The organism is Pilosibacter fragilis, assembly GCF_032490495.1.
Classification (GTDB): Bacteria; Bacillota; Clostridia; order Lachnospirales; family Lachnospiraceae; genus Pilosibacter; species Pilosibacter fragilis.
The window spans coordinates 57672-160348 of sequence record NZ_JAVYJB010000010.1; the positions used below are offsets into that span (position 1 = coordinate 57672).

Consider the following 102677-nt stretch of genomic DNA (forward strand, 5'->3'; position numbering starts at 1 on the left):
CCGCTCTGCCCCGCAAAGGTTTCCGATTTTATGCTGTTTTTCTGCTCGGACGAACAAATAAGATGCAGCCTACGATGATGCAGATCGCGCACATCACTCCGCCGACACCTACGGTCATTCCGATTCCGGACATGGTCCACATCGGAATGAGACCTGCAAAAGCTTCCTTCCAGCACATAACCGCGCTGTAGATACCGTGGTTATCCGGTGCGCTGGAGTTGGAATCCGGGTCAACGGCACGGACAAGTGCAAGACCTGTCGCCGTGTTTCCTGTACCTACTCCGAATGCCATCAATGCTTTTTCAAACCATTCTTCTTTGCAGAACAGCTTGCAGAAGCCAAGAGACATCGCAAGTGTCAGCGCACAGCAGATCGCTGTGTAGATCACGATCGGCACGATGTATGTACTGATGAGTTCGATATCAAGCGTTGCCATCGCCGTGAGGACAACGACCTCAAGTAAAAATCCGCTGACATGTTTGATGGTCTTTACATCAATATATCGGTCAAGTTTGACTGCCTTCGCAAGGTTCCAGATAATTGCTCCGCCGAGGATGCCCTGAATAACAGTCGGAAGAACGCTGACACCCGGCCATACAAGACCGACGGCCTTGATCAGAAGACGACCTGCGTAAACCGCCGCGAGAAGCCAGCCGCCCTGAAGTGCAAGGTGGTTGATACCGATGGAGCTTGTCACGGTGCTGCCAATGGAACTTCTCTTTTCCTCCGGGAGGACTCCGCCATAGTACCAGTCAGGCTGTTTCTGCGCATCCTTAACGAATTTTGTCCAGCCTTTTCTTACACCGATGTTTACAACAACCATGCCGACTAACATAGCCATGATCAGACCAAATGTAGCAAGGACCATTCCGACTGACAGATTTTCCGGAATACCGAGATTCTCATATGTCTGTCCTGCCGCACCTGCGTTTCCGTGACCCCCCTGGAACGCGAACACACCCATGGTGCCCCATCCCTTCGGAAGACCCGGCCAAAGCACCGCGAGCAGTGCTCCAAGAGCAGCGCCGACTGCCATCTGCATACCGTAGATTCCCTGCTCAACGCAGATGTAATCCATGTATCCGACAACTTTCTTTTTGTTGATCGTAACGCCGAATAACAGAGCCGCCATGATCGGAGCAATCAGGACGTTGGAGAATTTTGAGAAAGACTCCGGAATTTCAACAAGGCCAAGCATCTGCTGACCAAGGATCAGTGCCAGAAGTCCTCCGATCAGGGAAGCCGGAAGGAACAGCTTCTGGATAGGTTTCACGATTTCTCTTACAAAAAATCCTGCGAGCATGAACACGCCAATGAGGATCATGTCGCTAAATAGAGACGCAACTGTCATATGTACCCCCGTAAAAATATTTTTTTCTTTTGATTGGGCCAATCTCTTTATGTCCATATTGTATCTCTGTTCTTTTCCAAATACAAACAATGTATTTCTTCTATTTTAACAAAAAATCATTGTTATGTAACTATTGTTTTCTTTATTTTTATGATTGGCCTTTCACATTTAATCTCGTGTTTTCAGACACCTGTGTGAAAAATGCAAAAAGCAGATCAGGGACAGGTTGAGCTTCCTGTCCCTGGTCTGCTTTTCGCAAAATAAGGTTTGGGGTATAACAAACATAAAGTATAGGGGTCTTCATTATGAAATGATTGGTGCTGAATTCTTCCCGGACATCTGACCGCCCGGAAAGATGGCAGTTCCAGCTCCGCGCATGGCGAACTGTCCGTATATGATCTGGATTACGGCTCGTAAACGTCGTCGATGATCTCGAACTCTTTTGCCGCGAGAGTCTTCTCAACCCATTCTCTCTTTGCTGTGCCGTTCTTTGCAGCTGCGAGCTTGCTCTCATCTGCCGCCTGGAACTTCTTCGCGTCCTCTAAGATCTGCGGAGCATCTTTTCTCGGGATAACGATAACGCCATCCGGATCAGCCAGGATGATGTCTCCCGGGTTTACGCTGACTCCACCGCAGGATACCGGTACATTTACTTCACCCGGTCCCTCTTTGTACGGGCCACCCGGTGTTGTGCCTGTGCAGTATACCGGGAAATCCCATTTTCCGATCTCATCGATGTCACGGATCGGTCCATCAAGAACGATACCGGCGATCTTTCTGTCATAACGAAGATAAGCCATCATAATCTCGCCCATAAGGGAACGTGTATCATCTTCCTCGTTGGACACTACGATAAAGTCGCCTTCCTGAGCAATGTTTAATGCTGCGTGAAGAGCAAGGTTGTCGCCGCCTCTTGCCTTAACAGTGAGTGCCGGTCCGACTGCCATCTGCTCTTTCGGCTGGCTTACAAGGCGGATTCTCGGATTCATCGCCGCGTTTCTTCCCATTACATCACATGTGTTGGACGCCGGAATGTTCTTAAACTGCATCATAACCTCTTTGTCCGGCATGTGTCTCTTTAAATAGATTCTCTTGCCTACTGCCATTTTGTAATCTCCTTTTCCTTGGATTTTTATGTGGTTGAGATCGCTTCTTTTGCTCTCTCATCTCTTTCTGACCATATTGTATCGCAGCACTACGACAATTACAAACAATGTATTTGTTTGCTTTTCACAATATTTTTTTGTTATCCACTTTACATCCTGATAAACGTTATATATAATGAAAATACTGGTGGATAATCCGTCATTTTCGCAAAGCGTTGTTTTACAGTAACTGTTCAGGAGGCCTGCGCAGGCGCTGTGGGCCAGTGGCACACGTCCAGCACGGACCAAAGCGGAGCATAAAACGTTTTAAAATGGATTTTTGCTCGCAGCTGTGAAGGCACTGAATCGTTACGTCCTGCAAAAGATAGAAGGGATCTTTTTATGAATTTACTCAGCTTGTACTATTTCGTTGAACTTGCCAAAGAGCTTCACGTCACCAACACAGCTCAGAAGCTCTATATTTCCCAACAGAACCTAAGCCAGCATATCCAGCGTCTGGAACAGTATTACGGTGTCCCTCTCTTCCACAGAAAGCCAAAGCTCGCCCTTACCTATGCAGGGGAGCAGCTCTACGCTGTCGCCGTAAAAATTCTTGCCGAGGAACATGAATTCCAGAACCGTCTCGCCGACATCTCCGAAAAAAGCATCGGCAATCTGAAACTCGGGATCCCAGCCTACCGCGGACAGATCTGCCTCCCGGAGATCCTGCCGAGATTCTACGCGAAATGGCCGAATATCAAGATCGAGCTCTGCAATGAATCCTCCAACACAATGGAAGAACGTCTCTACAATGGGGAACTTGATATTTTTATCGGTGTCATGTATCAGGATAATCCCAAACTGGAATCTTCCACTCTTCTGACCGACCATATTTACCTGGTCTGTTCCGACGAGCTTTTGCAGCGCCACTATCCCGATTCCTGGCAGACCTTAAAAGAAGGATCCTTAAGCGGCGTGGAACTGGCACATTTTTCAAAAATTCCGTTCCTGCTCCCAGCCTCCTCCATGAAGCTTCGAAAAACTCTGGACCAGTGTTTCCTCGACGCAAAGGTAAAGCCGAATATCTTTCTGGAGTCGCAGACCACAGAACTGTTCATGTCCCTGTATCCGCATAATTACGGGGCATTCTTCTGCACCCAGATGCGTCTTCCGATGCTCTTAGCTGCCCACCCAGATGCCAATGCGTTTCCGCTCGCGCTGAAAAAGTCACTGATCAACCACCGGCTGGTCCTTGCCTATCACAAAGAACGTTTTCTTCCAGAGTATGCCCATGATTTTATTGAGATCACGAAGGATGTGTTTGATGGGATCGCGGAGGTTCGGCCGCATTAGCAGCTACACCCAATCCCCTGTCATGTATCATATATTGATAGGGGATTCTTTTTTGCTATTTCGATAAAAGACCTCTAGAAGGTCACATTTCTATAAACCATCTCTCCCTTTTTAACAGTAAGTACTGGTTCGAACACCCTATTGCTTTCTCTAAATGAAGCTGTCTCATCTGTATACGGTCTGTCGCCGAATACATTTTTACCTTCATGTACTCGGAACACTGCAATATCAGCCTGTTTTCCTTCCTTAAGGCTACCTACACGATCCGAAATTCCCATATTTTCTGCATTATTCCAAGTCGCAGCCTTAATTACTTTCTCAAAAGGCATTCCCAGATACGTGTATTTTGATATCTGCATTGCCATATTAAATGCTGTCGGACGTAAATGCATGCTTAGGCGGGTAACATCAGTGCCTAACAGATCCGGGTAGAATTTTTCAGCGATTGCTTTTTCGGAAACCTCAAATGAGAAGTGCGCTCTTGCATCCGCTGCTTCAAAAATAATGCCTCGTTCTCTCGCTTTCCATACGCAGTCAGCAACATGACCATTTTTTAAAATTGTATAACCAACATTCTGATACATGTGTGTCACGATATCACCTGGTCTAAGAATCTCTAAAACCTTTTCCATCTCTGCCGGTGGATTTGTAATATGTACCATCAACGGTCTGTTAATTTTTTCTCCAATTTTAACTGCTGCTTTTAATGGTTCAAGTCCCAGCTCCCCTACAATATTTTTGCTTGTTCGAAGTTTTAAGCCAAGCAGTTCATCTCCGTACTTGTCAAATAATTCTTTGAGTTTTCCCACATCCATGTGCTCTGGTTTAACATCTTCCATCTGCTTTGGAAGTGTAGATAAACCCACACTGCAAACATTGATATACGGCATAATTGATAACTTTTCCATTCCGATCCAGCCACGATACTGTTCATAATTGTCACAGCCCGTGCTTCCTGCATCCACTGCAGTCGTAACTCCAGATCCAAAGCATACTGCTTCACCAGCTGTTCCAATTGCTGCCAATGGATAAATATGAGTATGATGGTCAATTAATCCTGGCGTTACATAGCATCCGTCTGCATCAATTTCACTTGTTGCATGTTCTTCTATATAAGAACAAACTTTTACAATTTTACCGTCTTTTACTGAGATATCGCCTTTCGCGATCTTTTCATTCTCGACATCAACAATCAGTCCATTTCGAATAATAATATCTTCCATTTGCACACCTCATAATAAAAAGGGACATTGAGCTTCTCAATGTCCCTACCAACAGTATCCATGTGAAAAGGGGCATTTACACAGCCTTCCTTTTATGACTGAGCCTTTTTCTTCTTTCGTGCACTCATTAAAGGCGAGAAGCAACTTGCCACACAAACAATCAGAAGAACAAGGCTGATTGGTCTTGTTATGAAGCTCATTAAAGTTGCACCTATAGCTTTATGGCATAAGTTAAATGCCTGCATAAATCCAGCCTCTGCAAGAGAACCAAGCATTAAGCCAAGAACGATTGCAGAAATATCAAATCCAGCTGTCTTTAAGAAATACCCGACAATACCAAAAATAAGCATAATATAAACATCTGTAATATTATTGCTTGCCGCATAAGAGCCTACTACACACAGAACACCAATACCTGCTAATAGAAATCCTTTCGGTACTTTAACCACCTGCGCAAACTGTTTTGCACCAATTAATCCTACAATTGTGAATGCAAACTGGGCAAGTACGAAACCTGCTAAGAACGGATATGTTACATGCGCATAGTTTGTAAATAAACTGAATCCCGGATTCAAACCCTGAATCATAAGTCCACCCATCAGCACTGCTGCTACGGAGTTTCCAGGAATGCCGAGCGTGAGCATTGGGATCAAAGATCCACCGCAAACCGCATTATTTGCTGACTCTGTCGCAGCTACACCTTCGCGACATCCTTTCCCGAAGTCATCCGGTGTTTTTGATGTTCTCTTTGCCTCATTATACGCCATATAACCAGCAATATTTCCGCCAGCTCCTGGTACGATTCCTACAAACGCGCCAATGATAGAAGACTTGATATAGGTAAGTGGATATCTCACGAAATCCTTCGGTGTGATCTTCGGTACGTGAAGTTTTTTAATATTATCGTCTGTTAACACACCTGTTTTTTCTCCTGATGAAGTCAACAATTGTGTCAAAGAATATAAACCAACAATTGCAGGGATAATTGCAATGCCGCCATATAAGGCCGTAATATTAAAGGTATATCTTGGATATGCTGTCGCAACATCCATTCCAACCATTGAAACAAGAAGACCTAATAATCCAGAAAGGAATCCTTTTAAAAGAGAACCGCTTGAAAGAGATACGATGATCGTCAGTCCGAATACGGCCATCATTGCGTTTTCCTGAGATCCAAATTTCAATGAGAAATTTGCGATTGGAGGTGCCAGAAAGAATAATGCAATCGCTCCTGCAATTCCTCCCCAGAAAGATGCGATGCACGCCTCCTGCAACGCCTCACCACCACGTCCTTTTCTTGTCATTGGAAAACCGTCCAGAGTTGTAGCTGCTGAAGCCGGTGTACCAGGTGTATTAAGCAGACATGCAGAAATACTGCCTCCATATGTTGAACCACAATAGATACCGGCCAGCATGATCAATCCACTTGCCGCATCCATTCCATAAGTAAGAGGAATCAGCACCGCCACACCCATTGTAGATGATACACCCGGAAGTGCTCCAAATAAAATTCCTAAAACAGTTCCCCCCATAAGGAGCAGTAAGTTCATTGGGTTAAACGCGGTACTAAAACCCATCAGAATATTGGATAACATATATTTTTCTCCTCCTTAGATCAAAAATCCTTTTGGCAACGGAACCTGTAAAAACATACTAAAGATACCATAAATAACCGCTAACACCCCAATTGCCACAACTGGATATGTCCATAACTTATGTTTTTCAGTATCAATTACATATGAAAACGCCATCATAAACACAAAAGAGATCGTGTAAAATCCCACTACTTTAATTAAACCAACATACACTACAAGCATCAGAATTGCGATTGCGATCTTCTTTGATCCTTCTTTTTGTTCTGCCAGTGCTGCAGCATCAAAATTCTCATCTTCCTTGTAGTGCATATAAAATGTACGCACAAACAGCATAACACTCAAAATACATCCAAGGACTGTGATTCCTGTCGGAATAATTTTCGGAATATCTGGGAACTTTCTGCTGTAAACAAACGCAAATCCAAACACAAGGAATAAGAACACAGCCGATATGCGTTCTTTTAATTTCATCGTCATACTAATCAACCCTTTCTGTATCTAAAACTATTGGGCGATGCAGAATGTATCCGCATCGCCCACTTTTCTTCGCTTCTTACATTCCAAGAGATTCTTTTAAATCATACCAAATCGGGTTGTATTCGCTGAAGGTCTTTAATGCCTCATCCGTGTTCTGGAAGCGAATTACAAGTCCCATGTTATCTGCTTCTGCGATGAAATCCGGATCCTCACAAACCTTTTCCATGATTTTATCCCAGTACTCAACAATTGCAGGATCAACTTTTGAGGACATTGCTAAGCCACGGTATGTGGAAAGAGAAGTACAATCATATCCAAGCTCTTTTACTGTAGGAACATCGTCATAAATTCTTTCATCTGTCATTGTGAATAATACTTTACACTGTTTTTCATCTAACATTGTTCTTGCCTCGCTGACACCTGCCGACATTACATCACAATGTCCGCCAAGAAATGCTGCTTTTGCTTCAGAGGAGCCATTATATCCGATGATATTAAACTCTACACCAGCTGTATTTGCAATGTACTGTGTTGCAAGAGCTGCGATAGTACCTGTTCCAGATGCCGCAATGCTGATCTCGCCCGGATGATCCTTTGCATATGCAAACATTTCTTCTGCTGTAGTAAATCTTGTTTCATCCGGCTTCACAGCCCATACACGGTCATCTGCTACAAAGAAGCCGATATGTCCCATATCATTTACGACATCAAATGGGCAGCTGGAATTCGTGGTAGAAACATACTGTGCGCCCGGATCGATATGCCACATAACAGATCCGTCTGTAGCACGCCCTAAACCAGTCTGGATTCCTACAAGTCCGCTTCCGCCTGTAATATTTTCAACGATCAGTGTTGCATCTGTCCATTTCTGAGCATATTTAGCAAATAAACGATCACCAAGATCTACACCGCCACCAGCCGAGAATGGAGCAATAATCGTCACAGTACCAGACGGATATGTCTTTCCATCTGCAAGTGTGATCGTCTTAGACCATTCACCTGTATCTCCTGTCGATGTAGCCTGTGTATCAGAAGCTGTTGTTTCCTTTTCGGCTTGAGTCGTTGCTGTTGCCGTTGTATCCGGCGCTGTACTGTTTGAAGCGCATCCAGACAAACTTGACATAACGAGTGTTGCTGCTGCCAGTAAAGCTATACGTTTTTTCATATTGATTCCTCCTAAGTTTTTCTTTTGTTGTTATTTGTGCTGTTTTTTTCTTGATTTTTGTCTGTCTTTTTATTGATTTTATATTATCATCATTAGACAAATATATCCAACAATGATTTTATATATTCTTAACAAGTTTTCTTTGTAGTTATTGGGATATTGATCTATTTTTTTGCTATTAAGCACTTTCTTTCCCACGCAGTATATATTGCTTATTCACTACATACTTCAGTGCCTTCTCTTCCTCCAGCAATTCAATATTCTCCGTGATCATCGGGAACATGACATCTGAGATATCCGCAGAACCGCCGCCTACATGTGGTGTCACGATAATGTTCGGATTTTCGAGAATCAAACTGCCCGGTTTTGCCGGTTCTTCCTCCACACAGTCGATTCCGGCACCTGAAAGTTTTCCGGAATTGACTGCGTTCACAACAGCCTCATCATCCATAAGTCCGCCTCTCGCAACGTTGATTAGGATCGCGCCGTCCTTCATTTTTTCGATTTCCTTCTCACCGATCATATGACGCGTGGAATCCATGAGCGGTACATGAAGGGTGATCACGTCGCTTGTACGGATCAGTTCCTCAAGTCCTACATATTTCATATGCAGTTTTTCTTCCATCTCCTCCGGCAAGCGGAACGGATCGTAATACTGGACTGTAGATCCGAAGGCCTGTACCCTGGATGCCACCTGACGACCGATATTTCCTCCGCCGATGATGCCGACTACCTTATTGTTTAAAGTTCTCGTCAGGTTTAAAAATGTGTTCTTACTCCACTCCCCCTGATGAATCGCACGGTCATGGCAGATCAGTTTTCTTCCGACTGCTAACATCAATGCCACCGTAAGCTCCGCCACAGCATACGCGTTTGCTCCCGGAGTATTGCAGACATAAATTCCATGTTTTCCTGCTTCTTCAATGTCAACAGAATCAAAACCGGCTCCCCAGCGCATGATCATCTTTAATCCTTTGATCCTTGCGACTACTTCCTTCGGCATTTTTAAAATTCGAAGAACGATGGCGTCTGCCTCTGTCAGTGCATCAAATTTCTCCTGTGTATCAACTTCAACCACTTCAATTTCCGGCTTTTCAGAAAAATAATTTTTAAACTTTTCAAATGTACCTGCCGGATATGTTCCTACGATTGCTACTTTCACGTTTTTTCCCTCTTTTTATTTGATTTTCTCTGCCACTTCTCTCATGAGATCTTCGCTCGGATTCTTTCTGTTGATCTTGCTGACCTCAACGATCAGTTTATAGAGATCAACGCCTGTATCTTTTGCGACCGCCTTGAAAGTCTTTCCGAAGCTGGAATGCGCTCCGGATACGCCGAGGATCAGGTCGTACGGCGGGATCGCGTCATGGTAGGAGTGCTTTTCCATTGCCGGAAGAAGTCTCTGGTCGATTCCGTTTAACATCGCGTAAAGGTCAATATCCTTGAACTCCCCGTATTTCTGCATAAATGCCACAGCTGCCTCTGTCGGAAGGTTTCCTGCGCTTCTCGCCATTCCCATAAGACCGCAGTCTAAAATATCTGCTCCGCTCTCATAGGCAGCGATGGCATTTGCTGCGGAAAGTCCAAGGTTATTGTGACAATGGAAAGCCACCGGGATCTTAACCGCGTTCTTGCAACACTCCGTTGCTCTCTTTACGTCATCCGGCATCATAGTTCCGGCGGAATCCATGATCGTAAATTCGTCAAGTCCGATGGACTCCAAGAACTTCGCTTCCTCCGCCAGTTCTTCCGGAGTGAGAAGATATGCTTTCATTGCGGAGTAGTACGCTTTCATTCCGCATTTCTTGATCGTTTTTACCGGAACTTCTGAGATCTTTCTCGCATCCCCGGCATCAGCACCACAGCGCAAGAACTTCATTCCCTTGGATGCCGCAAGCTCAACATTCGGTTCGCGGAATCTCTTTGCGTTTAAGAACATGCCGATCTCTGATTTTCCCAGATACGGCTGTACCAGATCCAGATACTCCATGTCAGTCAGGGCGTTTGTGAATCCCGCAACCTCATAAGCTCCGATTCCGCCTGCGTTTCCGAATTCAATAATCGGAACATTGCTCTCTGTCAGGATATCCAGAACGATCTTTGTGATCTCCGCGTCAAACCCTTTTCCTACTACATTTGCACCGTCTCTCAAAGTACAGTCCATCAATCTAACCATCACAAATACTTCCTTTCGTTAATTTGCTGTAAAATATACTGGATTTCTTGTTGTTTTTATACTATCATACAGTTATGACAGTTTTCCAACAGTTATATTTTTAATTTTAAACAGCATTTTCCTGTGGAGGCATCTATGAACCTTAAAACATGTCAGTACTTTGTAGCACTTGCGGAAGAAATGAATTTTACAAAAGCATCCGAATCTCTTCATATCACACAGCAGTCCCTCTCCGGCTCGATCAAGCGCCTAGAAGAGGAATATGGAGTGGAGCTGTTTCAGCGAAAACCATATCTGAAGCTCACACCTGCCGGGGAGACTATGCTTTTTTACTCAAAACAGATGCTGCGAAATGAATCCCAGATGATGGCATCCCTGGCGGATCTCTCCGCCGAATGTTCCGGTCATCTTGTTCTTGGAATGTCAAGGCAGCGGATCCAGGTATTCTTTCCGGGAATCTGGGAGCGATACCACAACGCCTACCCAAATGTTTCTCTGGATCTTCGTCAGTCTTATACTCTGAAAATGGCTGACTCTCTTCAGGCTGGAAAGCTCGATCTTTTCATCGGTGTTGATGTTCCAACTGCATCTAATCTAAATATGATCCCTTTAGCGTCCGAATACCTTTTCTGTCTGATCCACGATAATATTCTGAAGGAATGCTGCCCGAATCACTGGCAGGAACTTTTAAATAAAAGTGCCATCGAAGGTCTTGATGTCTCTGATCTCAAAGACTTTCCAATCCTCCTCCTCGCTTCGGACAACCGAATCCGTTCTCTTTTAGAACGCGCCTATGATCGTTGTGGAATCATGCCTAAGACAATTCTCGAGGCATCTGACCAGAACATCATCTATCAACTCGCCTGTTCTGCCCAGGGAGCCGCTTTCCTGTCTCCGATGATCCTTTTTGATCATAAAAAAGGGGCGATCACTTGGCCAGAGAACTGCCATTGTCTGAGGATGAACCACTCTTTCTCAAAAATCGATATCTCCCTGGTCTACCGCAATGACCTGATCCTGCCCCACTATGCTGAAGGCATGAAAAAAGCCATCACACAGGAATTTTATTCCTACGCGATGGCGATGAAGTCGATTTCTTAAACAAAAGCTGCCTAAAAATATTTTCAGGTAGCACTCTTTATTATTTTAGTTGAATGGAACCTTATATTTCATACTGATTTCCTCAAGTTCTTTTACCACAACATCTGAAATTTCCATTCCCTCTCTCTGCGCTTGTTCTGCACGATTCAATTCAATCTCACCTGGTAGATAAATTTCATCACAGTCTTCTGCTCTTGGTGATTCTTTAATTGATGTAAGAATTACATCTGACTGTTCCTTAAATTTTTGTTCTTCAACAACTGCACCAACATTAATTGCACCAATAAAATAACCAACATCCTGCTTTTTTCCACTAAAATCATAAAATGATCCCATTGTTAATCCACTTTTAGCTCCTGCTAGTCCGCAGCACATCAGTTCGATCAACAAACCAATTCCATACCCCTTGGCTCCGCCAAACGGAAGCATGCACGATACTTTATTAGGATCAGTTGTCGAATGTCCATCTTTATCAATTGCCCATCCTTCTGGAATTTTTTTCCCATTTTTCTTTGCGAGTGTCACTTTTCCTCTTGCAACAACACTGGTCGCCATATCAAGCGAAACTGTCCTATATTTTTCAGAAGGCACAGACACTGCAAGCGGATTTGTCCCAAGAATTGCTTTCTTTCCCCCTATCGGAGCCAATGCTGCCGGTCCATTGGTCATTGCGATTCCTATCATTCCATTCTGTGCTGCATAATCAGTAAAAAATTCCCCCATTCCAAAATGATTTCCTCCTTTTACCGCCGCAAAACAACAACCTATCGTTTTTGCTTTCTCAACACATAGTTTCATTGCATCCATTGCTGCTGGAACTCCCAGCCCATTGTTTGCATCCATCAGGATCAATGCTGGAGTTTCTTTTATAATTGTTGTTTCTGCATGTGCATCGACAAGTCCCGCCTCCAAACGATATGCATATGTTTTTAATCTTGTGACACCATGAGAAGAAATTCCTCGCATGTCTGCTGCTATAAGACTTTCTGCAAATAAATCACTTTTCTGCTTTGATAAGCCGTTTTTTTGCATAATTGCACTTGCAAATTCACGCATCTTATTACAATTATATTTCATGATGACCTCCACTCTGCTTATCGGTTTTTTCAGAATATTGTTTGTATTTTTGTATTCTGATTAACATTTTCTGCCAACCGCTCTTGTTTTTTTGTTAGCTTTATAGTAGTATATTTATACTACTAAATCCAACGGAGCTTTTTTTTATTCTCTACAAATAAATTTTGTAATTAAGCATATGGAGGGCTTTATGGATATTGAAAGTTTATATTATTTCTCGGAACTATCAAAAAGTTTAAATATGACACATACAGCCAATCGATTATATATATCTCAGCAAACACTCAGCAATCACATTCAGCGTCTTGAAAACTTTTATGGAACCCCACTCTTTTATCGAAAGCCAAAACTATCTCTCACTTCGGCAGGCACAGAGGTATTAAAATTCGCTGATATGGTCATTATTAATCATCAAAATTTAAAAGATACACTTTCTGATATGTCCAAAGAAGAACGTGGCACTATCCGTTTTTCTTCAAGTGCATTGCGCCTAAGTACATGTTTTTCAGCTGTTCTTCCTAAATTTCACGAACGATATCCTCTTGTGGATTTTCAAATTACAGAAGCTGTTACTTCTAAACTGGTGCCTCTTTTAACCAGTAACGATCTTGATTTGGGAATTATCGCCTATTCAGATAGTCATCCTGAAATTGAACAAAAGCTGCTCCTAAACGATAAATTATATTTATGTGTTTCCGAGAAACTTTTAGATCAATTCTACCCTCTTACAAAAGAGAGTTTAAAAGAGCAGGGAATTCAAGGAATTGAAATCACACATTTTTCTGAGCTTCCCTTCTGTGCTTTTAAAAATATTGTATGGAATAAAATCCGTTCTTGTTTTGATATTGCTGGGATTCAACCTAAAATTTATTCTTACAGCACCTACACGCCTCTTGGATTTCAACTATGTTCCCAAGGTTTTGCTGCATGTATCATGACACAAATGCATCTTGCTAACCATTTAAAAGAGATTCCATCAGATATGAATATATTTCCAATTTATTCAAATGGAGTTCATCTTCCTCACCAGCTTGCGATTGCCTACTCAAAAGGCCGCTATCTGCCGCTATATATGAAATATTTAATTGAACTTCTCCTTGAGTATGCATCTACAGTTGAAACCGTGCACCTTGCACATAAAGCTGACCCACTTGTATAATGACGTACCAGTGATTTTTTCAATTCAACAACATTACCTTTTCAATCTTACTAAAAACAGATTGTTTTATTTTGCGAACACTTCCCACTATAATAAAGACAGTGAAAAACAGCTTATCAAAGACGTTTCATTATAGGAACATGGGTTGGAAAATTTACTGTCACAGGAAATTATGTCCGAAAGCCGCACGCCTCTTGAAGATACAGGCCATAATATAATTATCTACGGTCGCGTTTTCAAGACCGCTGATGTTCTCACTGATTTCCATGAAAGTCAGCCGTATGCTATGATCGTTCGTATCACATCAACCACTCGCAAAGTGATTGAGCCAAACCCGAACTTAAAAGTTATCGTTCGTCACGATGCCGATTTCGACGTTCTTGACGTAAAAACATACCCTGACAACAACATTCAAGTTCTCCACGAACCGGCAGCAAACAGTACCTCCATTGCAGAGGCAGCAATATAGCTCACCTTAGAGTGCAGCCGTAACGTGACTATTCTCCATAAGACATGGGTATGTTGCGATAAATCAGACAATTTCTACAAGATAAAATTAAAAGTGCGCAAGAACACATTAAAGGCAGAACCATCAATCTGATCGGCAGCGACAACACCGGATGCTACGTTACAAAGCACTGTCTCACATTCAAGATAAATATTCTCGCATACGATCCGTAAAAGCCAACTTCTTTTCTCATATAGCGAAAATAGGCAGGACTTATCAAGATGATAGGTTCTGCCTGTTTTTTGCTGTATCTTCATAGAAGAAACCTGTTAGAAATTTTTCTGTAGCTTTTTATAGTCAGTTAACGGTTATTTATTTTCAACTCTCCCTTAATTCTCTCAAGATCATACTCCGGCGCTGCTTTCACTACCGCCTCGTATATTTCTTTCAGCTGATCTTCCGATGTTTCCAGAGCATCCGCAATCCGTTCCAGCGACTGACCTTTCCGTACTTTTTTTATTACTAATTCAATCTGGTTCTGCATGCGTCCCTGGTCCAAGCCACTGCCATATCCACTATCATATCCATTATCGTATCCTTCTTCATACCCACATTCCCTCACATTTTTCAGATGCAGCTCTTCGTTATATTCTGTCAATACCACGTTTCGCACCTCCGCTCTGTTTTTCTTTAAAAGATCCTTCAACACGCCCTCTTTCAAGGACTTACTGATTGCTTCATCTACAGCTTCCTCCAATGTCTTTCCGACACGGACTCCCTGTCTCACATTTTCCACAAAATAAGAATAATCGTGCAATGTCTGGCACTTCTCCATTAATTTCTGATTGTATCCATAATTAATATTTAACATGATCGCAGTACACTCCAGCGCTGCCTCCTCATCCTGCCCGCCTTCAAATGAATCTGACAGCCGGAGAATCCTTCTTTCCGGTTCCTTCTTTAAACCGTTATAAAAGACAAGAAACTTCGGCTTTGGGATCATGATCTGCTTTTCGGAATACATATCAAGATGGTTGCTTTCTATCCATCCCTTTAGCAGATCTCCAAAATATATGGTTCCCCTCAATGGCATGTTTGGATTACTGGTACTCTGGGCTTCATACAAATTCAGATAATGTGCAAACAAGAATGAGACATCATTTTTCATCCCCATATACACCACATCTTCCAGCGTATTAATCTCCAGATCGTCCGCATTCGTATACGAACTTCCGTTTACTGCGTTATACAGGCTCAGTAACTCCTCCTTCCCATGAAACACCAGTCGGAAAAGGCTGTCTTTAAAGTTTCTCTTTACTTTCGTCATAGTTTCTCCTTTCATTGTACACGATATAGAGTTTTTTTGCAATTTCGTGGGAACGATTTCAGAACTGAAGTCAGATACCACAGACGCCCGGAATCACGGGCAGGGATCTCCAGGAAAGAGATCTGTTTGATAATCTTATATTAGCATATTTGCCTTATAAAAGAAAGTGCTATAATATATAAGCGTCTCTTTTCGTACCAGCGATTTTCAACAACATTTCCTTTTCAACCTTACAAAAACAGATTGTTTTATTTTGTGAACAATCTCCGCTATAATAAAGACAGTGAAAAACAGTTTATCAAAAATGTTCCATTATAGGAGGTATTATCATGGGTTGGAAAATTTTACTCCCACAGGAAATTATGTCCGAAGGCCGTAAGCTTCTTGAGGATGCTGGTCATACCGTAATCGACGGCCGCGGATTTGAGACAGAGGACGTTCTCGCTGATTTCAAGGAATATCAGCCGGACGCTATGATCGTCCGTATCACACCGATCACACGTGAAGTGATCGAGTCAAACCCGAACTTAAAGGTTATTGTTCGTCACGGCGCCGGTTTCGACGCTCTTGACGTAAAGGCCTGCCACGACAACAATGTCCAGGCTCTCTACGCACCGGTCGCAAACAGCACCTCCGTTGCAGAGACAGCTATGTTACTCATCTTAGAGTGCAGCCGTAACGTGACTGTCCTTCATAAGACATGGGTAAATGACTTCTACAAGGCAAAATTAAAAGTCCGCAAGAACACATTAAACGGCAAGACCATCGGTCTGATCGGCTGCGGCAACATCGGAAGCCGCGTTGCAAAGCGCTGCCTCGCATTCGAGATGAATGTTCTCGCATATGACCCGTACAAACCAGCTTCTGAGTTCCCGGACGGCGTTGAGGTTGTCCGCGACCTTGACCGCATCTTCAAAGAGTGCGACTATGTTTCCCTTCACTGCCCGAACACTCCGGTTACCAAGAACATGGTAAATAAAGAGCGTCTCGCAATGATGAAACCGACAGCATTCTTAATCAACACCGCACGCGGCGGCTGTGTGGACGAGGATGCTCTCTACGAGGCATGCAAGAATGGCGTGATCGCAGGTGCCGGTCTTGACGCAATCAAGAAGGAACCGGTTGATCCGGCTAACCCACTCTTAACTCTCGACAATGTTATCATCTATCCGCATATCGGCGGCAACACATCTGAAGCTGCCCATCGTGCTTCCTACTTCGCAGCTATGGGCGTTCAGGAAGTCTACGAAGGCAAGAAGCCGACATGGCCGATCAACGATGTTGACTATAAGACAGCTAAGACCTACACAGACACAAAGAAACCGGATACAAAACCGGCTGGAATGTTTGATTTCTAAACAATCGTTTGCCAACTTCTTTTCTCATATAACGAAAGCAGGCAGGACTTATCGGAGTGATAGGTTCTGCCTGTTTTGTTATACGTTTATAATTTTCATTCCCATGTATACCACGTCTTCCAGTGTGTTGATTTCCAGATCATCTGCATTCGTATACGAGCTTCCATTTACCGCATTATACAGACTCAGTAACTCCTCCTTCCCATGAAATACCATTCGGAAAAGACTGTCCTTAAAGTTTCTCTTTACTTTCGTCATAGTTTCTCCTTTCATTGTACACGATATGAAGTTTTTTTGCAATTTCGTGGGAATGATTTCAGAACTGAAGTCAGATACCACAGACGCCCGGAATTACGGGCTGCGATCTCCAGGAAAGAGATCTGGTTGATAGTCTTATATTAGCATATTTATTTCACAAACGAAAAAACGCACGTCCTGCTACAGCTCATTTCTGCATGCAAAACGTGCGTTTCCCGCTTTATTTTCAATTATTCATTTTTGAAATCTTCTTTTAACTTATTGAAAAAACCTTTCTTCTTTCCCTCCGGCGATGCAACCCCCTTCATCGCATCATCAAACTTTCTGAGGGCTTCTTTCTGCTCCTCCGTAAGCTTCTCCGGAACTGTAACAACAAGCGTTACATAATGGTCACCACGGATGTTCTTATTTCTCAGTGACGGAACACCCTTGCCGCGGAGACGTACCTTTGTGTCGGTCTGGGTTCCCGGTTTTACCTCGTACTCAACCTCGCCGTCGACGGTCTTGATCTTGATCGGACCTCCAAGGGCTGCTGTTGCGAAGGAGATCGGTACTGTGGAGAAGATGGATGTCTCCTGGCGCATAAATACCGGGCTTCTAGATACGGTTACCTCAACGAGAAGGTCTCCTCTCTCGCCGCCGTTCGTTCCGGGCTCTCCTTTTCCTGCGATGCGGATGCTCTGTCCGTTGTCGATACCTGCCGGGATCTTGACCTGAATCTTCTTCTTGCTGGAGATATATCCGGTACCGTAGCAGTCCGGGCACTTCTCCTTGACGATCTTACCGGTACCTCGGCAGTCCGGACATGTCTGGACATTCTGTACCTGACCGAAGAAGGACTGCTGGGTGTAGACGATCTTACCTTTACCGTTACATTTCGGGCAGGTAACCGGAGATGTACCAGGCTTTGCGCCTGTTCCGTGACATTTCGGACACTCATCCTTCAATGTGAGCTCGATCTCTTTCTCGCAGCCAAAGATTGCCTCTTCAAATGTGATCCTTACGCCGGTTCTTAAATTTGCGCCGCGCATGGGACCGTTGCTGCTTCTTCCGTAAGCGGAACGTCCACCTCCGAAGAAATCTCCGAAAATATCTCCAAAGATATCTCCCATGTCGGCTCCGTTGAAATCGAATCCGCCGTAGCCACCGGCCCCGCCTGCGCCTCCCTCAAAGGCTGCATGACCGAACTGGTCATACTTTCTTCTCTTTTCCGGATCACTTAAAACGCTGTATGCCTCGGAAGCTTCCTTAAACTTTGCCTCCGCCTCTTTATCTCCCGGATTTGCGTCCGGATGGTATTTCTTTGCAAGAACTCGATATGCTTTCTTTAACGCCGCTTCGTCCGCATTTTTCGGCACGCCGAGGACTTCGTAATAATCACGCTTGGTCTCTGCCATTTCTTTATTCTTACCTTTCCTGTTAGTGAGCGGTACCACGCTTCACGCGTACCTTTTTACGGAACCTGCCGACGGAAGCTTTCTTCAGACGTCACGGCTGAGTCCTGCCGCGGCAATATTTCCGGATCGTTGCCGATCAAAATCTTGATATAAGGCAACCGAAAGAACGCCCAAGATGGGGCGTTCTTTCGGATTTATAGTGCCTGACTCGGGCTGTCTTCCTGTTTTCATTTCACAAAAACAAGAGACCTTTGGCGTCCGCCAACTGGCAATTCCGGCTAAAAAGAACTTATGCAAGCTATCTTGCAACGTCCTTTCCAGCCCTCATTGTCGCTCGATCAAACTGTTATTTAGACTTCTTTGTAGTCGCCATCAACGACATCATCGCCATATCCAGCCTGGCTTGCGCTCTGTCCAGCCTGCGGACCTGCCTGGCCCTGTGCGCCTGCTGCGCCCTGAGCTGCCTGAGCCTGCTCATAAACCTTTGCGAAGAGCTTCTGCGCGCTGTTCATGAGTTTCTCTTTCGCTGCCTTGATCTCCTCGACCTGGGCGTCTGTCATCTGCTCTGCCGGAGCTTTGTTGATCGCTTCCTTGAGGGCATTCAAGTCGGCCTCAACAGCGGTCTTATCGTTTGCATCGATCTTATCGCCAACTTCTTCCATTGCCTTCTCTGTCTGGAATACCATGGAATCAGCTTCATTTCTTGTATCGATCGCTTCTTTCTTCTTCTTATCCTCAGCCTCGTAAGCCGCAGCCTCCTTAACAGCCTTATCGATATCATCCTTGGACATGTTGGATCCGGATGTGATGGTGATGTGCTGCTCTTTGCCTGTGCCAAGGTCCTTAGCGGATACGTTTACGATACCGTTTGCATCGATATCGAAGGTAACTTCGATCTGCGGAACACCTCTTCTTGCCGGAAGGATGCCGTCAAGACGGAACTGTCCAAGAGTCTTGTTGTCTCTTGCAAACTCACGCTCACCCTGTACAACGTGGATATCTACGGCTGTCTGGTTATCAGCAGCTGTGGAGAATACCTGGCTCTTCTTTGTCGGGATCGTTGTGTTTCTCTCGATCAGCTTTGTAGCAACGCCGCCCATTGTCTCGATGGAAAGGGAAAGCGGAGTTACATCGAGAAGAAGGATGTCACCTGCACCGGCATCGCCTGCTAACTTACCACCCTGGATCGCTGCACCGATGGCTACGCACTCATCCGGGTTTAAGCTCTTGCTCGGCTCTTTGCCTGTTAACTGTTTAACCTTTTCCTGTGCGGAAAGCATACGTGTGGAACCACCCACGAGGAGAACCTTGGAGAGCTCTGCTGCTGTTAAACCAGCGTCTCTTAACGCGTTCTGTACCGGAATTGCTGTTCTCTCAATGAGATCACTTGTCAGCTCATCGAATTTAGCTCTTGTGAGGTTCATATCTAAGTGCTTCGGTCCCTCAGCAGTTGCTGTGATGAACGGAAGGTTGATGTTTGTTGTTGTTGCGGAAGAAAGCTCTTTCTTTGCTTTCTCAGCAGCTTCTTTTAATCTCTGAAGTGCCATCTTATCACCGGAAAGATCTACGCCCTCTGTCTTCTTGAACTCGTCGATCATCCACTGTGTGACACGGTTATCGAAATCATCACCGCCGAGGTGTGTATCACCGTTCGTCGCAAGAACTTCGATAACGCCGTCACCGATCTCGATGATGGAAACATCGAATGTACCGCCGCCGAGGTCATATACCATGATCTTCTGCTCTTTCTCGTTGTCAAGACCGTAAGCAAGGGCTGCCGCTGTCGGCTCGTTGATGATACGCTTTACATCAAGACCGGCAATCTTACCTGCATCCTTTGTTGCCTGACGCTGGGCATCGTTGAAGTAAGCCGGAACTGTGATAACTGCCTCTGTTACCTTCTCTCCGAGGTAGCTCTCAGCATCTGCTTTTAACTTCTGAAGAATCATCGCGGAGATCTCCTGCGGTGTGTACTTCTTGCCGTCAATATCTACCTTGTAGTCGGTACCCATATGTCTCTTGATGGAGGAGATGGTTCTGTCAGCGTTTGTAACTGCCTGACGCTTTGCCGGCTCACCCACAAGTCTCTCACCTGTCTTTGTAAAAGCAACGATAGACGGTGTTGTTCTAACACCTTCTGTATTGGCGATAACTGTTGGTTTACCGCCTTCCATAACTGCTACGCAGCTGTTTGTTGTACCTAAGTCAATACCAATGATCTTACTCATAATGATTTTCCTCCTCTAAATTTGGAATATTAGGAATGAGTGGTCGTCCAGCAGTCTCTGCCGGATGATCACATTGTTTCAATGTTAGTTTGCAACCTGCACCATGCTGTGACGAACGATGGAATCTTTGTAGGTGTAGCCCTTCTGGAGTTCCACTGCCACAACATTCTCGCCGAGATTCTCATCCTCCACATGCATCACTGCGTTGTGGAAGTTCGGGTCGAACGGTTTTCCGACTGCCTCGATCGGCTTAACGCCCATATCATCGAGTGTCTTTACAAATTGCTTATATATCTTTTCCATTCCATCTGCAAACGCGGATCCTTTCGCGTCTTCCGGAATGGAATTAAGACCTCTTTCAAAGTTATCGACGATCGGAAGGATCTTTTCGATCACATCCTTCGCACCGATCTCATACATTGCGGACTTTTCCTTGTCCGTTCTCTTGCGGTAGTTATCAAACTCCGCCATGGATCTCTTGAGCTTGTCATTTAACTCATCGATCTTCTCGTCCTTCGGATCTTTCTTCTTTTCAGAAGCTTTTTCCTCTTTTTCGGACGTCTCTTTATTTTCTTTTTCGGAAGCGGCTGCCTCTTTGGTTTCTTTTTCCTCAGAAACGGCTTTTTCCGTTTTCTCTTTTTCTAACTCTTTCTCTTTCACTGCTCTCTTCACCTTTCATTTTTAAACGTTTCGTTCAGCTGCGCAACTAACGATCTCAAGGTCGATACGACTTTTTCGTAGTCCATTCGTTTTGGTCCCACGATACCGATCGTTCCGCGCATCCCATCGCCGAGCGCATAATTTGCGGTTACGATGCTGCAGTCTTTCATGCTCTGGACCGGAGTTTCATCTCCGATATAGACCTGAATTTCATTGTCCGGATCATCCGTTTTATTCTGCTGCTGCCCATCGATCAGTCCCCTGAGAAGTTCTTTATGTTCCAAAGTACCGATCAGCTGGCTCGCTTTTTCCGTATCGGAAAGCTCCGGGTATTTGAAAATATTGGTTGCCCCGCTGGTATAGATCTGGAGATCTTCGTCCTGGGAGCGGATCACTTCACTGACTTCATTCAGCACCAGATCCACCACTCTTCTGTGGGATCCGGCCTGTTCTTTCATTTTTGCGATCACGCCAAGGTTGATCTCCTCGATCGTCAGACCGTTCAGGCTGCTGTTTAAAAGAATATTTAAATTCAGAAGCTCTTCGTCACTGAGTTCCTCATCGATCGTAACAAAGGAGTTTCTTATAATATTTCCTTCCACAACGACTACCACCAGAAGTTTGTGTTCCTCCACCTTCGAGAGCTGGATAAACTTTAACTTTGTCTGGTTGTAACTCGGTCCGCTGATCAGGGTCGCATAGTTCGTATTGTTGGCAAGAACCTTTGCAAGCTGCTTCAGAAGCAGTTCCACGCGGTCTACCCGCTGGATCATAAGTTCCTGCATATGCTCGACCTGACTGTCTTTTTCCTTGATGATCTGGTCAACATAGAAACGGTAACCTTTATCGGAAGGAATTCGTCCCGCCGAGGTATGCGGCTGAATGATGTAGCCAAGTTCTTCCAGATCAGACATCTCATTTCGGATCGTCGCGGAGCTGAGCTTCAGATCCGAGTATTTGGAAATCGTTCTGGATCCCACCGGCTCACCGGTCTCCAGATACGTCTGGATAATCGCTTTTAAAATTTTTTCTTTTCTCTCATCCAGTTCCAAAACTCTCACCTCTTCTTTATTAGCACTCTTTATTGAGGAGTGCTAACATTTACAGTTGTTACTATATTACTTAGTGTGTTGTTTGTCAAGGGCTTTTGATAATTTTCACATTTTTTTCACTATTTTTTTCATCGCCTTTTTCTACCAGGATTTTACAGGATCCGCCCGGCTTTCCCCTGGATTTTCCTGTGAATCCCGGGGGCTTTGCGTCACATTAAGAACATTTCTGCCATATGGGGGGACTGTTTGCGTCCTGGCAGTAATACCCAAAAACTTGACAAATTTGGAAAATTATGTATAATACATACTTGTTTCCAAATTGTTACATTTCTATTACACATCTGCATATAATTTGTAATAGATATGAAACAAAAAAAGAAAGGATTGTTATATGAAGAAATTTAGATTGACCATCTGTGTTTTACTGACCGTCATTTCGATGCTCTTAAACACCGTATGTGCATTCGCAAGTACCCCGAAAAACTCTGGCCACCTGGACAGCATCGATGGAAATAAGGTTTCCGGATGGGCGTGGAACTCCGCTGCCCCGGATACCCCGGTCTCCGTCACCGTCACTGTGGCCAACTCCCATACAGGCGAGTCTCTTTTATCTGAGACCGCCGAAGCTGATATCGAGCGCAATGACTTAAAGGAAAGCGGCATCGGAAACGGTGCCCACGGCTTTGAGATCATGATCGACTGGTCCTCCATCCCGGATGATACCTACATGATCAAGCTCAGCGTGAACGGCACAGCACTTCCGTTAGCTTACCAGTACAATACCGCAACAAAGATCATCAAAAATGCCACCCTCGTTTCCTTAGGTACATTTAAGACCACAGCTTACTGCCCGTGCAGAAGCTGCTCCGAGGGCTACGGCCGTCTCACAAAGACCGGAACCCAGGCGACCGCAAGCCGCACCGTAGCCGTTGACCCGCGGGTCATTCCGCTTGGAAGCCACCTTTTGATCGATGGTGTCGAGTATATCGCTGAGGACGTCGGAGGCGGCGTCAAAGGAAAACATATCGATATTTTTTACAACACACATTCGGAAACAAGAGATCACGGCGTTGAGCGGTCTGAGGTCTATCTGATCCAGTCTTAAGTTCATCTGCCCCGTTATATGAGTTTCCACCCGATATATGACAGGACTGGAAGGACATCCACTAATAAATTCTTCCTGCTGCATGGCAAAAAAGGGAATCTCTCCTGAGCATGCGAAAATGCTCATGAAAGATTCCCTTTCTTAATTATACATATCTTATGTGAGTCAGGACCTCTCCTGAATTCACAGGCTTGCTCCTATCTTTAAACAGTATGCCCCTTCGCCACATAAAACGGCTGTGTATCCGTTCCTTTCAGCTCCTGGCCAACCTCAATCGTCACGTTCTTGTCTGTGACAACGTAATCCAGCCGTGCGCCTGCTTTCACCACCGTATCCTGCATCAGGACACTGTTTCTGATCTTTGCGCCCTTTGCGATCTTAACGCCTCGGAAGAGAACACAGTTCTCCACATCGCCTTCGATCACGCAGCCATCAGCCACAAGGTTATTTTTTGTCTTACATCCGTTAATATATCTTGTCGGGTTGTCATCACGGATCTTTGTGTAGATCTGGCCGCCGGTAAACAGCGCGTCCAGATTCTCATCATCGAGAAGTTTCATATTCTCATCGAAGTAGCTCTTTAAGCCGCAGATCCTCGCGTAATATCCATCATATTTATATCCGCGGATATTGTACTTCTCAAGACACGGTGCAAGGATATCACGCTCGAAGCAGGAGTATCCACGTACAAATGCCGCATGGATCTTATCGATCAGTGCTTCTCTATCCATAATATAAATATTCATGGAGAGGTTCTGTTTTCCGCACATTTCAGAATTCATAAAGATCCGTCTCACGCGTCCGTCATCAAGCTTTAACGTGTAATACATATCCCCGTGGGAACCTGCGCGGATCAGTTCCGCCGGAATCTCCTGCTCCGTGTAGGCAACCGTCACATCGGCACCGCTCTCGATATGTTCCGCTAACATTGCGTTGAAATCAAAATCCACCGCGATATTGGCGTCCATCATGATCACATACTTTTCTTTTTTGCTTTTCAGATACGGAAGGATGCTCTCAAGTGCCTCGACGCGTCCGCTGTAGACCTTCATATTTTTCTCCGCATAGGGCGGAAAAATACTGAGACCTCCGTTTTTTCTGAGAAGATCCCACGCTCGTCCGGAGCCCAGATGGTCCATCAGGGAATGATAATTCTCCCGGACCACGATGGCAATATTGCTGATCCCGCAGTTTGCGAGACTGGAAAGCAGGAAGTCGATGATCCGGTAACGTCCCGCAAACGGGATCGATGCCATCAGGCGGTCACCCGCAAGCTCCGGCACCAGATTATCATAACTATTTGGAAAAATAATACCGATCGCATTTGCATTGGAATTTACCATTGTTCTTCACCATCCTCCACATTTTTATTGACCATGGCGTTCGGGCCGATCTTTGCGCCCTTTCCGATGGTGATTCCGGAACCGATCGTCGCAACGCCGTGTTCTTCCCCCTTCGGCATGGATCCAACAACGGCATTTTCACCGATCACAACATTTTCCGCGACGATACAGTGTTCTACAACAGCTCCGGCCTTTATGACCGTTTTGCCCATGACAACGGCATCTTCGATCTTCGCTCCCTTTTCTACCCTGACACCGGAGAACAGGATCGAATGCTTAATACTTCCGTCGATCCGGCATCCGTCTGTGATCATGGAATTCTCAACGACTGCGTTGGAGCCGATCTTGTGACCGGTCATACCGCTGTTCCGGCTGTAGATCTTCCAGTTTTCATCAAAGATATCGATCCCGCTGTGTTCCGGATCAAGAACCTCCATATTTGCTTCCCAGAGGGATGAGATCGTTCCAACGTCCTTCCAGTATCCCGCAAAGTGGTACGCGTACATCTTCCGTCCGTCTTTTAAGAGGTTCGGAATGATGTTGTTTCCGAAATCATTCTCGGAATTCGGGTCTGCCTCATCCTCGATCAGGTACTTCTTTAAAATATCCCAGTTAAAGATATAGATTCCCATGGAAGCCAGATTCGACTTCGGGTTCTTCGGTTTCTCCTGAAACTCTGTGATCCGGTCGTCCCCATCCGCCACCATCAGACCAAAACGGGATGCCTCGTCCCACGGCACTTCCATAACCGCGACACTGAATTCTGCGCCTTTTTCCTTGTGGAAGCGCAGGAAATCACTGTAATCCTGCTTGCAGATCTGATCACCGGATAAGATGATCACATACTGCGGATCGTAGCGCTCGATGAACGGAATGTTCTGATAGATTGCGTTTGCGGTTCCCTTATACCAGTCGGAACCGGATGCCTTCTGATACGGCGGCAGTACATGTACTCCACCGTAAAGACGGTCGAGGTCCCACGGCTGGCCGTTTCCGATATACTCATTCAGTACCATCGGCTGGTACTGGGTCAGAATTCCCACGGTATCAATTCCGGAATTTACGCAGTTCGAGAGCGGAAAATCAATAATTCTGTATTTCCCGCCGAAAGGGACTGCCGGTTTTGCAAGCTTCTGTGTCAGTGCATAGAGTCTTGAACCCTGGCCGCCTGCAAGAAGCATTGCGATCATTTCCTTAGCCATAATAATATCCCCCTGTTTTTTGGATACAGTCTCTCCGTGCAAAATGTACAACCATGCATTTCATTGGATTGTACAAATCATATCACATTGTTGCCGTTTTTGATAGTGGTTTTATGCACTTTTACCATGTTTTTTACATGATCTATATATGTATTCTGCTTTTTTATCCTCTGTACCATTTAAGCTGCGCTTATGATCTACTTGTTTTTTCTCAGCATGCATGCCCTTTTTCACTCCACGCAGGATCTCTGACATCGAAAACTACGGCTGAAAAAAAGCGCGGTCTCCGCAGGATCTTTAGTCCTGCAGAAACTGCGCCATAATATAATTGCTCACATCAAGTCCATAATCCGTCAGAACGAACCGGTCGCCCTGAAATACCGCTGCTTTTTCCGCCACAAACGTTTCCATGAGCCCTGGATAAACGTCCTTTGCGGACACCCCGAACCTTCGCTCAAACTCCGGAAGGGACACCCCGGCTGTCATCCGTAGTCCCACATAGAAGAATTCCTCCTCCATGTCTTTCTTCGTGAGCTTTTCCACATCCGTAAACATCCCCGGCTTTTCTTCCAGATACTGCTTCATATCGGAATTGACCGCAAACCTACAGCCGTCCATGTAGGAGGATGCCCCGAGTCCCAGTCCCAGGTAGGGCAAGCCTGTCCAATAACCGATATTGTGGCGGCACGCTCTCCCCGGCTTCGCATAGTTTGAGATCTCGTACCGCTCATACCCACAGTCCCGCAGGAACCGCTTCGTCTCGTGGTACATCTCCCTCTCGGAATCCTCGTCGGGAAGAAGTTTCCGTCCCTCTTCGCTCCCGTACTTCTCACCGAAAGGAGTTCCATCCTCAATGATCAGGCTGTACGCCGAGATATGTTCCGGATTCAGGTCCGTGACCCGCTTTAAGGTGTCCTTCCAGGACTCGCGGGTCTGTCCCGGCAACGCTGACATAAGGTCGATATTGATGTTCGTGAACCCGCACTCCCGGGCCAGATGGAAGCTCTCCAGGAATTCCGCCCAGGTATGGATCCGGCCGAGAAGCTTTAGCTCTCTGTCATTTGCTGATTGGAGTCCAAAGCTCAGGCGATTGATCCCGGCCCGCCTGTAATCTGTGAGTTTCTCCCTTGTCACGGTTCCAGGGTTCGCCTCCATGGAGATCTCCGCGCCTTCCGCCACATGAAACGCCTTCCGCACATGTTCCATGATCCCGACAATCAGCGCCGAATCCGGCACGGACGGGGTTCCGCCGCCGATAAAGATCGTATCTACCGGAATGTCCCCGTATTTTTTTCCCATGGCGTCAATATCTTCCCTGAGCCGCCTCGTGTACAGGTTCTGGGTCTCCTGGTCCGTCGGAAATGAAAGGAAGTCGCAGTAAGCGCATTTTCTCACACAGAACGGCATGTGCAGATATAATTCCATGCCCCCGTTCATGCGAGAACCTCACTGAGCATCTCGATCTCGTCCTCGAACAGGCAGTATCCCGGATCATGGGCTTTCACCGCCGCCAGGACATCCTCGATCCGCATCCACTTCACAGACTCCACTTCTTCTTTCTGAAGCTTGAGTTTTTCGATCTCTACCGGCTTTTCATAAGCAAAAACATGACTCTTCTCATGATTCTTAAAGATCCGTCCATGGAACTCGCCTTCATAGCGTCCGTCATGGACCCCGACAAGCCGCAGGTCTTCCGGCTCTGCCGCAATTCCCAGCTCTTCCTTCAACTCCCTGAGCGCCGACTCCAGATAGTCCTGTCCCGCCGGAATATGCCCGGCGCTGGAGATATCGTAGCAGCCCCCGAAGGAGTCCTTCTCGCGGCTCCGCTTCTGTAAAAGCAGGTCATGTCCGCCGTCCCTCCGTCTTCTTACGACCCAGACATGGCTCGTCCGGTGCCAGTCACCGTTGAGATGGACCAGCGTGCGCTCTCTCACCTGTCCCGACGGCTCTCCATTCTCATCGAGGAGATCAAGAAGCTCCAGCGGCTTTCCGTCCAGGACCGCTTCCTTTAAGAGATCATCCTGGTAGCGGAGTTTCAAAGAGAAAAACGGTGCTTCCTCGTCGAGAAGCCGATGGAAGATCCGGTCGCCTTCCCAGAGGTTCAGGCTGTCGATCTCAGTCTTAGGAACCCACTCCAGAGTCCCCTCATTGCAGTCTGCCAGCTCACCTGTAAAGCCATCTGCCGTGTAGAGGAAAATGTACTCCATTTCGGCATCATCATCATTGTACATGAAAGTCAGAACGCCCCGAAGTCTATAGCTTGTGAGTGTCAGGCCTGTCTCCTCCTTCGTCTCCCTTAAAATGCAGTCCTCCGGGCTCTCCCCCCGCTCAAACTTCCCGCCAATGCCGATCCACTTGTCTTTATTGACGTCGTGTTTCTTCTTGATACGATGGATCATCAGGTATTTGTCATCTTTTTCAATGTAGCATAATGTTGTAAGCTTCATAATAGTTCCTCATCTATGTGCAAAAAAGTCCATTTCTTCGAACGATCTGAAATGGACTTTTTATCTGGATCAATATTTTAATTTACTCCTCGTCCAGCTTCAGAACGCTCATAAACGCCTTCTGCGGAATCTCCACGTTTCCGACCTGGCGCATACGCTTCTTGCCTTCCTTCTGCTTCTCGAGAAGCTTCTTCTTACGGGAGATATCGCCGCCGTAGCACTTCGCGAGGACATCCTTTCTCATGGCTCTCACCGTCTCACGGGCAATGATCTTACCACCCACAGCAGCCTGGATCGGAATCTCGAACAAATGCTTCGGGATCTCATCCTTCAGCTTTTCGCACATCTTTCTGCCGCGCTCGTAAGCGGATCCCTCAAACACGATGAAGGAAAGGGCATCCACAGTTTCCTTATTGATCAGGATATCGAGTTTTACAAGCTGTGACTGCTCGTATCCCTTCAACTCGTAGTCGAAGGACGCGTAACCGCGGGATCTTGATTTCAGCGCGTCAAAGAAGTCGTAGATGATCTCGTTTAACGGAAGCTCATACTTTAAGAGTGCACGCGTCTCTTCCATATATTCCATGCCGAGGTAAACGCCGCGGCGTTCCTGGCATAACTGCATGATCGCGCCCACAAATTCTGTAGTCACCATGATCTCTGCGGAGACGATCGGCTCCTCCATATATTCGATTTCGGACGGATCCGGCATGTTGGACGGGTTCGTGAGGTCGATCACCTCGCCGTTCGTCTTGTGGATCCGGTATACAACGCCCGGTGCCGTCGTCACGAGGTCAAGGTTGTACTCGCGCTCCAGGCGCTCCTGGATGATCTCCAGGTGTAAAAGCCCTAAGAATCCGCAGCGGAATCCGAAGCCCAGTGCGATGGATGTCTCCGGCTCAAAGAACAGGGACGCGTCGTTTAACTGCAGCTTCTCTAAAGCATCACGGAGCTCCGGATATTTCGCTCCATCCGCCGGATAGAGTCCGCAGTACACCATCGGTGTTACCTTCTTATATCCCGGAAGTGGGGCCGCGCACGGATTTAAGCGGTTCGTCACCGTATCACCCACGCGGGTATCCTTCACATTCTTGATGCTGGCTGTAATGTATCCAACCATGCCGGCCCGGAGCTCATCACAGGGGATAAATTGGCCTGCGCCGAAATATCCGACCTCAACGACATCGTAGGAAGCTCCCGTCGCCATCATCTGGATCGGGGTGCCTTTCTTCACGGTTCCCTCTTTCACACGGCAGAATACGATAACACCGCGGTAGGAATCGTAGAGTGAGTCAAAGATCAGCGCCTGAAGCGGTGCCTCCGGATCCCCCTTCGGAGCCGGGATCTTATGGACGATCGCTTCCAAAACATCCTCGATATTGAGTCCCATCTTTGCAGAGATCCTCGGTGCGTCGTGAGCCTCAAGTCCGATCACGTCCTCGATCTCCTCCGCCACACGGTCCGGATCAGCGCTCGGAAGGTCGATCTTATTGATGACCGGGACAACATCAAGATCATGGTCAAGGGCAAGATACACATTTGCAAGCGTCTGGGCCTCAATGCCCTGAGCTGCATCTACAACAAGGATCGCACCGTCACACGCCGCAAGACTTCGGGATACCTCATAGTTAAAGTCAACGTGACCTGGGGTATCGATCAGATTAAAGATATACTCCTCGCCGTCCTTTGCTTTGTAAACCGTGCGGACTGCCTGGGATTTGATCGTGATTCCGCGCTCTCTCTCAAGATCCATATTGTCAAGGATCTGGGCCTGCATCTCACGGCTGGTTAAAAGACCGGTCTTCTCGATAATGCGGTCCGCCAGCGTGGATTTACCGTGGTCGATATGGGCAATGATACAGAAATTTCTGATTTTATCCTGGGAATAATGAACCATTCATGTTCCTCTCTTCTATATGATTTCTTCTTTATATGATCCATTTCTCTGTCACTGCTTGTCGGACCACCAGATCTCTACTCCTGATCGTTCGGTCCATCGGAAAATACCTTTATACACAGGAATTTCTCCCTTGGGGACAGAAATGGCAATTTATCATGTTAAATATAGCATTTTTTAGGTTTCCGCGCAAGCGGTAGTATGAGGTTTGGATGCGATAAAAAATAGACAAAAAGCTGACAAATTACAATTCTTTTATGTGTTGTAAAATCAATTGACATTCCATCCATTCTGATTTAGACTTTAATTAACATTTTGTCACGTATATTCAGGACTTTTCTTCGTCCCGTCACCCGTCCACCTTTTCTATCATTTCAGCAGCTATCCTGCATGTTCGCAGATCCTGTATATTCCTTGACCAGTCTGCGTTTTCTGAATGGCTGCCCGGGAGATAACATATGAATCAAACTCAGAAAAAACAGCAGTCCATGGACATGACCTCAGGGTCCATCACAAAGCTCCTGATCATGTTCGCGGTTCCTCTCGTGATCGGAAACCTTTTTCAACAGCTATACAACACTGTGGACAGTCTCGTTGTTGGAAACTTTGTCGGCTCCCATGCTCTCGCCGCCGTAGGTTCCACCACCAGCATCATCAACATGATCGTCATGTTCTTTACCGGTACCTCTGTTGGTGCCGGCGTCGTCATCAGCCGGTACTACGGGGCCCACGATGATGAAAAGCTTCACATTGCCGTGGAGACCACGATGGCAGTGACTTTCATCTGTGGGATCATTTTTACAGGTCTTGGAATCTTTGTTGCCCCCTATATGTTAAAATTTATGTCCACACCGGATGATGTCCTGCCGTCCGCCTCCGTATACTTAAAGATCTATTTTTCCGGCGTTTTCGGTCTGCTTGTATACAACATGGGAAGTGCTATCCTGCGTGCCGTTGGCGATACGAAGCGGCCGCTGTACTTCCTCTGTCTCTCCAGTGTCATGAATATCGGCCTTGACCTTCTTTTTGTAGTGGGATTCGGCATGGCCATCGAGGGGGTTGCATACGCGACGATCATCTCCCAGTTTATTTCCGCAATTCTCGTGCTCATCGTTCTCACCAGAAGCACGGAGAATTACCGCCTGACCTGGAAAGACCTGCGGATCGACAAAAAAATCTTCCGGCAGATCCTCATGATCGGACTTCCGACAGGATTTCAGCAGTCACTGACATCATTTTCCAACGTGTATGTCCAGTCCTACATCAACACCTTCGGATCCAGCTGTATGGCCGGATGGAGCAGCTACTCAAAGATCGACCAGTTTGTCTTTCTTCCGATGCAGAGTATCGGACAGGCATCCACGACCTTTATGAGCCAGAATCTTGGAGCCGGGAATCTGCCCCGCGCGAAAAAAGGAACCGGTGTGGCGCTCCGGCTGGCACTCCTCATTACATTCGCCAGCGCTGGGATCCTTTTCCTCTTTGCGCCTCGGCTCGTCGCAGTCTTCAACCAGGAGCCTGACGTTGTCCGGTACGGAACCATGTTTCTCCGGATGAACGTGTTCATGCTGGCATTCTGCTGCCCGAACCAGGTCGTTGCGGGCGCGATGCGCGGAGCCGGAGATTCCAGGACACCGATGCTGATCATGCTGTTCTCCTTTGTCCTGTTCCGCCAGATCTATCTCTATATCGCGACCTCGATCTGCAATACAGCCGCAGTTGTCGGATTCGGATATCCAGTGGGCTGGATCGTAGCTTCGGTTCTCGTAGAGCTCTACTATATGTCCGGAAAATGGGAGAAAAAGATCAATATGTAACCACTCCCTGCGTTCTTTCTATTCTCCTGTAAGTACCTGATCCAGGAGATCAGCTAACGGCACCATCGCCGCTTTCGCCTCCGCATACGTGTTTGTCTGGGCGCCCACCTCAATGAGGGCGGAACGCGCCCGGACATGCTCGTTATAGCGGAGGCCTTTTAAATAGATCTTTCGCGTAAGTCCCGGATATTTTCCAGCAGCCAGAAGCTGCATCTGAAAGCTGAACGCCAGGTTTTCCTTGAGATTTGGATTCGGAAGATACTCGATGGGGCCGTCCGGGCTCATGGATGTCCCGTTGAAGAACATGATCTTCGCGGTCTCCGTCCCGTCGATCTCCGTCACAAGTCTCGTCCCATCCGAGACGCCGTCCCGGTGGACATCCAAGACCACCTCGATAGACGGGTATTTCTGCAGGAGACCAGAGATCCCGTCGAGGGCGTAGGTATACGCCGCACTGCGGTCCAGCTTTCCGTTCCGGTAATCGTAGACGCTCTCATCATGGTACACGTTGTACCCCTTTTCCCTGAGAAGCTTCGCCAGGCACTCTCCGAGGTGGATCACGTCCGCCTCCGAATTTTCCGGGTAGTCGGCGTAGGTCTCCTGGGAGTGGGTGTGGTAGATCAGGATCTGGGGGATGTCGGCGTTTTTTTCGATGGAAAGGTCCGCGGCGAGGAAATTCTCCGCCCGCATCAGGTCCCGGCCCGCCGTTGTTGTGGGGTGGACGTTGTAGAATTTTTTCATCAGGTAGTCGTAATCGTTGAGTTTTTCTAAAATGATGCCGGAATTTCCGGTGTTGAAGGTTCCTGCTGCGAGCAGGCCTGCGAGTGTCGTCTTTTCATTCTGGGATGATCCGTTTTCTCCAGTTCCGCTTTTTCCCGAATTCCCCCATTCTTCTGAACTTTCTGTTTTTGTTCTGTCTTGTGCATTTTCATCCGCATTTCCGCTTCCCCATGCATTCTTCCCACGATCATCTCCGTAAACTCCCTGATTTTGTTCCCTGTCTGCGATCCATTCTGCCCGCAGCACCCCATTCTCATTCTCGATCCCAAATATCTCCTCATACTCCTTTGTCCGCCTGCTGCCATTTTTTCTGCTCTCCAGATAAAAAGCCGTACCCTCATCCTCCTTCCACGCCGGAAGAAATCCCCGTACCACATCATCCGCGATCCGCACCGCGTAATTTTCATAGAAATCCTTCCATGCGCCCGCACACAACTCACGTCCGAGATACAGAGCCGCCACGCAGACCACCGCCAACACGATCCACCGCCCGGCATACTGGATCATCCCGATGATATTTCCGATCATCTGCACAACAAACAGGCGGTCCGCCTGAAGCATCCGCTTAAAATAGTACCATCTCCGCCTCATATCTGCCGCCTGATTCGCCGTTTCTTTACAGTTTATGTGAATATGCGGTTATTCAGTACCTGCGCAACCATACTGCCGCCGCAAAATCCGAACCATATCAGCCAGGCACCAACAACCATTTCCGAATAAAAAATGCAGAGTTTATCACATATATCACGCAAATCTATGCAGTTCTGAACAACGCCTCATGGATCGCCTCCGAGATCGTAAAGCTCAGAAAATCCACCCGCTCATCAATATCATGGGGCGTCACATACATGGGACCGAGGTCCGGCTTTAAGAGTTCCTTAACAAGCTCATAAGATTCTTCTACCCGAAGAATTTCCAGCTTCTTCTCTCTGGATTTTCTTTTCTTTTCACCATTTCGATCTCTGTCCGAGTCTTCTGCTTCCCTTACCTCATCATCTTTTTTCAAAACATCACACCCTATCTTCTCCCTCAACACCTCCGTCATCACCTCCACCGTATCATACACGATCGCCGCCGCCCCGACGACCATCGGGATCCCGATCGCAAACACAGGAATCCCCAGTGTCTCCTCCGTCAGCCCGCTCCGGTGATTCCCGACCCCGGATCCCGGCTGGATCCCCGTATCAGAGAGCTGCACCGTGACTCCCAGTCTCCCGGCACTTCTCGCCGCCAACGCATCCACAACGATCACTGCGTCCGGCTCCGTCTCCTGCACAATGCCTTTCACGATCTCCGCCGTCTCCATCCCCGTCTGCGCCATGACCCCCGGCGTGATCCCGCTTAAGACCGGATACCCGTGCTTCCTGCAAAAATCCGTCCCATACTCCAGCTCCAGATGCCTCGTCGCTTGAAGATGCTCCAAAACCTTCGGGCCCAAAGCATCCGGCGTCGCCTCCGGATTTCCCAGGCCAACAACCAGAGTTCTCACCGGCCGCCCCATCTTCTCCGTCTCAAGCCCATGCTCCTTTAGCATCCCCCGCAAAAGCCCCGCCAACTCCTCCGAGACCTCCCTGTGATAATCATCATCCTTCTTCGCCAGCGAAGCCGCCTCCACCGTCAAATACATCCCCACCGGCTTTCCCAGCGCCTTCTCTCCTCTCTCATCACACACCGCGACCTCCGTCACCCGGATCCCAGTCTCCTCCTTCTCCCACTCCCGCACCCGGATCCCCGGAATCTCACTCCCCTGCACCTTCTCTCTCTCCTCCAGCGCCAGATCCGTCCTCACCGTAAACTCCACATCCGCCTGTCTCATAAACACGCCTCCTATCTCAACTTTCTCCTTATTTTTCTCGCAAAAAAGCAATTTATGTATTGACATACCGGGAAATATTCGCTAGAATGTAATAGTATGTTTACATTGAACTGTCCGTGTCCAGGCTTTGATGCAAAACAAACAGAGATAATTTTTTAAAATAATATGGAGGTGTACAGATTGGCTAACATCAAATCTGCAAAGAAAAGAATCGTAGTAGCAGAGACAAGAGCTGCTAGAAACAAAGCAATCAGATCCAAAGTGAAAACTTTCGTTAAGAAGGTAGAGGCTGCAATTACTGCTGGTGACAAGGCTGCTGCACAGGCTGCACTTCTTGCTGCTACAAGCGAAATCGATAAGGCTACTTCCAAGGGCGTATATCACAAGAATACCGCTTCCAGAAAAGTATCCCGTTTGGCTAAAGCTGTAAGCGCAATGGCTTAATTTATCATCGAACTGGATTATTACGCATAAATAAAAAGAACCGCTGTTTCCGAGGTGTGTCAGAAACAGCGGTTCTTTTTTATATCTCAGCACCGGTCAATGTACCCAGCAGGTTCGGAGACTCCTGCTCGATCTTTCTTATCGGATCCAGCTCCAGCACCGGTCAATGTACCCAGCTCCATCCAACCCCCAGCGCAGGCCTGCCTTCGGACCCGGATGCCTGATTGCGGGGGCTCTGGCTTCCTCTTGGCTCGCAGGAAAATGCGTTGGAGGAAAGGTGACACTTGTCTGAGCGCAGCGAGTTGTGTCACCTTTTCTCCGCCCTTAGCATTTTTCTGCAAGCCTAGAGGAACCGCCCCTGAAATCCACCAGCACCCGAATCCGAAGCCAGGCCTGCGCGTCCTTTTGCCAAGTTGATCCAACCTTACTCATACTTCTTCGCAATCAGCAACTCCACCGCCAACCGATCCGAGAGTCGACCGGTTTTCACAGCCTCCTCCGATTCCACACAAAACTCCACATAAGAAAGAATCTGCTCCCTCGTAAACGCCCTCGCCTGCGCCATCAGCTTCCCCGCCACAAACGGCGGTACCTTCACCCTGGACGCGATCTCACTCTTCTGCGCCCCCTTCCCCGCCAATTCCTTCACCTGCAGAAGCTGGTTAAACTGCTTCGCGATCAAAAACATGATCCGCATCGGCGGCTCCTTCAGAGTCAGAAGATCCTCATAGAGATCCATCGCCTTCCTCGTATTCCCCGCCACGATCGCCGTCACCATCTCAAAGATCCGGTTCGTCACATGGACCGTCCCGACCGCCTCCACGTCCTCCTTCGTGATCACCTCGCGCCCCATGGTATAGCAGATCAGCTTCTCCAGCTCCATCCTGATATTCTCCATGTCATCCCCGGTCCGCTCCATAAAATACTCCATGACCTGGCGCGTGATCTTCTTCCCGTCCTTCGAAAGGATCCCCGCTGCCCAGCGCATCAGCTGGTCCGCGTCCTGCTTCTTTAATTCCGCTGCATACCCGTTGTCCTTCACCTTCTTGTAGAGCTTATTCCTCTTGTCGACCTCATTCTCCACAAACACCATACATGTAGACTCCGGGATCTCCGGGATATAATTCACAAGCTCCTCCGGCGCACTGCTCTTAAAAAATCCGCTGCCATCGATCAGCACAAGTCTCCGCTCAGCAAAAAAAGGCATGGTGTCCGCGAGACTAATGATCTCTTTCACATCCTGTCCCTTGCCCTCAAAATAATTATAATTCATCGTGTCATCCCCGGCGATCGCCTCCCGGAGACGCTTTTTATAACTGTTCACAAGAAACGGCTCATCCCCAAACAGCAAATAGACTCTCCTAAATGTCTTATCCTTAATATCCTGGTTTAAAGTCTGCATAGCCGCCTCCGTAAACTGTCTTATTGGTATCATTTTGAAACTTTTCTAATTTTATCAGATATACGAACACTGGTCAAGCTGCGCCTTCGGGCGCTTCGCGTCCTCCTCATCCTTTTTCTTCACGAGCACCACCAGGCTGTACACGAAGAATACAATGAAGACGATCGCTGCGGACATCGCCGCTGGGCTGCTCCAGGACAGTGTGATAATGTAGGACGGGATGATATACGGCGCGAGGACCAGAAGTTCTAAGAGTTTCTTTCTCTTTACATTCGTATAGGCGGTTAAGAATACAAAAAAGCTTCCCGCCGCCACCGCGATGACTGTTGACGCGGTGGATATGATAAGCGTATTCCGGACCGCCTTCACTGTTCTCTCCTCATGCAGCATGTCCACATAGTTTTGCAGACCAAAGCCTCCGTCGGTCGTCAGGCTCATCCGAAGGAAACTTAAAATCGGCATAATGAATATGAAGCACACTGCGATGAAAAAGAGGATCCGGCCTGCAATTGTTTTAATTTTACTGGATTTCATGTTTTTTCCTCTTATTATAGAAACGCGATGTAAAATGCAAAACGGACTTTTTGTAAAATCCTTGTAAGCGGAAGTTAAAACTTTTCCTTCCGATGTAAAGCACGGTCAGTCTGTGTCAAGCGGAAGCATCGTTTTTATTTTGAGTTTCTTTCCATCTGTCCGGACCATGACAGCGCCGGAAAGGCCTGTTTCATAGATCTTTGATCCATGTTCTAAAAGCCGCTCCCGGACTTTCTCCGCAGGATGTCCGTACCGGTTCTTTCTTCCGTAGGAGAGGATCGTCACGGATGGGGACAGTTTTTCTATAAACTCTTCGCTGGATGAGGTGGCGGAACCGTGATGTCCGGCTTTTAAGATCGTCACCGGAGTCAGAACGCCGGAAGTCAAAAGTGTTTCCTCCCCGGATGTCTCCATATCTCCCGTGAGGAGAATGGAAAAACGTCCGTAGGTCAGGCGGAACACCAGGGATTCCTCATTCCGGTCCGTGAACTCTGTTCCGCCATCCGGCGACAGGCATTCCATGGACATTCCTTTTCCCGGAAAGTTATTCCATATATCTCCCTTTTGGGCATAAAAAACAGGAACATCCCGCTTTTTCGCAAGCTCCGCCATCTTCCCGTAGATCTCATCCTTTCCCGCCTCCGGCATCATGAGACCTCCCACCCGGATTCCCGATTCCGGGTGTTCCAGAAGATACCGGATCCCGTTCATGTGATCCTGGTCCCCGTGGGTCATGACCGCAAGATCCAGACGCGTCACCCCCTGGCTCTTAAGATACGGCACCAGAACCTTCTCTCCGATGGATTTCTGCTGGCTGCTGCCGCAGTCCACCAGGATCGTATGGGATTCGGAGCGCAGAACGATTCCGTCGCCCTGGCCTACGTCGAGGAATGTGGCAGAGAGTCCGGTTTGGCGGGATGGGAGCAGGAAAAGAAATGCCGCAAGCCAGGCGGCGCATAATAACACCAGGCGATGTTTTTTATTTTCCGCAATCTCCATCCCCCTCTCATAAACAACTGATCCGAATATCATCAATCCATAATAACACCCAATTTTCCATATTTCCGGCTGCCCCAGCACCAGCTCTGCCCCCGGAAGCTCCCCTGTCCAATTACATATCACCTCATAAAATTTCAAAATATAATGCGCGCCTCCAAGCATCGCACCCCCAACCGATTCTGATAAAAAAGACAGACCTAGTCCAAGAAATCCCGATATGACCACATACGTCATAAGCGGGATCACAATTAGATTTAAGAACACCCCGTAGACCGGTATCCCAAAAGAATGCCAGAGAATGACCGGCGCTGTCACCACCTGGATCGAAAGACTTGTAAAGAACGCGGACGCTGCCGCAGATATTTTTTCATCCGTAAAAAGCTTTTCCCCCCGCGAAGAAAAAAGCCTGCCGGGATAGATCAGTGATGTCACCGCAAGAAAGGACAGCTGAAAGGACGCCTGGGACAGCAGATACGGATGGGCAAGCAGCAATCCTGCCGCCGGAATACACATTGCCGTCGGAAGATCGTATGTCCGCCCTACGGCCGCCGCGAGAAAGGAGAGCCCTGCCATTGACACCGCCCGGGCCACAGACGCGCCGCTGCCCACCATCATGCCGTAGGCGCAGAGAAATCCCCCTGCGAAGATCCCGGAGATCCAGAACCCCGCCCCGCCTTTCCTGAAAATCTTCCAGATTCCCAGCCCCACAATGGAGACATGAAGCCCGCTGATGGCAAGGAGGTGGGATATCCCATTCTTCCGGTAAAGTTCATAAATTTCACTGTCCAGATCATCCTTCTCCCCAAAGAGAACCGCCGACAGAATTCCAGCGTCCTCCGGGAGAGCGATCGCCTTTAACTGCTCAGAAAAGCACCTCCGGATCCGGTACAGGCTGTCCGAAAATACATGTACCTTCCCGCCAGTCACCGTATATCCCTCCACATAGATGATCCCGGAAATTCCGCGGGACCTGCAATACAGACGGTAGTCAAACGCCCCAGGATTTCTCGCCGGATCTGCCGTTTTTCCCTCTCCGAAGACTCGGATTTTCTCACCGACAGCGGGTGATGGTTTTTGCTTCGAAACCGCCTCAGCTGCTTCCCCTGTTTTATTCACATCCAGATAACATAAAACTCTTCGAAGCTTCTCACCAGACTCCCCATCTTTACCTTCCATTGCGCAATCCCTAAGCACGACCTCCAGCGTCCCATCCTTCTCCTTCACCGACTGGACAGTTCCCTGAAGAACCACGCCATCCTCATGTTCCTCCCGGAAAAATCCCTCCTCCCGGGAGAAAACCGCCTGCTCCGCTCCCATCCGAAGACATCCGGCAGACATTCCCGCCACAAAAAGAAAGACCGGCAGCCCATATCTGCTCTTCCGGCGGGCAAACACGCACACCAAAAAGAGCAGCCAGACTGCCAGTCCAAAAATCATCTGCTCTGCCGGGATCCACAGGTTCAGTGCCTCTCCAAGTACCAATCCCCCTGTCACACACAGCAAAGGCCTTTTAATCGTTTTTTCCTCCTACGATATAATCGTAATTTCGTTCAAATACCGTGCTTAACGGAATCTGGTCCCGGAACACATCGTCCTGGGATCCGTTGATCCGGATCTGCACACGGCTCACCGTCGAGAGCTCCGCAAGGGAATCCACGATGGAATAGATCGGAATATATGCCGCCACATCCAGAGTGCTGTTTAAAAACGCCGCGTCAAGGTTGATTGAGCAGACCGAATCATTGACGGACACATTCAAAAGCTTCACATCTGACGGGATCGTCGCATAATGTCCAAGCTCCTGAGGACCTTCGATCAGCTGTTCCACGATGAGGCGCTCCAGGGATGTATTGCTGTTCTGCATAACTTCCCGCTTTTCCTCCACCAGCTGGTCTCCCGCCTCATTGGCAAAATACAGCGTCAGCTCCGTCCGCTCGAAGGAGTTGACATCGCGGATGCTGTCCACAAAATCAGAGGCGGAAAGCATTCCCACCGGGTTTCCCGCAGCGTCCGTGATCGGCTGCTCCGCGCAGTAGATGCTCAGATACTCGATATCCGGAATCTGGGTCAGTGTTTTCGTCAGCGCCGCCCGGCACAGGATCTCCTGCACCGAATTCATCAGCGCATAGTTGGCATCTGCATATAAATACAGAACATTCCCCTCGATCCGGTAGGTGATCTTTTCGATCCGCTCCGGCAGCGCTCTCTGACAATCGAGGTCCGCCGGCACATTTCCCATCTTATCGAGAAGTTCCCGGACCAGTGCATCCAGGTCCGTCGTCTCCGTCCGGTACTCGCTTCCAACGAGCTGGATCCCGGACGTGTTTAAATAGTAGATCGTATAGGCATTTCCGCTCTGCTCCACGGTCGTCTTTCCCGTACAGCCGCTTAAGGCGAACAGGACCGCGAAGAGGAGAAAAAACACCCGAAACATCCTAAATTTCTTCATTTTTCTCCCTCCTACGGAATATAGATCAACGGGATCCGCACCATAAAGGTACTTCCCTCGCCCTCGACACTGTCCACACGGATCGCGCCGTGATGCATCAGGACCACACTTTTCGTGATCGCAAGTCCAAGCCCTGTTCCGCCGGTCTCCCTGGATCTCGCCTTGTCCACGCGGTAGAAGCGTTCGAACACGCGCTCCTTAAACTCCGCAGGAATACCGATTCCGGAATCCGCAACCTTTAAATAGAAGAACTTGTGGTCGGCATCCAGTGTGACCCGGACCCATCCGTCTTCCTTATTATATTTGACCGCATTCTCCACCAGGTTATTCACCGCCAGGGAGAATTTCACCTCGTCAATATCCGCTGAGACATCGCGCTTACTCTCGAAGATCAGCTCGATATTCCGCTTTCTGGCGATGGGACGCAGGCGTTTTAAGACCATCTCGATCAGTCCGTTGATCTGGACCTGGCAGCAGGAAAGTCCCGAGGACGCCTTGTCCATGCGGACCAGAGTCAGAAGATCGTCGATGATCTTACTCTCACGGTCGATCTCATCGGAGATATCGTGCATGAATTCCTGGTAAAGTTCCTTCGGCGTGTCCTCCATTCCCATCAGGGAATCCGCAAGGACACGGATCGACGTGATCGGAGTCTTGAGCTCATGGGAGACATTGGAAACAAACTCCTGTCTCGACTGGTCCACGGCCTTCAGCTTCTCCAGGGTTTTATTGATGGTCTCGGAGATCTGCTTTGTCTCCCGGTACGCCTCCTCATTGACATCCTCATCCAGGTTTCCCTCACCTACACGCCGGATCGACGCGATCAGGCTTCCAAAGGGCTTCATGATAAAATGGACCGAGAGGACCGCAAGGATCAGCAGGATCACGAAGATCATCATCTCGTACAGGGATGCCTTATCATTCAGACTGTCCTCCAGACTGTACATGCTCTCCGTCGACGCTGTCACGATCATCACGCCCGCAGTCTTTCCCGTTGTGATGGTTCCCGTCTCCTGCTCAAACTCCGGAATTGGGATTGCCAGGACGAAATAGTGTTTCAGGCTGTCATACCGGCTCGTATTCTCACCCTGGAAGCACCTGATCACCTCATTGGAAATCAATGTCTTTCCCTTCGAGAGAGAAAACGTATCCTCTACGATCTTAAACCCGGAGTTTACGATCAGGATCCGTCCACTGAAGATATCCGAGAGCAGGGAGAGCTCCGTATCGATGGCGGCGTTGTCCACCACCGAGTTTGTGAGATATCCAGTTCTTGACATCTTATTGCTCAGGATCTGACACTGATTCTGGACATCAATGATCCGGCGCTCCACCTGACTCTGTCTTGAGGAACTGGCAAGGATCCGGCTCTCCACGAGAAGCGGGATCATACAGAACATCACCATCAGGATGATCAGGGGAACCTTGACGCTCGGCGTATGCTTCCGGTAAATTTTCCGGATCCTTTCCCTAATTTTTCTCATGTTCCTCTTCCATCTTTCTCGTTGCCGTCACAGCAAGGCTGCCCGGTCCGATATGGCACGCGATGCTTAAGGAAAGCGGTGCCATGTATACATCAGCATTCGGGAAGCGCTCTTCGACCTCTTTCTTAAACTCCAGCGCTGCTTCCTCGTTGTCGGTGTGGGCGATTGCCAGATGGCAGTTTCTGCACTCACTGTCGTGAAGCCTCCCGTCCAGCTCTTTCTGGATCGCGTTCATCATCATGGTCTTTGCCTGCTTCATGGTACGGGCTTTCGCGAAGGAATCAAGCTTTTCACCTAAAATGATCAGCACTGGCTTGATTTTTAAAAGTGTGCCGAGAGCCGCTGCAGCCGGTGTGATCCGGCCGCCCTTTTTCAGGTATTTTAAGGTATCGACGGTGATGAAGATGACGGAATCAGCCGCAGTCTTCTCCAGGCGCTTCTTGATCTGCGTTCCGTCCATCCCCATAGCTGCCAGCATCTGCGCGTCCTTTACAGACTGATACTGGGTCACGGAGATCCGTCGATTGTCAACGACGAACACTTTTCCCTCGTACTCATCCTCTCCCGCCAGCATCATCGCTGTGGAGCAGGATCCGGAAAGTCCGGAGGACATCGGGATATGGATGATCTGGTCATACTCTTTTAAGAGCTTGTCCCACATCTTCAGGATGGAATCTGGTGTGGGCTGGGAGGTAGCGATATCAGCATTGTCCTTTAATCTCTGGTAGAACTGCTCCCGTGTCAGTGTGATATCTTCGTAATATGTTTCTCCATCTATCATAAACGGCATTGGCAGAACCGCAACTCCCATCTCTTTTGCCTGAGCCTGGGTGATTCCGCTGTTGCTGTCTGTTACAACTGCAATTTTCATACAAAACTGCCCCTTTCTGTTTCTCTTTCGTCCGCCCTCTTTCTCTCCATTCCATACGGACAGGACTCGCTCCTATTTTAACCGATTTCCTACCTAAATGGAAGTGCAAAACTGCCCAAACTGTGGACGAAATAGAAAATTTATGATATGCTGAGCAGTAAGTGAGTGAAAAACATGCTCGCATGTTTGGCACGAGCGGCGAAGCGGATTACGGCAGCCGCAAAGCAGCGCTTAGTGTGAAAGCGCAGACCGTAATATGCAATGTATTTTTAATATGGGGGTACAGATTATGCCTTATTGTCCGAAATGCGATATGGAATTTGTCGAGGGAATCAAAGTCTGCAGCGATTGCGGCGGTCCCCTCGTGGAATCAAAAGAAGTGGCGGAAGCCATGAAAAAGAAGGAACAGGAAGAACAGCTTGCCGCCATGGCGCAGGAGATGGATCCGTTTTCCGGTGAAGGGACTGATACGGAGTTCTCCGGGGATAATCCACCCGAGAAGTCTTCCCCGGCCGCTGAGCCGGTCCACGCCTACGTGGATAAGGGCCAGCGCTACGATGACATGAGTTCCTCCGCATCCGCGTTCTTCTTAGTCGGCGGGGTACTTGCCATCGGCGCGGCACTCTGCCTTCTGGGAATTTTCCATCTCCCAATGGCAGGATTCCAGAAATATATGTTTGAGGGCGTTCTCGTTGTTCTCGCCATCGGCAGCTTTGTCGTTGCAGTCTCCTCAAGGAAGCGCGCTGCCGAGTTAAAGGTGGAAGCCGACGATGAAAAACGCCAGACCCAGGAGATCATCGATTGGTTCTTAAAGAATTACTCCGCAAAAGAGCTGGATGAGCAGCTTCTGATGGAAGACCCGGACCTCTCCGGCGAGGAACTGAGTCTCAAGCGCTTCGAGCTGATCCAGGATTTCCTCATCACCGGCCGCGACATCCCTGACCAGTCCTATGCGGATTCGCTCTGTGAGACGCTGTATACGAAGCTATACGATCAGGAATAATTCTCAATTGGTAACTATTCAGTCCCTTCATAGTTACGTGCAAAAATCCCATCAGCTTCGCTGATGGGATTTTTGCCTTCCAGCCTATGTTTTCTTACGGTCAGCGCAGCAAGCGCGCAGACCTACTGAACAGTTACCTCAATTGTACATAAAAGACTGTCTGACCGATGAACCTGATTCATCAGCCGGGCAGTCTTTTTAATTTTCTTATTCAAATTTCACGATTTCCTTCTTCAGCCTCATCATGATCTTCTTCTCCAACCTCGAAATATATGACTGGGAGATCCCCATGAGATCCGCCACCTCTTTCTGCGTCATCTCCGCCCCATCCCGGCGCTTCAGACCATAGCGCAGCTCCACGATTTTTCTCTCCCTCGGGCTTAAGCGGCTCACCGCATTCTTAAGAAGGTCTTTTTCCACCTCATCCTCCATGTCTTTATAGATCACATCCTCCTCCGTCCCGAGAATATCCGACAGCAGAAGCTCATTCCCGTCCCAGTCCACGTTTAACGGCTCATCGATGGAAACCTCAAGCTTCATCTTGCTGGTCCTACGAAGATACATCAGGATCTCATTCTCAATACATCTGGACGCATAGGTCGCCAGCTTGATATTTTTCGTCGGGTTAAAGGTGTTGATGGCCTTGATGAGTCCAATGGTCCCGATGGAGATCAGGTCCTCTACGCCAACGCTGGTATTGTCAAATTTCTTTGCTATGTAGACAACCAGGCGGAGATTGTGCTCGATCAACTCTGCCTTTGCCTCTTTCTCCTCTTCGGTTCCAAACTTATTTAACGCCTCAGTCTCCTCCTTCAGTGACAGCGGAGCCGGAAGAATATCCGCACCTCCAATATAATGGATCTCCCCCCGCTCCGGACGAATCATCGTGCGGAACCCCATCACTTTTTTGAGGCGGAACCGGTTTGGCATAGAAATTCTCATAATCATACTCATTCTCTCCTTTTTCTAACTGTTAGTCACCTTCACAGTTATTTTTTCACACATCGTCGTTCAGACTTCATGTCAATCCCCTATTGCCACAGGCACATTTTCCCCTGACACCAGACACTCCGGCAGTATCATCGTAAAATCCTTCCCGAAAAACAGAGGTTCCTTCGAAATCGCCACGATCGGACGCTCGATCCGGATACTCCCGCACTCTTCGGACATGACCTCCATCCGGTCAAAGAGAACTCCCGGCAGCATTCCATTTTCCGTTCCGACAGCCCGGTATGGGATCATAAGGACTCCCGCCTTCTCGCCTAAGAACTCTTTCGCATCCGCCGCCGCGATAATGCTCACCGGCTTTCCCGTCACAGGCTCCACGAGCCGATTCCCTGAATCCGCCATCGCCGTGAACTCCTTCGACTTTTCATTTAAGAAAAGACGGACCTGATACCGTGTTTTCCCGATCATCGGCCGCCTCACAAGAGCTACCGCCAAGAAACGAACTCCCATACAGAAAAATCCCATAAACATCAGACTTTTCCAGCCTGTAAGAAAACACCGCTCCCGCAGAATCGCCAGCCCACTCTGCAAAATCCCTGCGGATAAGACCAGGACTCCCAGTTCCTTCCCGCGCCACTTCAAAACTTTCATCCAGGAATCTCCTCTATCTGCAGAAGCATTCCTTTTCTCCTGGCGCATGGTCTGTTTTCCCGGAAAAGCGATCCAGATCATCAAAAATCCTGTCACCAGCAGTTTCCAAACTTCCCATATCCCAGCGAATACCGGCTGTCCGCCTGCAGGACATCTTCCCATAAGTTCCAGATAAACGCTTCCAGTACTGCAGAGTCCCCCGGCGATCCCGGCGCCCAGAAGTCTCAAGGCCTCTGCCCGCCTTCTCATAAGCACCGCCGCCAGCCATAAGATCAAAACATCCCGGTACACCTCCTCCAGAAAAAAGAGATCGGCGTACCAATCATACTCCACCGGACTTCCTCCTTTCCCTGGCATCCCTTTCTGATGTTTTCCCATAGTATACCTGTCTTTCTCTCCAGAATTTGTCAAAGCAGGGACGAGAAATTTGAAAACCCATCGGGTCGTTTTAACAGAATCTCTCCTGTTTTTTCATGAAGATCAGAGATTTCCGCAGACATTTGTGGAATACACGAAAAAAGAAGAACAAAAAGAGAGCAGATCTGGACAATTTTTGTCGCGATCTGCGGTGAAATTTCAGAAATATTTCGCGCGAGTGCGCATCATTGGCACGTTAGTGCCTTTTGTGTAATAGGGAATTCCTCGGAATTTCCTATTACACAAAAAGACCTGGAAAAGATTTCTCTCTTCCAGGTCTCAATATGTTCATAAATTGTAACTGTTCAATAGGTCTGCGCACTTGCTGCGCTGACCGTAAGAAAACATAGGCTGGAAGGCAAAAATCCCATCAGCGAAGCTGATCTGGAATGGATTTTTGCACGTAACTATGAAGGTACTGAATAGTTACCATAAATTAAATTCCAATACGGCTTGTCCGTCCTCAGAATCTTATCTGCGGTTCTTTAAGAAATCCGGGATATTGATCTGGGTCTCGCCGCGCTGTGCCGGACGGTAAACCGGGGCATTTCCAGTCGGGATGTTGTACTTCGGTGCGGAAGTCTCTGTTGTAGCTGCTGCCTCAGACGGAGTCTTTACGGACGGAGCAGTTCTCTGAACCGGGGCCTGCTGAGCCGGTACCTTTGTCTTGTAGTTTGTGAAATCCTTCATTGCGCGCTCAACCGGTGTGTTTGCACCGTGTGCGTCAAGGCCTGTAGCGATAACTGTGATCGTTACCTCGTCCTCCGCATTCTCATCGTACATAGCGCCGAAGATGATGTTAGCGTCATCGCCTGCAAGCTCCTGAACATAGCCAGCAGCCTCGTTTGCCTCGATCAGGCTGATGTCGCCGGAAATGTTGATGATAACGTGGGAAGCACCCTCGATGGTTGTCTCAAGAAGCGGGCTGGATACAGCCTGCTTAACAGCCTCAAGTGCCTTCTCGTCGCCCTTCGCCTTACCAATACCGATATGAGCGATGCCCTTATCTGTCATAACAGTCTGAACATCAGCGAAGTCAAGGTTGATAAGACCCGGAACATTGATCAGGTCTGTGATTCCCTGTACTGCCTGAAGAAGAACCTCATCGGCTTTCTTTAATGCATCCGGCATGGTTGTCCGTCTGTCAACGATCTCAAGGAGACGGTCGTTTGGGATCACGATCAGAGTATCCACTGCGTTCTTTAAGTTCTCGATTCCCTTTAACGCGTTGTTCATTCTCTGTCTGGCTTCGAAGCGGAACGGCTTTGTTACAACGCCGACTGTAAGAATTCCCATGTCTTTTGCGATCTGAGCGATCACCGGAGCTGCACCGGTACCGGTTCCGCCTCCCATACCACAGGTAACGAATACCATATCTGCGCCCTTAAGTGCCTGGGAGATTTCCTCCTGGCTCTCCTCAGCTGCCTTCTCGCCGATCTCCGGCTTTGCGCCTGCGCCGAGTCCCTTTGTGAGCTTCTCACCGATCTGCATGGCAGTCGGAGCTTTACAGAACTGAAGCGCCTGTTTATCTGTGTTGATACCGATAAACTCAACGCCCATAATATTTTCTTCTACCATGCGGTTTACCGCGTTATTTCCGGCACCGCCGACACCGATCACAAGAATTCTTGCGGCATTCTCTGCCTCGTTTATCTTAATCTCTAACAAGAATGTCTCCTCCTTTAATATCTATCAATCTATTACATCTGTATTAGCATGGTCATAAAAATCCCAAGTTAATCTAACATATATCATATTTGATTTTTTGAAAAATATCAACCTTAAATTTATGGTTTTTTTGAAAAAAACACTGATTTTCCGCTGTCCCCGGCCTAAGCTTTCTTACGGTCAGCGCAGCAAGTGCGCAGACCTGATGAATCGTTACTCTAATTCTTCTTCACAAAACGGTACGTCGGGCTGGAATTCGTCTCGTCATAGGTATCCAGATACAGCGTACCCGAAAGTCCTGTGAGCTCCGTCATGATATCGTGAAGCTCCGCGATCTTTCCGTCAAGGCTATCCGAATTTCCAAGCTCCACCGTGATGTCCCCCATCACAAGCTCCGCCTCATTGTAGCTGTTATAGTTGATCTTGTCCACCTGGATATCGCTGACATTCAGCACCTGGGTCAGGTTTAAGATCTCGCCGAAAATATCCTGATCCGCCACCGGAAGCGGCTGGTGCAGGACGATATGTCCGAACTCGAGACCAGCGATCACCGGAACGCCCGGAAGCTGCTCGGAAGAGCTCTCCACAATGATTCCGTCCTTATCGAAGTACATGTAGCTGCTCATGTAGGAGACGCAGCCCACAACGCTCTTCTCAAACACAACGACCTCCACCTTTGTGGGGCTCTTGAAATTGATCTTATATTCCTCGATAAACGGAATGGACTTGTGCTCCTTAAACCGGTTCTGATAATAGCAGAACGCGGAATTTCTGGACCACTTGCCGTCAAATAAGAGCGACTCGATCTGTTCCTTCGTATACTGCTTATTTCCGCTCACTTCCACATCCTTGATCCGTATCGAAAAGACAAGAACGAGAAGAATGACGAGAATCGCCAGGATCACTCCAATGATGATCCCCGTCTTTCTTCCTCCTCTCCTGTTGTACATTCCAAATCCGCTGCTGCTTCTTCTTCCGAAATGGAAATTGAAGCCGCGTCTTCCAAATCCAAGACCTCTTCTTCTAAATAACATTTTCTCTTCACCTGTTATCTGATCACTTGTTCTCACGTAACATCATTGGGACCCGCGCACCTGCCACACTGATCACCGGAAGACTCTGGTCTGGAGCAAAAAACCCATTGCCACGATCATCACAGCTCATCTTCCTCTATGTCTGCCCCAAGCTTTCTCAAATCTCTTCCGATATCCTCGTACCCGCGCTTTAAATGTCCACTGTCCGAGATCACGCTGAGTCCGTCCGCCGCCAGGGCCGCCACCAAAAGCGCCGCCCCGCCGCGAAGATCCGGCGTCTCCGCAATTCCCGGAACAAGAGGATATCTTCCTCTTATTATGGCTGTATCTTTATGGAGCGATACGTCGGCCCCAAAGGCTGCAAGCCGCATCGCCGCCTCAAACCGTGCCTCATACACGGTCTCTTTAAACCGACTCTCCCCGCTTCCCGCTGCCTCCACGGCGAGAAAGACAGACTGAAGATCCGTCGGAAATCCCGGGTATGGCCCGGTGTCGATCTCGACCCCGGCCGGACGCCGTTCCATCACCATACCGATCCTGGCTTTCGGTCCGGTCGCCCCGGATATCCGGATCCCGGCTCCCATTTTTCGGAGTGCCTTTAACGGTTCTACCAGAACCACCGGATCCACACCGGTGATCTCGATCTCCCCGCCGGCTGCCGCTGCCGCCGCCAGGTATGTCCCCGCACAGATTCTGTCTCCTGCCGTCACATGATCCGTCGGAAAGAGCTTTTCCACCCCATCCACCGTGATAGTCCCGGTGCGCTCCCCGGATATCTTTGCTCCCATAGAACGCAGGAAGCTGCAGAGTTCCACGATCTCCGGCTCCCTGGCACAGTTTAGGAGCTTTGTCGTGCCGGATGCCAGAGCGGCAGCCATCAACGCGTTCTCCGTCGCCCCGACACTGGGATATGGAAAACGGAATGTTGTTCCACAAAGCTTTTTCGCTTTTGCAATCAGCATTCCGCCATCATCAAGTATCTCTGCTCCCATTGCCCGGAGCACATCCAGGTGAAAATCGATCGGACGTTTTCCGATCACACAGCCGCCCGGATACCAGGTCGTCACCTCCCCGGCCCTGGATAACAGCGGTCCCAAAAGCAGGCTGGAAGACCGCATCTTCCCCACCGTCTTCTCGGAGATCACCGTTCCAGAAAGCCCGGAGGCATCGATCTCCAGGACATCGTCCTGAAACATCACCTGACACCCAAGGTCCCTTAAGATCTCCGCCATGAGGAACACGTCCGAAATTCTCGGAACATTCCGTATCTCGGTTCTTCCCTCTGTCAAAAGACTCACCGCCATCATGGGCAGCACCGCGTTTTTTGCACCCTGGACTTTTATTTTTCCATGCAGAGGCTTAAGCCCCTGAACTTTAAACACCTGCAAACCGATTCCCCCGCATATGCCGCTATAAAACAGTATATGCAAGAGTATCAATTATGTTACTGCTGTTCCAGCCTGATCTGGTTGGACACACTTAGTACCATTCCCATCTCAATCATCAAAAACAGCACCGACGTACCCCCGTAACTGATAAACGGAAGCGTGATTCCCGTGTTCGGAATCACATTCGTAACAACGGCAATGTTCAAGACGACCTGGATCGCGATATGTGCCAGAACACCTGTCACCAGCATTGCACCAAATAGATCCGGCGCATTTCCGGCGATGACTAAAAATCTGTACAGCATGAACAGGAACATGAATATCACGGCTACCGCGCCGAAAAGTCCCAGCTCCTCACAGATCACCGCGAAGATCATATCGTTCTGCGGCTCCGGAAGGAAGCTTAACTTCTGGATACTCTGTCCCAGTCCCTTTCCGAGAAGGCCGCCGGAACCGATGGCGTACAGTCCCTGAAGGACCTGATATCCACCGGACTTCGGATACGCCTCCGGGTTTTTCCACACCAGGATTCGGCTCAGCTGGTAGGAATGGAGGATTCCCGCCTTCTCGAGGGCGATGGCCACAGGCGGCGCGAAGACGATGACAGTGATTCCAAGCGCCACCGTCGCAATAAATGGCCATTTTCTCTTGCACGCGATAAACATCATGACGAAAGCGATTCCGCAGATGATGATACCGGAGCTTAAGTTGTTCATGGTGACGAGAAGTGCCAGAGGTCCGATGAGGACCGCGATCATTCCCCACACCCGCCATTCATTGATCTGCTTTCCAAGTCTCGTGATGAGCACGGCCAGAAGCAGGATCACCACGATCTTTACAAGCTCTGCAGGCTGGAAACGCAGGGATCTTGTTCCCAGCCATCTTTTCTTGCCGTTAACCGCGATTCCCAGTGGTGTAAATGTTACAAGGATCTCGCAGATATAGGATACCACTACTGCCGGAACAGTAAACTTCGCCAAGAAGTGATAGTCGATCTTTGAAATGATCAGCATCAGGATGAATCCAGCCACGGCGATCTGTCCCTGACGCACCATGTAGTAGTTGGACGGCTGCCTGCTCACCTGGGCATTGTAGGCGCTGGAACTGTAGATCATGATCAGTCCGAATACCGTAAGGAAGATAATGACCACTAAGAGGTCATAGTCGTAAAAACGGCGTGCTTTCTTTTTCCGTTTTCCCTCTTCCTGTACAGGAGCCCCGTACATCTGCTGCTGCCGCAGCATTTCCTGTCTCTGCTGCATCTCACGGCGCTGCTGCATCAGAAGCTGCTCTCTTCGCTGTCCCTCCTGCTGGCGTTTCGCCCGCTCTCTTTCAATCTGCTGACGCTCCAACTGTTCTCCGGACATCTGCTGTCTCTGCATCTGCTGTCTCTGCATCTGCTGACGATGTACCTGCTGTCTCTGCGCCTGTGCCCTGCCGCCGGCTTTTCGAACTTTCTTTCGAGCCACGCTAAGCCTCCATTACAGCGCGTTGACGCATTCCTTAAAGATTCGTCCGCGCTCCTCAAAGTTCTTGAACATTCCCCAGCTTGCGCATGCCGGAGAGAGCAGCACATAATCGCCTGCATTCGCGTAAGAAGCGCATACCTGAACGGCCTCCTGCATGTCTTCCGCGTACATGATATCCGTGATACCATGTTTCTTTGCGCACTCAGCGATCTTATCTCTTGTCTGGCCAATGAGGACGAGATAGCGGACTTTTCCGTCAAAGTTCTCGATCCACTCGTCATACTCGGAATGCTTGTCATATCCGCCTGCGATTAAAAGTGTCGGTCCCGGCATCGCCTTGATGGCCTGGATCGCCGCATCCGGGTTTGTTCCCTTGGAGTCATTATAATAAGTAACGCCGAAACGCTCTCTTACATACTCGATCCTGTGCTCTACAGCCTTGAACTCCCTGCATGCCTCGCGGATCATATCCATCGGGACGCCTAAATGGATCGCGATGGCAACGGCTGTCATCACGTTCTCGTGGTTATGTCTTCCGATGATGTTTAACTCGTTGACATCGAGGACCTTCTCGTTCTTTCCATCATGGCGGTAAACGATGAAATCTCCGTCCATGAAGATGCCCTCGTCGAGCTTCTCCTTGCTGCTGAAGTAGAGGACCTTGCACTTTAAGGTCTTTCCGAATTCTCTGAGGACCGGATCCTCGTAGTTTAATACGCAGGTATCTTCCTCTGTCTGGTTTCTTGTGATCCCCTCTTTGACCTGAATATAGCACTCCATGGTCTTATGGCGGTCCAGATGGTCCGGAGTGATGTTTGTGATCGCGGACACATTCGGATGGAAATCCATGATGGTCTCAAGCTGGAAGCTGGAAACCTCCGCGACGGTAACGGACTCGTCTGTGGTTTCAAGAGCGTGAGCGGTGTACGGATCACCGATGTTTCCTACTACGAATACGCTCTTATAGAACTTTCTCATGATCTCGCCTGTGAGGGCTGTCGTTGTTGTCTTTCCGTTTGTACCTGTGATAGCCGCAAGTTTTCCCTTTGAGCAGTGGTAAGCAAGCTCGATTTCACTCCAGATCGGGATCTTCGCCTCGTCGATCACCGCAACGAACGGTGACTCAAGCGGAATACCAGGGCTGATGACGCATAACTCCACACCCATAAGGTCTGTCTTCTTCAGTTCACCGAGAACGATCGTCACCTTCGCACCCTCATCAAATTTTGCTTTCAGCTTCTCTTCGGAAAGCTTCTCATTTCCATCATAAAGAACCACTTCGCCGCCCTGGGCAAGCAGAAGCTTTGCGGCAGAAATACCGCTGATTCCCGTTCCTGCAACTAATACTTTCTGTGACATGGTTTCTCCTCCTATATACTCGTAATGAATGACCGCTCAGCCTGCTATTTTCCTGCGCATGTCTGAACATTTACCCTAATTATAATCCCATGTAGGCAACCAGGCAAAGGATCGCCGTAACGATCGAAAATACTGCGACAACTCTCGTCTCGGACCATCCGCAAAGCTCGAAATGGTGGTGGATCGGAGCCATCTTGAAGATTCTCTTCCCGCCAGTCTTTTTAAAGTATGTGACCTGAATGATGACGGAGAGGACCTCCACCAGGTAGATCAGGCCAACGACGGCGATAAAGATCGGCATCTGCATCATGAACGCGCTGGATGCCACGAAACCGCCGAGGGCCAGGGAACCCGTGTCTCCCATGAACACCTTCGCCGGATATACGTTGAACAGTAAAAAGCCTAACAGACTTCCCACAACGGCACCTGTGATCGGGCTGATCCCGCTGTTTTCTCCGATGGCAACCACGGTGAAGAATGTCGCCACAAGGATCGTAACACTTGTGCAGAGACCGTCAAGACCGTCTGTAAAGTTTACACCGTTGTCGGTTCCGAGAACGATAAAGAATACCGCCGGAATAAACAGCCAGCCGAGATTCAGATAATATCCATTTTCAAATCCGCCAGTGAAAGGGATCAGCATTCCTGTTCCCACTTCTCCGGAAGTCATCAGATAGTAGGTGAAAATCCCCGTGATGATGAACTGACCGATGAGCTTCTGGATCGGGTTTAAACCTTCCGAACGCTTCATGACGATCTTGATGTAGTCATCCAGAAAACCGATGATTCCGAATCCCACCGTCACGAAGAGGATCGGGATGATCCGCGGATAGCTCTTAATGTAAAATAAGGATGTGATCACGATCGCCGTGAGGATGATGAGTCCTCCCATCGTCGGTGTTCCCTGTTTCTTTAAATGGCTCTGCGGACCGTCATCGCGGACCTGCTGTCCGAATTTCAGCCGGTGAAGAAATGGAATGATCACCGGGCAGAGCGCTGCGCTGATTGCGAAGGCGATAATGATCGCCAGAATTGTCTCATTTACCATGCTGAACCTCATATTTTCCTGCTGCACCTCATACTTCCTATGTAAATTGACATGCCGTCTTCCGACAGCACCATGAAATTCAGCTGTTCCGCGCCTTCGGCGCTCCCACAGCTGCCGCCTGACAACATTTCATAGCGTAAATAGTATACGTCCTTTTTTCCCAATAATCAATCAGAACATTTGATACAAAGGCCAAAAGACCTGAATTTCTCCTGCCATCTGTGCTCACATACGCACAAAGCGCAGAGCGGTTCAATATTAATCCGTCTCCGAAACCGACGTGATATCCAGATACGGAAGAATATTCGAAAAAATATCAGCCACCACCGGTGCCGCGATGGTTCCGCCGTAATAGATCCCCACCGGCTCGTCGATAGTGATCAGCGCGATGACCTGGGGATCATCGGCGGGCGCAAATCCTAAAAAAGAAGAAATATATTTCTTTAAGCTTCTCGGCAGCTTCTCCGATGTCGCCGTCTTTCCGCCGACCCGGTAACCTGGAAGCTTCGCCCGCTTTCCGCTTCCTTCCGCCACTACCTGCTCTAAAATATACCGCATGGTCTCGCTGGTAGCTTCCGACACGACTCCCATCCGCTCCGGATAGGAAAACTTCTGGTAATATGTCCCATCCGTGCTCTCCACATTCATCGCAAAGTGGGGCGTGATCCGCCTGCCCCCGTTTATGATGGAGGACGCCGTCGTGATGAGCTGGATCGGCGTGATCTGAAAGGACTGTCCAAAGGAGACGGTGGCGAGCTCCACAAGTCCCATATTTTCCTTCTTGTGCATGATCGTCGCTGCCTCGCCGGGCAGATCGATCCCGGTCTTTCCGAGAAGCCCAAACTGTTCGAAATAATGATAGAACGAATCCACGCCAAGTCGCGCGCCAACGTCGATAAACACCGGGTTACAGGAGTTCATGGCTCCCTGTAAAAATGTCTCTCCTCCATGTCCACCGATCTTATGGCAGCGGATCTTCCGGTCTTCCACGATCCGGAAGCCCGGGCAGGAGAACCTGTCATCCAGATGGACCACTCCCGCCTCCAGCCCTGCTGCGGCGGTGATGATCTTAAATGTGGAGCCGGGCTCGTAGGTATCGTTGATGCAGCGATTCCGCCACATCTTATTTCTCGCGTCCTGAAGCTCCGTCCCAGTGAGTCCGCCGCTTTCCACATTCAGCGTGAACGGGTCGTTCAGATCAAACTCCGGGACATTTACCATAGCGTAGATCTCCCCATTCCGGGGATTCATGACGATCACGGAGACCGCCTTCGCACCTTTTTTCTCCATGACCTGGTACGCCGCCTGCTCCGCGTACTTCTGGATGTTCACATCCAGGCTCACGGTCAGGGTATTTCCGGGCACCGGCTCCACCCGCTCCTCCGCGGCATTCTGGAGTTCCGTGCCCTTCGCGTCGGAGGTCGTCAGTATCAGACCATCCCTGCCCTTTAAGTACCTCTCGTACATGACCTCCAGGCCGATGATCCCCTGATTGTCCGCTCCGGTGAATCCCAGGACCTTTGATGCGAGACTTCCGTAAGGATAATATCTCTTATAATCCTCATCGACCTTCACACCGGAGAGTCCGAGATTCATGATCTGGTCCCCCACCGACTTCTCCACATTTGTCCGGATGATCTCCCTGGAAGACCACTTTTCTACCTTTTTCCGGACCTCCGGCTCCGGAAGCTCCAGGATCCGCACCAGCTCCCGGATCACCTTCTCCGGCTCCGTCACCTGATTGTGGATCACGGACACGGTGCAGACCGTCCGGTTCGCGGCGATCACAGTGCCATTCCGATCCACGATCTCGCCCCGGGCAGCCTTGATGGTCCGCTCCCTCTTGTGGAGCTCATCCGCCATCTTGCTGTAGTGGTCCGACCTCGCGATCATCAGGAATCCCAGCTGGGCGCACAGCCCCACCATCAGAAGCACCGAGATTAAAAAAACGATAAAAAGCTTCTTTCTGTGATGTGTCAGAAATTCCGCCATGTCAAAACCTTCATCTTAAAAGTCTTGGTAATTAATATACGGGACTTCCCGTTTCCTCATGCACGGATTTTATTACATTGCAAGAAATCCAGCCAGCGCCCTCTTCGCCCCGGCCATTCTCTCCTCAAACTGCGGATAGAATTCCTCTTCCTTATTATAAGGAATCAGATAAAACTGTTTCATAAGATAAAGACTCACGGTCTTCGCCGCCTGTCCGGAGGTGTCTTTTCCGATCACCCGCTCCAGATCCTTTAAAAAGTAATGCCAGGTACAGACAAACTCATCATACCGCTTCGGCTCCGGCATATCGATCCATTTTTTAACCTTTACCTTGGTCCTGGTCTCCTTCGCGCACTCGTAAACCTGCAAAAAATACTTAAAACCGCCGTCCCCATAAATTCTTCCAAGCGGAAACAGCCGGCAGATCCCTGGGCGGTACGCATGAATCCTGCAGCGTCCATTCTGGTCTAAAAAGGAACAGGCCTCCTCCTCCCCCGCCATCTTGAGGTTCGGGAGAATGATCCCATCCACCACATTAAGTTCCAGAGGTCCCGCGAGAAGCGTCTCAAAGGTCTTCCCTGTCCCCGCCGTCATGCGGTACGCGTCAAAAGGATCGAGAACCACGGAGGTTCCCATCCCGGTACAGCAGGCATGGCAGCCCTCACACCCTGCGCAGTCCGCCTTCACCATATCATCCAGGCCATAGAGTTTTCCGTCGGAAACCTCCGCCATATCCATCTCTCTCTTCATGATCTTCTCCTATTATTCCCCATATGTAATTGTTCAGTACTCACCGGCATCTTCTTCCAAATGTATGGCAACAGCCACCCTATATACTAATTTGTGCAGGAAAACGCTTATGCAAGCAAGCTTGCAGCACATTTTTCTGCACAAATATAAATCACTACATGGCTAAACTGTCAGCAGATCACTGCGCGGTCTGCGTTGTCTCCTCCGCTCCATTCTTCATGGTCTCAGTCTCCTGAACCGATTCCATACTCTGGGCTTCGCCCGCACTCTCCGCCGCGGATCCCGATCCGTCGGACGGCATATCATCCGGAAGTCCAAGACCGTCATCATACGGAATCACTTCTTCCTCCGGCGCAGGCTCTGTCTGAATCACATTTCCTTCCGCATCCGTCGGTGCCTCAGTCTCCGCCGCGGTCTCGCCGGTTCCAGGCTCCAGTCCACCCTCGTTGTTATTCGTGATCCCCTCATTCTGATCCGCAAGACTTGCGTCCTCCGTCGTCGTATCCGTATCCGGGAATACATTTAAGTATGGAAGCGCTTCCGCCATGATCTTCTGGAAAACCTCTGTGGCGAAAGTGCTGTGCGCCTGCTCTTTGCCCGGAAGATTCGGGGTATCGATGACCACGTACATAAGAAGCTGCGGGTCATCCGCCGGCGCAAATCCACAGAAGGATACGAGATAGTTGTGGGCGGAACGCGGAAGCTTCTCCGCCGTTCCCGTCTTTCCGCCGACCTTGTATCCGGCAACCCGTCCCGCCTTACCGGTTCCTTCCTCATCGTCAACGGTCATAAACAGCGCATGCCTGATAAAGTCGCTGGTGGACTGGGAAACCGTCTCCCGCACCAGATTCGGCTCTATTTTCTTCACAACAGAACCCTGATCATTTAAGATCTGCTTTACCACATGGGGCTCATAGTAGGAACCGCCGTTGATGACAGAGGCGAATGCCGCCGCCATCTGGATCATCGTGCTGTTATAGCTCTGTCCGAAGGAGTTTACCGCAAGGTCTGTCGGGCCCATATTGTCCGCATTGTAGATCAGTCCATATGCCTCTCCCGGAAGATCGATTCCGGTCTTCTGACCCATGCCGAATAATTTCTGATATTTTGCAAACCGCTGTACTCCGAGTTTCGCCGCGATCTGCATCATAGCATCGTTGCAGGATTTCATTAAGGACTGCTCCAACGTCAGGATTCCGTGTCCATAGATATTGGAACATTTGATCCTGTAGCCGCCAACATCCTGTCCGCCGTCGCAGAGAAATGTATCATTCTGACTGATGACGCCTTCCTCAAGCCCCGCCGCAACTGTCATCGGCTTCGCCGGGGAACCCGGCTCGTAAGTATCATTTACACAGAAATTTCTCCACATCTGGTTCCAGGCATCCATCCTGCCCTCATCCGTCATGGCCGTGATCTCTTCCTGAGAATAGGCATAGCTCAGATCTCTCGGATTATTCAGATCAAATCTGCGGTTGGAGGACATGGCAAGGATCTCACCGTTTCTCGGATCCATGGCGATAACAGCCGCCGTCTTGCTTCCGATCCCGCTCATCCATTCGTCGATATACTTTTCCACGATCCTCTGGATATTCACATCGATGGTGGAGACGATGGTATTTCCGTTCTCAGCGGATTTAATGACCTTCTCCATGTTGGACTCGTCATCCAGGTATCCATACTCTCTTCCGTTTGTTCCGGTGAGCTGGTCATTGTAATACTGCTCAATTCCGCCACTTCCCTGCTTTCCGTTATCGTAGGAGAATCCCACCACGTTGCAGGCCAGGGTATTATACGGATAAAATCTCCGGTACTCATCCTCAAACCAGACGCCCTTGATCTTCTTTCCACTGTCTTCCTTTGACTTCGCGTAGGCATCATTCAGCTCTTTCTTTTTTGTCTCAAATTCTTCCTTCTTGTCTGCGGAGATCTGTTTCTCATAAGGCACATAGTAGGAATTTTCATTGGCGGAGATCGTCGCCAGAATATCTGCCCTGTCGTATCCGAATACCTCACAGAGTGCGGACACCGTCGGTTCCAGGTAGTTCTCTTTATCCTGGTTGATCTGGTTCGGATCCAGGATCAGGTTGTAGACCTTCTCACTGGTAGCCAGATATGTTCCGTTCCTGTCCACGATATCGCCGCGGCGGTACGGGATCGTCCGGCTGTCGTAGGAGGAATGCTGGTTCAATACGATCTGGGTGTAGTCCTCGTTTTTATCCTTGATCATCCGGTATAAAACAACGACAAGACCAAACAAAGCCAGCGTCGTTACGAGAACCGTAACCGCCAGCTTTTCTTTCATACTCATGGTAAAAACTTTCTTATTATTACCGTTCCGGGATGTCTTCATACTGTCTTACATACTCGCTTTCCGTCTTATTGTATAAGCGGACCTGGTCCTTATTGGCATAAACCATTCCCAGTTCCTCAGTCGCTACCTTATACACATAATCCAGGTCCACCGACGTGTTGATCCTTGTGAGAAGAGCGTCGTTATCCCCTTTCAGTTTTTCAATACTCTCCTCCAGACTCTCAATATGATTGAGTCTCGCTGTGACGGAAGACTGAAGCTTTAAATAGCTCACACAGATATACAGTGTGCAGATCACCGCCACTGTCAGCAACAATACGGAAAAAAGATTCATCTGAAGCGCTTTTTCCTGATTTCTCCGAACTGTAACGGTATGGGATACATTCCGCTTCTGCTGATGTCCTCTTTCCTGCTCCTCGTACCGGGGAACACGCTCGACTTTACGGACAGTATTTCCCTCTACATATTCTTCGGTCTGCGGGGCTCTTTTCCGTCTCCTTGCTGCCATACCATCACTTCCTTTCTAATATATATGCAACAGTCCAGTGCCGTTCTGCTCATGTTCCCCTGTTGTCGATTTCAGGAACATGCAGATCTGCTGAACATTTACCATAAACTTTCTGCTTTTTCTGTACTTGGGGGCTCTCAGCTTCTCTCGAACACCCTCAGTTTCGAACTCTTTGATCTTCTGTTCTCTTCCAGTTCCTCATCTGATGGAACGATCGGTTTTCTCGTCACAACGCGGCCTTTGCTCTTTCTTCCGCATACGCATACCGGGAAATCCGGAGGGCAGATACACGGATTTTCATTTGTGCGGAATCTCGTCTTCACGATGCGGTCCTCCAGAGAGTGGAACGTAATGATCGATAAACGTCCACCCGGATTTAAGAGGTCGATCATTGTGTCGATGGAATCGTTTAACACATCCAGCTCGTGGTTTAATTCAATGCGGATCGCCTGAAATGTCCGTTTTGCCGGATGTCCGCCCTCAGCACGGATCTTTGCCGGGATCGCGCCGCGGATGATCTCTGCGAGCTGCAGTGTCGTCTCGATTGGGTGGATCTCCCTCTCTCTGACGATGTGCTTCGCGATATTCTTTGCGAAACGATCCTCGCCGTAATCGCGGATAATTCTATACAGCTCCATCTCGCTGTAGCCGTTTACGATATCCGCCGCGGTCTTGTCGTTTCTCTGATCCATTCTCATATCCAGCGGGGCATCCTCTCTGTAAGAGAATCCACGGTCCGCCGTATCCAGCTGGTATGAAGACACACCAAGATCCAGATAAATGCCATCCACCTTTTCAATTCCAAGGTTAAAGAGCACTTCCCGGATATTCTTGTAGTTGCTTCTCACGATCGTTACTTTATCTTTAAATGGGAGAAGACGTTCTGTCGCCGCCGCGATCGCGTCCGCGTCCTGATCGATTCCGATCAGGCGGCCCTTTTCGCCGAGTCGCCGGGATACTTCGTATGCATGTCCGCCGCCGCCTAAAGTCCCGTCCACGTAGATCCCATCCGGTTTTACATTCAGGCTGTCGACGGTTTCCATCAGCAGGACTGATTTATGTTCAAAAATCATATGCCAAGACCTTCCATATTTTCTGCAATTTCTTCCATGTCATCGTAGACATTCTTCTCGTTCCAGACCGCCTTGTTCCAGATCTCAATCCGGCTTCCGACGCCGACTAAGACGACGTCTTTTTCCAGCTTCGCGAATTCTCTTAAAACAGAAGGGATCAGGATCCTTCCCTGCCTGTCCACCTCACAGGCACAGGCACCAGCCAGGAAAAATCTCGAAAACTTTCTGGCATTAGCATTCGTAAGAGGAAGCGCGTGGAGCTTTTCCTCAAAAGATTTCCACTCAGAATTTTCGTACACGAAGAGACACCCATCCAATCCCTTTGTAACAACGAACTCATCGCCCAGCTGCTCACGGAATTTGGAAGGGACAATCAGACGGCCTTTTGCATCGATTGTATGACTGTACTCTCCAATGAACATTACTCACTCCTGTGATTATGTGGTCCATCGTAATCCACTGATCCACCATTTTAAACCACTTTTATCCACTTTCCACCACTTCTAATGTAATCTTAGTACATTTACTTTAAAATAGCAAGGAATTTTTCATTTTTTCATGTACAAAACAAGGGTCACTGTTCACGCCTTGCGCAAACAGTAACTGATTATGCCGATGCTTCGCATTCCGAATTGGCAAAATCCACTACCACCACTGTATTGTACGGAATTTTCAGTTCAGAAAATTCCTACCCGTGTACAGTAACAAACAAGGTGCCATTTTATGGAAATCTTCCTATAAAACGCGAAAAAGCCACCTTTCAGGCAGCTTTTCCGCATTTTATCTGGAGTATATTCGATTTTTATGTACTGTGGCCCCCTTAGTATCCCGCGTCCATATACTGTTCGATCAGCCGGTCAAGTTCCACACTGTATCGGTAGATCAGATCGTAGGACTCCTTTCCATCAATACTTCCGTTCAATCGTTTTCTCGCCTCCTCGATCTGATTTACCAATTCTTCCCTGCTCTCCATATCAGTTTGCTTCCTTTCCCTGGACGAAAGCCTTTCTCCTGTTGTAAATAAGGATCACAAGAGAGACGGTCGCCAGCACAACAGACAATGCCTGGGATACTGCGATCTGGGTACCCGGTATCAGGAGAGAATCCGTTCTCAGTCCTTCAATCCACGCTCTTCCGATTCCATACCCGGTCAGATAGATACAAAGCATTTCCCCTGTGAATGTTTTCCGCTTGCGGAACCAGAGCATGAACATCAGGAGACCGAAGTTCCAGAGGGACTCGTAGAGGAACGTCGGATGGACCTGAATGTACTCGATTCCATTATCAACGATCAGATGGTCAAGGAGATTTTGTGAGATCATGCTCTCATTCACAATGCTGCGTCTGATCCGCATGGCAAACAGGCAGTCTGTGTAGCGGCCGAAGGCCTCGCAGTTGATAAAGTTACCCCATCGTCCGATCATTTGTCCGGTTATAAGTCCAAGGCATGCGCTGTCTGCCATGGACAAAAAGGAAAGGTGGCGTTTCTTTGTAAAGACAAGCAGCGTCAGGATTCCGGCGATCACTCCGCCGTAGATCGCAAGTCCGCCTTTCCTCAAGTTCACGATCTCCATCAGGTGGTCCTTGTAGTAGGCCCACTGGAAGAAAACATAGTAGATCCGCGCTCCGATGATGGAAAAGATAATTCCGTAAAGTGCGAAATCAAGGTAAATATCTGGATTCTGTCCCCTGCGCTTCGCATCGGACTGGGCAACACAGAGTCCTAAGATCATGCCGATCCCGATGATCAGTCCGTAGTACGCAAAGGATATTCCTCCGATTGAAAAGCTCTTCACCATGTGGGGAATCGAGATCCCCAGGTGAACGAAGCTTACATCTGCTCCTGACATTGATTCTGTTCTCCTTTTTTCTTTGGTGAATTATATTTTACTCCGAAAAGCGGCAAAAAGCAAACAGATTCGCTTGACAGTCCTCGTGTTTATTCGACATGAACTGCCGTTCACGTCTTGCTCAAACAGGAACCGCCAGGAATCTGTCCTAAAACAAAAGAAAAGCCATGGAATGGTGTTTAACTGATACACTCCATGACTTTTATATTCCTTATTCTATCAGATCTTCAGGAGAAATTATACATTGAACCGGAAAAGAACGACATCTCCGTCCTTCATCACGTAGTCCTTACCTTCCATGCGGACAAGTCCTTTTTCCTTCGCTCCGTTGTAGGAACCGCAGTCTAAGAGATCCTTGTAGTTTACAACCTCTGCCTTGATAAATCCGCGCTCGAAATCGGTGTGGATCTTTCCTGCTGCCTGCGGTGCTTTTGTGCCGACCTTGATGGTCCATGCACGTGTCTCCTTCTCTCCTGCTGTCAGGTAGCTGATAAGACCGAGGAGACGGTAGCTTGCCGCGATCAGCTTGTCAAGTCCGGACTCCTTTAAACCAAGGTCATCTAAGAACATCTTTTTCTCATCGTCATCTAACTCGGAGATCTCCTCCTCGATCTGCGCGCACACAACAAACACTTCGCTGTCGTTCTCAGAAGCGAACTTGCGGACAGCCTGTACATGCGGATTGGAAGCGCCGTCATCGGCAAGATCATCCTCACCGACGTTCGCAGCGAAGATCACCGGTTTCCAGGTAAGGAGATCTAAGGAAGCAACAAATGCCTGCTCCTCATCGTCCTCACACTCAAAGCTCTTTGCAAGATTGCCGTTCTCGAGGTGTTCCTTCACAGCCTTTAAGATATTTAATTCTTTCACAAGTGCCTTGTTGGAAGCTGCGCCCTTGCCCATCTTCGCGATCCGGCGGTCGATGACCTCGATATCGGAGAAGATCAGCTCTAAGTTGATAGTCTCGATGTCGCGGAGCGGATCAACGCTTCCGTCTACATGAATCACGTTCGGATCCTCGAAACAGCGGACAACGTGAACGATGGCATCCACCTCACGGATATTCGCGAGGAACTGGTTTCCAAGTCCCTCACCTTTGGATGCGCCCTTTACGAGACCTGCGATATCTACGAACTCGATCACAGCCGGTGTGATCTTCTCGGAGTTGTAAAGATCCGATAAGAGTTTCAAACGGAAATCCGGTACCGGAACAACGCCCACATTCGGGTCGATGGTACAGAACGGATAGTTTGCGGATTCAGCGCCCGCCTTTGTCAAAGAGTTGAATAATGTACTTTTACCTACGTTCGGCAGGCCGACAATGCCAAGTTTCATGGTAATTTTCCTTTCTAAACCTTTATGCGCAAAAATATGGTTTTTACATAATTTAATGTGATCCCATACGACCACAAGTGTATTTAGCATAGCACAAAACATGCGGAAAAGGAAGGGAATTTCCGCAAAAAAGGAGCCAAAAAGAGTTCATCCGATCGATTTTTTGTGGCCGGATATATCTTTTTGACTCCATCAATGCTTTTTATCTTTGTCTCCGAACCAGTTTCCCTGTCGGAAACATATCTCCATTTTCCGCTGCTCTGTTGACAGACCCGGTCTGAAAACACTATTTTGCTCCCGGCTTAATCGTCTAAGTCTTCCTCGCTTACGATCTCATCGTACTCCGCTGTATCAAGGAACTCGTCGAAGGCGTCCGCAACGATCTCGTACTCCTCGTCGCTCTCGATATTCTGGATATCCGGGTTGCCATCTGCGTCCTCTGTATAGCGGTATAAGTAGACCTCTCCGTCCTCAGCCTCATTGCCGTCTAACGGGAGAAGCGCAATATATTCCTTATCAGCCGCCTCGAAGATCGTAAGAACCACGCACTCTAAATCTGTTCCATCATCCAGTGTCAGAGTAACTGTCATCTCCTCGTCGTTTGCTGCGTCCTGATTCATGTTTTTTTCCTTTGCCATAACCTTAATTTTCCTCTCATTTCCGGCAGTGTGCCGTTAATTGACAGCCGTTTTTTCTGCGGCTGCTGTTTTTTATAGAATACCAGTAAATATCCATAAAATCAATAGAAAGAATTGCCTAAATCCACTACCACCGTTACAGTACACGGGCACTCCATGCCCGCGCACTGTAACTGGATTTTGCCGATGCTTCGCATTCCGAATCGGCAAAATCCGCGGTCATAACGGTATCATACGGAATTTTCAGTTCAGAAAATTCCTACCCATGAAAAGTAACCTACCACCACTGTATTGTACGGAATCTCCAGTCCGGAAAATTCCTACCCATGCACAGTAACATCAGTATTCTACTCCGCGTCGTGCCATGATTCCCTTGTCAAACGGATGCTTTCTCTTGCAGATCTCCGACACATAGTCCGCCGCCCCAAGCAACGACTCCGACGGGTTCCGCCCCGTAAGGACAATTTCCAGCCCATCCGGCTCGCCCTTTTTCGGCCGGTTTTCCAGAAAATCCAGGATGTCCTTTTCCGGTACCATCCCGTAGTTCACCGCCGCCATGATCTCGTCAAAGACCACGAGATCTGCAGTTTTCGCCAGCTCTGCCGCCTCCAAAAACAGATTTCTGTTATAATCCGCGCACTCTTTTTTCGTCTCCTCATCCATAGACCGGACAAAGCCAAAGTTCTTCCGGCACGGGATCAGTGTCACCTCCGGAAGTCTCTTTAAGATCTCCACTTCCCCGGAGTTATCTGTCTTTAAAAACCGCGCGATCACGACACGCCTACCGCTGCCCGCTGCCCGGACCGCAAGCCCTATCGCTGCGCTGGTCTTTCCTTTTCCGTCACCACAGTAAATATGGACAAGTCCCATTTGTCTCCTCCATTCTTCATGCATTCACAGCAGGAAAGAACTGTTCTCTGCTATGGTGCCTTTCCGGCGGCCTAAGCCGCAATGACTCTGGCTCCTCTCTGAATCCTCTACAAACCTGCTTCCCCGATAAACCGCGAAACATCCGTCTTCCTGTGATACCGCTCCCGCACCGCCGCCACATGGAGCCGGTCCTTTGCTCGGGTCAGGGCCACATAAAACAGCCGCCGCTCTTCCTCGATATCCGCCGGGAGTCCCGCCTTGTGATGCGGAACGATCCCCTCATCCACATCCACCACGAACACCACCGGATATTCCAGCCCCTTCGCGCTGTGCATCGTGGACAGTGTCACCCGGTCTCTCGCTTCCCTGGTCTCTTCGAGATTCTGCTTTTTCAACTCTTCCTCGTACCGCACCGCATGTTCCTTCCAGGCCTCGAAGGTCTCAAACTCCGCCGCACTCTCCGCCAGCTTGTCCGCTGTCTCGAAAAGTTCCTCCGGTTTCATTCTCCGGAACTCCGCGTAGGACCTGAGATAATCGTCATATCCGATGACCTTGCGGATATAGTTCACCGCTGCCACAGGCTTCAGTCTCGACATGGTCCTGAGATCCGCCTCCAGGTCGCATATCCGGTCCTCCATCCAGGCCCTGTCCTGATAAAAGGACTTTAACCGGTCGAAGGACACCGTCGGCGTATCAAAGGCGTCCCTGCTGAAATACCGGTTCGGACGGTTCATGATCCGGTAGAAATCCGACCGTTTTCTGCTGCCCGCCGCGATCTCCATGTAGGCAAAGAGGTCCTTCGCGATCCAGTGACTATAGAGGTTTGGGATCACATCCCGGAGCTGAAAGGGAATATTGTACCCCATAAGCCGCTCCGCCATCAGCCCGGAATTTGCCCCTGTGCGGAACAACACCGCAATCTCGTTCCAGGCATACCCGGCGTCATGATACGCCCGGATGCTTTGTGCCACCGTGTCCATCTCATGTCCCGGATTGTCAAAGACCCTGAAATCCACCGGCCGCCCGGATCCCCGGAACGGCTCCAGTTTCTTCTCAAAGCGAACCTTATTGTGCCCGATGAGCTTCAGCGAAGTCTCCACGATCTCCTTTGTGGACCGGTAGTTTGTTCCAAGAAGAACTCTCTTCGTCCCCGGAAAATCCTTCTCAAATCCCAGCATGATCTCCGGCTTCGCCCCGCGGAACCGATAGATGGACTGGTCATCATCCCCGACGATAAAGAGGTTATTTTCCGGCAGCGCTAACATCCGCACCACCTGGTACTGCAAAAGATTGATGTCCTGGAATTCGTCCACCAGAATATACTTGAATTTTTTCTGCCAGGCAGCCAGGATGTCCTTCCGCTCCGTGAACAGCTCATGGCACATGACGAGCATATCGTCGAAATCGATCTTTCCCGTCTGCTCCAGCATCTCATCGTACCCGTCATAGAGCTTCTTAAACCACTCTTCCGGGCAGTTCTGGGAATAGTAGTATTTTAAGTCAAGGCGCTCGCCCTTCACGTAGCTGATCTCGTTGATGATGGAGGAGATAAACTCCGCCTCGTCCTCCACCTCCATCCCGGACTCATCGAGAAACTTTTTAAAATACTGCCGTTTTTCCTCCCCACTGATCACATTTCCGGCGGGAAAGCGGTACGCCCACTTTAAGATGTGGTAAAAGACGGAATGGAAGGTTCCGAAACTCACACGGCTGCCCGCGGTTTCCAAAGAATTTCCGGTGCCCTGCGCGCGCTGCCTGGCCTCGGCTGCACTCTGTTGGCTTTTTTCCGGCCTGTGCAGACTCCATCCGTTTTTCGGCAGGTGATCATCCTTCTTCCCCGCCTTTCTCCGCTTTTCATCTTCCTCCCGCGCCAGTCTGAGAAACCGCTCCTTCATCTCCGCGGCCGCCGCTTTCGTGAACGTAATGACAAGAATGCCGGAGGGGTCAACGCCCGCCTCCAGCAGTCTCTTAATTCTGTGTGTAATTACTGTCGTCTTTCCGGACCCCGGACCCGCTAAGACCATCATCGGTCCATCCCGGTGCTCCAAGGCCGTCATCTGTGCTTTATTAAAATCCATATTTATCCATTCCGGTCAGGTTTCTGTCTGTTTCTGCCCGGTCCGCCGCATGATCGTATTGCGGTTTTGCGACTGTTCAGTCATCTCACCGCTACGCGATTTGCAAATTACTCAGCAGCCTCCAGCAGCTCAATTCCCTTCCTGATACGTGCCAGGGACTCCTCTTTTCCGATGATCTCCATGATCTCGGTAGCGCCTGCCGGTGTCATCTGTTTTCCAGATACTGCTGTGCGGATCGGCCACATAACGAAACCAGTCTTTACGCCCTTATCGGCAACATATTTGGACAGGGTCTCAAACAGAGCGTCGTTGCTGTAGATTTCCTGTGCCTCAAGGATCGGAAGAACCTCCTTTAATGTCTCTAAGGAGTTCTCCTTTGTTGTCTTCATCTTCTTATGAACATACATGTCCGCGCTGTACTCCGGCATCTCCTCGAAGAAGTCGACCTGATCCGCGATATCGCACAGTGTCTCGATTCTCGTCTTCACCATTCCGGCAATCTTCTTTAAGTCTAACGGTTTCTTGATCGCAGCCTCAAGGTACGGCTTTGCAAGCTCGAAGAACTTCTCATCGTCCATCTTCTTGATGTACTCGCCGTTCATCCAGCGAAGCTTTGTCATATCGAAGACAGCCGGGGACTTGCTCATATTGTGGTAGTCGAACGCTTTTACAAGCTCCTCAAGAGTAAAGAACTCCTGGTTGTCTGTCGGGGACCATCCTAAGAGGGCAACGAAGTTTACGATCGCCTCTGTTAAAAAGCCCTGCTCGAGAAGATCCTCGAAGGAGGAATGTCCGCTTCTCTTGCTTAATTTCTTGTGCTCCTCGTTTGTGATGGTCGGGCAGTGTACATATACCGGAACTTTCCAGCCGAATGCATCGTAGAGACGGTTGTACTTCGGGGAGGAAGAAAGGTACTCGTTTCCGCGGACAACGTGTGTGATCTTCATCAGATGGTCATCCACAACGTTTGCGAAGTTGTAGGTTGGGTATCCGTCGGATTTGATAAGAACCATATCGTCGAGCTCTGCGTTGTCTACCGTGATATCTCCGTAGATCTCATCGTGGAATGTTGTAGTTCCCTCTTTCGGGTTGTTCTGGCGGATAACGAACGGCTTTCCTGACTTTAAGTTTGCCTCTACCTCTTCTTTGGTAAGATGCAGGCAGTGCTTATCGTATACCATGATCTCCTCACCGTTTACGGTCTTCTTTAATGAATTTAAGCGCTCCTGGGTACAGAAGCAGTAATATGCCTCACCTTTTTCTACAAGCTTTTTCGCGTACTCCATGTAGATTCCGGCTTTCTGACGCTCACTCTGGACATACGGACCATAGCCGCCGTCCTTATCCGGACCCTCGTCATGGATCAGTCCGGTCTTTGCCAGTGTGCGGTAGATGATTCCCTCAGCACCCTCAACGTGGCGCTCCTGGTCTGTATCCTCAATACGGAGAATGAAATCTCCGCCTTCATGCTTTGCGATCAGGTATGTGTAAAGAGCTGTTCTTAAATTACCTACATGCATCCGGCCGGTCGGGCTCGGCGCAAATCTTGTTCTGATTTTTTCCATAATCCATATCTCCTGTTGATATATATTTATCCGCGGATAGTTCCGCAGACAGACATTCTTTTTTTCTATACCGTCATATCTAATAAATGACAAGCCAGATTAAAGTACACCATCAGACTCACCGCATCCACGATCGTCGTGATCATCGGTGACGCCATGATCGCCGGATCAAGCTTTAAGACCTTCGCCCCGATCGGCAGTGTGCATCCGATCGTCTTCGCAACGATAACCGTACAGAACAGGCTGATCACGACGGTCACGCAGATCATCGTGTTGCCCGGATACTGGATCATCAGACGGATAAAGTTTACCACCGCCAGAACAAATCCAACGATCACGCCGACCCGTACTTCCTTCCACACGACCTTCAGGATATCCGAAGGCTCCACATCGCCGATAGCCATACCACGGATGATCATGGTGCTGCTCTGGCTTCCGGAGTTTCCGCCGGTATCCATAAGCATCGGGATAAAGCTTACAAGAAGCGGGATCGCCGCAAAGGCATTCTCATATTTTACGAGGATTCCGCCGGTGATCGTACTGGAAAGCATTAAGATCAGAAGCCACGGGATCCTGTTTTTTGCCAATGTGAAGACGCCGGTCTTTAGATACGGCTTTTCACTCGGCAGCATCGCCGCCATCTTCTCGAAGTCCTCGGTGGCCTCCTCTTCCATGACTTCCATGACATCGTCAACGGTGATGATCCCCACAAGGCGGTCCTCACTGTCAACTACCGGCATGGAGAGCAGACCGTACTTGTTCATCGTGTCCGCCACCTGCTCCTGGTCATCGGTCGTCTGGGCTTTGATGACGTGGGTGTCCATAATATCGCCCACCAGGCGCTCATAGGGCTGAAGGAGAAGATCCTTCACCGTCACAACGCCGTCCAGCATTCGTTTTTCGTCCATCACATAGCAGGTGTAGATCGTCTCGGAATCCACCGCGTGATGACGGATATAGGCGAAACACTGTTCCACCGTCATAGTCTTCTTTAATCCGACGTACTCAGCCGTCATGATACTTCCGGCTGTGTTTTCCGGATAGTTTAAGAACTGGTTGATCAGCTTTCTCGTCTCCGGCTTCGTGTTCTGAAGGACACGGCGGACCACCGTTGCCGGAAGTTCCTCCACCAGGTCTACGGCATCATCCACATAAAGCTCTTCCACGATCTCGGAAAGCTCTTTATCGGTGATGCTGTTGATAATGTGACTCTGCTTGTCCACCGGAAGCTCGGCAAACACTTCGGTCGCCAGCGCCTTCGGCAGCATCCGGAACACGATGACCGTACGCTCGGAATCCAGTTCTTCGATGAACGACGCGATATCCACCTCGTTCAGTTCCACAAGCTCTTCCTTTAACAGGCGGTACTTTTTCTCCTTCGCCAGATCCAGAAGATGCTCCATGTCAAATGTCTCATTTCCATCATTCGGCATTTTCTTTTCCCCCATAATCAGTTGTTTTCACTCAGCATTTTGCTGATCTTTTCACGCGATTATGGAAGCAAAGACACCTGCAGCCGCCGCATTTCCCCTGCGCCGGTCCACAAGCTCCTGTACAGTTAAATTCGGCAATACACATAACAGATCGTCCCTGTCATGCCTATTGCCACTGGTTCAGGGTGTGCGTCTGCTTCCATCGTATGACTTCGACCTTCCATTATGTGTTCACTTCCTTTCTCTGTGCTTTCCATTATAAGAAAATTTTACCCAATTGGCAACCGGTTACGCAATTTTTCGTGAAGAAGATGAATTTTCAGTTCAGAAAATTCCTACCCGTGAACAATGACAAAAAGCTGCCAGAATATGGGCTGGCAGCGTTCATGAACACAGTGTTATTAGTTTGTTACTATTACGTTACTGGTTGTGCGTATTTTACAGCGTTTTATGGAACGAAAACCCCAGGAAACATAAGGTTTCCTGGGGTTATAATACTGCGTGGATTAAGCTCTGGAAAGGTACTCACCAGTACGTGTATCGATCTTAACGCGGTCACCCTGGTTAACGAATAACGGAACGTTGATCTGAGCGCCTGTCTCAAGAGTAGCCGGCTTTGTTGCGCCTGTAGCTGTATCGCCCTTGAAGCCCGGCTCTGTATCTGTGATCTCGAGCTCTACGAATAACGGAGCCTCAACAGAGAATACCTTGCCGTTGTAGGAGCAGACTTTCACAGTCTCGTTCTCTTTTACAAACTTTAATGCATCGCCAACAACGTCAGAGGATAATGCGATCTGCTCGTATGTGTTAACATCCATGAAGTTGTAAAGGTCACCATCTGCATACAGATACTGCATATCTACGCGGTCGATTCTTGCTGCCGGGAATTTCTCGGTCGGACGGAAGGTTCTCTCAACTACACCGCCGTTGATAACGTTTTTTAATTTTGTTCTAACGAAAGCAGCACCCTTACCCGGTTTTACGTGCTGGAACTCTAAGATCTGAACAACCTGTCCATCGATTTCAAGTGTAACGCCATTTCTGAAATCACCTGCTGATACCATAAATGATAATCCTCCTTAAAACTGTTTCCAATTATTTCATTTCAAATTTCACGCTTATCGCTGATTCTATCCTATTCTATACTATTCTCCAACGGTTTTCAACTATTTTTTGCAAAAATCCCCGGCTGTCCGCCCCGTTTTTTTCAATCGTTTCCTGTAAAACATGAGAACTACCGCCTCGAGATACCGTTTCAGGACAATCTGGATCTCTTCTTTTGGATTGATGGGCTTTACAAGGATCGAATAGAGGCCTGTCCTGTTTGCGCCCCAGACGTCCGTAAACAGCTGGTCGCCGACAAAAAAAGTGGTATCACGGTCCGTTTTCATCCGCTCCATAGCCCGCTCGTAGCCTTTTCTCGACGGTTTCCCACCCTTAAAAATATAGGGACTTCCCACCTTGTCCGCAAAAGGTGATACACGCGGCTCCTTATTATTGGAAAGGATGCAGGTGGAAAAGCCGATGGCGCGGAGCCGCTCAAAGAGCTCGATCGCCTGCTTGTCCGCCGGTGCCCCGTGGGGAACCAGGGTATTGTCCACATCGAAGATGATTCCCCGGTATCCTCTCTCATAAAGTTTCTCGTACGGGATCTCGTATGCGCTGTCCACATAGTTCCCCGGATAGAATGTTTCAAACATAATATTACCCTTAATTCAGCACTTCAGCCATACCTGCTCCTGTTTTTATCCGGGTGAACAACGTCATTCATTGACCCTTTTGCAGACCGGTACACAGCCAAACCGCCTCTTTTGCTGTTATTTATTATTTAAGAACTTAGCCAATTCATCCATAAACGCGTTCACATCCTTAAATTCCCTGTAGACAGACGCGAAACGGACGTATGCAACCTCGTCCACCATCTTGAGTTTTTTCATGACAAGCTCGCCGATGGTCACGGACGGGATCTCACGCTCTTCCATGCTGAAGATCTGCTTCTCGATCTCGTCGATCATCTTCGTGATCTGGTCCGGGGAGACCGGACGCTTATGACATGACAAAAGGATTCCGTTTTCGATCTTCGCACGATTGTACGGTTCTCTGGAATCATCTTTCTTGATGATCATAAGCGGCAGTGTCTCTAATTTCTCATATGTCGTAAAGCGCTTTCCGCACTCCTCGCACTGACGTCGGCGTCTGATCGAGCTGTTATCATCAGCCGGACGCGAGTCGATGACCTTTGTATCCTGGGCACCACAAAACGGACATTTCATGGGACTTCCTCCTTTGCTGCCGACCGTACTATTTTTCCGCTCACGGCCGCATTTTTATACCATATCTTATCACACTATCCTCTGGTTCCGCAAGTCTTTTGCTCTTTATCCGTAATTCCGATCTCCTGGCTTTTTCCTTACACGCCTTGAATAACTGTCTGTATAAAGCTCTCCCTCGCCTCCTGCTGCGCCTCCAGCTTTCTGATCTTCTCCGTACTCTTCGCGGGCACCCATGCCTTATTGGCGTTGTAATAAAAATTGATCTGTTTCCAATACTTTTCCGGATATAAAAACAGGTAATAAAGCACCTGCCGCTCCACTTCCGAGACCGGCAGCACCCGTTCGTAGGACTCCATGACCTGCCGTCCCAGCCGCTCATTCCAGTCATGCTTTTCCATAATCTTCCTGAGGAAATAATACAGGTCCTCCATCTGGACACCCAGGTGCATCTGGTTGAACTCCGTCACCGCCGTGTATCCGTTTCCGATCAGGATATGGTGGTAATCCGGCTCCCCATGGCAGACCGCGTACCCATCTGCGATCTCTTTTCCGTGAATCTCATACAGCCTTTCCATGCCCCGCTCTGCTTCCACGGCCTGGGCCGCGAAAATTTCAAAATTTCCGATCACTCGGAGCTCAAATTCATTTTTCTTCCGCTTTCCGCGGATAAATGTCCTCGCCTTCTTTAACTCCCGGTTATGGCGGCGCATGGCCTCAAAGAGCGGCAGTGAGATCATGGATCTCATATTCCACGTTTCCTGCCGTTTGATCATGCGGAACTGCCGATGCAGAAGCGCCAATGCCCGCACCGCCGACAATACCTCTCTTTCATCCTTCAGGTCACATTCCCGGTCCGCGAACCATTCCTTCACGATATATCTGGTCCCATCCTCCGCCGTCGACAACAGCTCCCCCTCAGAATTTCTCACATATTGGTCCGCCTTCAGAGTCTCCATTCCATCTAAAGACTGCAAAACCGCCTCCTCAAACTCCAGGCGGTTCACACTTCCACGATATTCCTTTAAAAGCCGCAGTCCCAGATCCGTCTCAAGGATCCAGGATCCTCGTCCTCTCCGCAGCACATCCACCCGAAATCCGTACGTCTTCTCCGCCTCTTCCTTCCAGTCGATCACGATTCTATCCCCCCATATCCTGCTCTGACCTTTTCCATCGACAACAATTCCGGCCCTCATCCTGCTGCCGGAATTTCCTTCTGCACAAGATATGAAATGAAAGGAGGGATTATTCCCCTGTTTCCAGAATACGGCCTGTACGTTTTTTCCTGCTTTCTGGCTGCCCGTCGTTAAATAAAAAAATGTGCCTTGGCACATTTTCGCGCCTCGCGCGGCCGCTTGCGACAACCTACATTTTCGCGCGAGTGCGCATCATCGACACGTTAGTGCCTTTTATGTAATAGGGAATTCCTTGGAATTTCCTATTGCACCAAAAAAGACACCTGCAAAATTCTCTGCAGATGTCCCTACTGACATTTTTATTTCTCTTTAAATTGATTGATTTTCTCCAATAATATATCTTTTTTATTTAATTCTGGTTTTTCAAGCACCAGATTCAAAAGGTACATGAGCCCGTCGCCGATCTGCTTTCCTTTTTCCAGACCTTTTGCGAGAAGATCGCCTCCGTTGACCGCCAGCTGCTTCAGGCTCACACAGTCTCCTGCCTCTTTGATCTCCTCAAAAAGCCGCAGGATCCCCGGAACTGTCTCATCTCCGTCCAGCTTCTTTAGCTGCATGGCTCCAAGGAACTGGTACTCCGTCACCCGGCTTAAAAGTCTCCGGATCTCGACCTTATCGACCGCAAGCGGTGCCTGGAATGCCGTGATCATGTTCTTTACGTTTCCAATAGTATCATTGTCAAGCTTTAATCCGCGAAGGATCTTCACCGCCTGCTCCGCTGTCATATGGCGCAGGAAACCGGCCCATCTATGGGATTTGTCCGCCGGAAGCGCAGCGATGCCAGCCCAGCATTCTTTTAACGGATCCATGGAATTTCTGCTCTCCAGTTCCCGTTCAAACACCTCCGTAAATCCTGGCGTCACATACTCCGCGATCCCCGTCGCGTCCACCATCCAGATCTTCTCCGGATGATCCGACAGCAGAAGCTTCGTGAGTTCCACCTGGATCCGCTCCTTGCTCACATGGACGAGGTTCGGCGCGATCTCAGCAATGGCCTTGTACGTCTCATCCTCGATCACGAAGTCCAGCTGTGCCGCAAACCGCACTGCCCTGAGAATCCGCAGCGCGTCCTCCGTAAACCGGTCCTTCGCACAGCCAACGCACCGGATCACCCGGCGCTTCAGGTCTTCCATGCCCTCAAACTCATCCACGATCCCCGTCTCATGGCTGTATGCCATGGCATTGATCGTAAAGTCCCGGCGCTTTAAATCTTCCCTGAGATCCGGCGTAAACTCAACCGTCTCCGGATGTCTTCCGTCCAGATATTCCCCGTCGATCCGGTATGTGGTGACCTCATAGCCGCTTCCATTCTTAATGATCGTCACCGTTCCATGCTTAAGGCCTGTATCCACGGTTTTCCCGAAGATCTCCTTCACCTGCTCCGGCTTTGCGGAGGTTGTAATGTCCCAGTCCCCCGGAATTCTCCCGAGGACTGCGTCCCGGACACAGCCTCCGACGATAAATGCCTCGTATCCATGGCTTCGTATATTGTCAATGATCCATTCCGCCTCATAGGGCATCTCAATTCTCACCGGTCCGGTTTCCTCCTTATAAATTAGTAATCATTTCCCCAGATTCTTAAGAACTGGGATCAGCCGTTTCGCCAAAACTGCCGCCAGAACACATAAAATAAAATCCTCACCGACCGTCAGAAGAAAGCAGTTGACAAACACGACCTTCCATCCGACGCTTACGCCAAGGACAAAATTGCTGCACACATAAAAATAGATCATCCCGCAGCCATAGTCTGCGAGAAGTCCCCAGAATGCAGAAAATAAAAGCCAGGAAAAAGATGTACTTTTCCTGATCTCATATACACGTCCCGTCACATAGGCCGCCGCCGCAAATCCGATCAAAAAGCCGAATGTAGGCTTTAAAAGATACGCCGGACCACCGCCCGTGGCAAAGACCGGGATCCCACACAATCCGATCACCAGATATGTCAGCACGCTGGCAAATGCCCTTTTTGATCCAAGCAAAAGCGCCGCAAGCAGCACAAAGAAAAACTGCAGCGTAAAGTGCATGGGCACTGGCTGTACCGGGATCGTGATCTTGAGAAAAGCTCCGACGCCGATGAGGGCTGTAAACAGCCCTCCGAGCGTCAGATCCCTGATATTCCATTGCTTCATTAATATGCTTTGCCCCAGTAAACCATCTTGGTTGCCGGTTTGCCGCAGCATACGCAGGTCTCAGCAAGCTTCTCCTGCTTGAACGGCATACATCTGGAGGTCACGCCGACCTGCTCCTTTAACTTGTCCTCGCATTCCTGGCAGCCGCACCACATCGCACGGATGAATCCCGGCTTGTTGTCAGCGATGTCCTTCATCTCTTCCATGTTGTGTGCGTCGTAGGTGTGGGCGTCACGGTGTGCTTTCGCACGCTCGTACATGTCATGCTGGATCGTCTTTAAGAGCTCATCCACCTTCTCTGCGATCTCGCTTAAAGCAACGGTGATCTTCTCGTGGGTGTCACGGCGTACTAATACAGCCTGACCTGCCTCGATATCCTTCGGTCCAAGTTCTACACGGACCGGGATTCCTCTCATCTCGGACTCGGAGAACTTCCAGCCCGGGCTCTTATCAGAATCATCAACTTTTACGCGGAAGTTGGAGAGAACCTCCTCGACCTCTCTTGCCTTCTCAAGAACGCCCTCCTGCTGCTGGCGGATCGGAACGATCACAACCTGAGTCGGAGCTACGTTCGGCGGAAGTACAAGACCCTCGTTGTCACCGTGTACCATGATGATGGCACCGATCATACGGGTCGTCATACCCCAGGAGGTCTGGTGAACATATTTTAACTGGTTGTCCTTATCGGAATACTGGATGCCGAAAGCCTTTGCGAAGCCATCGCCGAAGTTGTGGCTGGTTCCGGACTGGAGTGCCTTTCCGTCATGCATTAAGGACTCGATGGTATAGGTTGCCTCAGCACCTGCGAATTTTTCTTTATCTGTCTTCTGTCCGCGAACGACCGGGATCGCAAGGAAATCCTCGCAGAAATCTGCATAGAGGTTTAACATCTGGATCGTTCTCTCCTGAGCTTCCTCTGCTGTCGCATGTGCGGTGTGGCCTTCCTGCCATAAGAACTCTCTGGAGCGGAGGAACGGTCTTGTCGTCTTCTCCCATCTTACTACGGAACACCACTGGTTGTATACCTTCGGAAGGTCACGGTAGGAGTGGATGTCTTTCTGGTAGAAATCACAGAACAAAGTCTCGGATGTCGGGCGGACGCAGAGACGCTCCTGAAGCGGCTCAAGACCTCCCTGTGTTACCCATGCAACTTCCGGTGCGAAGCCTTCTACATGGTCTTTCTCTTTATCAAGTAAGCTCTCCGGGATGAATAACGGCATGTAAACATTCTTTACGCCTGCTTTTTTGAAGCGCTTGTCCAGTTCATGCTGGATGTTCTCCCATATCGCGTATCCGTCCGGTTTGATGACCATGCAGCCCTTTACGCTTGCATAATCACATAATTCTGCTTTTTTTACAACGTCTGTGTACCACTGCGCGAAATCGTCTTCCATAGAAGTGATGGATTCCACAAGTTTCTTCTCTCTTGCCATTGCTTTTCTCCTTTATATGAATTCTTGGATTGCATACATCTAAAATTTCTGAGGATGCAGGACGCCTGTTCCGTTCCGGGGCACTCCCCGTGGAAACGAAAAAGAATGTGCCTTTTTATGCAACAGGGAATTCCTCGGAATTTCCTGTTATATAAAAAAGGCTGTCGTCCACAAAAGGGACCGACAGCCGGCGTTACCACCCAAATTAGCTCCCGCACTTTACGGGAACTCTCCTCTGATATCCGTTAACGCCGGATCTACGCTGTACTTAGCAATGTAGTCATTCACTGCGGCAATCTGTTTTCACTGCCGTTTTCCACATCTCTCGCACAAAGCTCCGAGGCCGGTTCAACAACGCGCACATGGAAGCTCTCACCGTCTGCTTCCTCTCTGGGATGCCGCCATTCATCTACTTTCCCTCTTCAATGCCTGTCTGATATGCATATATGATGGATTTTAATGGATTTTTCCATGTTTGTCAAGACTCCGGGACGGATTTTGCAGGCCGGCATCACCATCCCGGAGTCTCACACTTTCTGTGTCCATTCTGAACACACGATCTTTAAAATATCAGCTTGATCAACAGCCATCCCGCCGCGATGCATAACAGCACCAATGCAAATGCCGTGGAAATTCCGAATACGATTGCTCCGACAGCGATGGATAAGATAAATCCAAACAAGCTCAGCACCGCGCCGAGAAGTTTTCCACATACGCCAAGCACAAGACCAACGCACTTAAAGATCACGACAAGAAATATGATCGCAAATAAAATTGACATGATTTCGCCTCCCGTCAAACAAAATCTCGAGGATTTCTTCGGCTTATTATATTCCCACTGTCAACATTTGTAAATATAAATCAGCTCCCAATCGCTAAATACCTGATCTGATGTTACAGTTCATGCTTACATGAACTGTAACCGATTTTGCCGATGCTTCGCATTCCAAATCGGCAAAATCCGCTGCCATAACTGTATTGTACGGGATTTTCAGTTCAGAAAATCCCTATCCATACACGGTAATGAGCCGCCCAGTTCCGTCCTTCTGGTAAACACGGTGGGAGATCGAGATAACAGTACGCCCTTCCGACGCGCTCTTTAATGCCCGGAGCACCATCTCCTCCGTCTCCGCGTCAAGGTTCGCCGTGATCTCATCGAGAAGCAGGATCCCAGGTTTTCCGGCAACGGCTCTCGCGATGGATAAGAGCTGCCACTGACCCTGGGAGAATATCTCCGGTTTACATAATGTGTCATAGCCATCATCCAGGCTCACGATCGTCCCATGGAGTCCCACGAGCTTCGCGGCCGCCTGCACCGCCTCGTCCCCGATCGCCGGGTCAAACAGTGTGATCTGGTCGCGAACCGTGCCCGGAACCATATGAAAGGACTGTTCCACATAGCCGAACTTCTTTCTTTTCTCCTTGTCAGAGAGCCGATATGCCGCCTCGCCCTCAATCAGAGCCTCACCGGAATTCGGGCGATAGAGTCCTAAAAGCAGCTTAAAGATCGTACTCTTTCCGGCGCCGGTACGTCCCGTCAGCGTTACCTGCTCGCCCGGATAGATTGCGAAATTCATGTCATTTAAAACGATGTGGTCGTCGTAGCCGAAGGTGACATCTTTAAACTCCACGCATGGTTCTGTATTTTCGAAAATTCCGCTATCATTTACCTTGGCCGCGTCTAAATCTATACTCGCCGCACTGGTGTCCCCGGAACTATTCTCCGCTCTCCCCTGCGCATTCTCTAATTCCTGTACAGCGCCATTCTTTCCAACTGTATGTCTGGAATCCACAAGTGCTCTCTCTTCTACCATCTCCCTCTCCGGCTTCGCCAGAAACTCGTTGATCCGGTAAACACCCGCAACCGCCGACTGGATCGTCTGGATCTCCATGCCGAGGTTCTCGATCGGCGAGAATACCTGGGAAATATAGTTGATGACTGCGACAGATTTTCCCACGGACATGCCGAACAATGCCAGGATCTTCGCGTTTCCGGATGCCGCAAGCAGCATGACGATCGCCACCGCCACCGCATTCAGGAACAGGATCAACGGCGAGTAAACAGCGTCGTAAAAGTTCGTCTTCTCGACCGCCGAATAGCTCTCCCCGATATAGTCATCATACCTTTTCTCCATATACGTCTCTTTTCCAAGTGTATGGATCGTTCTAATACACCGGATTGTCTCCGGAACATGATTTGTGACACGGCTCATTGCCGCGCGATTCTCTAACTGCGCCGTCAGCATCTGCTTCTGGACGATTCTCGTGAACGCAAAGATCACCGGAATCAATACAACAAGAAGCAGCGCAAGTCCCCGGTTCTGGAACCAGATCACCGCAAAGATACTGATGACTCTGCAGGCATCCGCGAACATGCTGATGATTCCGGAGGTAAACAATGCCTCCACGGTATCTACATCGCCCACAAACCTGGATACCACAGCACCCGGCTCTTCCTTATTTAATGTGTCAGCGCTCAGCCGGACAAGCTTCTTCGAAAGCTCGCTTCGGAACGCATGGGTCATCTTCTGTCCAAACACAGTCAGGAAACTTTCTCTCAAGGACTCCAGCGCCCCCGACAAAAAGATCAGCAGAAAATACTCTGCTGCCATGGAAAATCCCGGGAAATTTCCGCCGGCGATCCGGTCAATGATCTTTCCGAGAACGAGAGGCGGAAGCAGGGAAATGACAACGGCACCCGTCACCGTCAGAATGATTCCGATGGAAAGCCATTTTTCCCGCACGACGGTATTTCCGATAATCGATGCCGCGCTGATACGTCTATTTGCAGTCATGATTTCCATCTCCTCTCCCCAGAATTTTCACGCGGTCTCCCTGATGGATTCCCGCGATTTCCGCTTCTTTTCGTTGTCTATTCAATATCTTCATATTTCTGTGCGCCGTCAGGATGATCCTTTTTCTCACTTGACAGAATATTTTCATCTTTCTCCGAAACCTGCGCCCTGTAAAGCTCCGCGTACTGCGGATTTTCCGCCATCAACCTCTCATGGCTGCTGCATGTTCCCATCTTCTGGTCCATCCAGATCACCTGGTCGAACTCCGGGAACAGGTATAGTCTGTGGGAGATCAGGAACACGATCCTGTCTTTCGAGAGCTCCTTCACATGCTCAAATACCTGTTTTTCTGTATTTCTGTCGAGCGCCGAGAACGGATCATCCAGAACCAGCACCGGCTTTCCATGGCAGAGTGTTCTCGCCAACGCAAGACGCGCCGCCTGCCCTCCCGAGAGACGGACGCCACTGTTTCCCACAACGGTCTTCTCCTTCTCCTCCATCTCCCGGACCTCTTCGTCGAAGCATACAGCCCTAAGCCATGTCCAGACGTTGTCATCATCCCCCAGGAGCACGTTGTTTTCCACGCTGTCTCCCAAAAGCTCCGGATCATGTCCAAGATACCCGATGATCCGGCTCCGCTCATTTTCCGTGTAGGAGGAAAGCTCCCTGCCGCCGTAAGTCAGATGACCCTCATACGGATATTCGCAGAGAAAACTCTTTCCCAGTGTAGATTTTCCGCACGCCACCGGCCCCGTGATGCCGACGATCTGACCTGGTTTCGCGGTGAAGGAAATCTCCTTAAAGATCGGGTCACTGCCCGGATAGGCGAAAGTGAGATGATCAGCTACGGCTACGTTTTCTTTGACGCTGTTCTTTTCTGACTGCTGCCCGGATTTATGCACCGCACTGCCTCCCGGTCCATTCTTCATATCCTTGTCGGAGTTTTCAGCATTGTAGTTTTCATTCTGCGCCGCGATCTCATCTTTCTCCACAGCCTCAGACGCCCGCTCCATGTACGGATGGATCCTCTTCCAGGAAACCTGCGCCTTGTGGACCGCATTGAAGAGCTTCGCCGCCTTCGAGGACTTATCGGAGAGCTTCGCGTAACATGCCAGGAATGTGGTAAATGCCGCCACATCCCATGACGTCCAGCCCATTCTGAGGATATTTTCTGAACCGAAATACAGGATCATCACAGTTCCCGCCATGGCGATCACCTTGTAGACCGGCGGCAGAGCCGCGTTCCAGATATTCGCCTTTACAGCTGCTTGTTCATACTCTTTTAAGTGGACTTCGTAGTTCTCCCCGCGCTCCTTCTCACATCCGAAAACACGGTATGTAATGGCGTTGGTGATCCGGTCCAGGGTCACCGCATTGAGCTTTCCGGTCTGCTTCTTGTAATCTGCTCCCGTTGTCTGGACGATCCGTTTCATCTTCTCTGCTATAATATAGGAAAAAGGGGGAAAGATCATGGAACAGAGCGCCAGTCTCCAGTCGTAATAGAGCAGCATGCACACATATCCGAAAAGCGCCACACCTGTATCAAAGATCTCTGTGGTAAACTTTCTCATACCTTCCACGCAGTCATCCACGTCGGAAATCGCCTTCGTGATGACGTTTCCGGCGCCCTCTTTTTCCAGCTCCACACGGGATTTATGTATCAGTGTCCGGTACAGGATCCGCTTCATCCGCCGGTTTACATTGTTGGCGAACCGGCGCACATAGAACCGCTTGATATATCTCGCCAGCTGCACCGTTCCGATCACGATCACATAGGCGGGCGCCAGCCGGAGCATCGCCGGAAAACGCTCCGTCCCAGTCAGGATCTGCATCAGACAGCCCGCCATCTTTCCCTCAAACCATGGCCCCGCCATGAGGCCCAGGTTATAGATCAATCCCGACACTGTGATCAACGCCAGAACCTTCCATTCTGCCTGGAAATACATCATGATCTTATCTGGGCGAAAATTTTTCTTTTCCATTTCTGTTCTTTCCTGAAGTCTTATAAACTTTTCTGAGTTACCGATTTCTCTCTGAAGCAGCTTCGTCCGGAGTGTCTGTTTTTATTTTTGCTGCAATTTCTTCAAAAATATCTTTTTTCTGCACCAGACCCAGAATTTCTCATTCTCTTTATTATCACCGCTGCTTTCAAGATCCCAGCTTCAAACAGTTCTATTTTTTACATCTTTTTTTATTCATCTGCACCCTCTATATTCTCTTCCTTATGCTTCTCCACTAACTCCGCTACATCCACAAATCCAGCTCTCCGCTCATTCTTCGACCGCCAGTACAGTTTGTCGAGCGTCTCACAAAATGCGTTTTTCTCCTCCTCCGGCAGCTCCGCCAGCAGCCACTCATAAAAGACCGCCTCGATACTCGCCTTCGAATTCTTTAATGCCTCCGCCTTTTTTGTCGCGTAAAGCAGCTGGCTTCTTCCATCCGCCGGATTCGGCTTTCTCTCGAGATACCCTTTTGCCTCCAGGCTTGCCGCCCGCCTCGCCGCAGCGCCCTTATCGATCTTAAGAGTCTCCCGTACCTCCGTCTGGGTGATTCCCGGATTGTGGCGCACGAGATGGATAAAATCGAATTCTGCTGTTCCGATCCCCTCTTCCTTCATGGTCTGCACCGTGAACTTTCCAACCTCACGGGCGATCTTTGTGATCTTTCTTCCAGTCTGGTCCATAAAGTCTCCTCCAAATATCGCTTTACTTTTGCTCTCCCGGCTTCACGCTATCTGCGTATCTTATTCCTGTTCCATAGAATTACAATATCGCAAATCCCGGCGGACTCCCTCGTTCATATCCGTCCTGTCTCACCACTATGCAAATTTTAACACAATTTTGCTCCAGATAGTTGTACCATCATCTAAATTGGATGATAGTACAACTATCTAATTTTGTCAACCTCATATTTCTGCTTTTTCTTTGAAAATAATGTCTTTACTTTATTTTCTTAAAATTTCAGTATGAAAAACGGCATCCAGTAAAAGAATGATATTATTTTAACAAAGTCTGCCATTTTGTTGTTGATTTTGTCCAAATTTCATGTATAATGGAAGTGAAAGATATCATTATTGCCTGTAAAATTTCCAGGTAATGGTACCTGTTCAACCCTGAACATGTACAAGACGATAGTCCTGCCCCACTGCGGTCGGGACCAAATTTATGAAAAGAGGTTAGATAAGCGATGGCAAAGATTGATTTAAGCAAGTATGGCATCACCGGAACCACAGAGATCGTCTACAACCCGTCTTACGAGATGTTATTCGAGGAGGAAATGAAGCCGGAACTCGAAGGCTACGAAAAAGGACAGGTCAGCGAACTCGGAGCAGTTAATGTTATGACCGGTATCTACACCGGCCGTTCACCGAAAGATAAATTTATCGTTGTGGATGAAAATTCCAAAGATACTGTATGGTGGACTTCTGACGAGTATAAGAACGACAACCATCCGGCTTCCCAGGAAACCTGGAAGGCAGTAAAAGATATCGCATTAAAAGAGCTCTCCAACAAGAGACTTTTCGTTGTCGACGCATTCTGCGGCGCAAACAAAGACACCCGCATGGCGATCCGTTTTATCGTTGAGGTCGCTTGGCAGGCACACTTCGTAAAGAACATGTTCATCAAGCCGACTGCTGAAGAGCTTGAGAACTTCGAGCCGGATTTCGTTGTTTATAACGCATCCAAGGCAAAAGTTGAGAACTACAAGGAACTCGGCTTAAACTCCGAGACAGCTGTTGTCTTCAATATCACAAGCCGCGAGCAGGTTATTATCAACACCTGGTACGGCGGAGAGATGAAGAAAGGTATGTTCTCCATGATGAACTACTACCTTCCGTTAAAGGGCATCGCATCTATGCACTGCTCCGCTAACACAGATATGGAAGGCAAAAACACAGCGATCTTCTTCGGACTTTCCGGAACAGGTAAGACAACTCTTTCCACAGATCCGAAGCGTCTCCTGATCGGTGATGACGAGCACGGCTGGGACGACAACGGAGTATTCAACTTCGAGGGCGGCTGCTACGCTAAAGTTATCAACCTTGATAAAGAATCCGAGCCGGATATCTACAACGCGATCAAGCGTGATGCTCTTCTCGAGAACGTAACACTTGATAAAGACGGTGTGATCGACTTCGCTGACAAGAGCGTAACCGAGAACACCCGTGTATCCTATCCGATCGACCATATTAAAAATATCGTTCGCCCGATCTCCGCAGGTCCGGCAGCTAAGAACGTGATCTTCCTCTCCGCAGATGCATTCGGTGTACTTCCGCCGGTATCCATCCTGACTCCGGAGCAGACAAAGTACTACTTCCTGTCCGGTTTCACAGCAAAGCTTGCTGGTACAGAGCGCGGAATCACAGAGCCGACACCGACCTTCTCCGCTTGCTTCGGTCAGGCATTCCTGGAGCTCCATCCGACAAAATACGCGGAAGAGCTTGTTAGGAAGATGGAAAAGAGCGGCGCTAAGGCATACCTCGTTAACACAGGCTGGAACGGAACCGGCAAGCGTATCTCCATCAAAGATACCCGTGGAATCATCGACGCGATCTTAAACGGCGATATCTTAAACGCACCGACAAAGAAGATCCCGCACTTCAACTTCGAAGTTCCGACCGAACTTCCGGGCGTTGATTCCAAGATCCTCGACCCGCGTGATACATACGCAAACGTTGCTGACTGGGAAGAGAAGGCAAAAGACCTCGCAGGCAGATTCGTCAAGAACTTTGCAAAATATGAGAGTAACGAAGCTGGTAAAGCCCTCGTTGCAGCTGGCCCGCAGATCTGATCGTCTTACTGATTTAGCTTTATAAGCTGATAAATGTCAGAGGACACTGCATGTAACGTGCAGTGTCCTCTTTTTGCATCTTATCACTATTACGATCCTTAACATTCTGAGCCAGCAGGATCCGCTCCTACTATAAGCTGGTCTTTCCTGTTCAGCGCTCTCTACTCCGCATGTGCCGCCGTCTTAAGCGCCAGCCGTACCAGATCATCCATGGACTGGGCATGTTCCCGCTCTGGAAGGTCCACAAAGATCTCCTGTCCGTTCTCGTCATAGCGGATTCCTGTTGTGATTCCCACCATCATCAGAGCCCGGCATCCAAACTCTGCTGCCGCCGTATAAAATGCGCAACCCTCCTGTTCAGAGCACAGCATACCGTACTTCTTCCACATCTTCGACTTATAATTTTCGTCGCGGTAAAGTCTGTCGTTGCAGACCGTTCCGCCCACGTACGTCACGAGATGTTCCTCATCCGCAATGCGTTTCGCGGTGCTCAAAAGCCCGAAATCTGCCACCGGTGAGAAATGTCCGTTGAACATGTTGTCGTTGATTCCGCTGGTGGTGCTGACCGCCTGGGACAGGACGATATCGAAGTTTTTCATATCGTCCCGATAGCCGCCGGAGGTACCTGCCCGCACCAGGATCTTACAGCCATAATCCCTGCAGAGCTCCGTGGCGTAGATCAGCATGGACGGTCCGCCCATTCCGACTGCCATCACAGATACCCGTACTCCCTCAAACATTCCCGTATAGCAGTACGCACACCGCACATCATTCACAAGCACCGCATCTTCCAGATAATGTTCCGCGATATACTTCGCCCGGTTCGGATCTCCTACCAGGACGACCCGCTCAGAAATTTCGCCGACTTCGGCATGATTATGCATCGTCATCTGTATTCACGCTCCTTTTTCTTTCATATGTATATCCTACCATAATTTCACCGGATTGTCTGCCGGAAACCATGGTTACTCCACTTTCAGCGCATTCGGATAGATCTTTTTCAGCATCTCATCCCCATAATGCTCATCCATCACCTGCTGCCAGGCGGAATCCGCCGGGATTCCCTTTTCCCTCTCACTGCTTCGCACAAGGGCCAGCCCGGAGACCGCCATGTCCACGCAGAAAAATATCAGGAGAAGCCATGTCGCTGCCTTTCCGAAGTTTATCGGAATCTTCTCGATCCAGGCGGACATTACCGGGTAGATACCCTTGATCCATGCCACAGCCGCAATTCCCCAGAAAAAGCAATACAAAAGATTGATCCGCCCGCCAAGGTTAAATGGAATCTTACTGTAGTCCCAGAAAACTTTTCCAAAGAGCATTTCTGTCAAAACGCTGCAGGTATACTCATAGGCACCGCCGAGGAATGTTCCCATAAAGAACAGGAACCGGTCGGAATACTTCCGGTAGCGGTACAGCAGCATCGTAGCCGCAGCCAGGGCCACGCCCCAGACGATGCTGAACGGTCCCCAGACAAAGCTGCTGCGGCTCATCCACACGCCCGCCGTCACCCGGCAGAAGATCGTCTCCACGATATCTCCGAGGAATGCGCCGACTACCAGAAGCAGCGCGATCTTGTAAAAACAGAGGCCATAGGCGAATATCGTCTTTCTCTGCTCAGCCTCCGCCTGGAGCTCCTCCCGGTATACCGCCTCCGGGTAGGCGTTCTGGATACGGCGGTCCACCCAGCCATAGATCTTCCGCTCAAGCCTTGAGCTCACACCTGTGAGCCAGGAATCCACGCCTTCCCACTGGCGGATCCTGCGGCTTCTGCCGGATAAGATACATAAGGTCGCCGTGACATCCATCGCCAGCACAGCCGCCAGAATCCACACGATCAGATGCCCCGGAGTCCGCGGGAGCATCCGGAATACCCGCACCAGGACCGGTGCACCCCACCGCATCGTAGCGGCACCAAGAACGCCCCATACGATAGACACCGGCACACAGATATATCCGTCCAGGTTCCATTTCATGTGGGAATAATCCCACCACCGCTCATGGTACATCCTCTCGATCACATGGCCAGCGATCCACTCCGCCAGAGTCGAAAAGATCATACTGCCGAGAAACAGCCAGATTCCATGCAGTTCCCGGCAGACAACAAGCATCGCGGTTCCCGTAATACCGTAAAGCACGCAGAACGGCCCATTCACGAGCCCTCTGTTTACAAACCGTCTCTGCCGAACTGCCGCTGTCACCGTCTCGAGGACCCAGCCGAAAAAGCTGAACGCAAAGAACAGCCACAGTCGCTCAAATCCTGTATACCCCATATTTTGTACCTATCCTCTCCTGATTTTTCTTTTGTTTTCCCGGAAGCATTGCCTCATTTTTGCATCTGTTCCCCGGAATACTGTCCTCCGCTTTTTCATTCCCTTACTTTTCATCCTGCTTCTATAAAAAGCAAAACATGTATCCAGATATTCTACCACATTTCTTCTTCATATAGAATATGTTTCTTTTATTTCGCTTTTTCAAAGTTTTCCTATTTAAATAAGGGCATCTCCCACCACACCGCTGCCCCAATCCCTCATTCCTTTCATTTTTCTCTCTGTCCCCCCTTTTTCTTTAGAAAATCTTTTCGATCCGACCTTTTTCCTGCATTTTTATGGATTTCTACCAAATTTTCTTAATTGATTTCCAATTTTTTTCTCATAATAAATTGTTCATATTTCCATAATTATATGTTATACTAGACAAGTTCGCGCTATGCGGACAAATACAATTTTATATCAAAGGAAGGTTTCTTATGGAAAACACCAAGAAAATCGACTGGTACACCCTGGCCTTCATGGCATTCTCCACGGTTTGGGGATTCGGAAACGTGCTGAATGGCTTCGTTTACTTCAACGGAGTACAGGTAATCTTCAGCTGGGTTCTGATGTTCGCACTCTATTTCGTGCCGTATGCCCTGATGGTAGGTGAGCTCGGCTCCGCCTTCAAACAGTCCGGCGGCGGCGTAAGCTCCTGGATCCACGAAACAATCGGCCCGAAATGCGCTTATTACGCAGGCTGGACTTACTGGGCTTGCCATGTAACTTACATTGCAAGTAAAGGCAGCGGCGGATTAAAGGCATTAAGCTGGATGGTATTCCAGAATGGCTCCACTTACGACACATTCCCGACGATCGCGGTGCAGATGGCAACACTCGCGGTGTTCCTGTTCTTCTGCTGGGTTGCAAGCCGCGGCTTAAACCCGTTAAAGAAGTTAGCTACTATCGCCGGTACCAGTATGTTCGTAATGTCTATCCTGTTCATCTTAATGATGTTCGCAGCTCCGGCAATCAACCCGAACGGCGGTTTCGTTTCTGCTGATTACAGCATCAAAGGTCTGATCCCGCAGTTTAACGTGAACTACTTCACATCCCTCTCCATCCTTGTATTCGCCGTAGGCGGATGTGAGAAGATCTCCCCTTATGTAAATAAGGTAAAAGATCCGTCCAAGGGATTCCCGAAGGGTATGATCATGTTAGCCGTTATGGTTATGGTCTGCGCGATCCTCGGAAGTATCGCAATGGGTATGATGTTTGATCCGGCTGTCATCAACGAGAGTCAGGACAGCTTTAAGTCCTATGTTTCCAACGGCGCTTACTGGTCCTTCCAGAAGCTCGGTGAGTACTACCATGTCGGCAATCTCCTGCTCGTTATCTACGCAGCATGCAACGCCATTGGTCAGTTCTCCACACTTGTATTAAGTATCGACGCTCCGCTCCGTATGCTTCTTGACAACGAGGATGCAAGACAGTTCGTCCCGTCCGGTCTCTTAAAGAAGAACGAGCACGGCGCATACATCAACGGTATCAAGATGGTTATCTGCTTATCCGGAAGTATCATCCTGATCCAGTCCTTCGTACCGGGCGCAGCAGCCGTACTGACTCAGTTAAACAAACTGAACTCCGTAACCATGCCGCTTCGTTACTTATGGGTATTCGCAGCATATATTGCTCTCAGAAAATCCCTCAATAAGTTCAACCCGGAATACAAATTCACAAAGAACCAGACCGTTGCTCTCGTTGCCGGTGGCTGGTGCTTCTTCGTAACAGCTGCATGCTGTCTCCTCGGAATGTACGTGGAAGGTGATATCGCTTCCACAGCATTAAATGTAATCACACCGATCGTGCTCACAGCCCTCGGTCTGATCTTACCGGAGATCAAAAAGCGGGAAGTTGCAAAGGCGGAATAATTTATTTCGGTAATAAAAAGACTCAGGAATTCATTTTCCTGGGTCTTTTTTCATTCCAACATTCTATATTTCTGCCTTACTCCTTCAAAAAAACTAAGACTCTGGAATTCTGATCATATACATCAGAACTCCAGAGTCTTTTCTATACGCATTTTAAGCTTTTCTTCACACTTCCTCGATCCGATGCAACTCCCACACTCTCACATTCACCGGTTCCACGGCGCCGCCGCAGTATGGGCAGACCCGATCACCAAGACCTGCAATCGGGGCACCGCAGTGGGGACAGCTGACGCCGATGGCGGTCTCTCCGGCGCGTATCTTTGTGATATCCTGGATGTAGACCAGCTCCAAATTGAAGCGGTGCTGTTCCTTTTCCCTCTCCACATTTTTCTTTTTATTCGGGGTCTTTAAAGTATGCAGATACTCCACTGAGGACTGGATCCTGATCCGGCATTTTCCCGGATCTTTGTCGTATCTGGATATCTCCGTCTGATGGACATGGATGGCATCAAATTCCTCCCGGATCTCCTTCTCTTCCATCTCCTCGATCTTCAGCCGTACCTGATCCTTTAAGGACACAGACACCTTTCCGAGGTAAGAGAGATCCCGGTGCTCCAGCGCCTCCAGATAGCCCTTTAACTGATTCTCACACCTCTGCTTCCACTCCGGCCAGTGAAACTCCGGGAAATCCTTCTCGATCCGCGGAAGCTCCACCCTCGTCATTCCGGACACCGACTTCGGTGTATCGTCCTCCAGCGCTTCCTGGCGCTTCAGCCCTTCGATCAGACTCGAGGTTCCGAAAAATTCCCGCGAAATCTGCCGGATCTTAAACATCACAAAAAAGAGAGCTCCGATCAGACCCAGCCCAGTCACGATCGCGACGATGAGGATCGCGTTTCCTGCTGTCATATCGTTTCCTCCTGCTGTAAGGAATCCTCCAAACGGACCCCTTTCGTTATCGTGGTTTCACCATGTATTTTCAACTGCTGACCACATAGACAAAACAGGGCGACCAGCCGGAGTTCTACTCCAACCGCCGCCCCAGGATCATCCATTATTTATTTAAATAATCGATCGCAGTCTGTGCTAACAGGGAAGAACCTCTCCAGAGGATATCCTCGTCCACATCGAAACGGCTGTTATGCAGCGGCCATACCGGATCCTGCTCCGGTTTTGCGGTGCCGAGCCATACAAATGCGCCCTTCTTCTCTTTCAGATAGAAGGAGAAGTCCTCCGCCGGCATAGCCGGGAGTTTTACATCCACAACATCATCTTTGCCGAAGAGCTTGATTGCTGTATTGCGGATCAGCTCAGCGTCCTCCTCATGATTTACAAGTGCCGGATAGCCATGACCATAGTTGATATCAGCAGTTGCGCCGGACTGTAAGCAGAGACCATCGAGAGTCTTTCTCATAGAATCCTCGATCATCGCGCGGGTGTCCTCATTTAATGTACGAACGGTTCCGTCCAGTGTACAGTCACCTGCGATAATGTTGTATCTTGTTCCTGCGTTAAAAATACCGAATGTCACAACAGCATTGTCAAGCGGATCAACTTTTCTGCTGACGATGGTCTGTGCGGCCATAACGAACTGGGAACCGAGAACAACAGCGTCAATACCCTGATTCGGTTTTGCGCCATGGGCAGTCTTACCATGGATATTGATCGTAAAGTGGTCTGTTGCAGCCATTAACGGACCTGCCTTCACCCCGATCTTGCCGTGCGGAAGATCCGGCCATACATGAAGACCGAATACAGCTTCCACATCATCCATATATCCGGAATGGAGCATTCCTCTGGATCCGCCAACCGGAGACATCTCCTCCGCAGGCTGGAAGATCAGTTTCACCGTTCCGGCGATCTCTTCTCTTCTCTCGCAGAGAAGCATTGCAGCACCAAGAAGACCCGTCATGTGGTTGTCATGTCCGCAGGCATGCATAACACCGTCATTCTGGGACTTATAAGGAACCTCATTCATCTCCTGGATCTGTAATGCGTCCATATCCGCACGGAGAGCAACGACTTTACCCGGTTTCTTTCCCTTGATAACTCCGACTACACCGTATCCGCCGACATTTTCATATACTTCGTCGCATCCCATCTCCTTCAGATACTCTGCTACCTTCTTTCCGGTTCTTTCCTCATGCTGGGAAACCTCCGGGTGCATGTGAAAATCTCTTCTGATTTCAGATAATTTCGGCATGAAAGCCTTTGCTGACTCCGTAATTGTGCCCATTTTTATGTCCTCCTTATTTTTGAAGTCTTAATGAAAAGAACCCGGCGACAATCCGTCTCCGGGTTCTTCTGAGTTCTCTGAATTATAAACCAAGAGCCTCTTTAACTTTAGCAACGATATGAACACCGATGTCCTTAGAAGCATCTACAGACTGAGCGCCGATGTGCGGGGATACGATGAAGTTATCGCACTCGAACAGCGGGCTTGCGAATGTATCATTACCTGTTAAGCCGCTGCCTGCAAGCTCGTTCTCCATAACGTCTGCTGCGTAGCCGCCGATTCTGCCCTCTTTCAGAGCTTCATACATATCAGCCTCGTTTACGATACCGCCACGGCTCATGTTAAGAACAACAGCGCCGTCTTTCATCTCAGCGATGGATTTCTTATTGAAGAGATTCTTTGTCTCCGGTGTCAGCGGTACATGGATAGAGATGAAATCAGCAACCTTGATCAGCTCGTCGATAGAAGCCTTTGTTGCGCACTGCTGCTTAAATACGTCGTCCGGAAGGAACGGATCGTAAGCAACGATGTTCATCTTGAATGCACGGCCAAGCTCGCCTACACGCTGACCGATACGGCCGAATCCCATGATACCAAGAGTCTTTCCTCTTAACTCACGTCCTTCGAATTTGTACTTATCCCACTCATGGTTATATTTTACATCGTAGTTTGCTGTAAAGGTTCCACGGGAGATATCTAACATCTTGGAGATTGTTAACTCTGCTACTGCGTTTGCATTTAAGCCCGGTGCGTTGAATACCTGAATTCCTTTGGATTTCGCATATTCCATATCGATATGGTTTAAACCAACGGAGCAAACGCCGATAACCTTTAAGTTCTTAGCTGCGTCGAGGATCTCTTTGTCGATCTTCGGGTCTACACGCATGATCAGGACATCAACATCACCGATCTCAGCGATAAGCTGCTCTTTGCTGGACGGAAGATTGTCAGCTGTTTTAACATTCATGCATTTGCTGAGTTCCTCAGCGATACCACCCCATACTTTATCAATGATAAGGCAATTCATAATAAAATTCTCCTTTCAAGAAATGAAATTATTCCCCAAACCCTCAGTGAACAGGAATTACCCTGCTCTCATTATATTTTACAAAACCAAACTAATTTTGTAAAGCATTTTCGCGAATATGTTTTATTTTCTTAATAGCCGTCATGCCGTCAACGCCCTCTCGCAGACGCCAACAACTTAAAAGGGATGCCGTCGGACACACTCCCCGACAGCATCCCCAATATTCAGAACCTAATGCTCTTTATGCAGTTTTCGCAAATCGGAAGCTGTCATATTTGAGACTCGCTTCAAACTACCAAGCGATACCCTGAGCCATCATAGCATCTGCAACCTTCTGGAAGCCAACCATGTTAGCACCTGCAACCAGGTTGTAGCCAAGGCCATACTTCTCAGCGCACTCAGCAGAACCATCATGGATCTCTGTCATGATCTGATGAAGCTTATCATCAACTTCCTTAGCTGTCCAGGAGATTCTCTCGCTGTTCTGGCTCATCTCGAGAGCGGATACAAGAACACCACCAGCGTTAACAGCCTTAGACGGAGCAACAACCATGTTCTTCTGATCCATTAAGAATCTAAGAGCTTCGTTTGTTGTCGGCATGTTAGCAACTTCGATGTAGTACTTGATGTTGTTAGCAACGATTCTCTTAGCCTGTGTAAGGTCTACATCGTTCTGTGTAGCACACGGCATGATGATATCAACTTTCTCGCCCCACGGCTTGTCTCCAGCTACGAACTTGCAGCCGAACTTATCAGCGTAGTCCTGAACTTTGTTACGTCCAGAAGCTCTCATCTCAAGCATGAAGTCGAATTTCTCTTTTGTTGTAATTCCGTCCGGATCGTAGATGTATCCATCCGGGCCAGAAAGTGTAACAGCCTTAGCACCTAACTCAGCTAATTTCTGTACAACGCCCCAAGCTACGTTACCGAAACCAGCAACTGCAACTGTCTTACCCTCTAATGTGTCATGCTCATGTTTCATAACAGACTCAAGGTAGTAAACAGCACCGAAACCTGTAGCTTCCGGACGAATTAAGGAACCACCGAAGGAACGAGCCTTACCTGTTAATACGCCGTTCTCGTAAGCACCTCTGAGTTTTCTGTACTGACCGAACAGATAACCGATCTCACGTCCGCCAACACCAAGGTCACCAGCCGGAACATCGACATCCGGACCAATGTGACGATATAACTCTGTCATGAATGCCTGGCAGAATCTCATAACTTCTCTATCGCTCTTGCCGTTCGGATCGAAGTCGGAACCACCCTTAGCGCCGCCGATCGGAAGTGTTGTTAAGCTGTCTTTGAATGTCTGCTCGAAACCTAAGAATTTCATGATGGAAAGGTTTACGCTCGGTGCGAATCTTAAACCTCCCTTGTACGGTCCAATTGCTCCGTTGAACTGTACACGGTAACCTGTATTTACATGAATGTTTCCGTTGTCATCCTCCCACGGAACACGGAACTCGATAACTCTCTCCGGGATTACCATTCTCTCAAGAAGGGCAACCTTCTCATACTCCGGATGTGCATCTACAACCGGACCTAAGGAAGATAATACTTCTTCTACAGTCTGGCAGAACTCCGGCTCGTTAGCATATTTAGTCTTTACGTCCTCAATTACCCTCTCAACATACTTGCTCATCTCGCAAATACCTCCTTAAATGTTGGTTCTTAAACCCCTGTGCCATTTTGCACCAATAAAAGACTTTTCCCTGCTCATGAACCCCAAATCAAGTCCTTAATTGGATCTCCGAGAAAGCTTTTGTATCTTTTGTATATATAGTTTAAATATCATATATAATACGTTGTTTTTCACTATGTATACAGGATTTCTCGCTGTATCTCGCGATTTGGAAGCTTTCGCATTTCCCTCAATACAAATCTTACAAATCTCTTGATTTATTTGGGACTCATTTTGCTTACGTCCTTTATTTGTCTTTATTCTAACATACCCTTTTGACTTTGTCAACAATCTGTGGTACGATTCTTATAAAAGCTGATTTATCGACATGCCTGTCATTAATAGCATGTCCTTATATAAAAAAGGGAGGTTCGGCCATGATCAGCATCAGTATCATAAGTCCTTTAAAATCAATGGCTGTCATCGATAAAGCGATCGAACACAACGACTTTGGATGTGTATTTCACAGGTACGTTTACGAAAATCTGGAAGAAATTAAAGACATATACGAACAGTGTAAGGACATCTCCGATGTGCTGTTTTTCTCCGGGGAACTTGGTTACTCCTATATTCTGACCCATGTGGATGATCTGAAGGTCCCATGTACCTTTATCTCCTATACTGAAAAGACTCTGCTGTCCATCCTGTTAAATTTTGTAATCCATTACCCGGATGTTCCGCTAAACAGACTCTATATTGATTTTCTGACTCCGGTAAATGATTTTATGAATTTAAAGAAATATCTGGATCCGGAACATATGCCTTACTGCTTTGAAAATCCTGTCTATAACTATGAAACCTTAAAAGAGCGGGCTGTGGAGCTCTGGGAAAGTAAAAAGATCGACATGATGTTCACGCGGACCACAAACCAGCTGGAGGTTCTCAACAAGCTTCAGATCCCCTATATCCACTTTCTCCCCACGGAGGAGATGGTCCGCGATTCCATCCGGCACGCAATCAATTCTATCCGCTTAAAACAGAAGAACCAGCTCAACAAGCTCGTGATCCTCATAAAGCTTGTCTATCCGGATAATATCTCCTCACAGGACCGGGAATATCTGGAGATCACCCTTCACAAATATCTTCTTGATTTTCGAAAAGAGTACGCGTACGATTTCTCACTTCACGCAGTCTCCAACCGGTTTGAGCTGGATCTCGACAGTGATCTCTACAAGAGCAGCTTCAGCCGTATCCAGGATCTCATCGCTTTTCTGGATCAGAAAGGCGATCTGGAATTCCGTCTCGGCGCCGGATTCGGAAAATCTCTCGGTGAGAGTCATTATCAGGCAGATCTTGCCCTGCAGGAGGCTGTCAAATACGGAAAGAATGACGGTTTTGTCATCTCCGGCGAGGACAATGCCCTCACCGGCCCGCTCTCTCTTACGAGATCCTTAAATTACAGCTATTCCAACACAAAAGCGCTGGACTATTCCCAGAGCAATGGGATCAATGAGAGCAATCTCTTAAAGATCGTCGGTCTCTTTCAGATGGATAAGGACACGATCATGACAGCCGCCTCCCTGTCCCAGTGGCTCAACATCACGAGCCGCAGCTGCAACCGTATTTTACAGCAGCTTCTGGATTCCAATTTAATAGAAGAGATCGAATCCCAGAAGCAGGAAGGCAAAGGACGGCCGACGAGACAGTACCGGTTCTGCAAGAACAACTTTATACGGACATTCTTCTAGGCTATTATAAAAGACCACTCTCCGCCACATTTCATGCGGGGTACGGTCTTTTGTATCACCTGTAAGAGTATGTCAAAGTACATTTTTGCGCTGAAGTGGTCACTCGTGATGATCGGCAGCTTCTTTCAGACATATAGCACCATAAAAAACGCCGCCGGGACTGCATCCTTTCCCGGCGGCATCTTTTATGTTTATGTCAGAACATTCTTATTTAAATAGTAACTATTCAGTACCTTCATAGTTACACGCAAAAATCCATTCCAGATCAGCTTCGCTGATGGGATTTTTGCCCTCCAGCCTATGTTTTCTTACGGTCAGCGCAGCAAGTGCGCAGACCTACTGAACAGTTACTTTAAATATATCTTATGCTAATGCAGCAAGCTCTTTTCCAAGTGCCTTGCAGTTCTCAAGAGCCTCATCATCCGGAATTTCCTGGCAGATAACACCCTCGCCGCCTACAACCGTAGCGCCAGCAGCTTTCATTCTGTCTTCCCAGTCTCTCATCCACTGACCGTCTCCCCAGCCGTAGGAACCGAACAGACCGATCTTCTTGCCGGATGCAAATGCCTCAACCTCAGTTACAAACGGCTCCATCTCGCCTTCCTCAAGAACCTCAGCTCCCATTGCCGGGCATCCAAGTGCGAATGCGGATGCTGCCTGTAAATCATCCATAGATACGGAAGAGATGTCTGTAACAACAGCTTCCTTACCTGCTTCTGTGATTCCCTCGCCGATGGCTGCAGCCATAGCAGCTGTATTTCCTGTCTGAGACCAGTATGCAACAATAACCTTATCCATTTTTTATTTCCTCCTGAAATTTGTTTTGCGGTAATCCGGACCTCGCCGTCCACCGCTTTTTTATTATTGGAACCGGCGGTACTTAGGATGCCGCCAGGATATCCCTGATTTCGTTTCCGTTTCCGGTCATGGAGATCACATAATCTCTCGCCCGGTCATATGCCTCAAATGTCTTTAACGCATCTTCCAGGTTTCCATACACTTTCCAATATCCGGAATATAGAAAATCTCTGCCGCCCTTCTTAATGAATCCCTCTACATCCACTGGCGGATACCCGAGAACAAGACCGATCTCATGGGGGAATCCCAGTTTTCCGTCCATGTGCTCCTGATAACCTTCCGCGATGCGGTCCAAAGTTTCCTCAAGACCTAGGTCCTCATATCCGAAGGACGCCATTAACCGTTTTACATCCTCCCGTTCCAGGTATGCCCTGAGTATTCCCGGACGGTAAAGCAGGATCGACAATCTGCCGCGGAATTCATAGAGAACCCGGCAGCATACCGGTGATCCTTCAAAAAGTTTGAACACTTCTTCTTTCTGATCTGCACGCACATTTAAAAGATTCGATAATTTGATGCCTGTGAGAAGCGGTGCACACTGTAAAACTACCTGCTTCTTCGTTCCATTGACCGGGAGCTTCTGTACTACCCCGAAGATCTCTTCGCTCATACGTCATACCGCCTTTCCATCATAATGATTCCGTGCCTTCCGGCCTGTGCTTTCTTACTGTCATCACAGTAAATGTGCAGGTCTGCCGGATTATTGCCTGTTTTCTCATCACATTATCCCACCGGCAGTTCCGGTTTATGCACTGTGCTTTTCAAGAATCTCAGCAAGCGCTGTGCCGCTGCTTGTATGACAGCGGACGATATCAGTACGGTTCTCATCCACCTCATCTAATACGCAGCGCACCATCTTGTGGGATACGGTGTTGGTAAACAGAATCAGAAGATCCGGTCTTCCGATCAGTTTATCAAGCCCTGTCTTCATCTGGGTAAAAACTTTCGCTTTATATTTATGATTTTCACAAATTTCTTTATACTGTCTGACCATACGGTCATGTCCGCCAATAATAACAACGCTCATGAATTTTTCCTCCTTTGCTCAAGGGTTAGATCCGCCTAACTGATGCTACTAGGTTAGCATAAACTAACTTCATTGTCAATATCTGTAATTGAGAGTTTTTCCCATTATATTAGTTGCAGCTAATTATTTTGTATAAGAATAACTCTCACCCCATTTACTGTTATTTTTTCTCAAAAGGAAGAATAGACTTTGACTCATTTCACGGATTATGCTATACTAAAATGAAGAATAACAAGGTTCCGTTTAACTGATAATGATCACGGACAATGTTATAACTTTCCGGCGTTTACAGGCTTGTGCTGAACTTATTGCACGGCTGTGTTTTTTTTATGACGGCTTTTCGTACATCAATGCGCTGAAAAGTTTCTAACCACGTTACACGATATATGGGGGTAATTACTTGAAAATCCAGGAATCTGCTGAAAACTATCTTGAGACTATTTTAATGTTAAGCGAAAAACAGCCGTATGTGCGTTCTATCGATATCGCAACTGAGCTCGGCTTCTCCAAACCCAGCGTCAGCGTCGCAATGAAGAATCTCCGGGTCAACAACCTGATCTTGGTAAATGACGAGGGACATATCACACTGACCGATGAAGGCCGCCGGATCGCGGAAACGATCTACGAGCGCCACACAGCCCTCTCCAAATGGCTGATGGACCTCGGTGTCAGCGAGCAGACCGCTCTCGACGACGCATGCCGGATCGAACACGATATCAGTGCGGAGAGCTTCGCTGCAATCAAAGAACATATCAAAAAATATTCTTCCGAAGAGAAAAATTAATGCATCTGGAACGATCTGCCAACAGTTTCAGCGTTATTATGATGATCCCTTGAAAATGTTGGGAACACATCTTTTGTGTTTCCAGCATTATTTTTATGTGCAGATCAGGCTGAATGTGCTGCATTTTTGGGAGACTCACGAAAGTCACCCGAGCAGGGCTTTTCATGCAAATATCCTTTCAGCACCTGCCGTGCACGGTCTTCTCTATGCCAGAAAAAAGCGCAGAGACCATGTACTATCTTTGTCCATGATCCTGCACTTTTCACATTTCAGATTTTGATTTCCGATCAATCTTTATAAGCAAATCCCACAAAGGACAGCTCACATCCACCTGCCACACGGCGGAAAATATTCACAACGGTACTCATCACGTCGGCAAACACATTGTCCTTCGTCTCAACTCTGACCTTGCCATCGACGATCTCTGCATCTTTAATCTCCGGGAGTTCCAGCACTTCCCGCATGATCTCTGATACTTCCTGTTCCGAAATTTTCTTTGAAAGCTGATAAAATCTTCCCATGATTCTGCTCCATTTCCCTCCCGGAGGAGTATTATTAAAGCGGCTGCATTCTTTTTCGTGACCGCATGTTAGTTATTTCTAACTGCTTTCATCATACTCTCTTTATAAGAAAATGGAATATCTTTATTGAGAATCTTTCCTATTAAGTAAAATTATTTTTCGTCCAACAAACAGAAAATATCAGTTCCTCGGGACCTCTATTTATTTCACCCACACACCACTGGCGTTCACCTTATATCCGTCCGGTGTCGTCGTGTTCGTCAGCATATACCCATCGGCGCCCATATAGTACCAGAGTCCGCTCACCGGCGACTGGAACCAGGCGTTTGTGAGGTATCCGCCGGACTTCTTGTCCACCCACCAGCCTTTGGAATTGCTCTTCCACTGGTAGAACGTGCCTTTGCTGTAGAGATACATATTGGAGAGAACGCCCGATGCGCAGACATTGTTGATCACGAATCTCTGTCTCCAGGTCTTTCCGTCGGAATCCTTCGCCTGGATCTCAAAAACGCCTGCCTGTCCGGTGTAGGAAGACTTTCCTTCGGATTTTCTCGCGTTCCAGTCCAGTGTATACTGAAGTGTTCCACCTTTTTTTATCGTTCCAAGAGACGCATTAAAATCCCTGATCGGATTTCCCATTCCGTCATATGCCTTCACGGTATATGTCGCGCTGGCAGCCGCCTCTGTAAACGTCACCACCGCGCCCTTCCGCACGATCGGCGCGTCTTCCGCCTCTTTCTTTCCCGATGTATTCGTCACAGTCACATTCGTCGTCCCCACGTAGGAGCTGTCCGCGCTCTCAACTCTCCAGGAAAATCCGGCAAAAGCCGTAATCTGGAAAGCCACCGCGAAGACGCATGCGAAAATAGCTGTCTTGATTGATTTTTTCATAGTGATTCACCTCTATACGATCCTTTTGTTTCCATTTTGTACTGACTTCTTTTTAAGCAGCACAGCTTCTGACCTCCATGGGTTCTTTTCCTTTCGAACACATTTTTCCTTTTTACGCATACATCTCATTATATCCTATCTTGTCCCGAAATGCAACGAATCCTCTCTTACACTTCTCTTATGAAAAAGCGGCAAAACACTGGCAAAATACATGGACATCCACACCTTTCCACATTGACATCCCCTCTCAGTATGCGATATAATTCTTATTAACTATCTTCAAAGATTTTAAAGGGCAAAATCATCATTTTTTTGCCCCCAGACATCTTTTAAACGCTTACTTGAGGGGGTATTTTAAGTTATTATGAATGGTGCAGAAGCTATGGTCAAATGCCTCGAGGAGGAGGGCGTAACCAGGATCTTCGGATATCCGGGTGTTGCGATTTCCCCATTCTATGAGGCCTTATATAATGCCGGAACCATCGAGCATGTCCTTGTCCGTCAGGAGCAGGCGGCCGGACACGCCGCAAGCGGCTATGCCCGCATCTCCAGAAAGGCCGCAGTCTGCGTCACATCTTCCGGTCCTGGCGCGACAAATCTGATCACGGCGCTGGCAACGGCCTACGCCGACAGTATTCCGTTAATCGCAATCACCGGGCAGGTAAACTCCAATCTCTTAGGACGTGACGTATTTCAGGAAGCAGATATGCGTGGTTCCACCGAATCCTTCGTAAAATACAGCTATCTTGTAAAGAGCGCCGACGATATTCCGCGCATCTTTAAGGAAGCTTTCTACATCGCTTCCACAGGAAGAAAAGGACCGGTCCTCATCGATATCCCGTGTGATGTCCAGATCGACCTCTTAAAGAAGTCCTTCGACTACACGTCCGAGGTCAATATCCGCGGATACAAGCCAAACACAAAGGGAAACAATCCGCAGATGCATAAAGTAGTTGCTGCGATCAATAAAGCGAAAAAGCCTCTGATCTGTGCCGGCGGCGGTGTGATCCTCGGAAACGGTGAGGAGTGTGTCCGCCAGTTCTGTGAGAAGAACAATATCCCGCTTGTAACAACGATGATGGGCATCGGCGTTATGCCGAAAAACCACCCGCTGTACTTCGGAATGCTGGGAAATAACGGAAAACCCTATGCAAACCGTGCCGTGGCAAACAGTGACCTTCTGATCATTGCCGGCGCGAGGATCGCCGACCGTGCCGTTCCCAAGCCGGAAAATCTGGAACAGCAGGTCAATATCATCCACATCGATATCGATACCGCCGAGATCGGCAAAAACCTCGGACCTACGATCCCGCTTGTCGGTGATATCAAGAGTATCTTCGACCGCCTGCTACAGGAGAATATTTCCATCGATACCACAAACTGGATCGAGACACTTCAGGATATCAAAAAAAGTACGGTAGACCACCGTGTCTTCAGTGATAAACTCGTAAATCCGATGCTTTTAGTCCAGCATCTCTCCGAGAAGATGGACGATGACGCGATCTATGTTGCAGATGTCGGACAGAACCAGCTCTGGTCTGCCGACAACTATGTGATGAAGAACGGCCGTTTCCTCACAAGCGGCGGTATGGGAACCATGGGCTACTCCATCCCGGCCGGAATCGGAGCGAAGATGTGTACGCCGGACAATCAGGTCGTTGTTGTCTGCGGTGACGGTTCCTTCCAGATGTCCATGTACGAACTTGGAACCATCGCAGTAAACAAGGTTCCGATAAAGATCCTTGTCATGAGAAACCACTATCTCGGTCTCGTCCGCGAGCATCAGGAAAAGACTTACGAGGAACATTATTTCGGTGTCCAGCTCTACGATTATCCGAAATATGCCAAAATCGCCGCTGCCTACGATATGGACTACTTCCACTGCGACAGCAACGAGACTCTCGACGCGGAACTCGACCGTTTCCTTGCCTGCGATAACGCCTGCATCATGGTCTGCGAAGTCGACAGCCACAACAACACAAAATAAGGAGAACGCAAGATGAAAGGTATTTTTTCTGTACTTGTAGAAAATAAAGACGGTGTTCTCTCCCAGATATCCGGTCTTTTCGCGAGAAGAGGCTTCAACATCGACAGTCTGGCCGTGGGCGAGACGGAACGCCATGATATTTCCAGCATGACCATCGTCTCCACCGGCGACCAGCGCACTGTCGATCAGATTGAGAAACACTTAAACAAGAAACTGGACGTGATCAAAGTCCGCCGTCTTGAGGAGACCCGCAGCGTCCTCTTGGAGATGATGCTCATCAAAGTCTCCTACTCCGCGACAAACCGCAGCTCATTGATCGAACTCTGCAGCGTCATGGGCGCCAAGATCGTTCACGTCTCCCCAAAGAGCATGGTCATCGAGTTTCATGCAGCTCCTGATGTGATCACAGATTTTATTGAACTTGTGAGAAGCTTTGGTATTCTGGAGCTTCAGCGGACGGGTACGATCTGTATGTCGAAAGACTGAGTATAAAAGACCTGAAATTGTTTGCCGTATATTTTTCGTCAAACATCTTCGGTCTTTTCTAAATCGAATCAAGTATCACAATAAACTTTGTTTATACTAAATTAACCTGTTGTGCTAGATAAAATAATATAAAGAAACTTCAACAAAATGTGCTATCCTATTTGTAGGCAATACAACGAAAGGAGGCATCATTATGTTGAAGTTCCAAAATAATAATACC

The 102677-nt window shown here is 48.6% G+C and carries 87 protein-coding genes and 1 other annotated feature; of the genes, 15 read left to right on the top strand and 72 right to left on the bottom strand.

The annotated features are described in order from the left end of the window. Positions 1–28: 28 nt before the first annotated feature. Both ABCW45_RS10825 and ABCW45_RS10830 read right to left on the bottom strand, forming a co-directional pair. Positions 29–1351 (bottom strand): sodium/glutamate symporter family protein, encoded by a 1323-nt coding sequence (locus tag ABCW45_RS10825; protein ID WP_343220831.1) that lies wholly within the window; start codon positions 1349–1351, stop codon positions 29–31. A 404-nt stretch (positions 1352–1755) separates the two neighbouring features. Continuing rightward, positions 1756–2457 carry an RraA family protein gene (locus ABCW45_RS10830; RefSeq protein WP_117484176.1) on the bottom strand — a complete coding sequence of 234 codons (702 nt, stop codon included), beginning with the start codon at positions 2455–2457 and terminating at the stop codon, positions 1756–1758. Positions 2458–2838: 381 nt separating this feature from the next. On the opposite strand from ABCW45_RS10830, the gene ABCW45_RS10835 reads away from it, so the two are divergent. Next, positions 2839–3789, top strand: a complete 951-nt coding sequence (locus ABCW45_RS10835; RefSeq protein WP_118603265.1) for a LysR family transcriptional regulator — start codon at positions 2839–2841, stop codon at positions 3787–3789. Positions 3790–3863: 74 nt separating this feature from the next. Here ABCW45_RS10835 and ABCW45_RS10840 read toward each other — a convergent pair whose 3' ends face one another. The 6 genes from ABCW45_RS10840 to ABCW45_RS10865 all read right to left on the bottom strand — a co-directional run bounded on the left by ABCW45_RS10840 (position 3864) and on the right by ABCW45_RS10865 (position 10425). Beyond that, positions 3864–5012: an amidohydrolase family protein gene (locus ABCW45_RS10840; RefSeq protein WP_182431924.1), complete on the bottom strand. Its 1149-nt coding sequence runs from the start codon at positions 5010–5012 to the stop codon at positions 3864–3866. A gap of 92 nt (positions 5013–5104) precedes the next feature. Then, a complete protein-coding gene (locus ABCW45_RS10845) occupies positions 5105–6607 on the bottom strand; it encodes a tripartite tricarboxylate transporter permease (RefSeq protein WP_117503042.1) in 1503 nt (500 codons plus the stop codon). Positions 6608–6622: 15 nt separating this feature from the next. Continuing rightward, positions 6623–7084, bottom strand: coding sequence for a tripartite tricarboxylate transporter TctB family protein (locus tag ABCW45_RS10850; RefSeq protein WP_117503043.1), 462 nt, complete (start codon positions 7082–7084; stop codon positions 6623–6625). Positions 7085–7160: 76 nt separating this feature from the next. After that, positions 7161–8249: a tripartite tricarboxylate transporter substrate binding protein gene (locus ABCW45_RS10855; RefSeq protein ID WP_343220832.1), complete on the bottom strand. Its 1089-nt coding sequence runs from the start codon at positions 8247–8249 to the stop codon at positions 7161–7163. A gap of 178 nt (positions 8250–8427) precedes the next feature. Next, entirely contained in the window at positions 8428–9411 is a 984-nt protein-coding gene (locus tag ABCW45_RS10860) for a 2-hydroxyacid dehydrogenase (RefSeq protein WP_117484179.1), read from the bottom strand. A 15-nt stretch (positions 9412–9426) separates the two neighbouring features. Next, entirely contained in the window at positions 9427–10425 is a 999-nt protein-coding gene (locus tag ABCW45_RS10865) for a beta/alpha barrel domain-containing protein (RefSeq protein ID WP_181967975.1), read from the bottom strand. Between the two features lie 135 nt (positions 10426–10560). Here ABCW45_RS10865 and ABCW45_RS10870 point away from each other — a divergent pair, with 135 nt between their 5' ends. Continuing rightward, positions 10561–11526 carry a LysR family transcriptional regulator gene (locus tag ABCW45_RS10870; RefSeq protein WP_117470585.1) on the top strand — a complete coding sequence of 322 codons (966 nt, stop codon included), beginning with the start codon at positions 10561–10563 and terminating at the stop codon, positions 11524–11526. Between the two features lie 45 nt (positions 11527–11571). Here ABCW45_RS10870 and ABCW45_RS10875 read toward each other — a convergent pair whose 3' ends face one another. Next, positions 11572–12603, bottom strand: coding sequence for an Ldh family oxidoreductase (locus tag ABCW45_RS10875; RefSeq protein ID WP_117512778.1), 1032 nt, complete (start codon positions 12601–12603; stop codon positions 11572–11574). A 190-nt stretch (positions 12604–12793) separates the two neighbouring features. Here ABCW45_RS10875 and ABCW45_RS10880 point away from each other — a divergent pair, with 190 nt between their 5' ends. Together ABCW45_RS10880 and ABCW45_RS10885 are read left to right on the top strand one after the other, a co-directional pair. Then, on the top strand, positions 12794–13762 hold the full coding sequence (locus ABCW45_RS10880; protein WP_117512780.1) for a LysR family transcriptional regulator: 969 nt from the start codon (positions 12794–12796) through the stop codon (positions 13760–13762). Positions 13763–13907: 145 nt separating this feature from the next. Next, positions 13908–14231 carry a Rossmann-fold NAD(P)-binding domain-containing protein gene (locus ABCW45_RS10885; protein ID WP_242990594.1) on the top strand — a complete coding sequence of 108 codons (324 nt, stop codon included), beginning with the start codon at positions 13908–13910 and terminating at the stop codon, positions 14229–14231. A 340-nt stretch (positions 14232–14571) separates the two neighbouring features. Here the strand turns inward: ABCW45_RS10885 and ABCW45_RS10890 are convergent, their stop codons facing one another. Beyond that, positions 14572–15537 (bottom strand): FliH/SctL family protein, encoded by a 966-nt coding sequence (locus ABCW45_RS10890; RefSeq protein WP_117503047.1) that lies wholly within the window; start codon positions 15535–15537, stop codon positions 14572–14574. Positions 15538–15866: 329 nt separating this feature from the next. On the opposite strand from ABCW45_RS10890, the gene ABCW45_RS10895 reads away from it, so the two are divergent. Then, complete coding sequence (locus tag ABCW45_RS10895) at positions 15867–16895, top strand: hydroxyacid dehydrogenase (RefSeq protein ID WP_015555029.1); 1029 nt, start codon at positions 15867–15869, stop codon at positions 16893–16895. A 78-nt stretch (positions 16896–16973) separates the two neighbouring features. Here the strand turns inward: ABCW45_RS10895 and ABCW45_RS10900 are convergent, their stop codons facing one another. The 5 genes from ABCW45_RS10900 to hrcA all read right to left on the bottom strand — a co-directional run bounded on the left by ABCW45_RS10900 (position 16974) and on the right by hrcA (position 22499). Next, a complete protein-coding gene (locus ABCW45_RS10900) occupies positions 16974–17153 on the bottom strand; it encodes a hypothetical protein (RefSeq protein ID WP_117470914.1) in 180 nt (59 codons plus the stop codon). Between the two features lie 230 nt (positions 17154–17383). Continuing rightward, entirely contained in the window at positions 17384–18550 is a 1167-nt protein-coding gene (gene dnaJ / locus ABCW45_RS10905) for a molecular chaperone DnaJ (RefSeq protein WP_117470915.1), read from the bottom strand. A gap of 350 nt (positions 18551–18900) precedes the next feature. Beyond that, positions 18901–20778, bottom strand: coding sequence for a molecular chaperone DnaK (gene dnaK, locus ABCW45_RS10910; protein WP_343220833.1), 1878 nt, complete (start codon positions 20776–20778; stop codon positions 18901–18903). 84 nt (positions 20779–20862) lie between these two features. Next, positions 20863–21438, bottom strand: coding sequence for a nucleotide exchange factor GrpE (gene grpE / locus ABCW45_RS10915; RefSeq protein ID WP_242997999.1), 576 nt, complete (start codon positions 21436–21438; stop codon positions 20863–20865). 8 nt (positions 21439–21446) lie between these two features. After that, a complete protein-coding gene (hrcA, locus tag ABCW45_RS10920; protein WP_117470917.1) occupies positions 21447–22499 on the bottom strand; it encodes a heat-inducible transcriptional repressor HrcA in 1053 nt (350 codons plus the stop codon). Positions 22500–22881: 382 nt separating this feature from the next. Here hrcA and ABCW45_RS10925 point away from each other — a divergent pair, with 382 nt between their 5' ends. Then, positions 22882–23595, top strand: coding sequence for a 3D domain-containing protein (locus ABCW45_RS10925; RefSeq protein WP_015555032.1), 714 nt, complete (start codon positions 22882–22884; stop codon positions 23593–23595). A 203-nt stretch (positions 23596–23798) separates the two neighbouring features. Here the strand turns inward: ABCW45_RS10925 and glgD are convergent, their stop codons facing one another. From glgD to lepA, 5 genes are all read right to left on the bottom strand, one after another. Next, positions 23799–24938: a glucose-1-phosphate adenylyltransferase subunit GlgD gene (gene glgD / locus ABCW45_RS10930; protein ID WP_343220834.1), complete on the bottom strand. Its 1140-nt coding sequence runs from the start codon at positions 24936–24938 to the stop codon at positions 23799–23801. Continuing rightward, positions 24932–26140, bottom strand: coding sequence for a glucose-1-phosphate adenylyltransferase (locus tag ABCW45_RS10935; RefSeq protein ID WP_117470919.1), 1209 nt, complete (start codon positions 26138–26140; stop codon positions 24932–24934). The genes glgD and ABCW45_RS10935 overlap by 7 nt, the downstream gene beginning before the upstream one ends. 297 nt (positions 26141–26437) lie before the next feature. Then, entirely contained in the window at positions 26438–27577 is a 1140-nt protein-coding gene (hemW, locus tag ABCW45_RS10940; RefSeq protein ID WP_117484189.1) for a radical SAM family heme chaperone HemW, read from the bottom strand. Beyond that, on the bottom strand, positions 27574–28587 hold the full coding sequence (locus ABCW45_RS10945; protein ID WP_343220836.1) for an NUDIX domain-containing protein: 1014 nt from the start codon (positions 28585–28587) through the stop codon (positions 27574–27576). The genes hemW and ABCW45_RS10945 overlap by 4 nt, the downstream gene beginning before the upstream one ends. An 82-nt stretch (positions 28588–28669) precedes the next feature. After that, a complete protein-coding gene (gene lepA, locus ABCW45_RS10950) occupies positions 28670–30484 on the bottom strand; it encodes a translation elongation factor 4 (RefSeq protein ID WP_117472280.1) in 1815 nt (604 codons plus the stop codon). 458 nt (positions 30485–30942) lie between these two features. Between lepA and ABCW45_RS10955 the strand changes: the two genes are divergently transcribed. Beyond that, positions 30943–32301, top strand: a complete 1359-nt coding sequence (locus ABCW45_RS10955) for an MATE family efflux transporter (RefSeq protein ID WP_343220837.1) — start codon at positions 30943–30945, stop codon at positions 32299–32301. Between the two features lie 18 nt (positions 32302–32319). Here the strand turns inward: ABCW45_RS10955 and ABCW45_RS10960 are convergent, their stop codons facing one another. Together ABCW45_RS10960 and gpr are read right to left on the bottom strand one after the other, a co-directional pair. Then, positions 32320–33672 (bottom strand): stage II sporulation protein P, encoded by a 1353-nt coding sequence (locus tag ABCW45_RS10960; protein WP_343220838.1) that lies wholly within the window; start codon positions 33670–33672, stop codon positions 32320–32322. 163 nt (positions 33673–33835) lie between these two features. Continuing rightward, positions 33836–34897: a GPR endopeptidase gene (gpr, locus tag ABCW45_RS10965; RefSeq protein WP_343220839.1), complete on the bottom strand. Its 1062-nt coding sequence runs from the start codon at positions 34895–34897 to the stop codon at positions 33836–33838. 180 nt (positions 34898–35077) lie between these two features. Here gpr and rpsT point away from each other — a divergent pair, with 180 nt between their 5' ends. Then, positions 35078–35341, top strand: a complete 264-nt coding sequence (rpsT, locus tag ABCW45_RS10970) for a 30S ribosomal protein S20 (RefSeq protein ID WP_021905348.1) — start codon at positions 35078–35080, stop codon at positions 35339–35341. A gap of 424 nt (positions 35342–35765) precedes the next feature. Here the strand turns inward: rpsT and holA are convergent, their stop codons facing one another. From holA to ABCW45_RS11000, 6 genes are all read right to left on the bottom strand, one after another. Next, on the bottom strand, positions 35766–36743 hold the full coding sequence (gene holA, locus ABCW45_RS10975) for a DNA polymerase III subunit delta (RefSeq protein ID WP_117552825.1): 978 nt from the start codon (positions 36741–36743) through the stop codon (positions 35766–35768). A 54-nt stretch (positions 36744–36797) separates the two neighbouring features. Further along, the gene (locus tag ABCW45_RS10980) at positions 36798–37277 is read right to left on the bottom strand and encodes a hypothetical protein (RefSeq protein ID WP_117512789.1); all 480 of its coding nucleotides are present in this window, start codon (positions 37275–37277) and stop codon (positions 36798–36800) included. Positions 37278–37382: 105 nt separating this feature from the next. Then, positions 37383–39758, bottom strand: coding sequence for a DNA internalization-related competence protein ComEC/Rec2 (locus tag ABCW45_RS10985; RefSeq protein WP_343220840.1), 2376 nt, complete (start codon positions 39756–39758; stop codon positions 37383–37385). A gap of 28 nt (positions 39759–39786) precedes the next feature. Next, entirely contained in the window at positions 39787–40725 is a 939-nt protein-coding gene (locus tag ABCW45_RS10990; protein ID WP_015555043.1) for a GerMN domain-containing protein, read from the bottom strand. An 11-nt stretch (positions 40726–40736) separates the two neighbouring features. Further along, positions 40737–42209, bottom strand: coding sequence for a sensor histidine kinase (locus tag ABCW45_RS10995; protein ID WP_343220841.1), 1473 nt, complete (start codon positions 42207–42209; stop codon positions 40737–40739). Next, positions 42196–43080 (bottom strand): DegV family protein, encoded by an 885-nt coding sequence (locus ABCW45_RS11000; RefSeq protein WP_343220842.1) that lies wholly within the window; start codon positions 43078–43080, stop codon positions 42196–42198. The genes ABCW45_RS10995 and ABCW45_RS11000 overlap by 14 nt, the downstream gene beginning before the upstream one ends. 289 nt (positions 43081–43369) lie before the next feature. Between ABCW45_RS11000 and ABCW45_RS11005 the strand changes: the two genes are divergently transcribed. Then, positions 43370–44083 (top strand): YiaA/YiaB family inner membrane protein, encoded by a 714-nt coding sequence (locus ABCW45_RS11005; protein ID WP_117470929.1) that lies wholly within the window; start codon positions 43370–43372, stop codon positions 44081–44083. Positions 44084–44290: 207 nt separating this feature from the next. On the opposite strand, the gene sigE is transcribed toward ABCW45_RS11005, so the two are convergent. From sigE to ABCW45_RS11170, 33 genes are all read right to left on the bottom strand, one after another. After that, entirely contained in the window at positions 44291–45031 is a 741-nt protein-coding gene (gene sigE, locus ABCW45_RS11010) for an RNA polymerase sporulation sigma factor SigE (RefSeq protein WP_117470930.1), read from the bottom strand. A 75-nt stretch (positions 45032–45106) separates the two neighbouring features. Continuing rightward, positions 45107–46015, bottom strand: a complete 909-nt coding sequence (locus tag ABCW45_RS11015) for a sigma-E processing peptidase SpoIIGA (RefSeq protein WP_158552989.1) — start codon at positions 46013–46015, stop codon at positions 45107–45109. A gap of 555 nt (positions 46016–46570) precedes the next feature. After that, the gene (ftsZ, locus tag ABCW45_RS11020) at positions 46571–47767 is read right to left on the bottom strand and encodes a cell division protein FtsZ (protein ID WP_117470932.1); all 1197 of its coding nucleotides are present in this window, start codon (positions 47765–47767) and stop codon (positions 46571–46573) included. Between the two features lie 218 nt (positions 47768–47985). Continuing rightward, the gene (locus tag ABCW45_RS11025; protein ID WP_343220843.1) at positions 47986–48801 is read right to left on the bottom strand and encodes a cell division protein FtsQ/DivIB; all 816 of its coding nucleotides are present in this window, start codon (positions 48799–48801) and stop codon (positions 47986–47988) included. Between the two features lie 119 nt (positions 48802–48920). Beyond that, positions 48921–50183 carry a UDP-N-acetylglucosamine 1-carboxyvinyltransferase gene (murA, locus tag ABCW45_RS11030; protein WP_242990596.1) on the bottom strand — a complete coding sequence of 421 codons (1263 nt, stop codon included), beginning with the start codon at positions 50181–50183 and terminating at the stop codon, positions 48921–48923. 62 nt (positions 50184–50245) lie between these two features. Further along, positions 50246–51658: an FtsW/RodA/SpoVE family cell cycle protein gene (locus tag ABCW45_RS11035; RefSeq protein WP_343220844.1), complete on the bottom strand. Its 1413-nt coding sequence runs from the start codon at positions 51656–51658 to the stop codon at positions 50246–50248. Positions 51659–51670: 12 nt separating this feature from the next. After that, positions 51671–53017, bottom strand: a complete 1347-nt coding sequence (murD, locus tag ABCW45_RS11040) for a UDP-N-acetylmuramoyl-L-alanine--D-glutamate ligase (RefSeq protein WP_117484198.1) — start codon at positions 53015–53017, stop codon at positions 51671–51673. A 79-nt stretch (positions 53018–53096) separates the two neighbouring features. After that, the gene (mraY, locus tag ABCW45_RS11045; RefSeq protein WP_117470952.1) at positions 53097–54065 is read right to left on the bottom strand and encodes a phospho-N-acetylmuramoyl-pentapeptide-transferase; all 969 of its coding nucleotides are present in this window, start codon (positions 54063–54065) and stop codon (positions 53097–53099) included. Positions 54066–54323: 258 nt separating this feature from the next. Beyond that, complete coding sequence (locus ABCW45_RS11050; RefSeq protein ID WP_117484199.1) at positions 54324–56057, bottom strand: peptidoglycan D,D-transpeptidase FtsI family protein; 1734 nt, start codon at positions 56055–56057, stop codon at positions 54324–54326. A 72-nt stretch (positions 56058–56129) separates the two neighbouring features. Beyond that, the gene (locus tag ABCW45_RS11055) at positions 56130–56807 is read right to left on the bottom strand and encodes a YkgJ family cysteine cluster protein (protein ID WP_117503063.1); all 678 of its coding nucleotides are present in this window, start codon (positions 56805–56807) and stop codon (positions 56130–56132) included. 178 nt (positions 56808–56985) lie between these two features. Beyond that, entirely contained in the window at positions 56986–59118 is a 2133-nt protein-coding gene (locus ABCW45_RS11060; RefSeq protein ID WP_425518604.1) for a peptidoglycan D,D-transpeptidase FtsI family protein, read from the bottom strand. 19 nt (positions 59119–59137) lie between these two features. Further along, positions 59138–59629: a septum formation initiator family protein gene (locus ABCW45_RS11065; protein ID WP_117470938.1), complete on the bottom strand. Its 492-nt coding sequence runs from the start codon at positions 59627–59629 to the stop codon at positions 59138–59140. 137 nt (positions 59630–59766) lie between these two features. After that, positions 59767–60702, bottom strand: a complete 936-nt coding sequence (rsmH, locus tag ABCW45_RS11070; protein WP_015555056.1) for a 16S rRNA (cytosine(1402)-N(4))-methyltransferase RsmH — start codon at positions 60700–60702, stop codon at positions 59767–59769. Further along, the gene (gene mraZ / locus ABCW45_RS11075) at positions 60699–61124 is read right to left on the bottom strand and encodes a division/cell wall cluster transcriptional repressor MraZ (protein WP_015555057.1); all 426 of its coding nucleotides are present in this window, start codon (positions 61122–61124) and stop codon (positions 60699–60701) included. The genes rsmH and mraZ overlap by 4 nt, the downstream gene beginning before the upstream one ends. A 398-nt stretch (positions 61125–61522) precedes the next feature. After that, positions 61523–61675, bottom strand: a complete 153-nt coding sequence (locus ABCW45_RS11080) for an aspartyl-phosphate phosphatase Spo0E family protein (protein WP_015555058.1) — start codon at positions 61673–61675, stop codon at positions 61523–61525. 1 nt (position 61676) lies between these two features. After that, complete coding sequence (lgt, locus tag ABCW45_RS11085) at positions 61677–62552, bottom strand: prolipoprotein diacylglyceryl transferase (RefSeq protein WP_343220845.1); 876 nt, start codon at positions 62550–62552, stop codon at positions 61677–61679. 237 nt (positions 62553–62789) lie between these two features. Then, entirely contained in the window at positions 62790–63887 is a 1098-nt protein-coding gene (gene ychF, locus ABCW45_RS11090; RefSeq protein WP_343220846.1) for a redox-regulated ATPase YchF, read from the bottom strand. Between the two features lie 302 nt (positions 63888–64189). Further along, positions 64190–64525: a DUF1292 domain-containing protein gene (locus ABCW45_RS11095; RefSeq protein WP_015555061.1), complete on the bottom strand. Its 336-nt coding sequence runs from the start codon at positions 64523–64525 to the stop codon at positions 64190–64192. A 339-nt stretch (positions 64526–64864) separates the two neighbouring features. Then, a complete protein-coding gene (locus tag ABCW45_RS11100; protein WP_117470941.1) occupies positions 64865–65395 on the bottom strand; it encodes a cob(I)yrinic acid a,c-diamide adenosyltransferase in 531 nt (176 codons plus the stop codon). 107 nt (positions 65396–65502) lie between these two features. Then, positions 65503–67473: an ATP-dependent helicase gene (locus ABCW45_RS11105; protein ID WP_343220847.1), complete on the bottom strand. Its 1971-nt coding sequence runs from the start codon at positions 67471–67473 to the stop codon at positions 65503–65505. Positions 67474–67580: 107 nt separating this feature from the next. Continuing rightward, positions 67581–69038 (bottom strand): glutamate--tRNA ligase, encoded by a 1458-nt coding sequence (gene gltX, locus ABCW45_RS11110; RefSeq protein WP_343220848.1) that lies wholly within the window; start codon positions 69036–69038, stop codon positions 67581–67583. A 65-nt stretch (positions 69039–69103) separates the two neighbouring features. Further along, entirely contained in the window at positions 69104–70471 is a 1368-nt protein-coding gene (mgtE, locus tag ABCW45_RS11115) for a magnesium transporter (protein WP_117470944.1), read from the bottom strand. A gap of 506 nt (positions 70472–70977) precedes the next feature. Next, positions 70978–71535 (bottom strand): elongation factor P, encoded by a 558-nt coding sequence (gene efp / locus ABCW45_RS11120; protein ID WP_118599501.1) that lies wholly within the window; start codon positions 71533–71535, stop codon positions 70978–70980. A 102-nt stretch (positions 71536–71637) separates the two neighbouring features. Further along, positions 71638–72171 carry a YqeG family HAD IIIA-type phosphatase gene (locus ABCW45_RS11125; protein ID WP_215705157.1) on the bottom strand — a complete coding sequence of 178 codons (534 nt, stop codon included), beginning with the start codon at positions 72169–72171 and terminating at the stop codon, positions 71638–71640. Positions 72172–72288: 117 nt separating this feature from the next. Further along, positions 72289–72744 carry a transcriptional regulator NrdR gene (gene nrdR, locus ABCW45_RS11130; RefSeq protein ID WP_015555067.1) on the bottom strand — a complete coding sequence of 152 codons (456 nt, stop codon included), beginning with the start codon at positions 72742–72744 and terminating at the stop codon, positions 72289–72291. 137 nt (positions 72745–72881) lie between these two features. After that, complete coding sequence (locus ABCW45_RS11135; RefSeq protein WP_117470953.1) at positions 72882–73877, bottom strand: protein kinase family protein; 996 nt, start codon at positions 73875–73877, stop codon at positions 72882–72884. A gap of 359 nt (positions 73878–74236) precedes the next feature. After that, positions 74237–75469, bottom strand: coding sequence for a CCA tRNA nucleotidyltransferase (locus ABCW45_RS11140; RefSeq protein ID WP_343220849.1), 1233 nt, complete (start codon positions 75467–75469; stop codon positions 74237–74239). 30 nt (positions 75470–75499) lie between these two features. Further along, on the bottom strand, positions 75500–76066 hold the full coding sequence (locus ABCW45_RS11145) for a biotin transporter BioY (RefSeq protein WP_021905906.1): 567 nt from the start codon (positions 76064–76066) through the stop codon (positions 75500–75502). Next, a complete protein-coding gene (proS, locus tag ABCW45_RS11150) occupies positions 76066–77499 on the bottom strand; it encodes a proline--tRNA ligase (protein ID WP_015555070.1) in 1434 nt (477 codons plus the stop codon). The genes ABCW45_RS11145 and proS overlap by 1 nt, the downstream gene beginning before the upstream one ends. A 172-nt stretch (positions 77500–77671) precedes the next feature. Continuing rightward, positions 77672–77934: a binding site (T-box leader), on the bottom strand. A gap of 127 nt (positions 77935–78061) precedes the next feature. Next, on the bottom strand, positions 78062–78280 hold the full coding sequence (locus ABCW45_RS11155; RefSeq protein ID WP_021905908.1) for a hypothetical protein: 219 nt from the start codon (positions 78278–78280) through the stop codon (positions 78062–78064). A 226-nt stretch (positions 78281–78506) separates the two neighbouring features. Further along, positions 78507–80294, bottom strand: a complete 1788-nt coding sequence (locus ABCW45_RS11160; protein WP_343220850.1) for an ABC transporter ATP-binding protein — start codon at positions 80292–80294, stop codon at positions 78507–78509. 77 nt (positions 80295–80371) lie between these two features. Continuing rightward, a complete protein-coding gene (locus tag ABCW45_RS11165) occupies positions 80372–82276 on the bottom strand; it encodes an ABC transporter ATP-binding protein (RefSeq protein WP_343220851.1) in 1905 nt (634 codons plus the stop codon). 209 nt (positions 82277–82485) lie between these two features. Then, positions 82486–82977: a MarR family winged helix-turn-helix transcriptional regulator gene (locus ABCW45_RS11170; RefSeq protein WP_015555074.1), complete on the bottom strand. Its 492-nt coding sequence runs from the start codon at positions 82975–82977 to the stop codon at positions 82486–82488. 503 nt (positions 82978–83480) lie between these two features. Here ABCW45_RS11170 and pckA point away from each other — a divergent pair. After that, a complete protein-coding gene (pckA, locus tag ABCW45_RS11175; RefSeq protein WP_343220852.1) occupies positions 83481–85085 on the top strand; it encodes a phosphoenolpyruvate carboxykinase (ATP) in 1605 nt (534 codons plus the stop codon). A 161-nt stretch (positions 85086–85246) separates the two neighbouring features. Here pckA and ABCW45_RS11180 read toward each other — a convergent pair whose 3' ends face one another. Further along, positions 85247–85975 carry a purine-nucleoside phosphorylase gene (locus tag ABCW45_RS11180; protein WP_343220853.1) on the bottom strand — a complete coding sequence of 243 codons (729 nt, stop codon included), beginning with the start codon at positions 85973–85975 and terminating at the stop codon, positions 85247–85249. Between the two features lie 75 nt (positions 85976–86050). After that, positions 86051–87358: a putative ABC transporter permease gene (locus ABCW45_RS11185; protein ID WP_343220854.1), complete on the bottom strand. Its 1308-nt coding sequence runs from the start codon at positions 87356–87358 to the stop codon at positions 86051–86053. A gap of 476 nt (positions 87359–87834) precedes the next feature. On the opposite strand from ABCW45_RS11185, the gene ABCW45_RS11190 reads away from it, so the two are divergent. Then, positions 87835–89268, top strand: coding sequence for an APC family permease (locus tag ABCW45_RS11190; protein ID WP_343220855.1), 1434 nt, complete (start codon positions 87835–87837; stop codon positions 89266–89268). A 165-nt stretch (positions 89269–89433) separates the two neighbouring features. Here ABCW45_RS11190 and ABCW45_RS11195 read toward each other — a convergent pair whose 3' ends face one another. The 4 genes from ABCW45_RS11195 to gdhA all read right to left on the bottom strand — a co-directional run bounded on the left by ABCW45_RS11195 (position 89434) and on the right by gdhA (position 94176). Then, positions 89434–90177 carry a zinc ribbon domain-containing protein gene (locus ABCW45_RS11195; protein ID WP_343220856.1) on the bottom strand — a complete coding sequence of 248 codons (744 nt, stop codon included), beginning with the start codon at positions 90175–90177 and terminating at the stop codon, positions 89434–89436. A gap of 145 nt (positions 90178–90322) precedes the next feature. After that, complete coding sequence (locus ABCW45_RS11200; protein WP_117485802.1) at positions 90323–91504, bottom strand: M20 metallopeptidase family protein; 1182 nt, start codon at positions 91502–91504, stop codon at positions 90323–90325. Positions 91505–91586: 82 nt separating this feature from the next. Continuing rightward, a complete protein-coding gene (locus ABCW45_RS11205; protein WP_015555082.1) occupies positions 91587–92531 on the bottom strand; it encodes a D-2-hydroxyacid dehydrogenase in 945 nt (314 codons plus the stop codon). A gap of 292 nt (positions 92532–92823) precedes the next feature. Continuing rightward, positions 92824–94176, bottom strand: coding sequence for an NADP-specific glutamate dehydrogenase (gdhA, locus tag ABCW45_RS11210; RefSeq protein WP_117505228.1), 1353 nt, complete (start codon positions 94174–94176; stop codon positions 92824–92826). Between the two features lie 416 nt (positions 94177–94592). Between gdhA and ABCW45_RS11215 the strand changes: the two genes are divergently transcribed. After that, complete coding sequence (locus ABCW45_RS11215) at positions 94593–95903, top strand: hypothetical protein (protein ID WP_117471065.1); 1311 nt, start codon at positions 94593–94595, stop codon at positions 95901–95903. Positions 95904–96266: 363 nt separating this feature from the next. Here the strand turns inward: ABCW45_RS11215 and ABCW45_RS11220 are convergent, their stop codons facing one another. The 3 genes from ABCW45_RS11220 to ABCW45_RS11230 form a co-directional block, all read right to left on the bottom strand. Beyond that, entirely contained in the window at positions 96267–96701 is a 435-nt protein-coding gene (locus tag ABCW45_RS11220; protein ID WP_343220857.1) for a flavodoxin, read from the bottom strand. 82 nt (positions 96702–96783) lie between these two features. Continuing rightward, positions 96784–97371: a DUF3793 family protein gene (locus ABCW45_RS11225; RefSeq protein WP_343220858.1), complete on the bottom strand. Its 588-nt coding sequence runs from the start codon at positions 97369–97371 to the stop codon at positions 96784–96786. A gap of 135 nt (positions 97372–97506) precedes the next feature. Then, the gene (locus tag ABCW45_RS11230) at positions 97507–97788 is read right to left on the bottom strand and encodes a DUF2325 domain-containing protein (RefSeq protein WP_015555087.1); all 282 of its coding nucleotides are present in this window, start codon (positions 97786–97788) and stop codon (positions 97507–97509) included. A 400-nt stretch (positions 97789–98188) separates the two neighbouring features. On the opposite strand from ABCW45_RS11230, the gene ABCW45_RS11235 reads away from it, so the two are divergent. Continuing rightward, positions 98189–98572, top strand: a complete 384-nt coding sequence (locus ABCW45_RS11235) for a metal-dependent transcriptional regulator (RefSeq protein WP_117471063.1) — start codon at positions 98189–98191, stop codon at positions 98570–98572. A 287-nt stretch (positions 98573–98859) separates the two neighbouring features. On the opposite strand, the gene ABCW45_RS11240 is transcribed toward ABCW45_RS11235, so the two are convergent. Continuing rightward, positions 98860–99093 (bottom strand): hypothetical protein, encoded by a 234-nt coding sequence (locus ABCW45_RS11240; RefSeq protein ID WP_117471062.1) that lies wholly within the window; start codon positions 99091–99093, stop codon positions 98860–98862. A 201-nt stretch (positions 99094–99294) separates the two neighbouring features. Then, positions 99295–99984, bottom strand: a complete 690-nt coding sequence (locus ABCW45_RS11245; protein ID WP_117566306.1) for a hypothetical protein — start codon at positions 99982–99984, stop codon at positions 99295–99297. 364 nt (positions 99985–100348) lie between these two features. On the opposite strand from ABCW45_RS11245, the gene ilvB reads away from it, so the two are divergent. Beyond that, positions 100349–101971: a biosynthetic-type acetolactate synthase large subunit gene (ilvB, locus tag ABCW45_RS11250; protein WP_117566307.1), complete on the top strand. Its 1623-nt coding sequence runs from the start codon at positions 100349–100351 to the stop codon at positions 101969–101971. A 12-nt stretch (positions 101972–101983) separates the two neighbouring features. Beyond that, complete coding sequence (gene ilvN, locus ABCW45_RS11255; RefSeq protein WP_117505587.1) at positions 101984–102457, top strand: acetolactate synthase small subunit; 474 nt, start codon at positions 101984–101986, stop codon at positions 102455–102457. Positions 102458–102677: the final 220 nt, after the last annotated feature.

Bases quoted from the DNA above. Each gene is read 5' to 3' on its own strand.
- lgt (WP_343220845.1), bottom strand. From the start codon at position 62,552: ATGTCAGGAGCAGATGTAAGCTTCGTTCACCTGGGGATCTCGATTCCC.
- ilvB (WP_117566307.1), top strand. From the start codon at position 100,349: ATGAATGGTGCAGAAGCTATGGTCAAATGCCTCGAGGAGGAGGGCGTA.
- ABCW45_RS11165 (WP_343220851.1), bottom strand. From the start codon at position 82,276: ATGGAAAAGAAAAATTTTCGCCCAGATAAGATCATGATGTATTTCCAG.
- ABCW45_RS11170 (WP_015555074.1), bottom strand. From the start codon at position 82,977: ATGGACCAGACTGGAAGAAAGATCACAAAGATCGCCCGTGAGGTTGGA.
- ABCW45_RS11215 (WP_117471065.1), top strand. From the start codon at position 94,593: ATGATCAGCATCAGTATCATAAGTCCTTTAAAATCAATGGCTGTCATC.
- murD (WP_117484198.1), bottom strand. From the start codon at position 53,017: ATGTCACAGAAAGTATTAGTTGCAGGAACGGGAATCAGCGGTATTTCT.
- ABCW45_RS10945 (WP_343220836.1), bottom strand. From the start codon at position 28,587: ATGAAGCTTACAACATTATGCTACATTGAAAAAGATGACAAATACCTG.
- dnaK (WP_343220833.1), bottom strand. From the start codon at position 20,778: ATGAGTAAGATCATTGGTATTGACTTAGGTACAACAAACAGCTGCGTA.
- ABCW45_RS10870 (WP_117470585.1), top strand. From the start codon at position 10,561: ATGAACCTTAAAACATGTCAGTACTTTGTAGCACTTGCGGAAGAAATG.
- ABCW45_RS10845 (WP_117503042.1), bottom strand. From the start codon at position 6,607: ATGTTATCCAATATTCTGATGGGTTTTAGTACCGCGTTTAACCCAATG.
- lepA (WP_117472280.1), bottom strand. From the start codon at position 30,484: ATGGTTCATTATTCCCAGGATAAAATCAGAAATTTCTGTATCATTGCC.
- rsmH (WP_015555056.1), bottom strand. From the start codon at position 60,702: ATGATTTTTGAACATAAATCAGTCCTGCTGATGGAAACCGTCGACAGC.
- ABCW45_RS11050 (WP_117484199.1), bottom strand. From the start codon at position 56,057: ATGGCGGAATTTCTGACACATCACAGAAAGAAGCTTTTTATCGTTTTT.
- ABCW45_RS11205 (WP_015555082.1), bottom strand. From the start codon at position 92,531: ATGAATTGCCTTATCATTGATAAAGTATGGGGTGGTATCGCTGAGGAA.
- ABCW45_RS11100 (WP_117470941.1), bottom strand. From the start codon at position 65,395: ATGGGACTTGTCCATATTTACTGTGGTGACGGAAAAGGAAAGACCAGC.
- glgD (WP_343220834.1), bottom strand. From the start codon at position 24,938: ATGGTAAATTCCAATGCAAATGCGATCGGTATTATTTTTCCAAATAGT.
- ABCW45_RS10955 (WP_343220837.1), top strand. From the start codon at position 30,943: ATGAATCAAACTCAGAAAAAACAGCAGTCCATGGACATGACCTCAGGG.
- ABCW45_RS11025 (WP_343220843.1), bottom strand. From the start codon at position 48,801: ATGTTATTTAGAAGAAGAGGTCTTGGATTTGGAAGACGCGGCTTCAAT.
- ABCW45_RS10850 (WP_117503043.1), bottom strand. From the start codon at position 7,084: ATGACGATGAAATTAAAAGAACGCATATCGGCTGTGTTCTTATTCCTT.
- ABCW45_RS11220 (WP_343220857.1), bottom strand. From the start codon at position 96,701: ATGGATAAGGTTATTGTTGCATACTGGTCTCAGACAGGAAATACAGCT.
- ABCW45_RS10895 (WP_015555029.1), top strand. From the start codon at position 15,867: ATGGGTTGGAAAATTTTACTCCCACAGGAAATTATGTCCGAAGGCCGT.
- hemW (WP_117484189.1), bottom strand. From the start codon at position 27,577: ATGAACGGGGGCATGGAATTATATCTGCACATGCCGTTCTGTGTGAGA.
- ABCW45_RS11245 (WP_117566306.1), bottom strand. From the start codon at position 99,984: ATGAAAAAATCAATCAAGACAGCTATTTTCGCATGCGTCTTCGCGGTG.
- ABCW45_RS11160 (WP_343220850.1), bottom strand. From the start codon at position 80,294: ATGACTGCAAATAGACGTATCAGCGCGGCATCGATTATCGGAAATACC.
- ABCW45_RS11000 (WP_343220842.1), bottom strand. From the start codon at position 43,080: ATGAAAATTGCAGTTGTAACAGACAGCAACAGCGGAATCACCCAGGCT.
- ABCW45_RS10875 (WP_117512778.1), bottom strand. From the start codon at position 12,603: ATGAAATATAATTGTAATAAGATGCGTGAATTTGCAAGTGCAATTATG.
- ABCW45_RS10925 (WP_015555032.1), top strand. From the start codon at position 22,882: ATGAAGAAATTTAGATTGACCATCTGTGTTTTACTGACCGTCATTTCG.
- dnaJ (WP_117470915.1), bottom strand. From the start codon at position 18,550: ATGGCAGAGACCAAGCGTGATTATTACGAAGTCCTCGGCGTGCCGAAA.
- ABCW45_RS10935 (WP_117470919.1), bottom strand. From the start codon at position 26,140: ATGGCTAAGGAAATGATCGCAATGCTTCTTGCAGGCGGCCAGGGTTCA.
- ABCW45_RS11195 (WP_343220856.1), bottom strand. From the start codon at position 90,177: ATGACAGCAGGAAACGCGATCCTCATCGTCGCGATCGTGACTGGGCTG.
- ABCW45_RS11240 (WP_117471062.1), bottom strand. From the start codon at position 99,093: ATGGGAAGATTTTATCAGCTTTCAAAGAAAATTTCGGAACAGGAAGTA.
- ABCW45_RS11200 (WP_117485802.1), bottom strand. From the start codon at position 91,504: ATGGGCACAATTACGGAGTCAGCAAAGGCTTTCATGCCGAAATTATCT.
- ABCW45_RS10980 (WP_117512789.1), bottom strand. From the start codon at position 37,277: ATGAAATCCAGTAAAATTAAAACAATTGCAGGCCGGATCCTCTTTTTC.
- proS (WP_015555070.1), bottom strand. From the start codon at position 77,499: ATGGCAAGAGAGAAGAAACTTGTGGAATCCATCACTTCTATGGAAGAC.
- ABCW45_RS11190 (WP_343220855.1), top strand. From the start codon at position 87,835: ATGGAAAACACCAAGAAAATCGACTGGTACACCCTGGCCTTCATGGCA.
- ABCW45_RS10840 (WP_182431924.1), bottom strand. From the start codon at position 5,012: ATGGAAGATATTATTATTCGAAATGGACTGATTGTTGATGTCGAGAAT.
- ABCW45_RS10830 (WP_117484176.1), bottom strand. From the start codon at position 2,457: ATGGCAGTAGGCAAGAGAATCTATTTAAAGAGACACATGCCGGACAAA.
- ABCW45_RS10835 (WP_118603265.1), top strand. From the start codon at position 2,839: ATGAATTTACTCAGCTTGTACTATTTCGTTGAACTTGCCAAAGAGCTT.
- ABCW45_RS11055 (WP_117503063.1), bottom strand. From the start codon at position 56,807: ATGAAGAGAGAGATGGATATGGCGGAGGTTTCCGACGGAAAACTCTAT.
- ABCW45_RS10865 (WP_181967975.1), bottom strand. From the start codon at position 10,425: ATGGTTAGATTGATGGACTGTACTTTGAGAGACGGTGCAAATGTAGTA.
- ABCW45_RS11105 (WP_343220847.1), bottom strand. From the start codon at position 67,473: ATGGATTTTAATAAAGCACAGATGACGGCCTTGGAGCACCGGGATGGA.
- ABCW45_RS11005 (WP_117470929.1), top strand. From the start codon at position 43,370: ATGCCTTATTGTCCGAAATGCGATATGGAATTTGTCGAGGGAATCAAA.
- ilvN (WP_117505587.1), top strand. From the start codon at position 101,984: ATGAAAGGTATTTTTTCTGTACTTGTAGAAAATAAAGACGGTGTTCTC.
- ABCW45_RS11060 (WP_425518604.1), bottom strand. From the start codon at position 59,118: ATGAGTATGAAAGAAAAGCTGGCGGTTACGGTTCTCGTAACGACGCTG.
- ABCW45_RS10855 (WP_343220832.1), bottom strand. From the start codon at position 8,249: ATGAAAAAACGTATAGCTTTACTGGCAGCAGCAACACTCGTTATGTCA.
- gltX (WP_343220848.1), bottom strand. From the start codon at position 69,038: ATGGAAAAAATCAGAACAAGATTTGCGCCGAGCCCGACCGGCCGGATG.
- ABCW45_RS11185 (WP_343220854.1), bottom strand. From the start codon at position 87,358: ATGGGGTATACAGGATTTGAGCGACTGTGGCTGTTCTTTGCGTTCAGC.
- ABCW45_RS10825 (WP_343220831.1), bottom strand. From the start codon at position 1,351: ATGACAGTTGCGTCTCTATTTAGCGACATGATCCTCATTGGCGTGTTC.
- ABCW45_RS11080 (WP_015555058.1), bottom strand. From the start codon at position 61,675: ATGGAGAGCAGGGAAGAATTGGTAAATCAGATCGAGGAGGCGAGAAAA.
- ABCW45_RS11225 (WP_343220858.1), bottom strand. From the start codon at position 97,371: ATGAGCGAAGAGATCTTCGGGGTAGTACAGAAGCTCCCGGTCAATGGA.
- ABCW45_RS11230 (WP_015555087.1), bottom strand. From the start codon at position 97,788: ATGAGCGTTGTTATTATTGGCGGACATGACCGTATGGTCAGACAGTAT.
- ABCW45_RS11065 (WP_117470938.1), bottom strand. From the start codon at position 59,629: ATGGCAGCAAGGAGACGGAAAAGAGCCCCGCAGACCGAAGAATATGTA.
- gpr (WP_343220839.1), bottom strand. From the start codon at position 34,897: ATGAGACAGGCGGATGTGGAGTTTACGGTGAGGACGGATCTGGCGCTG.
- ychF (WP_343220846.1), bottom strand. From the start codon at position 63,887: ATGAAACTTGGCATTGTCGGCCTGCCGAACGTAGGTAAAAGTACATTA.
- gdhA (WP_117505228.1), bottom strand. From the start codon at position 94,176: ATGAGCAAGTATGTTGAGAGGGTAATTGAGGACGTAAAGACTAAATAT.
- pckA (WP_343220852.1), top strand. From the start codon at position 83,481: ATGGCAAAGATTGATTTAAGCAAGTATGGCATCACCGGAACCACAGAG.
- ABCW45_RS11095 (WP_015555061.1), bottom strand. From the start codon at position 64,525: ATGGCAAAGGAAAAAAACATGAATCAGGACGCAGCAAACGACGAGGAG.
- mraZ (WP_015555057.1), bottom strand. From the start codon at position 61,124: ATGTTCATTGGAGAGTACAGTCATACAATCGATGCAAAAGGCCGTCTG.
- ABCW45_RS11145 (WP_021905906.1), bottom strand. From the start codon at position 76,066: ATGAAGCAATGGAATATCAGGGATCTGACGCTCGGAGGGCTGTTTACA.
- ABCW45_RS10990 (WP_015555043.1), bottom strand. From the start codon at position 40,725: ATGAAGAAATTTAGGATGTTTCGGGTGTTTTTTCTCCTCTTCGCGGTC.
- efp (WP_118599501.1), bottom strand. From the start codon at position 71,535: ATGGTATCAGCAGGTGATTTCAGAAATGGCGTTACACTTGAAATCGAT.
- nrdR (WP_015555067.1), bottom strand. From the start codon at position 72,744: ATGAAATGTCCGTTTTGTGGTGCCCAGGATACAAAGGTCATCGACTCG.
- ABCW45_RS11180 (WP_343220853.1), bottom strand. From the start codon at position 85,975: ATGACGATGCATAATCATGCCGAAGTCGGCGAAATTTCTGAGCGGGTC.
- mraY (WP_117470952.1), bottom strand. From the start codon at position 54,065: ATGGTAAATGAGACAATTCTGGCGATCATTATCGCCTTCGCAATCAGC.
- ABCW45_RS11155 (WP_021905908.1), bottom strand. From the start codon at position 78,280: ATGTCAATTTTATTTGCGATCATATTTCTTGTCGTGATCTTTAAGTGC.
- ABCW45_RS10890 (WP_117503047.1), bottom strand. From the start codon at position 15,537: ATGACGAAAGTAAAGAGAAACTTTAAAGACAGCCTTTTCCGACTGGTG.
- ABCW45_RS10880 (WP_117512780.1), top strand. From the start codon at position 12,794: ATGGATATTGAAAGTTTATATTATTTCTCGGAACTATCAAAAAGTTTA.
- ABCW45_RS10900 (WP_117470914.1), bottom strand. From the start codon at position 17,153: ATGACGAAAGTAAAGAGAAACTTTAAGGACAGTCTTTTCCGAATGGTA.
- ABCW45_RS11125 (WP_215705157.1), bottom strand. From the start codon at position 72,171: ATGTTTGAAACATTCTATCCGGGGAACTATGTGGACAGCGCATACGAG.
- holA (WP_117552825.1), bottom strand. From the start codon at position 36,743: ATGCAGACTTTAAACCAGGATATTAAGGATAAGACATTTAGGAGAGTC.
- ABCW45_RS10995 (WP_343220841.1), bottom strand. From the start codon at position 42,209: ATGAGAAAAATTAGGGAAAGGATCCGGAAAATTTACCGGAAGCATACG.
- mgtE (WP_117470944.1), bottom strand. From the start codon at position 70,471: ATGCCGAATGATGGAAATGAGACATTTGACATGGAGCATCTTCTGGAT.
- sigE (WP_117470930.1), bottom strand. From the start codon at position 45,031: ATGATTATGAGAATTTCTATGCCAAACCGGTTCCGCCTCAAAAAAGTG.
- ABCW45_RS10960 (WP_343220838.1), bottom strand. From the start codon at position 33,672: ATGAGGCGGAGATGGTACTATTTTAAGCGGATGCTTCAGGCGGACCGC.